Source organism: Halorubrum cibi (genome assembly GCF_900182635.1).
Taxonomy (GTDB): Archaea; Halobacteriota; Halobacteria; order Halobacteriales; family Haloferacaceae; genus Halorubrum; species Halorubrum cibi.
In genome coordinates, this window is the sequence record NZ_FXTD01000010.1 from 1 (window position 1) to 114,284 (window position 114,284).

General features: G+C 64.5%; 108 protein-coding genes, 2 tRNA genes and 3 pseudogenes (1 of these 113 running past the window's edge). 30 read left to right on the plus strand and 83 right to left on the minus strand.

Annotation, left to right across the window (positions count from 1 at the left end):
• The 8 genes and pseudogenes from FN829_RS12625 to FN829_RS12660 form a co-directional block, all read right to left on the minus strand.
• Positions 1–464: pseudogene (locus FN829_RS12625) on the minus strand (hypothetical protein); the annotation flags it as partial.
• Positions 465–807: 343 nt separating this feature from the next.
• Positions 808–1,044, minus strand: a complete 237-nt coding sequence (locus FN829_RS12630; protein ID WP_142987328.1) for a hypothetical protein — start codon at positions 1,042–1,044, stop codon at positions 808–810.
• Positions 1,044–1,421 (minus strand): hypothetical protein, encoded by a 378-nt coding sequence (locus FN829_RS12635; protein WP_142987329.1) that lies wholly within the window; start codon positions 1,419–1,421, stop codon positions 1,044–1,046. The genes FN829_RS12630 and FN829_RS12635 overlap by 1 nt, the downstream gene beginning before the upstream one ends.
• 61 nt (positions 1,422–1,482) lie before the next feature.
• A complete protein-coding gene (locus FN829_RS12640; RefSeq protein WP_142987330.1) occupies positions 1,483–1,761 on the minus strand; it encodes a hypothetical protein in 279 nt (92 codons plus the stop codon).
• Positions 1,758–2,285, minus strand: a complete 528-nt coding sequence (locus tag FN829_RS12645) for a hypothetical protein (RefSeq protein ID WP_246066531.1) — start codon at positions 2,283–2,285, stop codon at positions 1,758–1,760. Before FN829_RS12645 ends, FN829_RS12640 begins: the two co-directional genes overlap by 4 nt.
• 2 nt (positions 2,286–2,287) lie before the next feature.
• Positions 2,288–2,758: a hypothetical protein gene (locus tag FN829_RS12650; RefSeq protein ID WP_142987331.1), complete on the minus strand. Its 471-nt coding sequence runs from the start codon at positions 2,756–2,758 to the stop codon at positions 2,288–2,290.
• 45 nt (positions 2,759–2,803) lie between these two features.
• The gene (locus FN829_RS12655) at positions 2,804–3,295 is read right to left on the minus strand and encodes a hypothetical protein (RefSeq protein WP_142987332.1); all 492 of its coding nucleotides are present in this window, start codon (positions 3,293–3,295) and stop codon (positions 2,804–2,806) included.
• Positions 3,295–4,752 (minus strand): hypothetical protein, encoded by a 1,458-nt coding sequence (locus FN829_RS12660; RefSeq protein WP_142987333.1) that lies wholly within the window; start codon positions 4,750–4,752, stop codon positions 3,295–3,297. The genes FN829_RS12655 and FN829_RS12660 overlap by 1 nt, the downstream gene beginning before the upstream one ends.
• 422 nt (positions 4,753–5,174) lie before the next feature.
• On the opposite strand from FN829_RS12660, the gene FN829_RS15935 reads away from it, so the two are divergent.
• Positions 5,175–5,351 carry a hypothetical protein gene (locus tag FN829_RS15935; protein WP_185955755.1) on the plus strand — a complete coding sequence of 59 codons (177 nt, stop codon included), beginning with the start codon at positions 5,175–5,177 and terminating at the stop codon, positions 5,349–5,351.
• Between the two features lie 20 nt (positions 5,352–5,371).
• Here the strand turns inward: FN829_RS15935 and FN829_RS12665 are convergent, their stop codons facing one another.
• The 21 genes and pseudogenes from FN829_RS12665 to FN829_RS12740 form a co-directional block, all read right to left on the minus strand.
• Entirely contained in the window at positions 5,372–6,085 is a 714-nt protein-coding gene (locus FN829_RS12665; RefSeq protein WP_142987334.1) for a recombinase family protein, read from the minus strand.
• Positions 6,086–6,152: 67 nt separating this feature from the next.
• Positions 6,153–6,296 (minus strand): hypothetical protein, encoded by a 144-nt coding sequence (locus FN829_RS15940; RefSeq protein WP_185955756.1) that lies wholly within the window; start codon positions 6,294–6,296, stop codon positions 6,153–6,155.
• A 175-nt stretch (positions 6,297–6,471) separates the two neighbouring features.
• On the minus strand, positions 6,472–6,960 hold the full coding sequence (locus FN829_RS12670) for a hypothetical protein (protein ID WP_142987335.1): 489 nt from the start codon (positions 6,958–6,960) through the stop codon (positions 6,472–6,474).
• Entirely contained in the window at positions 6,950–7,531 is a 582-nt protein-coding gene (locus FN829_RS12675) for a hypothetical protein (protein WP_142987336.1), read from the minus strand. Before FN829_RS12675 ends, FN829_RS12670 begins: the two co-directional genes overlap by 11 nt.
• Positions 7,528–7,794: a hypothetical protein gene (locus FN829_RS12680; protein WP_142987337.1), complete on the minus strand. Its 267-nt coding sequence runs from the start codon at positions 7,792–7,794 to the stop codon at positions 7,528–7,530. Before FN829_RS12680 ends, FN829_RS12675 begins: the two co-directional genes overlap by 4 nt.
• Complete coding sequence (locus FN829_RS12685; RefSeq protein ID WP_142987338.1) at positions 7,791–8,234, minus strand: hypothetical protein; 444 nt, start codon at positions 8,232–8,234, stop codon at positions 7,791–7,793. The genes FN829_RS12680 and FN829_RS12685 overlap by 4 nt, the downstream gene beginning before the upstream one ends.
• Before the next feature lie 174 nt (positions 8,235–8,408).
• Positions 8,409–9,035, minus strand: a complete 627-nt coding sequence (locus FN829_RS12690) for a DUF6884 domain-containing protein (RefSeq protein ID WP_142987339.1) — start codon at positions 9,033–9,035, stop codon at positions 8,409–8,411.
• The gene (locus tag FN829_RS15945; RefSeq protein WP_185955757.1) at positions 9,032–9,193 is read right to left on the minus strand and encodes a hypothetical protein; all 162 of its coding nucleotides are present in this window, start codon (positions 9,191–9,193) and stop codon (positions 9,032–9,034) included. Before FN829_RS15945 ends, FN829_RS12690 begins: the two co-directional genes overlap by 4 nt.
• Positions 9,183–9,338 (minus strand): hypothetical protein, encoded by a 156-nt coding sequence (locus tag FN829_RS15950; RefSeq protein WP_185955758.1) that lies wholly within the window; start codon positions 9,336–9,338, stop codon positions 9,183–9,185. Before FN829_RS15950 ends, FN829_RS15945 begins: the two co-directional genes overlap by 11 nt.
• On the minus strand, positions 9,335–9,709 hold the full coding sequence (locus FN829_RS12695; protein WP_142987340.1) for a hypothetical protein: 375 nt from the start codon (positions 9,707–9,709) through the stop codon (positions 9,335–9,337). The genes FN829_RS15950 and FN829_RS12695 overlap by 4 nt, the downstream gene beginning before the upstream one ends.
• Positions 9,706–9,975, minus strand: a complete 270-nt coding sequence (locus FN829_RS12700) for a hypothetical protein (protein WP_142987341.1) — start codon at positions 9,973–9,975, stop codon at positions 9,706–9,708. The genes FN829_RS12695 and FN829_RS12700 overlap by 4 nt, the downstream gene beginning before the upstream one ends.
• Positions 9,968–10,981, minus strand: coding sequence for a hypothetical protein (locus FN829_RS12705; RefSeq protein ID WP_142987342.1), 1,014 nt, complete (start codon positions 10,979–10,981; stop codon positions 9,968–9,970). The genes FN829_RS12700 and FN829_RS12705 overlap by 8 nt, the downstream gene beginning before the upstream one ends.
• Positions 10,982–10,995: 14 nt before the next feature.
• Positions 10,996–11,517, minus strand: coding sequence for an HNH endonuclease (locus FN829_RS12710; protein ID WP_142987343.1), 522 nt, complete (start codon positions 11,515–11,517; stop codon positions 10,996–10,998).
• A 12-nt stretch (positions 11,518–11,529) separates the two neighbouring features.
• Positions 11,530–12,396 carry a hypothetical protein gene (locus tag FN829_RS12715; protein WP_142987344.1) on the minus strand — a complete coding sequence of 289 codons (867 nt, stop codon included), beginning with the start codon at positions 12,394–12,396 and terminating at the stop codon, positions 11,530–11,532.
• Entirely contained in the window at positions 12,396–12,701 is a 306-nt protein-coding gene (locus FN829_RS16255) for a hypothetical protein (RefSeq protein ID WP_142987345.1), read from the minus strand. Before FN829_RS16255 ends, FN829_RS12715 begins: the two co-directional genes overlap by 1 nt.
• Positions 12,688–13,203 carry a ribbon-helix-helix domain-containing protein gene (locus FN829_RS12725; protein WP_142987346.1) on the minus strand — a complete coding sequence of 172 codons (516 nt, stop codon included), beginning with the start codon at positions 13,201–13,203 and terminating at the stop codon, positions 12,688–12,690. Before FN829_RS12725 ends, FN829_RS16255 begins: the two co-directional genes overlap by 14 nt.
• Positions 13,200–13,613, minus strand: coding sequence for a hypothetical protein (locus FN829_RS12730; protein ID WP_142987347.1), 414 nt, complete (start codon positions 13,611–13,613; stop codon positions 13,200–13,202). The genes FN829_RS12725 and FN829_RS12730 overlap by 4 nt, the downstream gene beginning before the upstream one ends.
• A 268-nt stretch (positions 13,614–13,881) precedes the next feature.
• Entirely contained in the window at positions 13,882–14,349 is a 468-nt protein-coding gene (locus FN829_RS12735) for a hypothetical protein (RefSeq protein WP_142987348.1), read from the minus strand.
• Between the two features lie 228 nt (positions 14,350–14,577).
• Positions 14,578–14,751, minus strand: a tRNA-Trp gene (locus tag FN829_RS15960).
• A gap of 81 nt (positions 14,752–14,832) precedes the next feature.
• A pseudogene (locus tag FN829_RS16060) lies at positions 14,833–14,925 on the minus strand (DUF5795 family protein); the annotation flags it as partial.
• A 420-nt stretch (positions 14,926–15,345) separates the two neighbouring features.
• A complete protein-coding gene (locus tag FN829_RS12740; protein WP_142987349.1) occupies positions 15,346–16,329 on the minus strand; it encodes a hypothetical protein in 984 nt (327 codons plus the stop codon).
• A gap of 773 nt (positions 16,330–17,102) precedes the next feature.
• Between FN829_RS12740 and FN829_RS12745 the strand changes: the two genes are divergently transcribed.
• From FN829_RS12745 to FN829_RS12755, 3 genes are all read left to right on the plus strand, one after another.
• Complete coding sequence (locus tag FN829_RS12745; protein WP_142987350.1) at positions 17,103–17,735, plus strand: hypothetical protein; 633 nt, start codon at positions 17,103–17,105, stop codon at positions 17,733–17,735.
• Complete coding sequence (locus FN829_RS12750) at positions 17,735–18,691, plus strand: phage NrS-1 polymerase family protein (RefSeq protein ID WP_142987351.1); 957 nt, start codon at positions 17,735–17,737, stop codon at positions 18,689–18,691. The genes FN829_RS12745 and FN829_RS12750 overlap by 1 nt, the downstream gene beginning before the upstream one ends.
• Before the next feature lie 140 nt (positions 18,692–18,831).
• The gene (locus FN829_RS12755; protein ID WP_142987352.1) at positions 18,832–19,449 is read left to right on the plus strand and encodes a hypothetical protein; all 618 of its coding nucleotides are present in this window, start codon (positions 18,832–18,834) and stop codon (positions 19,447–19,449) included.
• 3,122 nt (positions 19,450–22,571) lie between these two features.
• Here the strand turns inward: FN829_RS12755 and FN829_RS12760 are convergent.
• The gene (locus tag FN829_RS12760; RefSeq protein ID WP_142987353.1) at positions 22,572–26,516 is read right to left on the minus strand and encodes an Eco57I restriction-modification methylase domain-containing protein; all 3,945 of its coding nucleotides are present in this window, start codon (positions 26,514–26,516) and stop codon (positions 22,572–22,574) included.
• 189 nt (positions 26,517–26,705) lie between these two features.
• On the opposite strand from FN829_RS12760, the gene FN829_RS12765 reads away from it, so the two are divergent.
• Together FN829_RS12765 and FN829_RS12770 are read left to right on the plus strand one after the other, a co-directional pair.
• Positions 26,706–27,494 (plus strand): hypothetical protein, encoded by a 789-nt coding sequence (locus FN829_RS12765; protein ID WP_142987354.1) that lies wholly within the window; start codon positions 26,706–26,708, stop codon positions 27,492–27,494.
• Positions 27,495–29,121: 1,627 nt separating this feature from the next.
• A complete protein-coding gene (locus tag FN829_RS12770) occupies positions 29,122–30,828 on the plus strand; it encodes a DUF262 domain-containing protein (RefSeq protein WP_185955759.1) in 1,707 nt (568 codons plus the stop codon).
• A gap of 589 nt (positions 30,829–31,417) precedes the next feature.
• Here FN829_RS12770 and FN829_RS12775 read toward each other — a convergent pair.
• From FN829_RS12775 to FN829_RS12785, 3 genes are all read right to left on the minus strand, one after another.
• Positions 31,418–32,524: a tyrosine-type recombinase/integrase gene (locus FN829_RS12775; protein ID WP_142987356.1), complete on the minus strand. Its 1,107-nt coding sequence runs from the start codon at positions 32,522–32,524 to the stop codon at positions 31,418–31,420.
• 134 nt (positions 32,525–32,658) lie between these two features.
• A complete protein-coding gene (locus tag FN829_RS12780) occupies positions 32,659–32,886 on the minus strand; it encodes a DUF5795 family protein (RefSeq protein ID WP_112078658.1) in 228 nt (75 codons plus the stop codon).
• A gap of 74 nt (positions 32,887–32,960) precedes the next feature.
• Complete coding sequence (locus tag FN829_RS12785; RefSeq protein WP_142987357.1) at positions 32,961–33,971, minus strand: DUF5794 domain-containing protein; 1,011 nt, start codon at positions 33,969–33,971, stop codon at positions 32,961–32,963.
• A 521-nt stretch (positions 33,972–34,492) separates the two neighbouring features.
• On the opposite strand from FN829_RS12785, the gene guaB reads away from it, so the two are divergent.
• The 4 genes from guaB to FN829_RS12810 all read left to right on the plus strand — a co-directional run bounded on the left by guaB (position 34,493) and on the right by FN829_RS12810 (position 39,952).
• Positions 34,493–35,980, plus strand: a complete 1,488-nt coding sequence (gene guaB, locus FN829_RS12795; protein ID WP_142987359.1) for an IMP dehydrogenase — start codon at positions 34,493–34,495, stop codon at positions 35,978–35,980.
• Positions 35,981–36,067: 87 nt separating this feature from the next.
• Entirely contained in the window at positions 36,068–37,171 is a 1,104-nt protein-coding gene (locus tag FN829_RS12800; RefSeq protein ID WP_142987360.1) for a TrmB family transcriptional regulator, read from the plus strand.
• 148 nt (positions 37,172–37,319) lie between these two features.
• Entirely contained in the window at positions 37,320–37,904 is a 585-nt protein-coding gene (locus FN829_RS12805) for a HalX domain-containing protein (protein WP_142987361.1), read from the plus strand.
• A 74-nt stretch (positions 37,905–37,978) separates the two neighbouring features.
• Complete coding sequence (locus FN829_RS12810; RefSeq protein WP_142987362.1) at positions 37,979–39,952, plus strand: DEAD/DEAH box helicase; 1,974 nt, start codon at positions 37,979–37,981, stop codon at positions 39,950–39,952.
• Positions 39,953–39,996: 44 nt separating this feature from the next.
• Here FN829_RS12810 and FN829_RS12815 read toward each other — a convergent pair whose 3' ends face one another.
• The 3 genes from FN829_RS12815 to FN829_RS12825 form a co-directional block, all read right to left on the minus strand.
• Complete coding sequence (locus FN829_RS12815) at positions 39,997–41,064, minus strand: phytoene/squalene synthase family protein (RefSeq protein ID WP_142987363.1); 1,068 nt, start codon at positions 41,062–41,064, stop codon at positions 39,997–39,999.
• 86 nt (positions 41,065–41,150) lie between these two features.
• Positions 41,151–42,992, minus strand: a complete 1,842-nt coding sequence (locus tag FN829_RS12820) for a PH domain-containing protein (protein WP_142987364.1) — start codon at positions 42,990–42,992, stop codon at positions 41,151–41,153.
• A complete protein-coding gene (locus tag FN829_RS12825; protein ID WP_142987365.1) occupies positions 42,989–43,453 on the minus strand; it encodes a PH domain-containing protein in 465 nt (154 codons plus the stop codon). The genes FN829_RS12820 and FN829_RS12825 overlap by 4 nt, the downstream gene beginning before the upstream one ends.
• Positions 43,454–43,650: 197 nt before the next feature.
• On the opposite strand from FN829_RS12825, the gene FN829_RS12830 reads away from it, so the two are divergent.
• A complete protein-coding gene (locus FN829_RS12830) occupies positions 43,651–44,943 on the plus strand; it encodes a Glu/Leu/Phe/Val family dehydrogenase (protein WP_142987366.1) in 1,293 nt (430 codons plus the stop codon).
• A 19-nt stretch (positions 44,944–44,962) separates the two neighbouring features.
• Here FN829_RS12830 and FN829_RS12835 read toward each other — a convergent pair whose 3' ends face one another.
• Entirely contained in the window at positions 44,963–45,904 is a 942-nt protein-coding gene (locus FN829_RS12835; protein ID WP_142987367.1) for a cation diffusion facilitator family transporter, read from the minus strand.
• Positions 45,905–46,038: 134 nt separating this feature from the next.
• Here FN829_RS12835 and FN829_RS12840 point away from each other — a divergent pair, with 134 nt between their 5' ends.
• The gene (locus FN829_RS12840; protein WP_142987368.1) at positions 46,039–47,493 is read left to right on the plus strand and encodes a DUF7289 family protein; all 1,455 of its coding nucleotides are present in this window, start codon (positions 46,039–46,041) and stop codon (positions 47,491–47,493) included.
• Between the two features lie 60 nt (positions 47,494–47,553).
• Here the strand turns inward: FN829_RS12840 and FN829_RS12845 are convergent, their stop codons facing one another.
• The 7 genes from FN829_RS12845 to FN829_RS12875 form a co-directional block, all read right to left on the minus strand.
• Positions 47,554–48,285 carry a DUF7289 family protein gene (locus tag FN829_RS12845; protein WP_246066532.1) on the minus strand — a complete coding sequence of 244 codons (732 nt, stop codon included), beginning with the start codon at positions 48,283–48,285 and terminating at the stop codon, positions 47,554–47,556.
• 62 nt (positions 48,286–48,347) lie between these two features.
• Positions 48,348–48,917: a DUF7266 family protein gene (locus FN829_RS12850; protein WP_449272322.1), complete on the minus strand. Its 570-nt coding sequence runs from the start codon at positions 48,915–48,917 to the stop codon at positions 48,348–48,350.
• Positions 48,901–49,893, minus strand: a complete 993-nt coding sequence (locus FN829_RS12855) for a DUF7261 family protein (RefSeq protein ID WP_142987370.1) — start codon at positions 49,891–49,893, stop codon at positions 48,901–48,903. Before FN829_RS12855 ends, FN829_RS12850 begins: the two co-directional genes overlap by 17 nt.
• Entirely contained in the window at positions 49,881–50,534 is a 654-nt protein-coding gene (locus FN829_RS12860) for a DUF7288 family protein (protein WP_142987371.1), read from the minus strand. Before FN829_RS12860 ends, FN829_RS12855 begins: the two co-directional genes overlap by 13 nt.
• 2 nt (positions 50,535–50,536) lie before the next feature.
• Positions 50,537–51,154 carry a DUF7287 family protein gene (locus tag FN829_RS12865; protein ID WP_246066533.1) on the minus strand — a complete coding sequence of 206 codons (618 nt, stop codon included), beginning with the start codon at positions 51,152–51,154 and terminating at the stop codon, positions 50,537–50,539.
• Positions 51,144–53,183 carry a type II secretion system F family protein gene (locus FN829_RS12870; protein WP_142987372.1) on the minus strand — a complete coding sequence of 680 codons (2,040 nt, stop codon included), beginning with the start codon at positions 53,181–53,183 and terminating at the stop codon, positions 51,144–51,146. Before FN829_RS12870 ends, FN829_RS12865 begins: the two co-directional genes overlap by 11 nt.
• A 27-nt stretch (positions 53,184–53,210) precedes the next feature.
• Complete coding sequence (locus tag FN829_RS12875; protein WP_142987373.1) at positions 53,211–56,762, minus strand: type II/IV secretion system ATPase subunit; 3,552 nt, start codon at positions 56,760–56,762, stop codon at positions 53,211–53,213.
• 111 nt (positions 56,763–56,873) lie between these two features.
• Here FN829_RS12875 and FN829_RS12880 point away from each other — a divergent pair, with 111 nt between their 5' ends.
• The gene (locus FN829_RS12880) at positions 56,874–57,578 is read left to right on the plus strand and encodes a DUF1405 domain-containing protein (RefSeq protein ID WP_246066534.1); all 705 of its coding nucleotides are present in this window, start codon (positions 56,874–56,876) and stop codon (positions 57,576–57,578) included.
• A gap of 92 nt (positions 57,579–57,670) precedes the next feature.
• Here the strand turns inward: FN829_RS12880 and FN829_RS12885 are convergent, their stop codons facing one another.
• From FN829_RS12885 to FN829_RS12905, 5 genes are all read right to left on the minus strand, one after another.
• On the minus strand, positions 57,671–58,096 hold the full coding sequence (locus FN829_RS12885) for a universal stress protein (protein WP_142987374.1): 426 nt from the start codon (positions 58,094–58,096) through the stop codon (positions 57,671–57,673).
• An 80-nt stretch (positions 58,097–58,176) separates the two neighbouring features.
• Entirely contained in the window at positions 58,177–58,734 is a 558-nt protein-coding gene (locus FN829_RS12890; protein WP_142987375.1) for a diadenylate cyclase, read from the minus strand.
• Positions 58,735–58,860: 126 nt separating this feature from the next.
• Entirely contained in the window at positions 58,861–59,757 is an 897-nt protein-coding gene (cruF, locus tag FN829_RS12895) for a bisanhydrobacterioruberin hydratase (protein ID WP_142987376.1), read from the minus strand.
• On the minus strand, positions 59,754–60,647 hold the full coding sequence (locus tag FN829_RS12900) for a prenyltransferase (RefSeq protein ID WP_142987377.1): 894 nt from the start codon (positions 60,645–60,647) through the stop codon (positions 59,754–59,756). The genes cruF and FN829_RS12900 overlap by 4 nt, the downstream gene beginning before the upstream one ends.
• Positions 60,644–62,152, minus strand: a complete 1,509-nt coding sequence (locus tag FN829_RS12905; RefSeq protein ID WP_142987378.1) for a phytoene desaturase family protein — start codon at positions 62,150–62,152, stop codon at positions 60,644–60,646. Before FN829_RS12905 ends, FN829_RS12900 begins: the two co-directional genes overlap by 4 nt.
• Positions 62,153–62,240: 88 nt before the next feature.
• On the opposite strand from FN829_RS12905, the gene FN829_RS12910 reads away from it, so the two are divergent.
• A complete protein-coding gene (locus tag FN829_RS12910; RefSeq protein ID WP_142987379.1) occupies positions 62,241–63,014 on the plus strand; it encodes an SDR family oxidoreductase in 774 nt (257 codons plus the stop codon).
• Between the two features lie 265 nt (positions 63,015–63,279).
• On the opposite strand, the gene thiE is transcribed toward FN829_RS12910, so the two are convergent.
• From thiE to FN829_RS12965, 11 genes are all read right to left on the minus strand, one after another.
• Positions 63,280–63,915, minus strand: a complete 636-nt coding sequence (thiE, locus tag FN829_RS12915) for a thiamine phosphate synthase (protein ID WP_142987380.1) — start codon at positions 63,913–63,915, stop codon at positions 63,280–63,282.
• 92 nt (positions 63,916–64,007) lie between these two features.
• Positions 64,008–64,865 (minus strand): mechanosensitive ion channel family protein, encoded by an 858-nt coding sequence (locus FN829_RS12920; protein ID WP_142987381.1) that lies wholly within the window; start codon positions 64,863–64,865, stop codon positions 64,008–64,010.
• A gap of 45 nt (positions 64,866–64,910) precedes the next feature.
• The gene (cofG, locus tag FN829_RS12925; protein WP_142987382.1) at positions 64,911–66,110 is read right to left on the minus strand and encodes a 7,8-didemethyl-8-hydroxy-5-deazariboflavin synthase subunit CofG; all 1,200 of its coding nucleotides are present in this window, start codon (positions 66,108–66,110) and stop codon (positions 64,911–64,913) included.
• A gap of 198 nt (positions 66,111–66,308) precedes the next feature.
• Positions 66,309–67,046: a DUF6498-containing protein gene (locus tag FN829_RS12930; protein WP_142987383.1), complete on the minus strand. Its 738-nt coding sequence runs from the start codon at positions 67,044–67,046 to the stop codon at positions 66,309–66,311.
• Positions 67,047–67,161: 115 nt separating this feature from the next.
• The gene (gene cofC, locus FN829_RS12935) at positions 67,162–67,818 is read right to left on the minus strand and encodes a 2-phospho-L-lactate guanylyltransferase (protein ID WP_142987384.1); all 657 of its coding nucleotides are present in this window, start codon (positions 67,816–67,818) and stop codon (positions 67,162–67,164) included.
• A gap of 11 nt (positions 67,819–67,829) precedes the next feature.
• On the minus strand, positions 67,830–69,008 hold the full coding sequence (locus tag FN829_RS12940; RefSeq protein WP_185955760.1) for a tubulin/FtsZ family protein: 1,179 nt from the start codon (positions 69,006–69,008) through the stop codon (positions 67,830–67,832).
• A gap of 232 nt (positions 69,009–69,240) precedes the next feature.
• Positions 69,241–70,137, minus strand: a complete 897-nt coding sequence (locus tag FN829_RS12945; RefSeq protein ID WP_142987385.1) for a complex I NDUFA9 subunit family protein — start codon at positions 70,135–70,137, stop codon at positions 69,241–69,243.
• A gap of 105 nt (positions 70,138–70,242) precedes the next feature.
• Positions 70,243–71,220: a flap endonuclease-1 gene (gene fen / locus FN829_RS12950; protein WP_142987386.1), complete on the minus strand. Its 978-nt coding sequence runs from the start codon at positions 71,218–71,220 to the stop codon at positions 70,243–70,245.
• Positions 71,221–71,287: 67 nt separating this feature from the next.
• Entirely contained in the window at positions 71,288–72,052 is a 765-nt protein-coding gene (locus FN829_RS12955; RefSeq protein ID WP_142987387.1) for a response regulator, read from the minus strand.
• 89 nt (positions 72,053–72,141) lie between these two features.
• Positions 72,142–73,428 carry a GTPase HflX gene (gene hflX / locus FN829_RS12960; RefSeq protein WP_142987457.1) on the minus strand — a complete coding sequence of 429 codons (1,287 nt, stop codon included), beginning with the start codon at positions 73,426–73,428 and terminating at the stop codon, positions 72,142–72,144.
• Between the two features lie 134 nt (positions 73,429–73,562).
• Positions 73,563–73,913 (minus strand): DUF2209 family protein, encoded by a 351-nt coding sequence (locus FN829_RS12965; protein ID WP_142987458.1) that lies wholly within the window; start codon positions 73,911–73,913, stop codon positions 73,563–73,565.
• 145 nt (positions 73,914–74,058) lie between these two features.
• Here FN829_RS12965 and FN829_RS12970 point away from each other — a divergent pair, with 145 nt between their 5' ends.
• Positions 74,059–75,384 carry an MFS transporter gene (locus FN829_RS12970; protein ID WP_142987388.1) on the plus strand — a complete coding sequence of 442 codons (1,326 nt, stop codon included), beginning with the start codon at positions 74,059–74,061 and terminating at the stop codon, positions 75,382–75,384.
• Here FN829_RS12970 and FN829_RS12975 read toward each other — a convergent pair.
• The 3 genes from FN829_RS12975 to FN829_RS12985 form a co-directional block, all read right to left on the minus strand.
• Positions 75,381–76,475: an archaeosine biosynthesis radical SAM protein RaSEA gene (locus FN829_RS12975; protein ID WP_142987389.1), complete on the minus strand. Its 1,095-nt coding sequence runs from the start codon at positions 76,473–76,475 to the stop codon at positions 75,381–75,383. The genes FN829_RS12970 and FN829_RS12975 overlap by 4 nt on opposite strands.
• Before the next feature lie 91 nt (positions 76,476–76,566).
• The gene (locus FN829_RS12980) at positions 76,567–77,025 is read right to left on the minus strand and encodes a hypothetical protein (protein ID WP_142987390.1); all 459 of its coding nucleotides are present in this window, start codon (positions 77,023–77,025) and stop codon (positions 76,567–76,569) included.
• A complete protein-coding gene (locus FN829_RS12985) occupies positions 77,007–77,477 on the minus strand; it encodes a VanZ family protein (RefSeq protein WP_142987391.1) in 471 nt (156 codons plus the stop codon). The genes FN829_RS12980 and FN829_RS12985 overlap by 19 nt, the downstream gene beginning before the upstream one ends.
• A 306-nt stretch (positions 77,478–77,783) precedes the next feature.
• Here FN829_RS12985 and FN829_RS12990 point away from each other — a divergent pair, with 306 nt between their 5' ends.
• From FN829_RS12990 to FN829_RS13000, 3 genes are all read left to right on the plus strand, one after another.
• Positions 77,784–79,709: an aldehyde ferredoxin oxidoreductase family protein gene (locus tag FN829_RS12990; RefSeq protein ID WP_142987459.1), complete on the plus strand. Its 1,926-nt coding sequence runs from the start codon at positions 77,784–77,786 to the stop codon at positions 79,707–79,709.
• 68 nt (positions 79,710–79,777) lie between these two features.
• On the plus strand, positions 79,778–80,086 hold the full coding sequence (locus FN829_RS12995; protein WP_142987392.1) for a hypothetical protein: 309 nt from the start codon (positions 79,778–79,780) through the stop codon (positions 80,084–80,086).
• 48 nt (positions 80,087–80,134) lie between these two features.
• On the plus strand, positions 80,135–80,506 hold the full coding sequence (locus FN829_RS13000) for a hypothetical protein (RefSeq protein WP_142987393.1): 372 nt from the start codon (positions 80,135–80,137) through the stop codon (positions 80,504–80,506).
• 12 nt (positions 80,507–80,518) lie between these two features.
• Here FN829_RS13000 and FN829_RS13005 read toward each other — a convergent pair whose 3' ends face one another.
• The 5 genes from FN829_RS13005 to FN829_RS13025 all read right to left on the minus strand — a co-directional run bounded on the left by FN829_RS13005 (position 80,519) and on the right by FN829_RS13025 (position 83,504).
• Positions 80,519–80,875: an AzlD domain-containing protein gene (locus tag FN829_RS13005; RefSeq protein ID WP_142987394.1), complete on the minus strand. Its 357-nt coding sequence runs from the start codon at positions 80,873–80,875 to the stop codon at positions 80,519–80,521.
• Complete coding sequence (locus tag FN829_RS13010; protein WP_142987395.1) at positions 80,872–81,561, minus strand: AzlC family ABC transporter permease; 690 nt, start codon at positions 81,559–81,561, stop codon at positions 80,872–80,874. The genes FN829_RS13005 and FN829_RS13010 overlap by 4 nt, the downstream gene beginning before the upstream one ends.
• Positions 81,562–81,566: 5 nt before the next feature.
• Positions 81,567–82,397 carry an RNA methyltransferase gene (locus tag FN829_RS13015; protein ID WP_142987396.1) on the minus strand — a complete coding sequence of 277 codons (831 nt, stop codon included), beginning with the start codon at positions 82,395–82,397 and terminating at the stop codon, positions 81,567–81,569.
• On the minus strand, positions 82,394–82,993 hold the full coding sequence (locus FN829_RS13020) for a hypothetical protein (RefSeq protein WP_142987397.1): 600 nt from the start codon (positions 82,991–82,993) through the stop codon (positions 82,394–82,396). The genes FN829_RS13015 and FN829_RS13020 overlap by 4 nt, the downstream gene beginning before the upstream one ends.
• Before the next feature lie 61 nt (positions 82,994–83,054).
• Entirely contained in the window at positions 83,055–83,504 is a 450-nt protein-coding gene (locus tag FN829_RS13025) for an SHOCT domain-containing protein (RefSeq protein ID WP_142987398.1), read from the minus strand.
• 581 nt (positions 83,505–84,085) lie between these two features.
• Between FN829_RS13025 and FN829_RS13030 the strand changes: the two genes are divergently transcribed.
• Positions 84,086–85,267, plus strand: coding sequence for a dihydropteroate synthase (locus FN829_RS13030; RefSeq protein ID WP_142987399.1), 1,182 nt, complete (start codon positions 84,086–84,088; stop codon positions 85,265–85,267).
• 177 nt (positions 85,268–85,444) lie between these two features.
• Positions 85,445–86,149, plus strand: coding sequence for a 6-hydroxymethylpterin diphosphokinase MptE-like protein (locus FN829_RS13035; RefSeq protein ID WP_142987400.1), 705 nt, complete (start codon positions 85,445–85,447; stop codon positions 86,147–86,149).
• A gap of 197 nt (positions 86,150–86,346) precedes the next feature.
• On the opposite strand, the gene FN829_RS15965 is transcribed toward FN829_RS13035, so the two are convergent.
• From FN829_RS15965 to FN829_RS13075, 8 genes and pseudogenes are all read right to left on the minus strand, one after another.
• Positions 86,347–87,447: a hypothetical protein gene (locus FN829_RS15965; RefSeq protein ID WP_185955761.1), complete on the minus strand. Its 1,101-nt coding sequence runs from the start codon at positions 87,445–87,447 to the stop codon at positions 86,347–86,349.
• Positions 87,444–88,655, minus strand: a complete 1,212-nt coding sequence (locus FN829_RS13045; protein WP_142987401.1) for a signal peptidase I — start codon at positions 88,653–88,655, stop codon at positions 87,444–87,446. The genes FN829_RS15965 and FN829_RS13045 overlap by 4 nt, the downstream gene beginning before the upstream one ends.
• On the minus strand, positions 88,652–90,163 hold the full coding sequence (locus FN829_RS13050; RefSeq protein WP_142987402.1) for a DUF7467 domain-containing protein: 1,512 nt from the start codon (positions 90,161–90,163) through the stop codon (positions 88,652–88,654). The genes FN829_RS13045 and FN829_RS13050 overlap by 4 nt, the downstream gene beginning before the upstream one ends.
• Positions 90,160–90,966: a hypothetical protein gene (locus FN829_RS13055; protein WP_142987403.1), complete on the minus strand. Its 807-nt coding sequence runs from the start codon at positions 90,964–90,966 to the stop codon at positions 90,160–90,162. The genes FN829_RS13050 and FN829_RS13055 overlap by 4 nt, the downstream gene beginning before the upstream one ends.
• A 322-nt stretch (positions 90,967–91,288) precedes the next feature.
• Positions 91,289–92,902 carry a vWA domain-containing protein gene (locus FN829_RS13060; RefSeq protein ID WP_142987404.1) on the minus strand — a complete coding sequence of 538 codons (1,614 nt, stop codon included), beginning with the start codon at positions 92,900–92,902 and terminating at the stop codon, positions 91,289–91,291.
• Between the two features lie 119 nt (positions 92,903–93,021).
• Positions 93,022–94,758 carry a vWA domain-containing protein gene (locus tag FN829_RS16260; RefSeq protein ID WP_185955762.1) on the minus strand — a complete coding sequence of 579 codons (1,737 nt, stop codon included), beginning with the start codon at positions 94,756–94,758 and terminating at the stop codon, positions 93,022–93,024.
• A gap of 797 nt (positions 94,759–95,555) precedes the next feature.
• A pseudogene (locus FN829_RS16465) lies at positions 95,556–95,715 on the minus strand (SipW-dependent-type signal peptide-containing protein); the annotation flags it as partial.
• Positions 95,716–95,809: 94 nt separating this feature from the next.
• Positions 95,810–97,174, minus strand: coding sequence for a SipW-dependent-type signal peptide-containing protein (locus tag FN829_RS13075; protein ID WP_142987405.1), 1,365 nt, complete (start codon positions 97,172–97,174; stop codon positions 95,810–95,812).
• Positions 97,175–97,621: 447 nt separating this feature from the next.
• Between FN829_RS13075 and FN829_RS13080 the strand changes: the two genes are divergently transcribed.
• Positions 97,622–98,101 (plus strand): DUF7344 domain-containing protein, encoded by a 480-nt coding sequence (locus FN829_RS13080; RefSeq protein ID WP_246066536.1) that lies wholly within the window; start codon positions 97,622–97,624, stop codon positions 98,099–98,101.
• A 694-nt stretch (positions 98,102–98,795) separates the two neighbouring features.
• Here FN829_RS13080 and FN829_RS13085 read toward each other — a convergent pair.
• Entirely contained in the window at positions 98,796–99,461 is a 666-nt protein-coding gene (locus tag FN829_RS13085; RefSeq protein ID WP_142987406.1) for a cyclase family protein, read from the minus strand.
• A 142-nt stretch (positions 99,462–99,603) separates the two neighbouring features.
• On the opposite strand from FN829_RS13085, the gene FN829_RS13090 reads away from it, so the two are divergent.
• From FN829_RS13090 to FN829_RS13120, 7 genes are all read left to right on the plus strand, one after another.
• Positions 99,604–99,783, plus strand: a complete 180-nt coding sequence (locus FN829_RS13090; RefSeq protein ID WP_142987407.1) for a hypothetical protein — start codon at positions 99,604–99,606, stop codon at positions 99,781–99,783.
• Positions 99,780–100,814: an FAD-dependent oxidoreductase gene (locus FN829_RS13095; RefSeq protein ID WP_142987408.1), complete on the plus strand. Its 1,035-nt coding sequence runs from the start codon at positions 99,780–99,782 to the stop codon at positions 100,812–100,814. Before FN829_RS13090 ends, FN829_RS13095 begins: the two co-directional genes overlap by 4 nt.
• Positions 100,811–102,010: a FecCD family ABC transporter permease gene (locus FN829_RS13100; protein WP_142987409.1), complete on the plus strand. Its 1,200-nt coding sequence runs from the start codon at positions 100,811–100,813 to the stop codon at positions 102,008–102,010. Before FN829_RS13095 ends, FN829_RS13100 begins: the two co-directional genes overlap by 4 nt.
• Positions 102,011–102,907 (plus strand): ABC transporter ATP-binding protein, encoded by an 897-nt coding sequence (locus tag FN829_RS13105; protein ID WP_142987410.1) that lies wholly within the window; start codon positions 102,011–102,013, stop codon positions 102,905–102,907. It begins immediately after the preceding gene.
• Positions 102,908–103,028: 121 nt separating this feature from the next.
• Positions 103,029–104,270 (plus strand): ABC transporter substrate-binding protein, encoded by a 1,242-nt coding sequence (locus FN829_RS13110; protein WP_142987411.1) that lies wholly within the window; start codon positions 103,029–103,031, stop codon positions 104,268–104,270.
• Positions 104,271–104,273: 3 nt separating this feature from the next.
• The gene (locus FN829_RS13115) at positions 104,274–105,536 is read left to right on the plus strand and encodes an ABC transporter substrate-binding protein (RefSeq protein ID WP_142987412.1); all 1,263 of its coding nucleotides are present in this window, start codon (positions 104,274–104,276) and stop codon (positions 105,534–105,536) included.
• On the plus strand, positions 105,537–106,334 hold the full coding sequence (locus tag FN829_RS13120; protein WP_142987413.1) for an FAD-binding protein: 798 nt from the start codon (positions 105,537–105,539) through the stop codon (positions 106,332–106,334).
• A gap of 8 nt (positions 106,335–106,342) precedes the next feature.
• On the opposite strand, the gene FN829_RS13125 is transcribed toward FN829_RS13120, so the two are convergent.
• Positions 106,343–107,518: a pyridoxal-phosphate-dependent aminotransferase family protein gene (locus tag FN829_RS13125; RefSeq protein WP_142987414.1), complete on the minus strand. Its 1,176-nt coding sequence runs from the start codon at positions 107,516–107,518 to the stop codon at positions 106,343–106,345.
• A 175-nt stretch (positions 107,519–107,693) separates the two neighbouring features.
• Positions 107,694–109,646 (minus strand): threonine--tRNA ligase, encoded by a 1,953-nt coding sequence (gene thrS, locus FN829_RS13130; RefSeq protein ID WP_142987415.1) that lies wholly within the window; start codon positions 109,644–109,646, stop codon positions 107,694–107,696.
• 147 nt (positions 109,647–109,793) lie between these two features.
• Here thrS and FN829_RS13135 point away from each other — a divergent pair, with 147 nt between their 5' ends.
• Entirely contained in the window at positions 109,794–110,774 is a 981-nt protein-coding gene (locus tag FN829_RS13135; RefSeq protein ID WP_142987416.1) for a PLP-dependent cysteine synthase family protein, read from the plus strand.
• Between the two features lie 55 nt (positions 110,775–110,829).
• On the opposite strand, the gene FN829_RS13140 is transcribed toward FN829_RS13135, so the two are convergent.
• Together FN829_RS13140 and FN829_RS13145 are read right to left on the minus strand one after the other, a co-directional pair.
• A complete protein-coding gene (locus FN829_RS13140; protein WP_142987417.1) occupies positions 110,830–111,252 on the minus strand; it encodes a CoA-binding protein in 423 nt (140 codons plus the stop codon).
• Positions 111,253–111,292: 40 nt separating this feature from the next.
• Positions 111,293–111,892: an RAD55 family ATPase gene (locus FN829_RS13145; protein WP_142987418.1), complete on the minus strand. Its 600-nt coding sequence runs from the start codon at positions 111,890–111,892 to the stop codon at positions 111,293–111,295.
• A gap of 197 nt (positions 111,893–112,089) precedes the next feature.
• On the opposite strand from FN829_RS13145, the gene FN829_RS13150 reads away from it, so the two are divergent.
• Positions 112,090–112,164: transfer RNA gene (locus FN829_RS13150), tRNA-Arg, on the plus strand.
• A gap of 227 nt (positions 112,165–112,391) precedes the next feature.
• On the opposite strand, the gene FN829_RS13155 is transcribed toward FN829_RS13150, so the two are convergent.
• Positions 112,392–113,525, minus strand: coding sequence for a Gfo/Idh/MocA family protein (locus FN829_RS13155; protein WP_142987419.1), 1,134 nt, complete (start codon positions 113,523–113,525; stop codon positions 112,392–112,394).
• A 56-nt stretch (positions 113,526–113,581) separates the two neighbouring features.
• On the minus strand, positions 113,582–114,284 hold the 3' portion of the coding sequence (locus FN829_RS13160) for a sugar phosphate isomerase/epimerase family protein (protein ID WP_142987420.1). Its footprint extends 269 nt past the window's final position; only the last 703 of its 972 coding nucleotides appear in the window; its start codon lies beyond the right edge, outside the window — the gene reads right to left on this strand; the stop codon is at positions 113,582–113,584.

Sequence of the window (114,284 nt, forward strand, 5' to 3'; positions counted from 1 at the left end):
GTCACGCGCTGAACCTCCTGGTCGGCCGCGTACTCGACGGTCGTGCCGTTCACGGTCTGACTCTCCGGCTGCCAGTAGACGATCACGGCCTCGTACTCGCCGGTCGACCGCGAACCGAACACGGTCGAGTACAGCTCGATCTGGTCGGTGTTCAGCGTCGTGCCGCGCTCGAGGTGGACCGGCTCGTTCTCGAGCGGCCCGGCCGGCGTGTATCGGATCGCCATCGCGCCGGTCGGCGGTGAACCGCCCACGTAGCGGACCGCCGGCGGTGCCGCTGCCGGCTGGTTCCCGCCAGTCCGCAGCTCCGAGATCTCGAACGGGCCGGGCGAGTCGAAGTCGACGTCGCCCGAGTCGACCTGTGGTGCTGGTGCCCCGGCCGCCATCGCGGGCATCGCCGCCCCGAGCGCCGACAGCACACACAGGACTGCGAGGCTTGCCGCGGCGACCGCGGCACCCCGAGTCATCGAGCGCCCTCCGTGGATTCCGTTCGCGTCTCTGTGGTTTCCTCGTTTACCCCCCACTCGTCTTCCCACGGTGCGAGTGGCCGGCCGTTAGCCTGCCATTCTTCGGCATCGAGCAGTTGCGAGCCGGGGATCCACCGTCCGAGTACCACCAAACAGACGCTAGCCAAAGCAGCCAACCCACCGAGGTCGGCAGATATCGGGAGTACAGAACCGGCTCCGATCCCGCAGAGGAGAGTGGCCGCCATGATGATATCTGCTGCCGGAGTAGATACTTCGTCGATGACCGCGGTCTCCGGACGATCACGGTGAACGAGATTGACGAGACCCCGCAGGATCAACCGGATCATCGAGCGCCCTCCGTCTTCTCGAGCTCGTCGAGCGCCGCGGCTTCGAGGTACGCGTCGGCGGTGCCAAGCGCGAACGCCAGCAGGCCGCCGGCGATCACCCACCCCTCGAGGAGCGTCGACGGGCCGACCGCGAACGTCTGGACCGCGAGGTAGAACCCTATGAGTGCGAGTCCAACGCTCACCGCGATACGGCTCGGCGTCGGCTCGTCGGCCCACAGTCCCGAGACCGCCATCAGGCGTCACCTCCGAAGACGGCGTAGCCGATCACGAACACGACGACCCCGATCAGCAGGAACTGTACACCGGTGAGCGACCCGAGGAAGCCCCCGGTGCCGAGCGCGCCGGCGATCCCGGCGACGGCCGCGACCGCCCACCCCGGATCCGCGAGGATCGCGTTCACCAGCTCGTTTCCGTACTGGATGCCGACCCCCGCACCGAATATGCCCGCGGCGGCCGTCGACCGGAGCCCGCGAGAGGCTGCCGACCCCGCCGTCGACGCCGCCGAGCCCGCGGTCGAACCGGCCCGTGAAGCCGCGTCACGGCTCTCCTCGAGGCCGACCGCATACACCAGCGCTCCGACCGCTACGAGGCCGAGCGCGAGCGTCAGCATCGGCGCTCACCTCCGTCTCTCTGCGTGCGATTCGACTCGGTTCGTCCGCTGTCGTTGTGTATCATAGTTCTCGATCGATGTTGCCGTAGATCTGCTGTCCCAGGTACGCCAGGAACACCACGCCGGCGGCGACCACGGCCCATTCGCCCGCGTTCGACGGCGGGAGGACTTGTGGAAGCGTCAGCGCGGACAACGAGATCACTGAGAACAGCTGCGGTCCCGACGCGATGAGCGCGTCCGTCAGCGCCCACACGACCTCGGGATTCAGCAGCGCGATGATCCCGCTCAGTCCCGCGGTGAGCTGGGCTAGCGGATCCTCTGCGAGTTCTTTCAGTGTCATTCTGTGAGCCCTCCGAGCTGGAGGAGGTCGGCGACGATGTACACGATCCGTCGGAAGAGGACCAGCGCGACGACGATCTCCCCGACGACGATCACGGTCACGACGATCGGCGAGAGCGGTCCAGCCGCTCCCGCCGCCTCGAAGATTCCACCGTTGATCGTCCGCACGGTCGATATCAGCGTGTCTCCGATCGACTCTCCGACTCCGCCGAGGTCGCCGGCGATCTTCACCGGAATGTCGGCGATCCCGAGCGTCTCGCCCGGCGCGTCGAACGTCGACGGCTCCGAGCCGGCGAGAACCAGCAGGAAGCCGTCGATCACGATCTCGACGATACCAAACGTCGACTCGAGGAATGCCGTCAGTACGGCACCGAGGACGAACCGACGCGGCGAGTCGAGGAACGCCTGAAGCGTCGCCGGAATCGACAGATCGCTTAACTCCGAGATCCCCGAATCCGTGTCCGGATCGTTGTCGAACTTGTCGCGGTCCGGTTGGCTACCGTCTTCGAGTGGGCCACTCGGCATGGTCAGCTCACCTCCCGGATGCGGTCGATACCGCGACCCATCACCCAGAACGACGCGACGACGACGCCGATCCCGACGGGATACGCGAGCGGGCCGAACTGCGTCAGCGAGAACGACCACGCGCCACGGATCGCCGCGATGCCGCTCCCGAAGATGACCTCGATCAGTCCGTCGAACTCCTGCTCGAAGCCGCCGACCGCGTTCGGGTTGTTCACGAACTCCGTGCCGCCGGCGAGGAACTCGCTGACGCCGTCGACGAGACCGGTGTAGGCCTCGGTCAGCGCTCCGATGACTGTGTTCACACCCAGCGCGACCGCGAACACGATCGACCCGGCGATCGCTCTCCCGACGCGCCCGGCGTTGATCCCGGATGCCAGCCCGAAGCTGAGATCCTCGCTGATCGACTCGGTGCCGGTGAGGAACGACTCCTCCTGGTCGTCAGTCAGCACGCTGTCGTCGCCGTCAGACGCCACCGCTCACCACCCCCGCATGCGGGTTGGGTCGCGATGGCCGGGTCATCAGTTCTCGTCCTCCTCTCCTTCCTCGGTGACCCCGACGTCGATCGGGCCGATCGCGGGAACGTCCGGAAAACCAGGCACCGCGAGGGTGTCACTCGTCTCCTCTTGCTGGAGATAGGCAGTTATCATCCAGAACGCGCCCAGTACCACGCCGACGCCGGCGAGCAGCGCGAACGGTCCGAACTGTGCGGCGATCGACGTCGCCGACGTTTCGGCGGTCGTCGAGATGATGCCGAGCGGCTCGAGCACGGTCGCGTCGATGAACTGGCCGATCGCCGCGGCCATCGCGTCAAGCGGCGCAACGACGAGGGCGAACACGCTCTGGATCAGGTTCACACCGCCGGTCGCGACCGAGACGAGCGTGCCGAAGATCGCGCCCTGAAGCAGCGTTCCGAGCGTCCCGTCGGCGTTGAGATACCCGATGGTGCCCGTCAGCACCGTGTTCGGGCTCGGATCGTCTCCGGACGGGAGCTTGTCGGCCGCGTCGGACATTACGACCCTCCGCCGCCGAACAGGCGGAACCCGACGAAGCCGGTGATCGAGCTGACGATCAGACCGGGAACCGACAGGAGCCAGCTGATGAACCCGCCGTCACCCGAGGACATGACCGCCGCCCCGCCGCTCGAGGCCGCGCTCTGGATCGCCGAGACCTCGTCGTTCGTGAGCACGACGTCGTAGCTCACGACGTAGGCCGTTCCCGGCGAGACTGTGGAGTCGAGCGTGATCTCGGTCGACCCGTCGTAGCTGCTCGCGACCGACGTGTAGTCGATCTCCGAGAACTCCGTGTCCCCAGTTCCCTCGGCGATCTCGACCGCCTTGTAGCGCTCCGACGGCAGGTTCGGCTCGTCGACGAACTCCGGACCCGAGTAACTCAGGTCGAAGGCCGTCGGCAGTTCGAGTCGGTACGCGATCTCGCCGAGCTGGTCCCACTGCGGGTAGTCACTCGTCGGGCCGAACTCGGCGGAAACGTCCTCGTCGTCGGTGATGTCGGACGCTTGGAAGACCGCGTCGACGGTGACGCCGTAGATCGTCGCGTCCGACATGACCTCGTCGAACGTGCCCATGCCGGTCACGGAGTACGCGCCGTGCGGCTCGGTGATCGTCACGGTCTCGAGCTCGTCATCGTCGTCGGTGTCCTCGAGGCGCTCACCGAAGGTGAGAGCGCGCGTCCGCTCGGCGTCGAGGACGGAAACGTCCACGTCAGCGTCGCCGGAGATCGTGATCTCCTCGGTGGACCCGAAGGAGCCGTCGCCGGTGCCGGCGACAGTCATGTCACCGACCTGCTGCTGGAGGACCATTCCCTCACCCGTGGAGTTCGCGAGAACGTCGTCGTCGCTCGCGGACGCCGACGAGTCGTAGAGCGTGACCTCGACGTAGTCGCCGTCACCGTCGGTCAGCTGGAGCGTCGGAGTGCCCGACGCGGAGTTGATGTCGGCGGCGATCGTGAGGTACGACTTCTCGCCGTCCGCAACCGAGAAGTTGCTGTAGGTCGCCGAGTCGGAGCTCGCCGAGCCGGCGTAGTTGAGCGCGTCGACGCCCGGCGCGGTCGACGACTCGCTCACGGTCGCTCCCGAGGTGGTCCACTCGCTCGAGTCGAGCGCGGACGCCGAGTTGTCCGAGCCCTCGTCGTTCTTTCGCGGGAACTCGTTGCGGTCCGCGAAGTCGATGTCCGTCGCGGTCAGCGTGACCGGGTTGTCGTTACTGGAATTGAGTGAAGCTGGCAAGGTGGCCGGGTCGCCGGCGTCGTCGTAGTACTCGACGGCCGTGTCGAAGTCGGCGTTCGACCACTCGTCGATCGTGACCTCGGTCGCGATCTCGGGATTCGGCGTCTTCGTGTCTTCACTCCAGCCGATCCCGCCCGCCGCCATGACGGGGGTCGCGACCATCGACGAGAGCACGGCGAGCGCGATCAGCGCCGCGAGCCCCGTCTTTTTGATGTCGATATTCATACCGTTCCTCCGTAGCTACCGCTTTGGGTTCGAGTTCGTGTCATGAGTCTGCGAAACTGCCCGTTTCCGGTGGGCACACCGTGTTTCTCCGCTAGATCGGCATCGATCGGATGCCGTTCTCGGAAGGTCCGAAGATACTCGAGGAATCGATCGCCGGCGACGAGGCCGCGAGGCCCGTCGCTCACGAGTCAGCCCCCTCGAAAACCGCGCTCCAGTCCCTCCACCGCCGATCCTCCGCGCCGTCATCGTCGTCGGCGATGGCGCTCACGCGAAGCGCACACCTCCGACCGGGTTCACACCGTTCATGGTGCGCCCAGAAAACCGGGTGTTGAGGTTCTAAACCTCCGTATTTAAGTGAAATAAAGCCAATAAGCCGATTAAGACCGAAGGTTGAATAGCCCGGAATTCGTCCGTAAGAGTGGATGTCCCGCGAGATTCGGAAGGTTCGAGACCTCGGGAACGGGAGCGGCGGGGTGACGATCCCGAAAGACACCCTCCGCGACTGGGGACTCGTCGATGACGATGGTAGAGTTGGTGACGGCCACGTGGCCGTCGACGAAACTGATGACGGTGCGATAACGGTCGAGCCGGTTCAGTAGTTCGGCTCGATCCTGTCCTATTATCCGCCGAGTTCCTCGAGATCCTTCTCTCCAGCCTCGACTTTCGCCCGCTCGAGCGTCCACTCGTCGTTATCGAACTCGACACCGTACAGTTCGTCGGCGCGCTCGAGGATCGTCGCGATGCTCCCTTCTGGGATCTCGAAGAAGCGGGCGGTCGGCCGCTTCGCTCGCCCCTCACGGACCTCACGGATGAACGCCTGAACTCGCTCGTAGCCCTCTCCCGGCACCGGAACCCCCATCTCGTTTTTCGTCATTCCGTGCGGGGCCTTCCCGAACTGAACACCGCGGTCGATCGCCCTCTCGATCCCCTCCTGCCGACGCTCACGGTTCAGCTTCAGCTCCATCTCAGCGACCATCGACATGAACTTTAGCATCATTTGACCCATCCCGTCATCGGGGTCGACGTTGAATCCCTGCTGAACGAGGTGGAGGCCGACGTCCTGGTCCGAGCACGTGTCGACGAAGTCCGCGACCTCCGCGGTCGAGCGACCGAGTCGATCGAGCTTCGCGGCGACCACCTTCTCGGCTTCGCCGGCCTCGACTCGATCACGCAGCTCGACGTACTCGTCACGAGTCGGATCATCCCCCGAACCGACGTCGGCGTAGATGTTCTCCGCAGGAAGGTCCGGGTAGTGTTCACGGATCGACTCGAGCTGACCATCACGGGATTGGTCGCTCGTCGAAACCCGGGCGTAGGCGAGGATTTCGGACATGGTTAGAAACGCACAGCCAGCTACTTAAAGAACGATGGTTCAAAAACAGCAGTCTAGAGGTTACTTCTCAAACGCTTCCGAGATCGAGCGTCGGGTCAGTTGCTCTGTAGTACGTCTCGCCATCTTCTTCGTACGTTTCGACCAACCCCATCCGAATCAGATCATCTAGTGCCTGCTCGAACTCCTCTTCTGAGAGCTTATCTGACTCCATAGAAACCAACTCGCTCGATGACGACTTATTATCGAGCCACGTCCTCGGCGAAAGTGAAGGTAGAATTCAGTTGGCCCCGATCGGACTCGTCAGCACTACGTTCGGATTCGACGGCGGCATGAGGTCTGTGAGGTCGTGACCGTCTCCGTCCGGTTGTTGATCCTTCCGCGACATCTCAGATCTCCACGACCTCCAGATCTTGTACAGTCGCTCGGATCAGATCACACGAACTCGCCAGTTGCGGTGCTTCGAGCCGCCACCGGCCGCCGGTTCGCGGCGCTTCGGTCGTGATCGTCGCCTCCGTTGCGCTTCGCGCCGGGACATCAACCGAGACCGACGTGACGAAGCGTTTCTCCATGACCTGCCCTTCTTCGAGTTTTGCGAGTCGAAGGTTTGCCTCGTACGTCCCCATCTTCCCGCCGCTGTTCTTCAGCATCAGTGTGCTGTCGAACGGTTCTCCAGCCGTCACTGGCTGCCGTACCCGCTCGAAGTGCCCGCGGATCCAAGACATCGTCTCCATCTCCGCTTCCGAAGGGCACCAACCGCCAGCACCCGACGCCGAGCGGCGTTCTGTGAAGATGTACGCGCCGCAGCCGACCACGCCGCCGAGGGCAGCTAACAGGCCGCGGCGCGGAATACGGCCCGAATCTTCGTCACTCGCCATCGTCCTTGTACACCTCCGACAGATCATGTTCGAGTCGCTCCTCCAGTTCGTCCTCGTCGATCTCTCCGTCGACGTAGGCGGCCCGCGTATGGTCGGTCGGGTCGGTCGAGAGCATGTCCGGATCGACCTCGATCGGCTCTCCTTCGTGCTCGGCCACCCATGCGTACCGATCACCGACACGGATCCGTTTCGGATCGAAGCTGTCGGCGTCGAATACGACCGTCTCGCCGTCGACATCGCGGAGTGTGATCGTCTCCCCGGAACCGTCACCGTCGTCTGCCTCGTGGAAGTGATCCCCGAGATCACTCTCCTCGTCTCTCTCGATCTCCTCGAGGTAGATCTCCGAACCCCCGGTGAAAAAGAGTATATAGGCCCAGAACGCCCCGAATACAGAGAACGTGACGAATGGGATCGTCGATCCGACGACTCCGATTCCCCGAGACATGAGAGTGATATACGGAGTAGCGGCCGCGGAGACGGCGTCGACGAACGTACCCGCGGCCGGGAACCCGAGGTATCCGTCCGCCGCGATGATAGTCGCCATCACGACGACGAAACCGCGGTCGCTCATTCCGAATCTCCCCCATCGTCCCGGAACCGATGACCACGGGCCGCGTCCTCGAGCTGGATCAGCAGCGCGCCGAGGTCGTCGATCTCGTCGAAGATCGGCCCGTAGTACCCATCTTCCTCGCGGTACTCCAGCGTCGCCTGCGTCAGTTCGCCGAGTTCTTCCTGTGCGGCGAGCAGCAGCGTCTCGAGTGACTGCTCGCCCCACTCCTCGACGTTCTCCTCTGCCTTCTCTTCCCAGCGGTCCGTGACAGCGTCGCGAGTCATCGATCTAACCTCGCTGGCATCCGCACGTCTCGAGCAGTCGTCCACGGTCGGACTCGCGCCGCTCCGCCCCCGTAGGCCCACACCGTCGCTCCGAGGAGATGCTCACGAGCTATCGACACCGAACTACGTTCGGAACCGTCTCCGCGTCGATCCCGACCGCCATCCGTGACGAGCTTCGTTTGCCCCGTAGCGTCGTCTTCGTCGAACGCCTCGTTTTCCTCGCGATGCTCCTCCTTGATCAGTCGCCAGCGCGTCTCGAGAGACGACGTGAACCGCTCCCAGAAGCCGACGTACGGGTACTCTTCGTTGACGTAGCCGCCCGGGAACTTGTGTTTGATGTGGACGCATCGGGTACAGACTCGAGCAGTTCGTGCCGCCGACTCGACGGCCGTAGCCGACATGACCGGGTGATCGATCTCGTCTCCGGATTGATCGCTCATAGATCGACCCTCCATCCACAGACACGACACTCGGCGTAGCGTTCGGTGCGCTCAGTAACGACGAACGTTTCGCCGTACATTTCCTGGACGCGCGGCGAGTCGAGAGGGATCGTTTCCTCACGTTCTCGAACCGTGCGCGTGCCGTACTCGGCGGTGTGGCAGCCGCGAGGGCACTCACTCGGCACGGAACTCACCTCCGTCCGTCGCGACCGGCGCCGTGCGACCGGCGAACCGCCCGAGACCGGTCTGCTGTTCGCTCTCGCCGCCGTCCGGCTGGCGAAGGTCCTTGTCGACCGCCCGGCGGATCCATCCCATCTGCTCGCCGATGCCGCCGAGGTCCGCCTCTCCGAACACGTCAACTACGTCGAAGTCGAGCGGCTCGAACGCGATCTCGTTCTCCTGCTCGATCGCGTCGGCGTAGATGCTGGCGTAGTCGCGACCGGCGAGCAGCAGGACCTCGTCGACGTGCGAGTGATCCGTGAACGGCGACCGGAGTGACCACGCGACCTCGTCGACGATCGCCTCGCTGTCGCGGTCGTCGAGCGTGGTGTCGTAGGGTTCGATCGTCCGCTTCGACCAGACGAGCCCGTGTTCGGCGCTGAGGATGACGACCCGGTCAGCGAAGTGTTCGGCGTACTCGCGTTTCAGCGCGAAGTAGTTTGAGGTGTAGAGGTCTCGCGCCTTCGACGCCTCGTCACGCTTCGCGTTCCCGCAGCCGATGACGGCGAGCGTCTGATCAACTTCATCGGCGGATCGATCGTCACCGCGATCAACTCCGCCTCCGGATTGATCGGCGGTCATGGTTTGTACCCCGGCTCGTTACCGCCGAACCATTGGACCTCCTCGCGGCCGAAGTAGTAGGCACCGCACTCCGGGCACTTCTTCCGGTGCGGGTTGACCTTGTCCTGTCCCGAGAGTTGCCACCCGCAGTCGGAGCAGATTTGAACGTCAGTCGCCATCGAGGACCTCCGCGGTGTCGAATAAGCCACCGCACCAGTGGCAGAAGAAGTCGTTTTCAGGATCGTCCTCGACGCGGTCGAGGTTCTCGTTGCCGCAACGCTCGTGTGGGCAACTAACCTGATCAACACCATCGGCGTCTTTCACGCCGACCCACCACCGTTGACCAGCCGATCGGCGGCTGCGTGGACCTTCTGTGACTGTTCAGCGTCCGCCACCGGCTCGTGGCACTCCGCACAGTGAGCCGGGCCTCCGGGCTCGAAGCGCCAGCGTCGGGAGTCGCAGGCACCCCGAGGACACTCGGGGAACTCCACGATCTCGCGTGACTCCAGCTCGCGCCAGAGCTCGAGGTGTCGCTCCCATCGCTCGTCGTCTTCGACGGTCGACAGCGCACCCACGTCGAACGTCTCGTATTCCGCACGAAGTTCCTCGACCGACATCTCGGCGGGCTCCGGTCGCTCCGCGATCGGCGTGTTCATGATCTCGACGTGGCGATCAACCTCGGATTCGTCTTTCACGCCGACTCACCTCCGAGTTCCTCCACGATCTCGCCCATCAACTCGCGGATCTCCACCGCCTGCTCGCGGTTCACCAGCAGCGCCACGTTCCCGTCCATGTCGACCGCGTGGCCGTCGTAGTCCTCCTCGAAGAGGATCGCGTACATCCGCTCTCCTCCCGCGTACTCCGGCTCCTCGTCGAGCGCCTGAACCGTCAGCTCGTTCAGCGCCGGGATCGATCCCCCGTCATCCGTGGTCGTTCCGTTCATGGTAGTCTCGTCAGTCATCGGTTCCCTCCAGCGCGTCTCGGTCGATGTCGATACACTCCGACAGCTGCTCTCTTCGTTCGCGAATTCGGTTCTCGACCTCGCTCTTCTTCTCCAGATCGACGTGTTCCTCGATCGAATCCCGAACGAGATCCTCGAGGAACTCCCGTTCGAACTCTTTCAGCGCGTTCAGTTCGACGTTGGTGTCGCGTCCCTCGGAGACGTACCTGCGGAACGACCGCTTGATCGTCGCATCCTTGTCCGAGGACGAAGGCACCGGATTCTCCGGGAGTCCGAACCGCTCAATGTGTTCCGTGTTCAACGCCTTCCGTTCGAGTGCGAAGCTACCTCCGTTCGGATCCTCGAACGGAGCTCCGTGCTCGGCGTCGTAGTATCGATGATCGTCTGAACTCGGGAACTCCCGAGGGAGGCCGATACCGTAGTACCCCATCGCATCGAGGATGCTGACGGGGGCATGGAACCCGGACGGGTTGTAGTCGCCGAAGTAGAGGATCCGGACATCTTTTCCCTCGTGGATCTTCTCGGCGAGCCGGTTGCTCGCTTGGTAGACCTTCGAGTCCGACCAATCACCACGAGTCGCCTCCAGCCGGACGTTGAACTTCTCGCAGATCGGTCCGAAGACCGACGCGAGGCTTTGCTTCTCGAGCCAGACCTCGACGTAGGACTCCTGCTCGCGCCAGAAGTCCTCCCAGTAGTCGGTCCACACCTCGTCGACACGATCGTCGACGAAGTGCTCGGGATCGCGCCAGCCGGTGGCCGCGACGTTCTCTGCCGTTCTCGAGGCGTCGACGATCTGTGCGGGATCGATGTAGCCGGCACGTCGGCCCTTCTTGACCGCTCGCTTCACGTAGCGGTACTCCCACTTGTGACCGCGAGACTCGAGCGCGTAGTAGACGTCGCGTACGGTCCGCTTCTCGCCCGAGGACAGCACGTCCTGGATCTGCGAGAGGATCGCCTGGTACTTCCTGCCGGGGTTCCACTCGCCCTTCGTCGTCTCACTCGCCATCGAAATCACCCCGTTCAGACTTCGATCGGCTCGCCGTCGCACTCTCGTCTCGCACACTCCAGGCACCGCTCGCCGGCGAAGCCGGGCGACGTAGCGAGGAGCTCCGCGACCTCACCGCAGCCGTCGCAGACATCGTCGTCGGAGACGCCGGCCGCCCGCCGTTCCCGCTCTCGCTTCTCGTCTTCGGCCCACGCCCGGACCTGCTGCTGGGTGATCGACGCGTGACGAGCGTGGTCGACCGGCTCGATGTTCTCGCTCCGGTTGTCCCACTTGATCCCGTTGCGATGATGGACGTCCTTCTCCGCGAGATCCTCGAGGACCGACTCGATCGGCTCGTCGATCGGGTAGCACTCGACGACCGCGAGCAGCCGGTGGTGTGCGACGTAGACGTCTTCGCGCCGCTCTCCCGGCGTGTGCGGTCGGTACTCCGTTGAACGCCAGCGCTCGTAGCCGGCTCCGCTGCCGTGGCCCGCTTTCGCGTGTTCGAACCGGGCGTACCGCTGTACCCGGTTCGAACCGAGGTGATAGTTTGACACACGATCATCACCTCAGTCATTCTGGATCCGCGGCGCGAGCATCATCCTCACGTGACCGAAGCCGTCGGCGAAGTCGTAGTCGAGGAAGATCGGCATCTCGTCGTCGATCTTCCCGGACAGCTCCGTCCCGCTTCCCAGCGGCTTCAGGATCCCCTTGTACTTGCTCCCGCCGGTCGATCCGCCGACCAGATACGCCAGCGAGAACATCGATTTGACTCCCTTTGAGAAGTTCGCGCCGAGCAGATCATCCCCTTCGATCACGGTTTCGATGTTGTCTGTGTCGCCTTCTCCGTTGACGACGAGAGCACCATCGTCGTCGTCCGCTTCGAGACTGACGTGATCTGAAACCAGTTGTGCGTTCTCGACTGCGTCCCTGAGTACCTTCGCGTCAGCCTCGAACTCAGCACTGTGATCGATTTCGGGGACGTCCGGCTCACCCCGCATGTAGTCCGGGTCGATCCCAGCCATCTCCACTTCGACGTTCGTGTGTTCGACGAGGATCGACCGATTCTCTGCCACGTACTGGAGCGTCACCGGATCCCCACCGCTCGCTCCGTCGATGTAGTCGTCGAGTCTCTGGATGTTGATACCGATCGGAAACATCCCGTCTCCGACCGACTCGAACGCTCCCGGCTCCACTTCGAGATCTACCATCGCGACGTTCGCCGGGTCGACAGCTGCGACCGACAGCCCGTCGTGGCCTATCCGGAAGATCGCCTCGTCGACGACCGTCAGCAGCTGGTCGATCACCTGCTGGAGCACTTCCGCGCGGATAACGACGGTTAGACTGCCGACCGCGTCCGCCTCCGCGTTCGAGACGTCTTCCGCTTCGTCGTCCGCGGTCGCCTCTTCTCCCCCTTCCGCGTCAGCGGCCGCCATCAGGCACCACCTCCGAGGTCGTCGTCGGTCGCAGCTTCGGCGTCGGTACTCCCGTCGATCTCGGTGGTGTCGTCACTCATGGTCGGTGTCTCCGCGAACCGCTCAGTCGTCCGCTCGATGCTCTCCGGCACGCCGTTCAGCGTCGCCTCTAGCTCCTCGGCGGAGATCCCCGCCGGCGCTTCCACGACGATCGAGACGTCGCCCCGCTCGACGCTCGCTAGCGCTCTATCCCCGACGACGTCGACGTCGAGGACCGTCGGCTGCTCCGATGCTGCCGTCTCCGGCGTCGGCTCACTCGTCGCCATCGGCCACCTCCACCCCCGCCGCCGCCAGCTCGTCGAGTCGTTCTCGCGTCCCGCCGTCCGCGACCGCGTCACCGGACGCCGTCGCCGGCGGTTCGCGCGGTTCGACTTCGTCGCCGTCGAGTCGCCCGATCACCAGCGTCACCGTGTGGATCCCCTGGTGGACACGGAGCGCGTCTTCTCGCTTCAGCGGGTAGATCACCGTCTTCCGAACCGCTTCCTTCTGGATGTTCAGCTGGTTCGCGAGTACCGACTCCGCCGTGTCGAGCTCGAGACGACCGCCGATCCCGGCCCACTCGACCAGCTCGCGGTGTGCGTCCCTCGCTTTCACCGGGATCTCGTCGGTGCCTTCGTTCGTCTCGTCGCTGTCGCCGACGTACGTCTCCCGTACTGCCGCCCGGATCGCCTCGGAACGCGACCCCATCTCTTCGCTCGCCGCTTCGAGTGCGTCCACCAGTTCCGGGTCGCGGATCCGCGACGTCACGTGGACTCCGTCGTCGCTCATTCCGAATCGCCCCCGTACTTCTGGTTTAGCCGGTCGAGTTCATCGATCAACTCAGACGTCTCCGAGAGGTTGAGTCCGGACACTTCCGAGAGGAGACGCTCCACGGGGCGGTCCGCCCGGCCGTCGGTGATCTGGTCGACCGCGTCGAAAATCGCCTCGATCTCCGTTTTCGTGAGGTGATTGTTCCGACCGTAGATCAGGTCTCTCGCGTCGTCGTCGGAGAGCCCGGTCTTCCGGAGTCGCTCAAGATCGTGGGCCATTCCCGAGACCACCTGAGCGGCATCAGACAACATTTCGAGCCGGGCGACGAACTCCGACGCGTCCATCGTCGTCAGCTCGTCGACGACGATCTCGTCGGGGCGCTCACTCCGATCCTCGACGAACAGCCGATCAAGTGGAGTCTCGCTCATCGGCCCACCCCCCAACGCCTGCGAGCGGACCCACGGCCGCATAATGCGCGGCGGCGCGCGCGCCGCATAAAGTCCGCGCGCCGTCGCACGGGTGCGCCACGTGGGCAGCGATTTCGACGCCCCCCCGTACCTGTGTTACAAAACACAGTTCCGACGGTAGAGGTGTCGAAAGACTCGATTCCGGTGAAATAGTCTGTGTTACAGGCCCCGCAGTCTGTAACACAAGATCCGTTCCACTTGTTCCACACGAAACAGTGGAAACGAGGGTTCATCGGTCGACACCTCCGTCGGCCGCGACCGGCTGACTCGCGTCGGCATCGACGCGATCGTGCTCGACGTCGTCGACGGTGAGCCACCATGGCGGCGAGAGGTGGGTGCGACCGGTGTCGAGGTCGGTCACACCGAGGTCGTCGCGGCTCCACCTCCACCACAGCAGCGCGACGTGAGCGCACCAATCTCGGAACCGGTAGCCGTCGCAGTCGCACTCGGTGACTAAGTCACCCTCGTAGACCGCGAATAGCACGCGGTGCCGTGAGAGCGCCGTCTCGTCGTCCTCACGGCCGAGCAGCACATCGAACTCTGCTGGGTTGACCGCGCTGACCGTCGACGGCGCGGCCTGTGCGCGCCGCCAGCTCGCCGACGTAGTCCATCCGCTCGGGAATTGGAGTCGATCCGGCTCGCCGAGGCGGTTCGCGATCTGCTCGCGATGCTCGTCGACTGCGGTCTCGGGACTCATAGCTCACCCCCGTAGCTACACTCGGTACACGTGTCGTAGGGGATCGCGCTGCCGGGCTTCGAGGTCCGCGTCAGCTTCGCTCCGCAGTCCGGACAGTGCCTCATGGACGGCACACCCCGTTGTCGAGCGCGGCGCACCGCTGGTTGACCTCGGTGATGTACAGTCCGCAGAACTCGCAGATCTTCGGCTCTACCTTTACCTCAGGTTCACAAAGGTTTAATTTTAGGATGGGGCCGGAGGGATTTGAACCCCCGATCGACTGATATCTCCGGTACGCCTCGGAACTCCAGAGGGTCGTCAACGCGAGCGATGATCAGTCGCCCGCTCGGTATATCAGTCTGGAGCGTCGTCCCGGGCGTGGCCTCTGGAGTCAGTCGCCATGCCTGGCTTGGCCACAGCCCCGCTGTCTGCGATCGAGTGTTGCCGAAACGCGGATAAAGGGGTTTCGATCCCACGCGATCCGCGGACGCGACGGCCCTCGTCTCACTCCCGGTCGTCGTCGGACCAATCGCACTCCTGGCACTTGTATCCGGTCACGAACTCCGTGACGCTGGGCATGTACCCGACGCTGATGACGGCAAGTACTGAGCAGCGCGCAACCGGTTGACTGCTCGCACGCGACAAGTACCAGTTTGCCCATAGGAGGCACTCTAGCACCTGATTTAGGGCTAGTTTCGTCGCAAGCCCTCTCGCGATCGGGTCGACACTGCTGGCTAACCACGTCTACGAACAGTGAGAGTAGGTCTATAAAACGTCGCGGTGATGGCTAAACCTACAGTTACGAACTACTAGTCAAATACGTTTAATTGAACGAACAGCAGAGAAAACACGGGGTGGTCATTATCGCGGTATAATCAATTGTAGATAATTCGACTAATCTAAGCCAACAGTGACTAATCTAGTTGGCGAATGTCTCATTGGTTCCGTGATGATATTAGAACTGCCATAGGTGTAGAACGATGTTCAGACAGATCTTGGTTGACGTGATGTCGACAATTAGGTTTCACCGTCGATCTCGTCCTGTATTTCGCTAAGTTCCCTTAAATTCGCTCTATGCTCAGAGAGTACGGAGAAAATAAAGAGAGACTGGGCAGCACAACGAGCTTCAACCGCAAGGTCACGAACCTCTGAGTAAGAGAATACCTCGTCCTCTCCACCAACAGCCAATTGAACTGTTTCCTCAATCGGGTCGATGAAGTAGTCGTCGTGAGTAATTGCGTTCCTACGGTCATTATCAATTGCTTCCGCAAAGACCTTGATTCGGTCCCTAGTTCGACACATGTCGACGAGGTTATGTAGATTATCGTTCAGCCGGTTATCTAGTTCCCCATCACCAGTCTTGATGACGTTCACGCTGTAAATAATGAAAGGCGAGAGAGTTTTGAATTGCTCACAGTAGTCTTCGTACATCCCGAGATATTCCTCTACAGTCGAACTATTTTCGACTTCTGGATTTCCAAAAATATACCATAAGTCACTATCGTAGCGAGCGAACATCCGTTGTTCCTTTTTCTCTCCAATCTTTTCCCAGCCCTCTCGGATGGTGTTGAGATAGTCTCGGTAGTCTTCCTGCTCTATCAGTTCATCAGCGACATTCTCAACAGTATCAAAGTATTGGGGATAGCCAAATGATTCTCCTTCTGCCCTGAATTTGCTGAGTTTGGAGTCTATCTGCTCAAAGATTACTTCTAACCCTTCTAACGAATCTAAATCTGACGTATTTAACCCCAACGCTCGAGCAGCAGTTTCGTTATATTTCTCAAGGAGGAATTGGATTGCTTCCTCCTCGTCTGGGTCAGACTGTTGGAAGGATCTCAGTTCAGTAAGAATCCCTTTCGTCTTCTCTTTAGCAGATTCCATGTCTGAATCATCGATATCCTCCGAAAAGTTTTGTCCGAATGTTTTAGAGATGATATTTATTACTTCCTCAGTCATCTCCTCTGCTAGGTTATCGGGATCAAACTCGGCAGAATCCGTCATATGAACCATGTAAGGTTTTGCGCTACAGGTACTAATCAATAGGCCCGGTTGGCTGCCGAGGTGTCTGGCCAATAAGCCTTGGATGAACCTATTAATATCCTCGTTCCTGATGAAAATACCAACCAACTGAGTTCGACTGACCGGACAGCAGAGAGAACACGGAGGGGGTTTACTACGATACAGTCAATCGTACACAACTCATCCACTTCTTCGTCAACGAAGAATGAGACACTCCAACAACAGAAACCCAGACCAATTAACAGTTCTCTGGAACACTTGCTAACTAAGCAACGAACAATTATCATCTTGCGTCAAATCTGGTTCCACATCGAACTACTATTCGTTCGAACCTTCCATCACAACTCCCTCCACTCTATACTATGCCCATCGTAGGTTTGGACTGTACAGCGCTACTCACGAATCGGCCGATCCTATAGCAAAGTAGCTCAAATTTTCTGAGACAACCACCCCCATCGCGAGTAGCACCCCATTTGCGACTATTTAAAAAAAAAATGGTCGAGCAAAACTCCGTTAGCGCTTTTGTCGAAACGGTTTTGTTGAAGCGAGTGTATGTTCGAGTGTACTCAATACCTGACTCGGTAGTGGTTCAGTTCAGGTACTGTCGCATGTGTCGCGCTGCTCAGACAACTGTGCTCGCTCCGAACCCAGTAGTCTACTCTAGGCTCAGATATGAGCTGAATACCAGACTCGAGTAGAATCGACTGGGTCTACAGTCGAGTTAGGACAGTGTCAGCAGGTGGCCATGTGGCAATATGAAAGAGCAAATCGATACAGTATCAAGAGTACCGAACAATAACTCTCCCACCCAGACGGATGGTGCCAACGGTATCAGACCCTATCACGAGGAACCATTCGGGGGGCAACGAGACGACTGGGCCACCTACAACCACGCAGACGTCAGGTATAATGGTAAAAGATGGGACCAGACCTCAAGCAGTGAAGGAGTCTACGGCAGTTCTGCTCGAACAACATTCAGGTCATTTGAGGCTCCGAGTTCAGACGAACAAAAATATGATGACCTGTGGACACTACAGATGGGTTTCGGTCAAACCTACGAGGATGGACGAAATAAAAACCGAGTCCGAGATGATACAACCTGGAAGCTCTGTGATGCTGTCCTCCAACAGTGTGAGGTTCCTGATCGGGAGCGCTATACAGCTCTTCGCAATGTGCTTCAGCGCGATCTACAGGGATTCAGTAGCCACTACAGTGGCGCTGACGGAGCCTGTGTAGGGTTCGCTCTCATGGAGCTATGTGACTGCCCAGAAGCAGCCGAAGACTGTTGGGTGGCAGACAAAGCTGTGGATATCCTCCCTGGCTTTGACCGACAAAATGTAGAGGCGCTAATTGACTACGTGTTCGACGACGAAAGGGAGTACAATTGATGTGGGAATCTGAATCGGCGAGAGAACACGGTGTGGGGTCTGTCCCGGAACCCCTTCGTGAGCGAGCTCAGTGGATAGTCACGAAGGACAAAGCCCCAATCCAGCCGAGCAACGGATGGAATCTGCCAGAAAATCAACTACCGATAGATGAGGTACTAAAACTATCCAAACAGTTCGTTGGAGAACCAGCGTACGTGCTCCAACCAGATGATCCATTTGTGATTGTCGACCTCGACGATGTCGTTCCCGAAGGCTCGTCCAGAGTCACTCATGAGGCTGAAAGGATCGTTCAGGACCTACGCACCTACACTGAGTGGAGCAGGTCGGGTGAGGGCCTACATTTGATCGCTGAAGGGGAACGTTCCCTTGAACGAGGTGAAAAAGGAACTCTGGACGACGTTGGTGAGATCGAGATCTACGACCGTGATCAGTTTGTCGTGTTGACTGGGGATCGATCCAACCCTACTGAGAGGAGCGCAGGTGAACATGGTATTCGAGATGATATTGAAGAAGTCATAGCCAACCTCGAGCGTGAGTATCTACCCAGGCGAACAGAATCAGGTGGATCTGATGAGTCTGTCTCCACAGATCTAGACTCGGCATCTGGCAATTCTACTGGCATCAGTGTGGAGGACATCCGGCGCACAATCGAGGAGTACGCAAAAAGTGGCTACGCTAAGGCGAAGCGGGTGTTGGACCGGTGGGACTCTCCTGCTAGTTCGAGCGCCGGCCTATCATCTCCGTCAGAAGCAGATCTTGGCTTCGCCTCCGACCTCGCGTTCTGGTGTAGAGAGGACCCACAATTGATAGACGACTGCTTCCGCCAATCGAATCGAATCCGACCCAAGTGGGATGAAACTCACTACTCGGATGGGCGGACCTATGGAGATGTCACTATCCAGAAAGCAATCAAAACGAACGGTAGTACGTTCTCAGGTCATTATGTGGTAGGATAGTAGTCAGACTAAGCTGGGTCTTCCCTACTCATACCCCTGTTAAAATCCTCAGACACTAGTGATTTGGCGAATTCTTTCTGAATACAGCATACGTAGTTAGCAGTAGAAAGAATTGTAATAATGGGTTTTAATTCTCAAATATGACCAGCTCATTTTCAGATAAACATCACCGACTGTATCGATGGTTCTTTGAAGAATATAATAAACAATATATAAACTATGAGAAATATTACGAAGCATCTGAACATTATCGGTGGAGAGCCAAACAGGTTCGATGGGGGACGGGAATTCTAAGCTCCCTAATCATTATTATTGTATTGACGATCGTACAGGGGTTTTATCAAAACATTCTCACACCAGTTGTAGTCGGCTTATCACTACTTACAGGTGTGATATCTTTAATCGGTTCAATTGGCGATTTCGAAAGGAAATATATAATCTACTATAATTCGGGGCAAGAACATGATGATCTCTATAGTGAATTTGATAACATGATCAAAGTAAGGCTGCCAGATCCGAGTGCCGATTTTGACGAACTAAAAGAGGAGTGTGATAGACTGGTAGAGGAGAAAGATGAATTGAATGGATTAACTCCACAACTAGAAGAGCGCTGGTATAATAAGATGGTAGAAGAGAGGGGGGAAGATGCCGTTCATTGGGATCCTCAACCGCTTGAAAAAATGCGAGAAGCGAAATTCAAGCCAGATTCGGAAGAGACCGAGTCCAATTCAAAAGAAACCGAGACTACGTCTGAATAAATCCTCTGTATTCAGTAACCAGTACCTATTAGCCTCTGAATATTATCACGTGGCCATCTCTGTATTGTCTTAAACTCCTACAGTGCGCATAGTATGTATTGAGGGGAGTTGGTCAAGGTACGTTCTCATTGTGTCGTAGCTGGTAACTATACGAACTCTCCTAATAAACTGGAATTGACCTTTTGTCCTTCAGCTACTCGTATTCTATTGACTGATTGATGGTCTGTTGTCGTCTACTATTTGTACATTTCTAATTGCTGAAACCGAACTTGAATATGTAGTGTACGACTGTTTGTGCGATATCAACCCCCACCGTGTTTTCTCTGCTTCCTTGAAGGTACCATTGTGAGATCAGTTAACCCGACTTAGAACCATTCACAGTCGTACCAAGCCCTTCGCAAATACTCAGCTGCTATTTTAAACAGTTAGTAAATTCTTATAGAAATGAATCCTTCCGCGCGTGTACGCGAGGCTCCATGTGTTTGTTACAGTATTCTCATTTTGAGCTCATGGAATTGACTAAAACGTACACATAGAAGCCTCTATTACGTTCTGGAAGGCTTCATTGGTCTTACTGGACCCGGCTCGGCACAGCTCACCAGTATCTCGACCGAGGGCTCCATGCTGGACCCCAACTACGCAGTCTGGGATATCGACGACAAGGCAGACTCAAGAGTCACCACCGAGATCGATGCTCGTCGACACATCTAGCAGGCGATTTAGCACCTGATGGAAGTTGGCTACATCGACTTACACACCACTTTGCGAGTGTCTTCTATAGCAGAGTTTGGGATCATCGAAGTCAGGGGTGAGCTACGTGAGGTGGAACACACCACTTTTCCGCAATTTGAACGCGGAACACGGCTGTTTTCGGGTGGCAGACACCACTTTTCCGTAATTACTATGACGTACCGTTAGCGGAACCAACTGTAATCTCGGGATTCTAACTACCCCACACCACTCTTCCGCAATTACTTGTTCCCTGATCAGGGATCGCATCATCCGCATCTTTGTCTGTCTCACCATCTGCGAATGAGAACACACCACTTTGCGAGTGTTCTTATCGCGATCTACGGGAGATGTAACCCCCCATTTCCGCATAATTACACGTGACGTAACCCCCTGTTTCCGCATAAATTCGCAGGACATAAGCGCGGTATCGTTAGTTTCCACGGATCAGCTCGACTGATAACCCACTTAATCTCAGGTGGACACACACCCCCCGTTTCCGCATAATCCTCTACGAACTATTTCTAGATTGCTAGGTACATGGACCTCCTCGCCGACTAACTGCTCGCTTGGGGATCAGTTGCTGAGAGAATCCACTTGCTAAGGATACCCTCGACACCGCTATTGCCTCCGCCTGTCGTTCAATGCCAGCAGGTGCCACCAGATGTCCTCACAGCTAGTCGGAGGACAGCTCCTGCTATACACTTGTTTGCGTCAAACGCAATTCCCCGTGAGTCGGTGCCGACAAAGTACTGATTTCCACATTTACGAGCACTTCAGGTGGCTAGAACACCGTTCTTCCGCAATTGTTCAAACTACCAATAGTAGGATCTTACTCTAGCACGATTAGATGACCCCAGCTGTACAGGTGAGCCCTTCACAGAGTAGGACGAATGCTACAGTCTTTGTCACAGCTGGTTCTCACAGGGATAAATCAAGTAGTGGGGCACGTCGATCAGAGAGGCCGTAGTGCCTAGTTGGGGTCGACACGGTACTCCTTCGGGATCCCCAATTGTAGAAACTTCTTCAGCAACCGAGTGCTGGCGACGTCGGCCTCACTGGCGTGTGCCAATTCGGGGCCGACCGACCTAGTCACTACCTACATCAGCTGGTGCTGGTCATTCTAGATGGCATTCTTGTCATAATCATATACATAACGGGTGGAACAGATGACAATCAGCCGTGATGAATTACGTTTAACGAAATCCCTCAGGATTGATTTTTGACTCAGGACAGAACTCCGCTGAGGCAGAGTTGGGGCGACTCTCACCAGATTCGGTTCAAATAAGCACACAGTAGGCATCGACAGACAGCTGTTCGCCTGAGTTGAGTACTAATCAGTATCTGTCATGTTGGAGGACATTAAGTAGGCTACAACCCCAGAAATCACCATCTTTACCTACCCTACAAGTAGTCTACCAATTGACCATCGCTTGGAAACTACAAAGTACAGTTACATCCCTAGATATATACAGCAGTTACCGCTACTGTGTTGTGTTGGACTGCGGTGCTGACTGTATATCTAGCGTCACATATGCTGTCTCGACACTGCTGAGCTGTTGCTAGTGCTGTTGTCGAGATCGACTTGGTCAGGAGAGCTATTAGCCAGCCGTAGGAATCAAATCATCACAGATTCGACACAGACAATGCTGGCGTCGTTTCTAACAGCTTCCAGTTGGTGGGAAAGTTGCTGATTTCTTCGAAATCTAAAGCCAATAGGAGGCCACTCACACGCCTCTGTATAGAACTATAATTCTCTGAATTGGAATCATATACAGTTAGGATTAGTTGAGATCCCGTGAGAGGTATCACGAGACGTCGCACAGCTCTCCGAGTCACCTACCACTCTGACGGGGTGCGGAGTCGCTTAGGACGGACAGTGGATACCACAGAATCGATCCTGACTGATGGGCCGATGATGTTTCCAGTTGAAGGTCTATTTACAAGGGACTGTAGCCACACTCTGGACACCAATAAAAAAAATACCAGCTTCAATAATTCTCATACTACTATATTACTTACACTTTTTAGTTTTTATCACTATTAGTATATAATTTGCTGGTTCTAACGGTGTGGGCTTGTCTGTGACGCAAGTACGACTGTTACGTGACTGATGACCCGGTTAGAGGTACAGACCCGGTTTTTCTAAGATTGGTTTCGAGACGGTTCCGTGCCTGTAGATCGCGAGACAGCCCCAGTGCCACACATCGATACTGACGTGTCGTCACACTGCTTTAGCTTGCGCCGACGTCGTCGACGAGTGGGGATACTCTACGTTGAGGTCGCAGTCAACAGGCACAGCTGTAAGTGTGTATCGACAGATGACGCCTGTTGGACATATTGGTTGGAACTTGTACCTGCTGGGCGAAAAAAACGCTGTTGGAGGGACTGCCTTACTGTGCTGCTAACTCGTCGAACTTCTTGAGCACGAGATCGAAGTACTCGTTTGTCATAACCCTCGGACTTCGGACCTTGTGGAAGTCTTCCAGTATAAACTGGGTCTGGGTGTGATCGAACCCATACGCATGGAACATCGCTGCGTCAATCTCTGCCTGTAATATTTTTCTCTTTGAACTACTGGATACGAGGTTAATACCAAGGCTCTCCCTAATCTCTTGGAATTCCTCACCGTAACAATTCAGTTTGGCCGATCGGCTCCACACAGGTTCGAACCATTCGTCACCCTCTGTCAATCGGGGTGCTTGACATTCTTCAAACATATTCATGCTAAGGCTCGTGTCTAGCTTTGTACGAACGATATAATCGAATGGGATACTGTTCAGTATACCAAGAACAGCAAATAGTTCCTTGTCTGTGAAAATTCGATCGTAGACTCCGTGGGCCGGACTCTCCTTTAGATCCTCTTCAGATGGGTTAATCTCGTAGGGCCGGATCGTCGGGCACTTGTTATGTGTGACAATCCCCGGTGGGAGAACAGCAGCGATGGCACTTCTTTCGTTGGTGTTGTTCGCAATTTGTCTTATACCAATTCGGTACGCTGAGCAGTCTAATAGCACATCGTCTTTGGAGAACTCGCTCCCGCGGTGTTTCTTGAATAAATCATCGAGATAGTCTGTTTGTACCCCAGAACCATCGAACGAATGGTAGATGGCAGATTTCAGGCTGCGGAAATTCTTGTTACGAATACGTCTTTTTGCGCTCTTGTCAGGATTGGCGTCTTCGTCTACACTCCATAATGTGGGAGCTGAGAGATTGTCCCAGAATGTGTTGTCCCAGCTGTACTGCCAGATATTCCCTCCGCCATACACCGGATAGTCACCTTTGTCACGATCTTCAATAAACCGATCAGAGTCTCGAGTCCGATTGAGTTCTTCTTTGTAGAGGTCAATATACCACCCTGGTGTCGATTGATCGTTGATTGGGGGCTGCTCAACTATCTTCTCTAATAGCGGAACTTCCTCTTTTCTCGTGATTTGTGGATAAATCGCTGTCCGTGGGGAGTAATCTCGTAAGACTTGAACAGGGACAGCAAATGTTTGCTCCTCAATATTCTGTAGGACGTCAGTATCCCTGTTTAAGAACTTACAATGAAGTTGCTCCGTATTGCCTGAGTTTTTGAATGTTACAATGCCAAATTTATATCGATCGTCAATTCCAGAGAATATTCCCTTATTCTCAAACCCGACTATATGTCCAACTTCTGTATCTGTAAGTAGATGATTCCGTAGATCTTTTGCTCCAGTCCCAGTAAACAACTTTCCTGGGAGTAATTTTGCGGTGTATCCTTGTTCATCTGTAAGAGAGAAGATCCGTTCAAGGAACAGCATCGATAAGTCTGGGCGAGCTTGCCCCCCTACATCTGGGCTTTGTAGTTTGTACGACTGGCTTTTTTTGAAATACGATACTAAGATTTCACGGCGACGCTGGTGCTCTATCCATCCCTTCGCAATATCCTGATCCTTGAGCAATTTCCGCTGTTCCTCATTCTTTTCCTCTAGAATACGTGTCCGGAATAACGGATCGTAGCTTGAGAAGAAATCTTCTCTGTTTGACATTAAGACTTCCCACGGCGGGTTGCCAACTACGACGTCGAACCCGCCGTGAGCATAGACTTCAGCGAACTCCAGAATCCAATGGAACGTATCAAACTCATCTATGTCGCTTTTTGTGATCCCGGTGGCAAGATCATCATCAATTGCCTCAAATATCTCAGAATCCACTTCTTCGCCGTAATCGTCGCGTAAAGTATCTGAATTTATACTAACGTCTAAGTCGAGAAATTCATCATAGATTAGTGAATCTAACTCAGGCCGATACTCCTCCAATAAATCGTGGGCCTTCTGATAATGCTCATCAGCACGTTCCGATAGCCCCTGTTCTCCTGCCTTCTCGTACTTGTTTATTTGTTCAATCACATCCTGATAGCGCGATCGCACACTATCCTCATTAAATGCCTCAAGTGTGTAGCCTCCATCGTCAGTCGACTCAGGGAATGTTGTGAATCCGATCAGACTGTTTCCAGTCCGAAGATTAAAAGCGATATTAGGAAGCGCGAGCTCGGCCGTATCGAGGGTATCAATCTCGTCTTTAGATAACTCAGCAACTATTGATAGCCAACAGCGGAGTTTTCCAATTTCAACTGCTGGGCCAACAATATCCACCCCGTAGATGTTGTTCTGGACAGTCGTCTTTTTGAGCCGGAATCGGCTCGGATGTGAGTCCATCTGGGTATACAGTGCGGTACGAATCGAAACGATCTCCTCTAACACGGAGGTGAGGTAGTGCCCACTTCCACAGGCAGGATCCACAACGTAGAATTCGTCAACAACGTCCACAAGTAGACCATTAATAAGCGAATTTTTCGGTGCGAGATCGTTGATTAGTTCATACACAGTCTCACTCTGCTGTACTTCTGCTTCTGGCCATCCACGTTCTTCAATCAGATATTCTTGGAAACGTTCGTGGAGTGCTGGCTGAACAGTCTGTTCAGCAGAGAACCGTGTGATTTCACTCGGAGTGTAATAGGCACCCAATTGCTTGTTTTGATCGCCAGATTCGGTTGTGAGGTAGTTAATCGTCTTTTCAAAGACAGAACCCAATACGCTTGGGTCAATATCCATCGGTCCCCCATCAGCGGAGAATTGGTAGCGCTCCAGTAGGTTGATAATTGATTTGAGAACGCTGTCTCGAACGTCGAACTGGCGCTCATCGACCTCGGTATCAGTACTGAGCTCTGGACGGAATAAGCCACCATTGAGATACGGGATGTCTGAATATAGCTCGATTACATCCGTTCGTTTTCCGTCCTCCCGCTCGGGCTTGACGTTCATAACGTCATAGAAGAGCGGATCGAGGAACGTGTTGTACATCGACTGGGGGTAAACCCCATCCTCGTACGTGTCCACAATCGTGCGCAGTAAGTCGGTACGAACGATGCGCTTGTCCTCCAAGAACTTGATAAAGATGAGCCGATTCATTAATTCGACAGAAAACAGGCGTGTGTCGTCACCAGTTGCCTCGGTCGGTGGGACGACACCGTCGCCGACAAGACTCCGAGCTCGTCGTTCCCCGTCAACGTCGTTCTCGTCGACGCCGAAGACATATCGAATGTAATCGTCGTAGAATTCATCCGTAATTTCCTCTTGCTTCTCTTTGAGCACTTCCTGTGCGTCGTCGATAATCGAGCGGAAATTGTCGAAATTAAAGGTGCGAATGAGCTCAGCGATGACCTCGCGCTGCTCTTTGGAGACCGCGTCTGTGGGGGACTCCGACACCCCCGTTTGGTTCTCGAATAGCGTCAGAAAAACGGGTTGAAGATCGACATCAGCAACAGTGGTGTGTGTGTACGAATCAGCATCATATCGGATGAAGATCCATCGAAGTCCGTCCGTCGCAAAGCCGAAATCAGACTCGAACTCACGCTGGCTTAACCACGACTTCACTTGATCGACACCGTGTCCCCGGTTTTCGAGTTGCTTTTTGAGGGGTTCTGCCTCAATCAGTAGCCGAGTTGAGTCGACGCTGTCGATGTCACGGAGTGATACGGCGTAATCTGCCTGTTCGCCACGAGTAGAAGAGAAGTCACCAGCCTCAGCTCCGTAGTCAGAGTACCCAAGTACCTCGAGCAATGGCTCGATGACCCGATCCTGCGTTAGCGGTTCCGGGTCAAGCTGATCCCGTGTATAGTCCGATCGGGGGACGTATTCGCCTCGTCCCCGAGAGAACGTCTTATCGAGATCGTCATCATCCGTATACTGATCGCGAAGACTGCGGATACACGAGTCGATAGTGTTGATTACAATATCGACATCGTCGTCTGAGACCGTGGTGTCAAACTCATCAAAATCAAACTCAGTCTGTGCGTCGGAGGCCGACATTGATCACGGCTTTCGCGCCCGACGACATGAAAGTGTGTGTACGTATCTACACTGTCATCGGAAACGTGGTGTTGGGCATTTGTTCAGATAGAGCGATGGGTGGTGGTAAAGACGCTCCGTCACCCACCGACTGAATACGCGAGTGATGTGAGCCGATACAAACATGAGTTCACATACAAATAATAACGCATGACTGTCTCTGCTGACGAAGTTGACGAATATATTGACGAACTAGACAGCCTCGCTGAGGACGTCATCGAGAACACAGAGTCGTTCTTTGAGAGCATGGAGGCAGAACACAACACTGGTAAAAATGGGCTATACATTGGAGGGTGGCAGACTCCGACGACAGATCAGAAAGAGTCCCAACGAGAGATACTTGAAACATATCATGAGTGGTATGCTAGTTCTCGTGTGCTAGTCAAGGAGTATATGGAAACAGAGCTGGAAGATTTCGAGCGATTACGAGATAACTTCGACGAACTCATCAGGTTACAGATTAGTCCAGACAGTATTTCTGGTATGGGTGTGTATAGCACAATACATGATGTAATCGTGACTCAACGTGGCATCGTGAATGCGATACCACGGAAAATCAGTGCTGAGCGATTCAAAGTCAAAGAGCAGATCTCGAAGTCTGTCGCAAAAGACGAGGTAAAGCGAGCACGAGACTTGCTTCAAGAGGGACTCCCTCGAGCAAGTGGAGTCACAGCCGGCGTTTCGCTTGAACGCCACTTATTAACCATGTGCCAGGAGACAGACGTCAAGCTCGAGTACAACTATGACGATGGGATCAGAAAACTCGCAGACACCCTCTACAAATCTGATGTCATCGAACAGACGACACTCAGTTCGTTGAAAACGCTGTCATCTATCCGCAACGACTGCGCCCATGCGAATCAAACAGCCCCGAACGAACACAAAGTGAAACGGCTGATCGAGGACACGGATGACTACATTCGGGGACGAGGAATATAGCGCTAAGCACGGACCCGCGGTTGACACAGGTGTGTGTTGATGAAGTACACGTATCCTGAAAAGATATACTGTCAGTGCGACAGGCCCTGTCGGACTCGTACAGGTGGATAACATCGCGCCTGAGCTATAACAGCAACTTTCGTTGTCGCAGGCGACTAACGTGGATCGGCGGTCCGGCGAGAGGCTTGCGGTAATTATCCGGGTATACAACGACACGCCGAGCTGTGGGCGTTAATGTCGGGCTCGAACGGGTGACTGGTGGGATGTCTCTCAGGTTTGTGCGAAGAGGCGGAGTCCAATCCGCCTCTAAGTGTTACGTCCAAACGAGCGTAGATGTTGAGCAACTCGTTTAGAGTGCCGTCGAACTGACGGCATCTACTGGTTAGCTATATATTGGCATAAATGCTTTTATTTTACTCACATATTTCATTTTGTGACTATTAGTTGATCGAATAAGTATTAATTGTCCCGGAACCATATGCGTCAGTAGACAACTCCATTTGCGAGTGTTGACCGCCTTTGCGAGTGTTTCGAGTGTTTCGAGTGTTGTTGTTCCTTTATATAACACCCACACCCCACTTTGCGAGTGTTACAAGTCAGTATCCAATTGAGAGATACACCACTTTTCCGTAATTACTCTGGCACACTGTGTTGTTTGAACCAACCCGCATTTACACCACATTTCCGTAATTACTGCGACGCACCGCGTTGATGAATCAAGTAGGGATTTTCCACCCGCGATCTCCACATAATTTCGGGTGATGTAACCCCCTGTTTCCGCATAATCAACACACTATCATACGTGGAATGAGTTAGAATCAGATTCCCAACATCCACATGGATTCTTCAGTACAACTGAGCCGACGTCAACTGCGAGCGTCTAGGTGGGATTAACCAACGTAGGAGTAGAGGCAGATACCATGTTGGTTAATCTCAACTGATGAGCAGACACACACCACCGGTTCCGCAACTTCCGCAAAGTAGCTCTTTTATATGTTGATCAACCCCCTATTTCCGCATAAATTCGCAGTACGTGAGTGAGGAATCTCCGATTTTGACGGTTGACTCAATAGACATCATATCCAATCTCGAGTGAACCCACATCTTTCGAGTGGTGACCACCGTTTCAACTGTTTCATGTGTTTCGAGTGTCTGATTCTGGTTATAAGCATCCACACACTACTTTGCGAGTGTTAGAACACGGTTCACCACCATTCCACGATTGCGCTCGGTACACATAGGCGACGTCGATCACGGATATCTGGGTGAAATTAACTGACGTAGGGAGACGAGCTTTCATGTTTTGATGAGGAGCAGCACGCTACGCCCCAAGACCCCGAACTCGTAACAGTAGTATTCGTTGTCACAGGCGACAATGGAGATGAACGGTCCATCAGAGGATTGCTGAAGATTGTCTGCTGGCGTACCCACGACAGGCAGAGATGCGGGAGTCTCTGGTGTAGGACAAAACAATTCCTGTCTAAACGGCAATCGGATGACTCCCCCTACACGTCGATTCAATAGGCCATTCCAATTCTCGCTCTTAGCTAAATACAAGCAGTATTTGCTCCATATACGCTAATAGTCATCATTATGGTTTATTTATCGTCAGATATGAATGACACATATGCCCAGCGGAATCGGACTTTCTGCGACGGAAGACACTGTGGAACAAGTCTTGACTCGGAACTATCGATATACCGTCCCTGACTACCAACGTCGATATTCTTGGGAGGAAGAACAGTGGGCAGCCCTATGGGCGGATCTGAATTCAATTCAAGAGAATTCCACACATTTCCTAGGTTCTGTCGTCCTCATTGAGCGCTCGGGAGGACTTAATGAGTTGAACAAACTGGAGATCGTTGACGGCCAACAACGAATTGCGACGATTACTGTCGTTCTCTCTTTGATGAGAGAAAAATACTATGAGATGGGAGAATCTGAGCAGGCGGAGGATATTGAGAACAAGTATCTCAAGAAGAGGGATCTCGATCGGAATGAGTATCAAAACCTCACGCTCAGTACTTTCGATAATCCGGACCTCAAGAAAGTGATTGAGCGTGATTATAATAAGATGGATGATGGGCAACTACGGGAAGCTGTCCAATTCTACGTTAAAAAGTTGGAGAGCCTTGATGTCGACAAACTTGATACACTCAGAAAACGCCTTCTTGCCTCAGTTACGCTCGTGTCAATTCGATGTGAGGGCGAACAGTCAGCTTTCCGCCTCTTTGAGACATTAAACGATCGTGGGATGGAACTGTCGTCCGTCGATCTCATGAAGAACTACACCTTCAGCAAAGCAGCGAGCGCCTCAGATTCCGAGATTAGTTACGAGAAAATCCAGGAGGACTGGGAGCGACTCATCAAGACACTCATGCCGAATATGAGCCAACCGAGCCGGTTCTTCCGTCACTACATAATGTCCGCGGCCGAACCAGACTACGATGGCGATGTATCCGACTACAAACTCTATGACGAGTACCAGAAAATAGTCGACTCGAAACTCCCTGATTCGGGAATATCTCTGAACGAGTACGTCGAGGAACTAGCTGACAAAGCAGAACTCTATGCGAAAATACTCAATCACGAGATTGACATGTATGATGACGATGGGAACGAAGCAATCAATTCCAAACTCGAAGACTTAGAGATCATCAATTCGGTACAGGCTCGAACATTGATGCTACGCGTCTTTGAGGAGTATGGCACTGCGAACAAGGTGATGGAGAGCCTGTTACTACTGGAGAGTTTCCTGATGCGTTGGAAGGTATCGAGTTACCCCACTGGAGGTGAACTCGATCGGATCTACTCTCGAATCTGTTCTGAGGCGTTTGAGAAGGACAACTCTATCCGAGAAATATACAATGGCTTGTCCGACCGATGCCCCAGTGACGAGGAGTTCGTCGCTTCTATTGAAAACAAGCGGGTTAGGCTAAACGATCGGACGAATTACATTCTCAGTCGTCTTGAGATGGACTATTATAACGGTATAGAGCTGAATTTCGATGAACTCGATCGCGAACACATCGCTCCGCGAGCATCATTCACGGCTAAGAAGTACAGTGCGTGGCCCTCTACCCTAGGTACAACTGAAGCCCAATTCGAGCAATTCCGCGACAAGCTTGGCAATCTTACTCTACTTGAAACAGATAAGAACATCTCAATCGGTGCCGATCCATTCGAGAAAAAGAAAGAGGCATACGCAGAGTCAAAACTAAAAATGAATCAGCAGCTGTGTGAGGATTACGATAGTTGGGGAACTGATGAAATAGAACAGCGAACGTCTGAATTGGCTAATGCGATGGTTCAAATCTGGAACTTAGATAGCTGAAGTCGACGTTGGACGAGACAAATATTCGTGGGGCGGTCAAAGAGTGAGGATAGCTCGATACTGTGCCGAAGGTATCGAGATGGGTAGATGCTTTTTGTGGAAATTGTTTTACGACAATCAGTTCTGTCAGCTGTCGCAGTCGTGCCGAGTTGTTGCGGATTATCTTGCTGGAGTATGCTGTCCACGACATGCGGAGCTGTATCGTCGTTGATATCGAATCATACTGATCAAATTAACCAACAGAACTGCTCTGTGTCTTTTTCGTTGGTTAATTACATATTCACAGCTATTAACTACCGATAACAACTAAACGGAAGTCTGGATCAGACGATTCATCACTTGGTTCAGAACCGTCGAGTAGCCTCCCACGCAGTATCTTGAATATCCAACAGATTTGTGCTGTCGTGCGCGCCAACTTTGAGCTAGATGCCACACCTGAGAAGGTTCCACTCGGTCACCAAACGAACTCCGTCCTCAAACACGCCGGTTCCAGGTCGATCATGTCGTTATCATTGGTCTATACAACTCAAGAGGACCCTCTTCAAAGGGACCCACTGAACTATTATAGCGATCTGGTTCCTGAGAATACCTATCCAATCTTGTCTAGCGCATCACGTCGTCGCTCCGGAGGGCTCTGATCGTACACTGCGGTCGTCTCTATGTTCTTATGCCGAAGTTGATCCCGAGCAGTACTCAGGTCTGCCTCGTCGATTAGACCAGTTGCGAGCCCACGACGGATCGAGTACCATGTCACCTGCCTATTTTCAGTCGCAATACCTGCTGTCTCGCAGAGCTGATCAATAAGGTATGACAGTGAACGAGAGTTATACGGGTTCCCTTTCGTGGTCATCCAGAGCGTTTCACTGTCGTCGTACATCGGTATTGAGGAGCGCTGATCGAGCCAGCGCTCTAGGATCGTCGCAGTACGCTCACTGATGACCGGATCCCAAGCCTCGTTACTCTTCGAGGACTCGGCTTGCGGGATACGCAATGTACAGGCACTCGTGTCTGCCCAGTGAGTTTTAGCACGGTTGACCTCAATTGGTCGGAGGCCGGTGTCGAGTGAAACGAAGACCAGCGAAGCGATCTTCCACCCGTTTGCCCGTTCCCAGTGCTCTAGGCCAATATCTTCTTTCGGCACGTTGAATCGGCGCGCGAGGAATCCCTTATAGCGATCTCGTTCTGTGGGGGTACAGCTGTTGTAGTTTGGGATCGAACCGTACTCAAGTGACGCATCACGTAGCCGGGTACGCTCATCTTTTGTCAGATAGTCTCTCGACGTCGACGTGCCACTGCCAGACGAGAATGTGAGCTCGGGCTCCCACGGTTCCATGTCGAAAGCGTGTTCTCGCCACCTGAACAGGGTCTTGAGCGACTTGTGGATGTGCGCTTTTGTCGTGTCCGCATAGTCTGTGAGAGCAATCTCTCGGAGATAGGTGTCGGCATCGTCATGAGTCACCGAAGTTGTGTAGCCTCGATCTTCCCAGATGGATTGGTAGAATGTGTTCACACGGTAGTGACGGACATTCATCGTTGACTCCGAGTAGCCTGTGCTGGTTTCAGGTGACTTACCTTGTGTGAGACACCAGGTGAGGAACTTCCCGCGGTGATGCTTGTAGTCCTCCACCTGTCGTTGGTTGAGAGTCGATTCAGTTCCGTTGGGAATCAGTGGGATCCCCTTGATGTTATCACTCATTTGTCTACTGGCGCGCAAAATATCCAAAATCACGGGACTGCGACGGGTTTCCCGAAACTTGGAGTTCGTAACTGGCTCTGTACGCGGTGCTGTGGTCGCACCAGCAGAAGGCCAAAATACGTCGGTATTAGGCCCTATTCGTCCCGATCTGTAGTTTTCCAGGAGCACTCCTGGCACTTGTATCCGGTCACGAACTCCGTGACGCTGGGCATGTACCCGACACTGATGACGTCGCCGCCGCAGTCGGGACACTCGCGGTCGGCGTCGGCGATGTCCTCGGCTTCGAGGACCGACTCGCCCTCCACCAGTTCCGCGAGCGTTTCCGGTGTCACCATCCGCCCCTGCACGACGCGATTTGACATACTCGGCGTACGCGACGGAGCTACCTAAAACCCGTCAAGCCGGTCGACGACGAGCACGAGACGGTGCGAACCGTCTACAGCCAGGGCGCACGCGAGTCGTCCTCGGTGAACGGGCTCGCGGGCTCCTCGCCGTCCCCGTCGTCGCCGGTCGCGGTCATCGCCACGTCGTCGTCGACGAGGCCGCCGGGATCGTCCGGCGCGTCCACCGGCGGATCGGTCGGTTTCGGTGCGGCCGGGTCGACTGCGTCCTCCTCGGAACCGGCGTCGGAATCCGCCGATTCGTCGGCGTGCGACGCGTCGGCCGAGTCGTCGCCGTTCTCGTCCTCGGCGTCCGTCGCTCCGATGCCGTCCGCGTCCGGATCGTACGCGAACAGCGCGGTGACGCCGAGTACCGCCAGCGCGATGGGAGCCTCCGTCTGCATCAGCCCGAACGGCCGCAACAGGATGGGGAGCGCGAGCACGCCGAGCGCGACCGCCGACCCGAACCGGAACCGGTCGATATCGACGCGGCCGCGCAGGTGTGGGGACAACAGCGCGACCGAGAGCGCGAAGCCGACGCCGATGGCGGCGGCGGCCGTGCCGTTCACGACGTACTCCATCGACGTCTCGACGGCGAACCCGCTCGGATCGAAGCTCGCGACGAGCCCGAGTCCGATGATGACGGCCGGGCTCGGGAGATACTCGCCGAACTCGGCGCTGGCGGTCTTCGCGGCGATGGAGAGGATGACGAGGCCGGCGAACCGCTCGAAGATGGCGAGTTCCAGGAACCCGCGGAGCGTGGGTGCGAAGGCGGCCTCGATCGCGGCGACCGGCACGATCACCGCGCCGATGAGGAGCACGGAGGTCACCATCTCCCTGCGGCTGCCGTCCATCTCCGCGAGGATCACGGCGATCGTCGCGGAACCGCCGAAGATGAGAATGCCAGTTTCGACGACGCCCGCCGCCGATCCCAACACGCCGGCGACGACGAGCGCCGGGAAGATCCCGTCGACGAGCGGCAGCGCCATCACGGTCGCGAGCAGCTTCGTCGCGCCGCCTACCTGTCGCTCCAGACGGAGCGCGACGGGGTGACGTGAGACGCTCATTCAGGGGTGATGCCCGTGACCATGGGGCACACGGCAGGAAGCGGACGACCTCCGATGACCGAGCCGGTCATCGGAGTCGGAGCCGACCTGGGCCCGACGAGTCCGTGTAAAGGGGGAGTGCGTGTCGCCGGCTGTAAAGGGCGCGCCGAGTTCGAGCGTCGGCTGACCGGCGATACGCACGTTCACGGGACTGTCGGAGTCCATACCCATGATACGGGTTGCGTTCGGGTTAAACGTTGTGTGAGGATCGATCGCATGACTCGAGCGGTTCGACATCTTTATTTATATATTATGGTGTCGATCTTTGAGTAATTCGACGTATTTTTTGAACATTCTCGGATAAACGGATACCGTGAGGTTCGATCCAGATCCTGTCGATGGTCTGGCCGGTTCCGCTGCCGAGGCCTCACGAACGCCGAATTAATCCACGATCCTGATCATGCGAGCACGATCGGATGTGAGTTACCACCACATCCGTGCTGACTCGCAACGTTTTTGATTCCGCTCTCACGACGGTTTACATGGCGACAGATTCCGACCGATTCTCGGCGAAACTCGACGTGCCGGAAGCGCTGACGTTCGACGACGTGCTGCTCCGTCCGATGGAGAGCCGCGTCGAACCCGACGACGCCGACCTCTCCTCGCGCGTCTCTCGGAACGTCGAGCTCAACGTTCCCGTCCTCTCGGCGGCGATGGACACCGTCACCGAGAGCGACCTCGCGATCGCGATGGCCCGCGAGGGCGGACTCGGCGTCCTCCACCGCAACATGACCGTCGAGGAGACCGCCGCGGAGGTTGAGCGCGTCAAGCGCGCCCACGAACTAGTCATCCGCCGCGAGAACGTCGTCACGGTCTCGCCGGACGACACGGTTCGGGAGGCCGACCGACTGATGGAACACGAGGGCGTCTCCGGCGCGCCGGTCGTCGACGACGACGACGTCGTCCTCGGCATCATCTCCGGGACCGACATCCGTCCGTACCTCGAGGTCGGCGAGGAGGACGCGGTGCGGGAGGCGATGACGGACGAGGTCATCACCGCTCCGGAATCCGTCGACGCCCGCGAGGCGCTCGAGTTGATGTACGACCACAAGATCGAGCGCGTCCCGGTCGTCGACGGCGGCGACCACCTCGTCGGGCTCGTCACGATGCAGGGCGTCCTCCAGCGGCGCGAGCACGAGCAGGCCGCCCGCGACGAGGACGGCCGCCTGCTTGCCGGCGTGGCAGTGGGCCCCTTCGAGGAGGAGCGCGCGGTCGCCGCCGACGAGGCCGACGCCGACGTGCTCTTCATCGACTGCGCGCACGCGCACAACCTCAACGTGCTCGAGTCCGCGGAGGCGATAAAGGAGACCGTCGAGGCCGACGTCGTCGTCGGCAACGTCGGCACGCGGGAGGCCGCCGAGGCGGCCGTCGACTTCGCCGACGGGCTCAAAGTCGGGATCGGGCCGGGCTCGATCTGTACCACGCGCGTCGTCAGCGGCGCGGGGATGCCACAGATCACCGCGGTCTCGGAGGTCGCGGACGTCGCCGCCGAACGCGACGTGCCGGTGATCGCCGACGGCGGGATCCGCTACTCCGGCGACGCGATCAAGGCGATCGCCGCCGGGGCGGACGCGGTCATGCTCGGCTCGTACTTCGCGGGCACCGAAGAGGCCCCGGGACGCGTCATCACGATGCAGGGGAAGAAGTACAAACAGTACCGCGGGATGGGCTCCGTCGGCGCGATGAAGTCCGGCGGCGGCGACCGCTACCTCAAGGACGACGACGGCGACGAAGAGTTCGTCCCCGAGGGCGTCGAGGCCGCGACCCCGTACAAGGGAACCCTCGCCTCGGAGCTCCACCAACTCACGGGCGGCATGCGCTCGGGGATGGGATACGTCGGGGCCGACACGATCCCGGAGGTCCACGAGACCGCCCGGTTCGTCCGTGTCTCCAGCGCGGGCCAGACCGAGGGCCACCCCCACGACGTGATGATCACGGACGAGGCGCCGAACTACAGCCCGCAGGAGTGACCGCGATCCGGCCGGGCGCTCCGTCGCCCTCCGTGAGATGGATCCCCACGCGTTGGACTTAATGCCCGCGTGACTGTGTACCGTGACATGGACACATCCGAGCTGTGCCGGGTGTTGCGCGACGCCGGCCTCTCGAAATACCAATCGAAGGCGTACACCGCGCTCCTCCGGCTCGGGACGGCGAGCGCGACCGAACTCGCGGACGAGAGCGGCGTCCCCGCCGCGCGGATCTACGACGTCCTCCGGGACCTCGAGGAGAAGGGATACGTCGAGACGTACGACGGCGACACGCTCCGGGCCCGCGCGTCGGAACCGGACACCGTCCTCTCGGATCTGCGACGACGCTCCGAGGAGTTCTCGGAGGCCGCGGACGAGATCGAGACGCGCTGGGAGGCCCCCGCGTTGGAGCATCACCGCGTCGACATCGTCACCCGGTTCGACACGGTGTTCGAACACGCTCGGGAGGCCATCGCCGAGGCCGAGACGGAGGTACAGGTGGCGGTGACTCCCGAGAACTTCGACGAACTTCGCGAGTCGCTGGCGGCGGCTCACGACAACGGAGCGGTCGTGAAGGCGTCGATCCACACCGCCGACGGGAACGACGAGGAGATGCCGACGGAGTACGAGGGGATCGCGACCGAGGTTCGTCACCGGACGCTCCCGACACCGTTCGTCGCCATCGTGGATCGGACCGTCACGTGTTTCGCCCCGCACCGACGCTCGGTGAACGAATACGGCGTGCTGGTCCGCGACTTCTCTCTGACGTACGTCTTCCGCTGGTACTTCGACACCAGCCTCTGGGAGGTCTGGGACGTCGTTTACGACGGTCGTCCGGAGGACCCACCGCTCGTGTACGCCAACCTGCGCCGCTTCGTTCGCGACATCGAGCCGCTCTTCGCCGAGGGCGCGGACGTCCACGTCACCGTCGAGGGGTCGGAGATCGGCTCCGGCGACGCCATCTCGGTCTCCGGGACGGTCACGGACGTGGTGTACGCCGGCGAGCCGCGAAACGACGGCGAGATCCCGATCGGACAGCTCGCCGGACAGGTGACCGTCGAGGTGTCGGACGGCGACCGGCGGTGGACCGTCGGCGGCTGGGGCGCGGTCATCGAGGACATCGAGGCGAGACGCATCACCGTAACCGGATACGACGGGCCGAAGGGAGCGATCCCGGGAGGCATCGACGCGTGACCGCGAGAGGTCCGGGTCGCTTCGATCGCCTCTCATCGTCCGTTCCTCGCGTCGCCCGCATCCTTCGATCGGTACCGAAGGGGTATTTTAATATAGCCCGCGGCGAGACGAAGCGTGTGAGCGAACTCGTCGTCGCTCGGGTGACCACATGAGCGAACAACTGCCGCTCGTCCTCGTGGTGGAGGACGAGCCCGACCTGGCAGACCTCTACGCCGCCTGGCTCGGCGACGAGTACCGGGTCCGGACGGCGTACGGCGGCCACGAGGCACTCGAAACGCTCGACGATCTCGACGACGACGTCGACGCGATCCTCCTCGACCGACGGATGCCCGGCCTCTCCGGCGACGAGGTCCTCGCCGCCGTCAGAGAGCGGGGGATCGACTGTCGGGTCGCGATGGTGACCGCCGTCGAACCCGACTTCGACATCCTCGAGATGGGGTTCGACGACTACCTCGTCAAGCCGGTCGCGAGCGACACCCTCAGAGAGACCGTCGAGGGGCTTCTCCGGCGCGGGGAGTACGACGCCGGCGTCCAGGACCTGTTCGTGTTGACCTCGAAGAAGGCGATGCTCGAGGCCGAAAAGAGCGCCAGCGAGCTCGCCGACAACGAGGAGTACCAGGAGCTAACTGTCCGGATCGACACGCTCCGCAAGGAAGTCGACCGCTCGCTCGAGGCGGTCACGGAGAAGGACGACTTCGAGGGGCTCTTCCGGGAGTTCGACGCCGAGGAGTGAACCGCGTCGGACGCGATTCCGCTCGACGACCTCCGGCCATTCTTTAAATACGATCGCGGCGAATTCACGACCGGATGCGCGTCCGTTCCCTGCCGCTTCCCGAGCGGTTCGTCGACCACTTCTCGGATCGGGGGATCCGCGAGCTGTACCCGCCGCAGGTCGCCGCCGTCGAGGCCGGCGTCTGTGACGGCGCGAACGTCGTCGCGGCGGTCCCGACCGCGTCTGGAAAGACCTTCATCGCCCAGTCGGCGCTCTTGACCGCCGACGGCCCGGGCCTGTACGTCTGTCCGCTCCGCGCGCTCGCCCGCGAGAAGTACGAGGCGTTCGCGGCGCTTCCCGGCGTCGACGTGGCCGTCTCGACCGGCGACTTCGAGGCGAGCGGCGAGGAGTTAGCGGGTCACGACGTGGTGGTCGCCACGAGCGAGAAGGTCGACTCCGCGATCCGCAACGGAGCGGGCTGGGTCGACGACCTCGCGTGCGTCGTGGTCGACGAGGTCCACCTGCTGGGCGTGGAGCGGCGCGGACCGACCCTCGAAGTGACGCTGGCGACGCTTCGCCGACGGAACCCGTCGATCCAGGTCGTCGCGCTCTCCGCGACCGTCGACAACCCCGAGGAGATCGCCGACTGGCTCGACGCGACGCTCGTGGAGTCGGAGTGGCGCCCCGTCGACCTCCGCACGGGCGTCTGCGTCGGCGGTGACGTGGAATTCGACGACGGCACGACGCGTCACGTCGAGGCGGGAGGTTCGGACGCCGGATCCGGCGCTGATGGGAGAGACCCCTCCGAGGACGGCCCCGACGCGACGGACCTGACGGCCGCGCTCGTCGTCGACGCGGTCGCGGAGGGCGGCCAGTGTCTCGCGTTCGTCCGTTCGCGGGCGGAGGCCGCGGCGCTCGCCGAGCGGCTCGCCGGGGAGGGACTCGCCGATCGGATGGGGATCGGGTCGGCCGCGACGGCGGTCGCCGACGAGGTGGCCGACATCGACGGGACGGTGACGGGTCGTGACCTCGCGGACTGCCTTCGGGCGGGCGTCGCGTTCCACCACGCGGGGCTCCGCGCCGGCCACCGCGCCGCCGTCGAGGCGGCGTTTCGAGACCGGAACGTCGCGTGTATCTGTGCCACCCCGACGCTCGCGGCCGGCGTGAACGTCCCCGCGCGCCGCGTGATCGTCCGCGATCAGAAGCGATACACCGGCTCCTCGATGGAGTGGCTGCCGACGCTCGAGGTCCACCAGATGTGCGGGCGGGCGGGTCGACCGGGGCTCGATCCGCACGGCGAGGCGGTACTCGTCGGCGAGGGATCCACCCGCGAGGAACTGATGGAGCGGTACGTCGACGGGGAGCCGGAGGCCGTCGAGTCCAAGCTCGCGGACCCGGCCTCGCTCCGGACGCACGTGCTCTCGTCGGTCGCGACCGGCTTCGCGGAGACGGAATCGGAGATCCTCGAGGTCCTCGACGGCACGTTCTACGCCCGCGAGGCGGGCGCGGGCGGCCTCGCCGACGACGTGGCCGTCGCGGTCGACGACCTCGTCAACGCGGGGATGGCTCGACGTCGGGGGGACGCGGAGACCTATCGACTGGTCGCCACGCCGGTCGGCGAGACCACCTCGAAACAGTACGTCCGGCCGGAGACCGGCGCGCGGATCGTCGACGGGCTCCGAACCGCGGCCGGGATGGAGAACGCCACGACGCTCACCGTCTTCGAGGTGGTCTGTGACACCCCGGACATGCAGGACACGTACCTCGGGAATCGCGAGCGCGCGGAGATGTACCGGTTCGCCCGGAAGAACGCCGCGCGGTTGACGACCGGAATGAGCGAACCCGACGATTTCGAAGGGTGGCTGGAGTCGGTGAAGACCGCGCGGATCTTGGAGGAGTGGATCGACGGCGCGACCGTCGAGGAGCTGGTGGAGGCGTACCGGCTCGGCCCCGGAGACCTCGACTCGCGCGTCGAGCGCGCCGAGTGGCTGTTGAGCGCGGCGGAGGCGCTCGCGGACACGGTCGGCGTCTCAGTGCCGGCGGTGGCGCGGGCCCGAAGCCGGATCTGATCGGGATACCGGAACGAACGGTGGAGGAAAACGGCGCGATCGGCTCAGTCCGCGGGCTCGAGCACTCGGTGGTACGGCGTGTCGGCGATCGTCTCTCTCAGCTCCGCGAGCGAGTCGCGGCCGGCCTCGCCGGCGACGGACATCACCGCGAACACCTCCTGTCTGGAGACCTTCACGCCGCTCTCGGTCAACGCGTCCTCGGGTCGCGAGCGAAGTTCGCGGAGCGTGCCGACCGCGAGCAGGTACGGGACCGTCCACGCCTCCATGGTGTTCCCGTGAGAGAGGGGCATGGTCTCGAGATACGCCTGCGCGTCGTCGAGGAACGACCGCGCGTAGTCGGCGGTGCGGTCGACGACGCGGGCGGACGACTCGCGGTTCTCGGGGGCGATCACCGCCTCCTGGTCGACGCCCTCGTCCTCGAGCCACTTGGCGGGGAGGTAGACGTTGTTCTCCTCGGTGAAGTCGTCGTAGACGTCCTTCGAGACGTTGACCAACTGTAAGAGGAGTCCGAACTCCTCGGCCGTCTCGCGGAGCCGCTGTGCGCGCGCCTCGCCGACTTCGCCGCGCGTGAGCAGGTTCGTGATGAGGTTACCGACGGTGCCGGCGGCGTAGTAACAGTACTGTTCGAGTTCGTCGCGGTCGTCGATCCGGAGCCCGCCCTCCTCGGCGTGGCGGTCGACGAACATCGCCATCCCGTCGACCATCTCGAGGACGGGCGGGACGATCGCCTCGCGGGCCTCGGGATCGAGGTCCTCGAACGTGGCGACGATGGTCGGCGATTCGGCGACGACCGCCCAGTCCTCGTCGCGCACCTCGGGGGCGGGGAGCCACTCGTCGACGGCCGCGCGGAAGTCCCCGATCTCGGCGTCCCCGTCGGGATCGATCGCCTTCCGATAGGTCTCGAGGACGGCGGTCTGTTCCGCCGGCGGGATGTGGCCGGCGTCCTCGACGGTGTCGGCGACGCGACAGAGGAGGTAGCCGAGACAGATCTGTGAGGCCATCGGCTCCTCCAACACGTCCACGGTCAACGCGAAGGTACGGGACACGCCTTGAACCGCCTCGTGACACCACTCGAGGTCGGGATCGGCCGTGTCGTGTTCTCGTCCGCTCATTCAGTTACCCGTTCTTACGGCACGACCCATAAAAAAGCCTCGCGGACGGAGCGGACGCTTCCGTTCGCCGATCCGGAACCCATCTCTCAGCGCTCCTGGCTCTCGTCGGTCTCTGCCTCGCCGGAGCCGTCCGAGTCGTCGGCGGCGTCTTCCGCGGCGTCACCGCCGACCTCGGCCGAGCCGCCGTCGGCGTCGTCACCGCCATCGATTCCGTCGCCGTCGTCGTCGACCGCGTCCGTCGAACTCTCCTCACCGTCGGGTCGGTGAGCCACGTCGGCGTCCGAGGGGAACCGGTCGACCGCGTACCCGCCGGTATCGACGCGCTCGGCGGGCTCCGAGTAGTCGCGGGTCGACGCCGAGAAGTCGGACCGGACGACGCCCTCGTCGGGGATATCCGGGCTCTCGTCGGGCGCTTCGGCGTCCGCGTCGCCCTCGCCGTCCGTCTCGCCGTCGCCTTCGAACCACTCGAATGACCCGACCTCGCTTCGACGATCGCGGAGCGCCTCCTGGAGCCGGCCGGCGAGTTCCGACTGGAGGTCCACCGCCTCCTCGACGTCGAAGTCGACGGCCGCGGCGTCGCTCCCGGTGAGCGAGCTCGTTCCGGCGGTGTCGGCGACGACCGTCGCCACGCTCCACCGCCGCTGGAAGACGGACCGGCTGTCGATCACGTTCTGGATCCGGTAGTACGGAACGATCCTCACGCTGCGGCTCCAGAACCCGTTTCGGGTCACGAGGTGGTCCTCGCCGAGCCAGTACCCCCGGTGTTTCCACTTCAGGTGCGCCGCGGGGGGAACCGCGAGGAGCAGCGCGGCGGGCGCGTACCACGGAATATCGGCCGCGACGTACCAATCGACCGCGAAGGCGACGCCGACGAGGACGGCGAGAAGCAGGGCGTACCGAAACGCGTACCGCCAGCGAATTCGGCGCGGGGGCCGGCGGAACGACGGGTCGCCGAACGACTCGATCTCGCGGGCCAACTCGTACACGCGGCCGGACCTCGCGATGGGGATCGCCGCCTCGCTGCCGTACTCGCCGCCCTGTCCGGGCGCGTACCCGGCGGTCTCGATCGAGAGCGTCGCGTACCCGAGCGCGCGCTTCGCGGGGTTATCGGAGACGGTCAGCGTCTGGACCTTCTCGGTCGGGATCGATCCGCTGTACCGCCGGAACAGCCCGCGCTCGTATCGAAGTTCGTCACCGGCACGCGCGAGCCGGAAGCCGTAGTAGTTCGAAAACGACACCGCCGCACCGATCCCCCACGAGACGAGAAACAGGGCGCCGACGGCGGCGACCGCGACCGCGCTGAGCGCCAGCGTCGACACGTCGGGAAGGTACCCGGACACCACCGGGACCGACCCCGAGCCGGCGAACGCGAGCAGTCCGATGAGCCGGCCGTCGAACGACAGCGCGCCGACCAGTGCGAGCTCGCGCGGCGAGATCGCGAACAGCTCCTCCTCGACGGGGCCGCGATCCTCTCCGGCCGCGTCGCCATCGTCCGCCGCCGATCCGGCGGACTTCCGTCGCTGGACTTCCCGCTGGAGTCGGGTGGCTTCCTCGGGGGTCACGAAGCGGATCGACCCCTCGGTGCTCGATCCCCCCGCGGTCTCTAAGTCGACGGCGGCGACGCCGATCGCGCGCTGGATCACGCTCCGACTCACGTCGACGTTCTGGATTCGTCGGTAGGGTATCTCCCGTTCGCGACGGGAGATCACGCCCGACCGGATGTCGAGCGTGTCCTCGGTGAGTTCGTACTCGAACCGACGGTAGTAGGCGACCTCGTACGCGCCGGCGACGAGGAGGACCGCGCCCGTCGCGCCGGCGGCCGCCGGGAAGCCCCACTCGCTGTCGTTCACGACGAAGAAGAGGACGACGACGACCCCCGCGACCTTCTGGAGCGCGCGGTACGGGATCGACTGGGGCGCGAGCTTCACACTGCGTCCTCCCCGTCCGCGCGGATCGCCAGCCGTTTCAGCTCCTCGCGGAGGTCGCTCGCTCCGTCGGGCGTTAGTCCAGGAATGCGGACGTCGGCTCCGCGGGAGCCGGCGGTGTACACCACGCAGGAGGCCAGCCCGACGCCCCGTTCGACGGGACCGCGGCGCGAGTCGACGTGCTGGATGCGCACGAGCGGGACCGTCGTCCTGACCTGCGTGATGACGCCGCGGTCGAGGTAGAGGGCGTCCTCGCGGATCTCGTAGCTCCAGCGACGGTATCGGAGGAGCGCGTGAACGACGCCGAGGGCGAGGAGGATCGCGCCGACGACGAGCGGTGCCCACCCGGGGAGATACCCGAAGTAGAACCCGCCGGCGACGGGAGCGGTGAGTACCGCAGCGGCGAGGACCGCACGGAGGACCCAGACGACCCGGACGCGGGGATGGAGTCGCTTCGTCGTCATCGACCGTCCTCCGTCGCGTGTCGAGGGCTCATGCTCACTCGTTGTCGACGGGCACTTATAAGATCCGGCGGAACGCCGGGACGACAGGCGTCCGGCGGCCCGTTTCCCGTCTCCGGATCCCCTTCCGTGCGTGTTAGTTACACTCGTCCGCAATATTTGCGAAAGGAATATAATCGATCATGGAGGACTCTTCGATGATGGCCGACGATCCGTTCGAGAACATGCTCGCACAGATGGACCGCGCCGAGGAATACGCGGACGTCGATCACGACGTCTTCGAGCGGCTCAAACACCCCGAGCGGACGTTGAAGGTCACGCTTCCGGTCGAGTTGGAGTCGGGTGAGGTGGAGGTCTTCGAGGGATTTCGGTGTCAGTTCGACGGCGCGCGCGGGCCGTTCAAGGGCGGCGTCCGGTACCACCCCACGGTCTCCCAGCGCGAGGTCGAGGCGCTCGCGGGGTGGATGACATGGAAGGCGGCGCTCGTCGACCTCCCGTACGGCGGCGCGAAGGGCGGCGTCATCTGTGAACCGAAGGACCTGACCGATCGCGACCTCGAGCGGCTCACTCGGCGGTACACGGAGGGGATCCGTCGGATGATCGGCCCGGACATCGACGTGCCCGCGCCGGACATGAACACCAACCCGCAGACGATGGCGTGGATGATGGACACCTACTCCATGTACGAGGGGTACACGGTCCCCAAAGTCGTCACCGGTAAGCCGCTCGAGATCGGCGGGACGCCGGGTCGCGTCGAGGCGACGGGTCGCGGCGTCTCGCTCATCACGCAGAAGCTCTTCGAGTACCTCGAGCGGGACCTCACCGACGCGAGCATCGCGATCCAGGGCTTCGGGAACGTCGGCTCGAACGCGGCCCGCCTGCTCGACGAGGCCGGCGCGCGGATCGTCGCCACCTCCGACGTGACCGGGGCCGCGTACGACTCCGACGGCCTCGACGTGGCCGCGCTGGGCGCACACGTCGAGGCGGGCGGCATGATCGAGGAGTACGTCGAGGGCGACGTCCGCGCGGCGGGCCCCGACGGCGCGCCCGAGGACGCCGCCGAACTCGTCTCGAACGCGGAGTTGTTGTCGCTCGACGTCGACGTGCTCATTCCGGCTGCCGTCGAGGGCGTGATCACCGCCGACAACGTCGACGACGTCCGCGCGAGCGCGATCGTCGAGGCGGCCAACGGTCCGACGACGGTCGCCGCCGACGAGATCCTCACCGGACGCGACGTTCCCGTGGTCCCCGACATCCTCGCGAACGCCGGGGGGATCATCGTCTCGTACCTCGAGTGGGTCCAGAACTCCCAGGAGTTCTCCTGGCCGCTCGAGACGGTCAACGTCGAACTGGAGCGGCGCATCGGCTCCGCGTTCGACGAGACCATCGAGCGATACGACGAGGGCGAGGTCCCGGACCTCCGGACCGCCGCCTACACCCTCGCGCTCGAGCGCACCGCGAGCGCCCACGAGTACCGCGGGCTGTTCCCGTAGGCGGCAGGGGTACCTCCCGTCACCCGCTCTCGTCGTCGTCCGTCCCGCCGGATCCCTCGTCGGTCGCGTCCTTCCACTCGCCGACGCCGGAGGGATCGAGGTGGACGTGGACGTCGCCGACGTCCTCCAGTCCGCGAAGCCGCGTGACGAGTTCCGTCTCGATGTCGTGAGCGCGCCGGAGCGTCATCTCGCCGTCGACCTCGACGTGGACTTCGACCTCCAAGTCAGTTCCGTCGTAGAACACCCGCAGATCGTGAACGCCGACGACTTCGGGGTGCTCCCGGAGCGATTCGGTGATCCGATCGCGGTCGTCCGCCGGCGGCGCGGCTCCCACGAGGTACGTCACGTTCTCTCGACCGATCTCGACGCCCTGGTACACGACGAGCAGGCTCACGACCCCGCCAGCGATCGGGTCGAGGATCGGGAGGTCGAAGAACACGCCGAACACGCCGATCAGCGCCGCCACGGTGGTGTAGATGTCGTTGAGACAGTCGACCGCGAGCGCCGAGAGCGCGGTCGACCCGAGATCCGCGTTCACCCGCATCGTGTACCAGTAGAGGACGTACATGTCGACGAGCGCGAACCCCAGCGCGACGAGCAGCAGTCGGCTGAACCGCACGTCGGTGCCGAACCGGATCCCTTCGATCGAGCTCCACAGGAGGTTGAGTCCGAGGAGGGCGACCACCGCGCCGACGAACAGCGCGGTCAGGGGCTCGATCCGCTGGTGGCCGTGGGGGTGCTCCGCGTCGGCGCCGTCGTAGCGGGCCCCGCCCCAGACGAACACGACGCCGCTGGCGACGAGGTCGGCGACGGAGTGGGCCGCGTCGGCTAAAAGCGCCACGCTGCCGAACGCGAGCCCCGCGGCCCCCTCGGCGAGGATCTTCGCGGCGTTGCCGAGGACGTTCACCCCGGCGGCCCGCCTGAACCGTCGCTTCTCCTCTCGTCGCTGGCGGGCCGTCATGCCCGACCGTCGTGCGCCGTCGGTGTTAAGTGGTGCGTCCCGGTGCGGCCTCCGACCGAGGTCGTGAGTCAGTCGCTATCAGATCCGATACCGGGCGGGCGGTGTTTAACCGTCTCGGACGACGAGGTTGGACCATGTATCCCGGCGAGCGCGCCCAGAGCGAGGTGATCGGGACCGTGCTGCTCCTGGGGATCACGATCGCCGCCGTGACGGCCACGGTGGCGACGGGAAGCGTCGCGCTCGGAGCCGTCACCGACGAGGCGCAGGCGGCGGGAGTCGAGAACGGCATGTCGCAGTTCACGTCGCAGGCGAGCCTCGTCGCGCTCGGCGAAACGGACGCCAAGCGGTTCGATCTGGGTTCCGTCGACGGCGGCGATCTCCGGCTCGAGAAGGACGCCGGACGCGTCGAGGTCCGGATCGAGCGACCCGACGGGAACGTGACGAACGAGTCGTACTCGCTCGGGGCGCTCGTGTACAGCGGCGAGAGTCGGGAGATCGCGGTCCAGGGCGGCGGCGTCTGGTCGAGCGACGGCACTCGCGGGCGGATGGTGTCGCCGCCGGAGTACCACTACCGCGGAGAGACGCTCACGTTCCCGATCGTTCGGTTGACCGCCGATAGCGAGCGACACACCTCCACTCGCGGAACCGGAGTCGTTCGTCGGACGAACGCCAGCAAGGAGGTGTTCCCCAACGTGTCGAACCCGCTCGAGAACGGGACGGTCGTCGTGGAGGTCCGGAGCGACTACTACGAGGGCTGGTACGACTTCTTCAGCCAGCGCGCGGAGGGCGACGTGACCAAGGACGACGCGAACCGGACGGTGACCGCCCGGCTCGTCGTTCCGGAAGTGGTGACCTTCGACCGAGCGATCACGGTCCAGCAGTTCGACGGCTACAGTCATAAGGGGAAACCACAGAACGAACTGAACGTCGACGAGTACCGCGAGGGCGTCTCCACCCCCTCACCGAACGGGCTGATCGAGAACGAGATCGAGGCCGCCGAAGCGGACAACGACAACGCCGCGGAGAGCTGCGTGACTCCGACCGGCTTCGACGGCTGCGGGACCGTCGGGAGCGGCGTCTACCACTTCCCCGGAGACGCGACCGTCGACGACGACTTCGAGTTCGACACGACCGGAGGCGACGTGGTCGTCGCCGTCGACGGGGACTTCGACATCGGTAACAGCGAGATGGCGATCGCCGACAACAGCAGTAACGGGGTGACGTACTACGTCAACGGCTCGCTCGACATCCAAGGGAGCGGCACTGTTGGGACGGACCCCGACCCGACGCAGGCCGACCGGAACGTCTTCTACGTCGCCGGAGGATTCCTCGACGAGAGCGCGGGAGAGGGAAGCCCGACGATGGAGGCGATCGTCTACGCCCCGAACGCCGACGTCGTCGCGAAGGGGAAGCCCACGCTTCGAGGAGCGTTCGTGACCAATTCGCTGTCGACGGGCGGAAACGCGCGGGTCGAGTACGACACGAACCTCGGGGACCTCGATATCAGGATCACCGGCGGCGGCGGATCGAGCCCGATCACGTACCTCCACGTCAGCGAGAACGTCGTCGGACTCCGATTCGACGAGTGAAGCGGTCTCGCCTCGACTATCGGATCGTCCTCCGGTTCTGTGGAACTCTCGGAGACGGGATCAGCGTCTGAGCGAGACGTACACCCTGGTCGCACGCAGGTACACCGTCTCGTCGTGTTCGATTGCCGCGACGACCTCGCCGTCGTTCGGACGATCGACGTCGATGAACGCGTCGGATCCCTTGAAGTATCGCTCCCACGCGTCGGCGTACGGGGACTCGATCCGGATCTCGTCGATCTTCGAGGAACCGTTCAGCGGATACTGGTAGTTCTGGTCGCCGCCCTTGGTGGTCGACACCTGAACCGTTCCGTCGCCGTCGACGCTTCTCGGTCCGTTTTCGTGACGCAGTTGGACGACGGGAAGCACTGTTCGACCGTCGTCCGCCACGAACCGCGGCGAGGACCGCATGACGCTTTCCCCGCCGTCGGACCGGAACCACGCACCGGCCTCGTAGGCGACGGTCGTGTCGCCGTTGGCGTACACGAGTCGAGAGGAATTCACTCTCTGGTCCACTTGAACACCGGTCGCGTTGGTGTACTCCAGCGTGACCGTCGTCGTCTCCTCCAGCGTCAGGCTCCCGCCGCTGAGGCGCATCTCCGTCGCACGACTCGGATCCTCGTACCGTTGGATGTCGCGCAGGTTGTCGTCGAACACGTCGAACGCGCGCTCGACGTTCTCGACGCGCTCGGCGTTCCGCCTGTCCTCCAGTCCGGTCATGCCCACGGCGAACACCGACGCGATCGTCGCCGTGACGAGCGCGAACACCAAGACGTAGCCGATCACGTCGCTCACGCCTCGATCGTCGAGAGGAGACGAGCGTTCGCGGAGCCCCGACCCGGATCGGCGACCGCGACTCACCGCTCCGTCACCTCCAGCGTGCCGGCACTCGGGTCGGCCGCGTCGGCGACGTACGCGATCCGGATCGGCCCGCCCCGAAACGTCGTCTCCTCGACCGTCGTGTTCGACCGGTACGGAACCCTGACGCTGGCGTCCGGTCGAGTCGTCCGGAGAATCACCGCGGAATCGGCGTCGGGATCGGGACCGTCCACGATCTCGACAGTGTACGGAATTCCCGCCACCCGTCTCGGGAGGTCGACGTCGACGGTCACGTTCGCAGTCCCGTCGGCGGCGTCGAGGTCCGGGTCGGTCCGGCCCGCCTCCGCGAGTCGAGCAAGCCGGTCCGCGGCCTCGAGGTTCGCCGCGAGCGACTGTCCCGTGACCTCGAGGTCGCCGTGGACCGCCCGTTCGGTCTGTCCGTCGATCACGCCACCGACGCCGACCACGACGCCCGAGAGCAGCACCGCCCCGATAGCGAGCGTCAACACGTAGCCGACGGTCGTGCTCACGCCCCGATCGTCGCGGGAGAGCGAATCGTCCGAGCCGAACGCTCCGCACGGCGGGACTCGGTCACGCACGCGGCTCACCCGGTGCGACCCGAACGGTGGTCTCGAAGCGGAGGTCGGCCGTCCGGTAACGGAGGTCGACCGTGGCGTCGTAGACGGCGGGCGAGATCCCGTCGTGGTCGGCTCCGGGCTCCGAACCCGCCGGCCGCGGTCGAACGGTCGCGGTCGCGGTGCCGTCGGCCGCGTCGGCGTTCTCGAACCGGATCGCGTACGGGTCGGACGGAGCGAACAGTTCGACGGGCCAGACGCCCGGACAGGCGGTCTCTCCGAGCCGCTCGCCGGTGAGATCGAAGGTCACGTTTTCGCCCGACTCAGCCGCGATCGAGCACCGGACTTCCGGGTCGCCGCCCGCGCTCCCGTTCGCGACGGCCACGTCGCCGGAGCCGTTTCGGTAGACGTACACCTCCCGACTCTCCGAGAGCGCCGGCCCGTCGAAGACGACGTGAAACGCCTCGCCGGTCGCGTTGCTCGGGGTCGTATTCGCAAGATCGTCATCGTCGACGGAAAGCGACAGCGAGAACCCCCGCGTCCGGTCGATCCCGTCGACGAACGCGTACGCCGTCGCGTTCGTGTCGTTCGCGAGCGACGTGGCATTGCCCGCGGTGGAGAGGTACCACCCCTCGGTCACTCGGGACTCGTTGGTCTCGAGATGGACCACGCCGCCGCGTCCCGCGTAGTTCCGCGCCATCCGTTCGTCCAGATCGGCGACCCCGTCGGTCACGTTCGTCACCTCGTGTGACTCCCGTTCCTCCCGGTTCGTGGCGTCGATGAGTTCGCCGACGCCCCCGACCGCGGTCGTCCTGACGTCTGCCGCCTCCCCGTCGGCCGCCTGGATCCCTCGAGTCGCGAGGTTCTCCGTGAATATCGTCGCGTTCAACAGGACGACGAGGGCAACGAGCGAGACCGCCATCACGAGTCCGGCGACCACCAGCAGCTGGCCGCGGTCGGCCTCGCGAAGTCGTTTCCCGTCGGGAGGGCCGAGGCTCACATCCGCCATACGACGATTCGCACCTCCAAGTGGTTGTATATCGGGCCGTCGTCGACGGCGGGTGCATAGAAACCGTCCTCGTCATTTTCTGGGGGCTCGACCTCCGCGAGCGTTCGATCCTCCGCTCCGGGGACGGTCAGGGTCGTGTCGTTCGAAACCGACAGGGTCCGACTCGCGGTCACGGCGTTGTCGCTCGGTTTCCCCATGAACACCATCTCCTGTTTTCCCGTCGAGTTCCCGTCGTGGAACCGAACGTACACGTTGAACGCCACCCGCCGGTCGAGAAACGCCCGATCGAGCGCGTCGCCGAATTCGGTCGGCGGCCCTGACTCCGTGTAGTATTGGAAGCCGTTCGGGGTACCGTGGAATCCTCGTTCGACCGTCGCGTTGCCGGGGTGCCAGTAGAGGACGGCCTCGCGGAGGTCGCCGTTCGCCGCGCTCGTCTCGAGGAGACCAGTCGCGGCCGCGCGCTGCTGGTTCTCGATGTGTTGATTCGACGTGCTCGCCGACAGCGGCGTCACCGCCGTCGCCTGAAGCGCGAACGTGAGCCCCGCGACGAGCAGGATCGCCGCCACGAACGCCTCCAGCGTGTGCGCCTGTCCTCGGTCGTCGGCGTCGGTCGGACCGCGGGAGAGGCGAGGGCTGGACATCGTCACCACACCCGCACCGTCAGGCGGTACTGGACCCCTCGAAGCGAGACGACGCGGCCGGAGACGGTGACGTCGTCGGCCGTCGCGGTCGAGTCCGTCGTCGATCGGTTCAACGTCGTCCCGAGCGTCCCGTGTCGGGTCTCGAACTCGACATCGGTCGCGTTCTCGGCGGTCTCGTTGAGGTCGTGGACGACGATCTGGACGTCGTCGTCGACGCCGAACAGCGCCGCGGGGTCGGTCTCGGCGTCGAACGGGCAGCCGGCGTCGTCCGCGAGCGCCGCGTTCCCGCCCGGCTCGAAGAACGCGACCGTACACGCCGGCGAGAGGACGCCCGGTTCGATCGGTGCGTGAACTGCGGCAGGGTCTCCGGAGGGATTCGCGGAGATGCCGAGCAGGTCGACGGTTCCGGCGGCGATCCGGTCGGCCACGAGCGGCGAGGCGGTCTCGCCGACCGTGAACGGCTCGAAGAGCGTCGGGACGAACGCGACCACGAACGCGAGCGTGACCAGGAACACGCCCGCGCCGACGGCGAAGTCGATCTGGGTCTGTCCGCGGTCGTCCCGTCGGGACCCGCTCGCGACGGGGGATCGAGGATGACGGGGAGGACGGTCATCCGACATAGATCCACACCCCCAGCGCGAGCGTCATCAGGGGGAGGGCGAACTTCACGCCGGAGAGGAGCTCGGCGTTCCGGATGTACCCGGCGATGAACCCCGAGAGCACGGCCTGGATCGTCACCGCGTGGAAGAACAACATCGAGAGCACGTCGGGATCGACCCCGCCACCGCCGAAGCCCCCGGCGGCGGCCGCCCCGCTCGACCCTCCGTCCGCCTGCGCGGCTAGCCCGCCCATCACGTCGATGAACTGCGTCTGGAGGATCGCCATCACGCCGAGCAGCGTCACGTACGTCATGACGATGATCGCCACCTGCATCCGCGTCCGCGATCGGCGTTCGCGCTCGATGTCGTCCTGGTTCTCGGAGGCCTGCGCCGCGGTCGTCAACACGTCCGTTATCTGTGAGGAGGCCTCCTGTGCCTCCGAGATCAGTTTCACCGTCCGCGCGAGCCGCGGGACCGCGTACGAGTTGTTGAACTCGACGAGGGCGTCGCGCAGGCTCATCCCGTAGTTCACCTTCGCGTGGATCACCTCGAACTCCTCGGCGAGCTTCCCGGAGGAAGTGTCCGCGACCGTCCGGATCGACTCGAGCAGCGTCTGTCCCGTGTCGTTGGCCGACGAGAGCTTCCGGAGGTTCTCCGAGAGCTTTCCCGTGACCGACCGCTTGGCGTACTGGTCCCACTCGTAGAAGGCCGTGAGCGGGATCAGCGTCAGGTACGCCGGGACGTACACCCAGATGAACGCCGACCAGACGGGGCGGCCGATCCAGCCGTCGACGGTCGTCGGCGCGGACCCCGACGCGACCGCGACGCCGACGAGCACCAGCGCGGCGGGGATCGTCATCGCGAGAGTGTAAAGCGGGTTGTCCCGCAGGAAGTGGTGTGGAGCGGTGAGGATCCGTTTCGTCTTGTAGGTCCCCTCGCGGTCGCGGATCCGGTCGAAGACGCCCGCGCGTCCCACGAACGCCTCTATCAGCCCGAAGTGGAGCAGCCCTTCGCGGCTCGTCTGCCGGAGCCGGTCGCTGCCGCCGTCGGGCCGGAGGAAGCCGTCCCCCGGCTCGTCCTGTTTGACGGTCGAGACCAGCACGAGGAAGCCGGCTCCGGTAAGCGGGATGAGGACGTACACCGTGGCGTACAGCAGGCGGTCGTCGGCCTCCCCCATCATCCCCATGATCACGAGGATGATGATGAGGAGCAGCGGGAAAAGCGAGAGCGTCATGTACATCTCCCCGAACAGCTCCAGCGTCTCGAGGGTCATCTCGCGCTCCTGTTTGGACGTCCGGAGGTGCTTCTCCTTTTTGTCCTTCAAGAACGGCTCCATCTCCCCGCCGGAGTTGACGATGGAGAGCATGTCCGCGAGGAACTGCGACAGCTCCTCGGAGGGCGTCTCCATCGACTGGGTCCGGATCGCGTTCCGGTAGTCGGTCCCGAAGTACTCCGTCTCGTTGATGATGTTTTGAAACTCCCGCGAGACCTCCCCGTAGGTGTCCTCGGCGGTCGCCATCGCCCGGAGGATCTCCAGTTGGTTGAGCCCGCCGACGGAGAGCGCGTACATGAAGGAGACGGAGTCGGCGAGAAGCATGTTGATCTCGCGTTCCCGGCTCGCCGACCGCGAGTACGGGACTGCGAGGAGCCCGCCGAATCCCGTGGCGAACCCGATCGAGCCGAAGACGACCCCGCTCGTGAGGACCGCCACCGGGACCACGAGCGACCGAAGCAACTGCCGCGTTCCCGGGTTCGGCACCGGGATCCCGAGCGAGAGCGACTCCGGCGAGATCAGCCCGAGCGCGAAGACGCCGTACCCCAGGAGCGTCCCGACGACAGCGAGTGCGAGGCCGGCCAGCACTCCGACGCCGAGCGCCCGAGAGACGTACATCTCGACGGTGTCGGGCATCCGCGCCTCCGCGAGCTTCCGCTCGACGTCTCCGATCAGGTCGCCGTCGGGGTCGAACAGTAGGCCGAACACGGGGTAGAACAGCTGTCCGAGGAGGTCCCCGTCGACCGAGTCGCCGCCGACCCCCGCGTCGAGACTCATCGCCCCCTCCGGTCGGGAATCATAGCGTCACCCTCCCTCCTCGGCCGGCTCGACGGCCTCGAATCCCCACCCGTCGTCGACATTCTCGCCGTCGCTCGCGTCCTCGTCTTCTCCTTCCCGGTCCTCGTCCTCGCCTTCCCGATCCTCGTCTCCGCCTTCCCGATCCTCGTCTCCGCCTTCCCGATCCTCGTCTCCGCCTTCCCGGTCGTCCCCTTCCAAGTCCTCGCCCTCGCCTTCCTGGTCCATTTCCTCATCTCCGTCCGCCCACTCGCGGTCGATCGTCTCCGCGGGCGTCTCGTTCGGCTCGACGCCCCCGATCAGATCCTTCGTCTCGGCGTCGTCCTCCGCCACCGGACCAATCACGTCGATCCCGTCGTCGAACGGTCGACCGAAATCGATCTCGCCGTCGTCGTCCGCGTCCGCGTCTCCACGACCCGCCGTGAGATCGTCGCTCCCGTCGGGCGGTCCCGTCGCCTCCGCCTCGAACTCGGTGGCGTCCGCCGCGATCTCCGCGAGGGTCTCGCGCTCGGCGTCGGGGCGGGCCTCGACGCCGCGAGCCGGCTCGACCGCGAGCAGCGCGTCGGCGACCGACTCCGGAACCGTGCCGCGGTAGGTCTCGAACACGTCCTCGGCGTCCGCGAGGATCGCGGACGCCTCCTCGCGACCCGCCTCGTCGGGGTCCGGCCGCGGAACCATCTCCTCCTTGTCGCGGTCGACGTCGATCAGGACCGACTCCATCTCTCGGAGGTCCTCCAGTGACCGCTCCAACTCGTCGTTGGCCATCAACGCGAGGACCGTCTCGGGGTCGTTGATGAACGCCTGGAACGTCGCGGCCACCTGCGCGTAGCTGTTGAGCCCGCGGTCGATGAGGTAGGCTAAGACGATCCGGCGCTTGCGGATCTCCTCGTCGAGCGTCGCCCGGCTCCACCCCCGGTCGAACATGATCTCCTCGAGGACGTTCGAGTCGCCCATCCGGAGGAACTCGTCGGTCTCGGCCTGCCACTGGAAGACGTCTTGAACGTTGATCTCGTCGTTCTCGGCGTCGTAGTGGTTGATCTCCGTGAGCGATTTGTTCCGACGGACCTTCCGCCCCTGGACCCGGGTCGACGTCTGGATCGACACCAGATCGAGGGCGGTGAACATCGTCTTCGAGACGTTGATCGGGTCGGTGGTGAACCGTTTTAACACCTCGCCGACGGAGTCGGCGTGGAACGTCGTGTAGGTGGTGTGACCCGTCGACATCACCTGGAAGGCGGTCCGTCCCTCCTCGCCGCGGATCTCGCCCATCACGATGTAGTCGGGGCGCTGCCGGAGCGCGGCCTCGAGCAGGTCGAACTCGTCGACGTCGCCCTTGTCGTCGTCCGAGAAGGAGGGTCGCGTGACGGAGGCGATCCAATTGCGCTGGGGCAGTTCGACCTCGCGGGTGTCCTCGATCGAGACGATCTTCGCGTTCGAGGGGATGAAAAGCGAGACCGCGTTCAGGCTCGTCGTCTTCCCGGAGGCGGTCCCGCCCGCGAAGATCAGGTTCTTGTTGTTCTCGATACACAGCCACAGGAACGCCATCTGGTCGAGCGAGAACGTCTTCCAGTTGATGAGGTCGATCGGCGTGAAGGGGATGTCGTTGAACTGCCGGATCGTGTAGTTGGTCCCGTGATCGGAGACTTCCCTGCCGAGCGTGAGTTGCGCCCGCGAGCCGTCGGGGAGGGTCGCGTCCACCTGCGGGCGGCGCTTCGAGATCCCCTTACCCGAACGCTGGGCGAGCTTCACCACGAAGTCGTCGAGCTCGTCGGTCCCGTGGTAGACGTTGGTGATGACCTGCTCGTAGTCGGCGTGGTAGACGAAGACCGGCGAGTCGTACCCGTCACAGGAGATGTCCTCGACGTTGATGTCGTGTTTGATCGGGTCGATCCGCTCGTACCCGATAAAGTCGCGTTTGAGGTAGTACAACAGCTTCTCGACCTGGTACGCCGAGAGGGTCCGCGCGTCCTCCTCGAGCACCGCCGGCTCCGGGCGTGCGCTGACGGTCACGGCGGCGCCCTCCGTCTTTCCCTCCTCGTCACTCCCGGCCTCCGACGGCCGGTATCCGACCGCCTCGGCGAGCCGTCCCGGAAGCCCCTCCGTCGGGTCGATCCCGAACCGATCGAGATCGACCCGTCCGAGGAGGTCGGTCACGAACTCGTTCGTGCCCGAGGACTCCTCGTAGAGGCCGTATCGGTCGAGCAGGGTTCGGGTCTCCTCGGCGATGACGTCCTCGCGAAACGTCTCGTCGCCTCCCGCGATCGACTCGTCGGCGTACTTGATCGACGTCCGGAGCTTGCCCGTGAGGAACTCGATCAAGTCCGTCTCGATCCGCGTCTGGTACGGCTGGACCGCGTAGTACTTCCGCTCGTTCTCCTTCGTCGAGCGAAACACGATCACGAACGCGTACGGCTCGTTCACCCAGTAGCGCTCCACCTCACGGAAATGAGTCTTCTTGGGCATCGGAACCGCCTTCTCGAGGTCGTAGCGGTTCACGAGCGTGGTCGATCCGTCGACCGTCGAGAAGAACGCGTCCTCGTCGATATCGGGATCCACGTCGACGGTCCGCTCGTCGACGAGCTCCGAGAGCTCCGCGGCCGCGTCCCCGCCGGCAGAGAGCGCCTCGCCGATCCGGTCCGGGTCGAAACCCAACGCGTCGACCTTGTCCTCGTGGGTGAACGCCAGCGGCTCGTCCTCCTCATCGGTCGGGGGGTTCCCCTCTTCGTCGTAGAAGTACTCGTCGGCGTAGTCGTCCCACGTGTAGTACCCCTTGAGAACCGGGACCTCGTACTGGTCGTACCGGGCGTGACACCGGTCCCACAGGACTTCCCCGATCGCGGCGGCCGACCCGACCCGCTCCGGCGTTTCCGTCGGGTGAAAGCCGAGGAATTCGACGGGATCGATCGGGATCCGCTCCCAGTCGAGGTCCGTCGGCGGGCCGGCCGGAACCGGTTCGACGGCCGCGCCGGCGACGACGATCGATCCGGGAACGCCCGCCGAATCCACCTCCACGTCGCCGTCTACGGGGAACCGATCGCGGCTCGCGTCGCCGTCTGCGGGACCGTCGACGACGGCGTCCTCGTCGTGTCGGTCGTCGAAGACGGCACGACCGTCGACGACGACGTCGCGGTCGCCGACGACGAGCGTCCCCTCCGGCGGGGTCCCGTGGCCGCCGACGGCCTCGCTTCCGTCCGACAGGAAGGGCTCGTCGACGCCGGCCGCTCGGACGACGCCGTCGAACTCGTCGAACCGCCCCGTGACCGCACTCGCCGGTGCCGACGGAACGTTCGGCACCCATTCGTACAGGGTTTCGGCGACCTCCTCGTCGCCCCGTTCCGCGAGGAACTCCCGCCAGGTGTATTGGCCCACTCTGACGGGATCGCCCGAGGTGGGCCTCTCGGGTGCCGTACTCGTCGCTCTTGGGTCCGTCGCGGCCGTCGAAATCGAATCCGTCGTGGTCGAACTCGTCCCGTCGTCGGACGCGGGCGTCGCTTCCACCTCCCGGTCGCCGTCACCGTCCCCCGCGGTGACGGGATCGTGGCCCGCGTCCCCTCCATCCATAGGGGGAGACACCCTTCGCCCGTTGAAAAAGGTGTCTCGCAAATATCCGGGATTGATAACCCCGGTGTCGGGAGCGTGAACTTTTAGCCACCGCTCCGCGCAGTCGGGGACGTGATTCGTCTGCGTCGCCTCCGTCGCCTCCGTGATCGGCCGGTTCGCCGGCGGGTTCGGGACGCGATCGCCGAGGAACTGCTCGGGGATCCCCGGAGCCTCGCCGTCGCGTTCGGGCTGACGGCGTTCATGTTCCTCATCGGCGTGGACTACTACGCCGCAACGCTCCCGGAGGTTCCGACGGTGCTGTGGCCGCTTTACGCCGACTCAGCGGTGGCGGTCGCGCTCGGCGCGCTCTCGCTCGCGACGCTTCTGCCGACGGTCGGATCCGGCGACTCGGTGACCGAGACCCCCGCGAACCGGTCGCTCGCGTACCTCCACACGGTCTCGTTCGTCTGGCTCGTCCAGTTCGGACTGTGGCCGCTCGTCTCCCTGAACCTGGCGTTCGAGTCGTACGTGACCGCCCCCGACGCGTGGATCTACTACTGGGGCGTGTTGGGGTCGCACCTGTGTTTCGTCGGGCTCGCGCTGCTGTTTCCGGCGTTCGGGCGGACGACCCGCGGCGCGCTCGGCGTCGCGGGCACGCTCGGCGTCGCGAACGTCGCCGTCGACTACTGGTTCGGCTACCATCCGCCGCTCCTGTACGAGCCGGGCGTTGGGCTGGCGCTCGCCACCCTCGGGATCGCCGGCTTCTGCGTCTGGCTCGCGAGCCGATCGTTCCGACGGCTGGGCGCCGAACCGGCGCGATCGCGAACGGTGCGGTAGCACTCGGCTTGCGAGTGATACGATTCGTGAGTGGTTACCTCACGGACGCTCGATCCGCAGCGCACACCGTCCCGGCCTCGTCGCCGACGTCCTTACTTGATCAGGAACACAGGGACGGTCGCGTCGTCGGTGACGCGATCGGAGACGCTCCCGAGCGACCGGATCCGCTCACGGGGCGATTTCCCCTCGGGACTCATCACGATCACGTCGATCCCGGCCTCCTCCGCGTATCCGACGATCTCGGTGTCCGGCGTCCCGTGGATAACGCTGGTCTCGACGTCGAGCCCAGCCTCCTCGGCCCGCTCCGCGACCGCGGCGACCGCCTCCTCGCCCTGCGTCTCGAGGTCGTCGACGATCTCGTCGTGGAGGTCGCCCGAGCTCGCGTTCGCCACCCGCCGGTCCACGACGTACAGCGCGTGAACGGTCGCGTCGTGATGAATCGCCAGCGGGATCGCGTGTTCGAGCGACCGCTCGACTCCCTCGCTGCCGTCGGTCGGTATCAGGACGTCGTCGTACATGCGCTTCCGTTCGCGCGGCACGGGCATAAGAATGGGGTCGGATCCCCGTCCGGTGGGGTTGCGCCCGGTCTCTCGGGACGCTACTCCGCCCGCCAGGGACCGCCGATCTCCTTGCGCGTCGCCGACTCCGCTTCTCCCTCTCGGAAGACGCTCACGCGGCCGGTCTCCTCGCTCAGGGTGACCGTCGCGACCACATCGGGCCGGACCGACGTCTCGATGGCGCTCATGTGTCTCGATCCCATCCACGGTTCGTAGGCGACGTCGTCGGCGAGGTCCGCCTCGCCGCTTCTCGTCCCGAGGTCGCGGAACCGGACCATCTGCGATTCGACTTCTCCGTCGACCGCGACGACGATCCCGCCGTCACACTCGAGGCTCACCGTCTCCGTGGCCTCGACGAACGCGTCCTCCGCGAAGACGGACCGACAACGGTCCCGCGGCCATCGGTTGTCGCCCATCGGATCCGCGTACGACCCGTACTCGCGGTCGGCGACGACCGCGAAGTACAGCCCCGGCCCCTTCACGTGCGGGTCCTCCCAGCCGTCGAAATCGAGACTCACGTGTTCCGCACAGAACGTCAGCCGGTCGATCACCTCCCGCACGCGCTCGTGGGTGCCGTACTCGATCGCGAGGCTACTCATCGGTCCCCCGTTCGAAACCCGTCTCGTCGGCGACGACCGTCTCCATACTCCAAGGACGGACGGCCCGCATATAAGGGGTTTCGAGTCGGCGCCGCGGTCGCCCCAACCCCTTCGACCGGCCGGCCCTCACGGCCTCAACAGGCCGGCGTCGAACCGGTCCGTCGCGAGGAGGCCGAGGCCGAACGCGAGCGCGACGAGCGCGGGGAGGATGTTGCCGAACCAGACGTTGATCCCGCCCCAGAGGATCACGAAACTCACCATGTCGTCGAGCATGAACTCACAGCCCGCCAGCCGCTCTCGGACGGCGTCCGTCGCGAACGCGCGGTCCAGCGTGAACACGGCGACGACCGCCGACAACACCCAGCCCGCGTAGTTCGAGAGGGGGACGCCGTAGAACGCGCCGCCGCCGAACGTCCAGAAGCCGACGGCGACCGCACCGGGGTCCAACACCACGTCCATCGCGACGACCGTCGCGCTCACGGCGACCAGCCGGACCGCGGCGCTCGACGCCCGCCCGCCGAGGAGCAGCAGGCAGAGCAGGTAGGCGTTGACGACGAGCGGGATGAAGAAGACCGGCAGCGCGATCGGGACCCCGCCGAGCATCGGGCCGAGGTCGATCGCGTACTCGAAGCCGCCGTACGGCCACCCGGTCCGGACCCCGACGCTCTCGATGGCGTACGTGTACGCGACGAGGACGCCGAGCCAGCCGGCCGCCCGCCGGTCGAAGAGCGGGAGGACCCCGACCACGAGCGGCGATCGCATCACGCAGACGCCGAACAGCACGAACCAGGGGTGGAAGGCGAACGGTTCTGGGATCCAGCCCTCCGCGCTTCCGACGAGCGTCACCGCTCCGACGGCCGGGAACAACACGGCGATCGTGAAGCGGTTCTCGCGGACGACCCGGTCGAGTAACGCCTCGGTTCCCTCGCGAGTGCTCGGCAGCCGATCCCGGAGCGCCTCCGCCTCGGAGTCCGTCTGCGCTCCGGAACTCGCGTCCGTCGTCGACGCCCCGTCGTCGCTCATCCGAGGGCCTCCCAGACGGGGTACACCCGCCAGAGTCCGCCCATCGCCAGCAGGGTCCCGACCGCGGTGTTGAGCGCCGGGAACCACCAGTAGGCGCGGTCGACCGCGACCGACGAGCTCGCGACCCACGTCACGAAGACCGGGTACACGCCGAGGAGCGCGCCGAGCCGGAGGTCGACCGCGGCGAACACGACCGCGGCGGCGACCCAGCAGGCGAGACAGTACGCGTACGTCCGCGGCTCGCCGAGTAGCGTCGCAGTCGTCCGGATCCCGGCCGCCCGGTCGGGCTCGATGTCGGGGATCGCGGAGAACGTGTGCATCCCCATCGTCCACAGCCACGCGCCCGCGAGCGCCGCGGTCGGGGGAACCGTCCCCGCGACCGTCGCGTACGCGGCCGCTCCAGGGAGAATATAGAGTCCGTTCGAGACGGAGTCCGCGAAGGGTGTCGTCTTGAACCGGAGCGGCGGCGCGCTGTACCCCGCGGCGAGGACGAAGAAGCCGGCCAGAAACGGCCACGCGACCCGCGGCGTGAGCGCGAACGTCCCGACCCCGAGGGCGGCCGCGACGACCACCGCGAGGAGCGCGAGTCGGTTCCCCCGCCACCGTGCCTCCCGGTTGCCCTTCTTCGGGTTGTGCTCGTCGACGTCGGCGTCGAAGACGTCGTTCACGCCGTACAGATAGACGTTGGCCGGCACGAGGAAGTAGCCGGCGAGCGCGAGCGTCGTCGGCGTGAACAGCCCGTCCACTCCGTCGATCCCGTACGTGACGCCGACCGCGACGGGGCCGGCGAGGTAGAGCCAGAAGCGCGGCCGCGAGAGCACGATCAGGTACCGGAAGTGCTCGACGAAACCGTCCTCGACCGCGTCGCTGGCGGCGGAGGGGGCGGTCACGAATCCGGGATCGTGTCCGCGATCCGTTCGGCGGTCAGTCCTCCGCTTATCAGACACATCGGGACGCCGATTCCCGGCGTCGTCGTCGCGCCGGTGAAGTAGAGCCCGTCGACCGCGTTCGACCGGTGCGGCGGCCGGAACAGCGACGTCTGCCGGAGGGTGTGTGCGAGCCCGAGCGCGCTCCCGTCGTAGCTGTTGTAGCGGTCCGCGAAGTCCTCGACGCAGAACGTCTCCTCGAAGACGATCCGGTCGCGCAGCTCCGTCCCCGTGTTCTCCGCGATGTCGTCGAGCACGACTTCACGGTACTCCTCGCGGAGTTCCGGCGTGTCCTCCAGTCCGGGCGCGATGGGAACGAGCGCGAAGAGGTTGCTGTGGCCGTCGGGGGCGACCGTCTCGTCGGTCTTCGAGGGGACACAGAGGTAGTAGGCGGGGTCTTCCGGCCAGGCGGGGTCGTCGAAGATCCGCGCGAAGTGCTCCTCCCACCGCGTCGGCAACACCAGGGTGTGGTGGGCGAGCTCCGGCACGTCGCCCTCGACGCCGAGGTACAGGAGGAACGCCGACGGCGCGTACGTCCGCGACTCCCAGTACTCCTCCGTGTACTGCCGTTTCCGCTCCGGCAACAGCTCCTGTTCGGTGTGGGCGTAATCGGCGTTCGAGACGACGACGTCGGCGAGATGCCGGTCGCCGCCGACGGTGTCGACCGCGAACGCACCGTAGCGTCCCTCGATCCCCGTGACCTCCGCGTCGACCACGAACTCGACGCCGAGCTCCTCGGCGAGTTCGACGATGCCGTCGACGACCGCGCCGAGCCCGCCGTCCGGGTAGTACACGCCCATGTTGAAATCGACGTGGCTCATCAGGTTGTACAGCGCGGGCGTGTTCGTCGGCGACCCGCCCAGAAACACCAGCGTGTACTGCATCAGCTGCTGGAGCTTCGGGTGATCGAAGTAGCCCTCGACGTGCCCCTGCATCTTCCCCAGAAGCGAGAGCCCCCACGAGTAGCGCAGCACGTCGCGGTCGACGTAGTCGCGGAGCCGGGGTCGGTCCTCGTAGACGAAGTGCTCCATCCCGATCTCGTAGGTGCGCTCGGCCTCCTCGAGGTAGGCGTCGAGCGCGTCGCCCGCGCCGGGCTCGTACGCCTCGAACAGCTCCCGGTTGTGCTCCATGTCCAGGAGGACGTCGACCCGGTCTCCGTCCTTCCAGAACACGCGGTAGTGCGGGTCGAGGTGGGTGAGCGTGTAGTACTCCTCGGGCGAGCGGTCGAAGTGGCCGAAGAAGCGCTCGAACACGTCGGGCATCAGGTACCACGACGGGCCCATGTCGAAGCGGAACCCCTCGGCCTCGAGGCGGCTCGCGCGCCCGCCGAGCTGTTCGTTCTTCTCGAGGAGAGTGACGTCCGCGCCGGCGTCGGCGAGGTAACAGGCCGTCGAGAGGCCGCCGAAGCCGCCGCCGATCACGACGACGGACTCGCCGGCCATGGCGTCGGTGTCGGGGGCCGCGTCCATACTCGATCCTCGGACGGGATCCGTATAAATACCACCACGACGGCCGCGGTGAATACCACTAAGTCGACGCCACCCGTACGGATCCCCGATGGAACCGACGGTCGCGATCACCGGGGCAACGAGCGGGATCGGTCGGGCGGTCGCCGGGGCGTTCGTCGACGCGGGCGCGTTCGTCGCCGTCTCCGGCCGCGACGGCGCGGCCGTCGACCGGACGGTCGCCGAGTTGAACGGGGAGACGGGCGAGGACGACGAGACCGCCGGTGACATCGCCGAGATCGGCGACGACGGGGCGGACGACGCGGGCGACGCCGATCCCGCCGGAACCGCCTGGGGCGCTCGCGTCGACGTCCGCGACGAGTTCGACCTCGAGCGCTTCTTCGAGCGGGTCGCCCGCGAGGCCGGCCCCGTCGACGTCGTCCTCGCCAACGCGGCCGTCTTCCACGGCGCGCCCGGCGAGTCGCCGACCGACGAGGTCGGCTACCGCGAGTTCGACGACGCCATGCGGACGAACGCCCGCGGGGTGTTCGCCACGGTGCGCGAGGCGGTCCCCCACCTCGCCGACGACGCGCGCGTCCTCGTTCCCTCCGGGTCGGTCGCCCACGAGTCCAAAGCCGGGATGGGTGCGTACGCGGCCTCGAAGGCCGCGGCCGAGGCGGTCGCCCGCGGGTTCGCCGCCGACCTCGACGCGACGGTGGGCGTCGTCGATCCGGGTCTCGTCGCCACCGACCTCACGGGGATGGAGCGCGCCCGCAACCCCGACAGCGTCGCGCCGCTCTTCGTCTGGGCAGCCACCGACGCGCCGGCCGAGGACGTCGACGGCGGGCGGGTCGGGCTCCGCGAGTGGAAGAAGGCGACGCGGTAGTTCGGGCGTCACCTCTTATCGGATGCCGGCACATCCCGTCGCGTGACACGCTCGACCGCCGCGCGGGGGAACGCGGGTGTGCGGTGCGGTCCCGCGCGGTTTCGGAGTGGGGAGAGATGCGGTTTCGCGACCGACGCACTCCCGATCGACACGCACCGCCCGTTCGCCACTTCCCCTTCGGTCTCCCGGCTCCTGGCCCACCGATCGCCCGCCGATCCGGACGCGCCCTTCGTCCGCCGATCCGGACGCGCCGTTCGGAGTCGGCTCACTCGGAGTCGACCGCTTCCCGGAGCGCCTCGGTGGTCGCCCGCGGGTCCTCGGCGGCCGTGATCGCGGAGACGACCGCCACGCCCGTCGCGCCCGCGTCGACGACCGCTCTCGCGTTGTCCGCGTCGATCCCGCCGATCCCGATGGCGGGGACGTCGACCGCCTCGGCGACCGCCCGCACGCCCTCGGGACCGATCCCGTCCCGCTCGTCGGGGACGTCCTTCGAGTCCGTCCCGTACACCGCCCCGACGCCGAGGTAATCCGCGCCGGCGTCGACGGCCTCCCTCGCCTCCGCCGGCGTCGACGCCGACACGCCAACGACCGCGTCGGAACCCAGCTGCTCGCGGGCGACCTCGGCCGGCAGGTCCGACTGCCCGAGGTGGACGCCGTCGGCGTCGACCGCCGCCGCGAGGTCGACCCGGTCGTTGACGACGAGCGGGACGCCCGCCTCCGCGGTCAGCTCACGGAGGCGCAGTCCGAGGCGATACCGGCTCCGTGCGTCGGTCCCCTTCTCGCGGAGCTGGACGACGTCGATCCCGCCGGCCAGCGCGTCGGCGACGATCTCTGGCGTCTCCCGCCCCGCGGAGCGATCGGCTCCCGTCACGAGGTACGTCCGCCACGACGAGTGATTCACGAGTGGTACGTTCGAGTGGTCACAAAAAAGCGGTCGGGTTCCGGCGGATCGAACGGCCGCCAGACTTGTGGGGAGGGCCGGGGGTTACTACGCTACTCGTCCGCGACGGACTCGATGACCTCGACGCTGCCGGTGAGCTGCCGGTGGACGTACGGCATGTCGATGCCGGCCTCGTCGAACGCCTCCTTCACCGCGGTCACGTACTCCGAGCGCACTCGGACGAAGTCGCCGCGGTCGGGCTCGTCGATCCACCAGCGTGACTGGAGTCCCACGGCGGAGTCGCCGAGTTCGACCACGCGAACCGACGGTGCGGGGTCCTCGAGGATCCCCTCGTGTGCCTCCGCCTTCTCGACGATGATGTCGGTCGCCTGCGCGATGTCGTCATCGTAGCCGATGCCGAAGACGAACTTCTGGCGGAGCGTCTCGTAGGCCACGGGGTTCGTCACCGCGTTGTTCGCGAGATCGCCGTTCGGCACCGTGATCCGCTCGTTGTCAAAGGTCCGGACCCGCGAGACGCGCAGGTCGATGTCCTCGACGCGGCCCGCGTTGCCGTTCCACTCGATCCAGTCGCCGACCTCGAACGGCTTGTCCTTCAGGATGAAGATCCCGGCGACGAAGTTCCCGAGCAGGTCCTGTGCGGCGAAGCCGACCGCGAGCGCGATCGCGCCGCCGAAGACGGCGAACGCCGAGAGGAACGCGCCGTATCCCGCGAGCGTGAACCCGATCGCGATCGCCGCGACCCAGACGACCGCGTTCGCGACGCTCGATCCCAGGCTCTTCACCGCCTCGTCCAGCCCTCGGGACGCGATCGCCCGCCCCACGCCGGGCACGAAGACGAGCTTCCCGAGCAACAACACGGCGACGAAGCCGGCGACGAACAGGAACGCGGCTTCCAGGAACCCTGCGACCGTCGCCGCGATCCCCGACAACCCGAACTGTAGTGGTACCATCGACGACCCTGTTTCGGCCGATATTCAAAGAGTCTGTCGGGAGGGTTACCGATCGTCGGAACCGCCCGCGCCGACGCGAGGGCTCGCGGGCCGCGGATCCAACGGTCCCTCGCCGCGGGCGACCGCCCGGAGCCGCCGACCGTGGACGTCGTCGTCGCGGATCCGCTCCGCGACCGCAGGAGGGATCCACGCGCCACGGTTCTCCGGCGAAGGTGTCGGCTTGACGCCGACCGGGCGGAGGTCGCTCGGGAGGTAGCGGGCGTACGTCGGGAGTCGCTCTCTGAGAGGAACCCCGCCAGCGTCGGCGACCGCCCGGAGTCCGTCGAGGTCGGGCCACGCGTACTGGGGGTTGACGTAGTCGTCGGTGACGGGCGAGACGCCGCCGAGGTCGTCGATCCCGCAGTCGACGAGGTCGGCCGCCGGCGAGAGGTTCGGCGGCACCTGGACGGAGACTTCGGGCGGCAGCGCGGCCCGCGCCATCGCGACCACCCGCCGCATCGTCTCGAGGTCCGGCCTCGCGAAGTCCGACCGCTCGTTCGGGACGACGTTCTGGACGATGACCTCCTGGACGTGGCCGTGTCGCTCGTGGAGTTCGCGGATCGCGAGCAGGCTCTCCGCGCGGTCCCGCCACCCCTCGCCGATCCCCACGAGGATCCCGGTCGTGAACGGGACGCCCTGCCGACCCGCCGCCCGGATCGTGTTCAGCCGCTGGCCGGGCGTCTTCCGTCGGCCCCCGCTGTGGGCGTCGACGTCGGCCGTCGTCTCCAGCATCACGCCCATCGAGGTGTTCACCTCGCGCAGCCTGGCGAATCCCTCCTCGGTGAGGTCGCCGGGGTTCGAGTGCGGGAGCAGCCCCTCCTCTAGGGCGATCTCGCAGGCCCGATACAGGTAGTCGTGGATCGAGTCGAATCCCCACTCGTCGAGCGTCTCGTGGATCCGCGTGTAGCGGTCGTCCGGCTCGTCGCCGAAGGTGAAGAGCGCCTCCGTACACCCCGCGTCCGCCCCGACCCGACACCGCTCCCGGACCTCCTCGGGCGAGAGCAGCGACGCCTCACCCGGCACGTCGTAGTAGGTACAGTACGTACAGGTGTACCGGCAGGCGGTCGTCAGCGGGACGAAGACGTTCCGGGCGAACGTGAGCCGGTCGGCGGGGTCAACGTCGGCGGGCGTGACCGAGAGCAGCCGCTCGACCGCGCCCTCCTCGACCGCCACGTCGACGTCGTACTCCTCGGTCCCGGCGAACACGACCGTCACTCGCGGTCGGCGTTCAAAAAGGATCGCGGTTGCGGATCCCCCGAAGATACCGGATCCGGTTACGTAACGGGCGGTCGGCGCGGTCGGACGCTTACGGAAAACACGAGGCGAGAGCCTCGCGCTTCAGCGAGCGGGGGGATGTCAAGCTTCGTCGGCACCGTCGGGGTTCGCCGGCGGCGATCGTGCGGTTCAGTTCCCGTACTGGAGCCCGATTTCGAACCGGTCGTTCCGCAGCCACACGCTCGCGGCTCCGACGGGGACGACGTACGTCAGCAGCACGATCGTGTCCCCGTACGGGAGGGCCGCGGTCGACTCGACGTCGAGCAGGAGGATCAGCGTGAACCCAAGCGCGGCGGTGATCGGTGCGATCACGTACAACGCGATGACGACCAGTCGGCCGATCGGACGGAGGGCGACCTCGATCGCGTCCCCCGGCGACCGGTCCCGGTACGACCCGTCGGCGAGGAACTGACGCCAGACGCGCATCAGCTGAGAGCCGCAGACGGCGAGTATCGCGACGCCGACCGACGTCGAGAGCAGCGACGAGAGCGTCCACTCGAAGAGCGAGAGCGCCATCGCGGCGAAGAAGCAGAAGAAGAACCCGCCCCTGAACAGTTCGCTCGCGACCAGTCCGACGTTTCGCTTGTAAAGCGGCGGGAGGAACGGAGCTACCTCGAGCGGGGTCGGCTCCTCTCGCCACTTTTCGGCTTCGCCGTCGTCGACCGGCCGTGCCGCGAACAGCGCCACGGTTCCGAACAGGACGAAGGTGACGGCGACGTCGATCAGGTAGACCAGTACGACCTCGCGGAGGTCCCAGCGAAAGAACACGATTCCGACGGCGAGAAACAGGTGCGTGACGAGCACGGAGCCGTCGTCCGAAGCGACGCCGAGCCCGTTCGACAGCGTCTCCTCGACCTCCGTCGGCATGCTTCCAGCGTACGACAGGGACCTCGCTCACTTGTCAGTATCGGCGGTGAACGGCGGAGACGCACGGTAAGCCCGCCCTCCGCGTTCGAGGTCGGCCTCGGTGGGGCCGGTTCGCTCACTCCCGAACGACCGCGACCCGCCCCTCCGACGCGTCGAGCGCGAATCCGGCCTCCCGGAGCCACGTCGCCGCTTGTCCCTCGCCGTGGATCAGCACCTCGGCGAGGTCGTCGGTCTCGTCGATGTCGGTACCGAGGCGATGGGAGTCGACCGCGGCGAACCCCGCCCCGACGTCCGCAGCGATCCGTCGGTGGTCGAGGTACGACGCGCCGTGGTAGTCGACGCGGAACCGCGGATGCGAGACGACGAGGGCGTTCGTGCCGCCGCCGCGACCGGGTACGACCGCGACGTCGGCGTCGCGGCCGGCCGCGAACAGCTCCCGGAGCGCCGCCGGAGTCGCGAGCGCGAGGTCGGCCATCACGACCGCGAGCGGGTCGCCCTCGCCGCCCGGTCGACGTTCCTCGAGGACGGCGTTGACCGCGTCTGTGAGTGGTCGGTCGTCGACGGTGACCGGCGGATCGAGGGGGACCGTCGGCTCGTCGGTCGGATCGAACCCGTCGGTCGCGAGAATTCGAGGACTGCCGCCGGCGTCGCCGATCGCCGCCAACACGTCGGCGAGCATCGTCCGGGCGAACGCGGCGCGCTCGGAGGGAGAGAGGGTGTCCGCGAGCCGCGATTTCGGACGATCGGCGGAGAAGGGGACGAGGACCTCCATTCGGCGGCCGCCTAGAACAGCGACTCGAGCTCGTCGCTGTCGTCACTGACGAGGTTGTCGAGGTTCTCGTCGCTCTCCTCGCGGATCTCGTCGAGGTTGTCCTGCGCCTCGATGGCGACTTCCTGGAGCTCCTTGATCCGCGGGACGTTCGTGACGCCCGCGAGCAGGATCACGGTGGCGACGAAGCCCGCGCCGCGGTACGGGTAGTCGCCGCCGCGGACCTCCATCGACCCGGTCTGCTCTTCGAGCCACTTGCGACCGCGCTCGATTCCCTTCCGGTTGAGGTACTCCGGCGGTCCCGCGAGCACGAGCAACGCGCGCTCCGCGCCCTCGATCTCACAGGGGAGCGTGAGCCGGCCGAGCGCCGCCTTGCGGACGAGGCTCGTGATCCGGTTGGTGGTGTGCGCGCTGTCGAGCTCGTCGCCGCCGTCGTCGTTGCGGAGCCGCGAGAGGAGCCCGCCGGAGCTGCGCTCCTCGACCTCCTCTTCGGCGTAGCCGACCGTGGAGACGCCGCCGCCCGACAGCGTGTTGATGATCTCCGAGGAGTCGACGACGCTCTCCGCGATCTCCTGGCCCTGCTGGATCTCGCCCGCACCGAAGAGGATCCCGAAGCGCCGGACGATCTCCTCGTTGATCTCCTCGTAGCCGCCCTGGACGGACTCGCCCGTCTTCCGCCAGGCGTCGTTGTCGAACACCATCAGGTTGTCCACCTCGCGGACGAACGTCTGGAACGATCGAGCCGCGTTCAGGGTGTAGATGCCGCCCTCGTCGCTGCCGGGAAGCACGCCGAGCCCGTAGACGGGTTCGGTGTAGATCCGCTTCAGGTGTTTGGCCAGCACCGGCGCGCCCCCGGAGCCGGTGCCTCCGCCGAGCCCCGCCACGACGAGGAACGCGTCTACCTCGTGGACCGGGATCGAGTCGATAGCCCCCTGTACCTCGTCGATGTCCTCCTCGGCGATCTCCGCGCCGAGCTCGTTGTCCGCGCCGACGCCGTGTCCCTTCACGCGGGACTGTCCGATGAGCACGCGCTGGCCCTCGGGGACGTGTTCGAGTCCCATGAGGTCGGCCTTGGCCGTGTTCACCGCCGCGGCGGCGCGCACGATCTCGGACCCCGTTCGTTTGTCGTACTCCAGGAACTTGTCGACGACTTTCCCACCCGCCTGTCCGAATCCGATCATTGCCAGTTTCATATTGAACTCCCTCCGTCTTTGAAACGAGCAGAGTGGGATCTGGGATATAAGGCTTCTGGTGACGTTACCAGACATGAGATCCGCACTCGCCGCGGATCACCCCCCATCACCTCGCCGTCGGTCGATCCGCCGGACGTCGTCGGCGGGTCCGTCGGGCTCGCCGATCGGCTGCCGACTCCCGTCGTTCCGCGTCCGTCGGTACGCCCGGCAACGGTCGCGGCAGAGGCGACGGTCATTCGACCCCCAGATACGCCGCGAGCGTGGTCATCTCCGAGGGGTCGAAGCCGAACGCGCCCGCGTCGTTGTCGGCGGTCGTGTTGTCGAACTTCAACGACCGGTACTGGTCGCCGCCCATCGGGAACCCCGGTACGGCCCCGAGCACCGTGAGCCCGATTCGCGCCAGCGGCATCGGCAGCGGGACGATCGTGATCCCCTTCCGTTCGGCCTCGTAGACGAGGTTCGTCACCTCTCGAAGCGTCAGCGTCTCGGGGCCGCCCACCTCGTAGACCTCCCCGACGTGTTCGTCGGACTCCAACGCGGCCGCGAGCATCGGGACGAGGTCCTCGACGTGGATCGGTTGGAACCGCGTCTTGCCGCCGCCGGGAAGCGGGTACAGCGGGACGCCCGGCGCGAACATCCCCTTGAGCCGCTTCGTGAACGAGACGAACTCGCCGCCCTCGCCGAAGACGACCGAGGGCCGGAACACCGTCCAGTCGAGGTCGCTGCTCCGAACGATCTCCTCCGCCTCTCCCTTCGAGCGGATGTAGGCGGTGTCGCCGTCGGGGTCGGCTCCGAGCGCGCTCATCTGAAGGAACCGATCGGCGCCGGCCTCCTCGGCCGCTCGGACGAGGTTCTCGGTCCCGGCGCGGTGGACCCGATCGTGCATGACGTTTCCGCCCTTCGGCTCGAAGAGCGGCGAGAGCGCGACCAGATTCACCACTGCGTCGTGGCCCTCGACCGCGGGTTCGACGGAGTCGTACGCCGTGACGTCGCCGACGGCGGAGTCGACCCCCTCGGGGGTCTCCGCCGGCGACCGGGACATCGCGGTCACCTCGTGGTCGTCGTTGACGAGCGCGCGACAGAGGTACGACCCGATGAAACCGGTTCCGCCGGCTACCAGGACCTTCATATCCCCACGATTGGCGAGGAACGAACGTAAACCTACCGCGGCGTCAGACGTTCAGACGACACGAGTGAACGCACACCACAGAGATCGATCCGGTCCCCGCCGGACTCACGTCCAGCGGTCGAGTCCCGTCTGGACCTGTGACTCCCGGATGCGCTCGAAGCCGCGGGAGACCTCGTCGGCGTCGACGCCCCACTCGTCGACCACGTAGGTCCGGGCCGCCTCGACGTCGGGTTCGATCGTCGAATCGAAGTCGACGTCGGCGACGGGCGGATCGAGGAAGAACTCGCGGACCGCCTCGGCGTTCGGGATCGAGGCGTCGCGCGACTCGAGGACGCCCCACAGGTCCCCGTGTTCGCGCACCGCCGACACCGCCGTCTTTGGACCGATCCCCCGGACCCCCTCGTTGAAGTCGGTGCCACACAGCATGGCGACGTCGACGAGTCCCTCGCGGTCGAGTTCGAGCGCCTCGAGCGTGGCCTCCAGGTCCATCAGCTCGGGGTTCCCCTTGCTCGTCAGCTGGCGGAGCGTCGTCGGCGCGCCGAAGAGCAGGGTGTCGTAGTCCTCGCTGCCGGCGTGGTCGACGCTCCCCGTCGCGGCCATGTGGGCACACTGGGCCTCCCCCTCCGCCGGGGCCTCGACGACCGGCACGTCCAGCAGGTCGAACAGCTCCCGGGTCGTCTCCTGGATCGTGTCGGTGAGTCGCTGGGTCCGCGCGGAGAGGCGGGCGGCCTCGACTGCGTCGCCCCGCTCCGCCGCGGCCGCCTGTCGTTCTTCCGCGCGCTCGCGCTTCTCCCGCCGCTCGGCCACCTCGTCGGCTTTCATCTCGGTCACCTCGCCGTCGAACACCATCACCGGCGTCAGGCCGTGTTCGAAGAACTTCGGGAGGCCCTGAACGACCCCGAGCAGGTTGGCGACCTCGGTGCCGTCGGAGGTCGTGTAGGCGTCGTCGTTCGTCCACTTCACCGTCGTCGTGAGGTAGCGGTACAGCCAGTTGTGCGCGTCGACGGCGACGACGCTCCCCTCGAGTTCCTCGAAGGCGACCTCCCGTATCGACGCGAGGTCGCGTAGGTCCGCGTTTCCCATTACCCGTCTGATCGGAGTTCCGGGGTATTAAACGGTCGAGACCGGCGTCGAGGACTCGGCCCCCCGTTCACGCCTCCCGATCGGTCACGTCGGTGTAGATGGCGAACCCGCCCGAGTCGTCGTCGTAGACCGCGTTCTGTAGGAGGAACTCCCGGTCCCCCTCCGTCGTCCGGCGCACGACTTCCACCGATTCGAGGCCCTCGCCGGCCTGAACGCGCTGGTTGATCCGCGACGCCCCCTCCTCTCTTCCCGGCGGAACGATGTAGGCGTCGAGGGAATCGTCGACGATCTCGGACGCCTCGTAGCCGAACACCTCCTCGAAGGCGGGATTGACGCGTCTGACGATCGGCTCGTCGTCCTCGTACTCGACCTCGACGGTCGGCTGGGTGAGCCGTTCGAACAGGAGCTGAAACCGCCGGCGCTCCTCCTGGAGTCGGCGCTCGGCGCGAGCCTGATCGACGGCGTTACTCACGCGGTTGGCCAGGACGGCGTACTGATGGGTTCCGGACTGTTTTCGGAGGTAGTCGGTCACGCCGGCCGAGATGGCGTCGCTCGCGACTTCCTCGCTGCCCTTTCCGGTGTAGAGGATGAACGGCAGATCCGACCGGTCCTCACGGACGGCTCGCAGGAACTCGATCCCGTTCATGCCGGGCATCTCGTAGTCCGAGACGACGCAGTCGGGCGGCCGCTCCTCGATCAGGTCCAGTCCCCGTTCGGGACTCGTCGCCGTCTCGACGGCGAATCGGCCGTTCCGACGTTCGAGATAGGTCGCCGTCAGATCCGCGAAGTCCGGGTCGTCGTCGACGCACAGGACCCGGATCGGGTTCGGCATGGTGTAGCATGGGATAACGGACAATTATGTGTTGCGATGACACACCCGACGAACCCACCGGCGATCGATCGGGTCGGCGACCGGGCCGACTACGTCGAACTCGCGGGGGCCAGCTCCGCCGCCTTCGAGCGCGCGCGAGAGACGATGGAGGGCTTGGCCTCGAAGGCGAGGGTCACGTGCTCGTCGGCGTACGTCTCCTCGTCGACGTGCGCGTGGTCGTGGACCCACGAGACGAGGCTCATCGCGTCGTCGGAGACGGGAAGCATCAGTCGCTCGTGCTCCCACTCCGGAAGCTCGGCCTCCACGCGGTCGCGAAGCTCCGCGACGCCCGCGCCGGTCCGCGCCGAGACGGCGACCGGGTCCGGCGCGAGCCCCGAGAGCGCGGCGCGTTTGTCCGCCAGCTCGCCGGGGTCGAGCCGGTCGATCTTGTTGAAGACGGTGACGATGGGGGCCTCGTTGCGCTCGTACAGGGTGTCGTGGCTCGTGACGAGTTTCTCGCGCATCTCCGGGACCGGTTCGCTCGCGTCCACCACGAGCAACACCAGGTCCGCGCGGTACACCGAGTCCAGCGTCGACTCGAACGACTCGACGAGCCAGTGGGGCAGGTCCGCGATGAATCCGACCGTGTCCGTTAACAGCACGTCCCGTTTCTCCATCTCCGCCCGGCGGGTCGTCGTGCCGAGCGTGGTGAAGAGCATGTCCTCGGACTCGGCGGTCCGCGCGAGGTCCGGGTGGCGATCCTCGTTCTCGTCGACGTCGAGCTCGGCGGCCAGCTGCCGCATCAGCGTCGACTTCCCCGCGTTGGTGTAGCCCGCGAGCGCGACGAGATCGAACCCGGAGTCGCGGCGCTGCTCGCGGCGGGCCTGCTCCTTCTCCGCGATCGACTCGAGCTCGTCGCGGATCTCGGAGATCTGGCGTTTGATGTCCCGCTCGACGCTCTCGTCGTACTCCCCGAGCCCCATGAACCCGGGACGCTCGTCGCGTTTCGCCAGGCTGGCTTTCGCCTCCGCGCGCGGCAGCTCGTATCGCAGCTCCGCGAGCTCGACCTGGAGCTGGGCCTTCCGCGTGTTCGCGCGCTGTCCGAAGATCTCGAGGATGAGCGTGAAGCGGTCGATCACCTCGACGCCCTCGGGCATTTTTCCCCCGATGTTGAACGTCTGGTAGGGTCCCACGTCGTTGTCGATCACGACGCAGTCGGCGTCGCGCTCGCGGACGAGGTCGCGAAGCTCCGCGACCTTCCCCTCCCCGAACATGAACGCGGCGTCCTCGGTGCGCGTCTGGGTGAGCCCGCCGACGACCTCGTAGCCCGCGGCCTCCGCGAGCCGAGAGATCTCGGTCAGGTCGGCGTCGCCGGCGTCGACGCGCTTGGCGACGATCGCCCGGCCGTCGCCGGTCCGATCGCCGTCGGTTCGCCCGTCGCCGGCTCGTCGGTCCCCGGCGGCGGCTCTTCCCCCGTCTTCGGCTCCTCGCTCCGGTCGGCCCGTCGAAGCCTCCCGGTCGGCGCTCCCCGTCACAGGAGCAGCCTCCGAGCGGCGTACGCGGCGTGGTGTGCGGCCTGCACTGTTTCGCGTTCACCTATGCTCTCGACGTATTTAAAATCGGGCTGGAAGCTCAACCCGATCCGCGCCGCGGGCTCCTCGTAGAACTCGCCGTGTTCGGAGACTATCGGGCAGGCCGGCGGCTCGGGGAGGTTCCCCACCGCCTCGGCGACGAGGTCGACCGTCGCCTCGAGGGTCGGTCCCTCCCGCGCGCTGGCGAACCCGATCCCTTCGACCGAGCGGATCCGGCTGGAGTCGACGCTGGCGTGGACCGCGGCCGCGACCATCAGGTACTCGCCGTCCTCCTCGTGGCGGCCACTGATGTCGACGCCGACGACCTCAGGGGCGGGAGCCGTCCACCCTGGTTGGCGCGTCGACCGCGTGCGTTCGAACCATGCCCGCTCGTACGTCGCCCCTCGGCTTGAATTTCCCGCCGTATTATGTGTCCCCGACAGCGTCGTGGACCGTATGTCGAAACCGTGGCTGTACGCGTGGGGGCTCGCCGCGGTCGCCTTCGGGGGCGCGTCGCTCGTCGTCCCGCTGTACGTCGTCGAACTCGGCGGGTCGGCGGCCACGCTCGGGACCCTCGCGGCGGTCGCGGCAGCGGTCGGCGTTCCGGGCGCGCTCGTCTTCGGCCGGCTCGCCGATCGGACGGGACGGCGACGGGGGCTCGTGCTCGGCGCGCTCGCGCTCCTCGCGGCGACGCTCGCACTCCTTCCCGCCCTCGAGTCGATCCCGGCCGTGATCGCGGCCAACGGCGTCGTCTGGTTCGCGTTCGCCTCCGCGACGCCCGTCGTCACCCTGCTCGCGGTCGCCGGCGCACCAGAGAACGAGTGGAGCGCGCGGATCGGCGAACTGAACGAGTACCAGGGAGTCGGGTGGGCGCTCGGGCTTCTCCTCGGAACGGTCTGGACCGGAGCGGCGGCCCGCCTCGGCGACGCGAGCGGGATCGGCGGGCTCGTCCTCGCCCTCGCCGCCCTCGCGGGCGGCGGGCTCTTCGCCTCGGTTCGGTGGCTCCCGCCCGACGCCGATTCGGCGGACGTGTCGCCGCGACGGCTTCGACGCGCGCTCCGGCGGGCGAATCGCTTCAGCGTCCGGGCGGCGACGTTCCCGTTCGCGGTCGGTCGTGCCGACTTCCGGCGACTCCACCCGGAGCGGCTGACCGAGCGGTTCACCCCGACGCTCGCGCTCTACTTCGGCGCGCTCTCGCTGTTTTTCACCGGCTTCTCCGCCTTTTTCGCGCCGCTTCCGGCGTTCCTCACGGACGTCGGGATCGGATCGGACGGCGTGTTCGCCCTGTATCTCGTCAGCAGCGTCGCCTCGGCGGTCCTCTTCGAGCGGGCGGGGACGCTCTCGGGGCGACACGACCCGATGTCGCTCCAGGCCGCGGGACTCGCGGTTCGGGGCGTCGCGTTCCCGCTCGTCGCCGTCGTCGGGGCTGTCCTCGGCGCGTCCCTGTTCGGGCTCGTCGCCGCGGGCGTCGTGTTCGGCGTCATCGGATTCACCTGGGCGGTGATCGCCGTCACGGCGGGAACGCTCGTGACCCGGCTCGCGCCGACGTCGATCCGCGGGGAGGCGCTCGGCGTGTACGCCGCGCTCAGCGCGCTCGCCGGGGCCGTCGGGAGCGTGATCGGCGGCCGGCTCGCCGCGACGAGCTACGAACTGGGGTTCGCCGTCGCCGGCGGGCTGGTGCTCGTCGGCGCGGCGGGCGTGCTCTGGCTTCGGCGGTGCGTCCGCCGGGACGAGGTGCGCCCTCACGAGGAGAAGGGTCGGCGAGAGGAGAACCGGAGCTAGCGGGCCAGCGGCATGTTGTAGCTCGTCTCCTCCGCCATGACGAGATCCCACGTGTCCTCACACGCACAGGAGACCTGCTCGAAGACGCTCGGATCCTGGCGTTTGTCGAAGTCCTTGATCGCGGTCTGGACCCGGTCGTCACACTCGCCGCAGTTGTGTGCGCCCCGGTCCGAGCCGTGCCCCACCGGGTCGGAGACGACGATGGCGTCGACGTCGGCGGTCTCCTCGAGCACGTGCGCGACCGTCCAGAGCCACGGCGGGCGGTAGCCGCCCTCGAAGAACAGCTCGTCGACCATCGTGTACCGCTGGACGTTCGTCGGGTTCATCGAGACGGTGTGACAGCCGTCGACGGCGGCACAGCGGCGGATCGAGTCGACCATGTCCGCGGCGGCCTCGGGCTCCGCGAGGAAGGGCGGCTTCAGGAGGAGGTACGCCTTCACGCCCACGTCGGCCTCGAAGGCGTCGTCCGCGGCGGCCGCCTCCGCGCAGGCGTCCTCGAAGTCGGCGAAGTCGAAGTACTTGTTCACGCAGTCGCGGCGGACCCGGTCGGTCGCGGTCTCCAGCCCGACGGCCACGTCCGTCGCGATCCCGTGTTCGGCGAAGTCGCCGACCTTCTCGCGGTCGACGAAGTCCGGCAACGACTCGACGACGATCCGGTCGCGGTCGGCGAACGTCTCGGCTATCGCCCGCCGCGTCTCGGCGGGGACCTCGCGCTCGTCGAGGAAGGACCCGGAGGTGTAGATCTTGATCAGTTCGGCGGGCTCCTCGGCGTTCTCGCGCTCGTGGTCGAGACACGCCTCGATCTGGGTCAGCAGGTCCTCGTGGCTCACGCTCCCGCCCTCGACGGACTCGGCGACGTACCCGCACATGGTACAGCCGCCGGCGCGGGCCCAGCGGCAGCCGCCGGTGTTCAGGATGATCGTGAGCGAGTTCACCACCCCGTCGGGGGTGTTGTCCTCGTCGATCCAGACCCTGGTCGGCTCCGTCGGGTCGTACGTCTCGGACCGCTCCGCGCGGATGTCGCGCATGACCGCGTTGTGCGCGTCCATGCCGCGCCCCTGCTCGTACGCCTCGGGGCTCGGTTGACTCATTGTCGGGGAGAGCGGCCGAGCGCGTAAAGCCGTGTCGTCACGGCGAGGACCGTCGAGGGCGCTCGTCGATCGCGGCCGAGACCGCGCGGTGTCACGTCGGCAGGTTGGCGAACATGATCCCGAGCGCGAACGCGAGGAAGGTCGCCGACGCGACGACGGCGTACCAGCCGACGCCGACCGCGAGCGCGATCCGCCCGTCAAGTCCGGATCGCGAGTCGGGCGACCAGACGTCGCGAGCGGGGAGGAGCCGCAGACAGGCGACCGCGGCCGCGCCCGGTACGAGGAGGTTCGCGGCGACGACGCCGGCGACGATCCCGGCCGCCTCACCGCCCGTGACGGAGCCGGTTCCGGCGACGAGCAGGACCACGCCGAAGTACGATGCGACCTGAACCACGGCCACGACCGCCCCGATGACGAGGTAGTTCGCGAGGAGGGTTCGCGTCGGCCACGCGAACAGCGCGCGGAGCCGTTCCACGGCCAGGAGCGGTGACCAGGCGAACAACACGACGGCGGCGAACGCGGAGAGGACGGTCAGCTCGGTGGGGACCATGCGTCGGCGTCTCGTCGGGACGGCCCAAATATCCACCTCTCGACGACGCCCACGATCGCCCCGACCGCGTTGACGAGCGAGTCCCGCCACGCGAACGTCCGCCAGGGGATCGCCGTCTGGACTACCTCCACGCCGAAGCCGAAGGCGACCGCGACCGCCGCGGCGACGACCAGTCCCCGGACTCCGTAGCCCGTCGCGCGCGCCGACAGCGCGGCGAGGACCGCGTAGCCGACGAAGTGGAACGGATCCGTCGGAGCGATCGCGGCGGCGACGGGCCCGAGGAGGCCGAGGCCGAGCCCGGAGCCCCCGCTACCCCCGCCCGGAACGGGGACGACCGACGCGGTGAGCACGACGGCGGCGAAGGCGATCGCCGGGCGCCAGCGATCCCGGGGACTCCCGCGTGACGGGTCCCGGTGCGTGCCCGAGGCTCCGTCGCGATTCGAGTCGCTCACGGCCCCCCTTCGACCGGGGGTCGGATAGCTCTTCGCGAGGTCCGCGACCGGCCCGTCCCGACCGGAGCGCGGCTACGTCCGTCGCGATCGCCGTGGATCGCTCGCGAAACCACCCATGTGAACGTCCGTGCGCCGGGAACGTTCCCGGAGCGTCTCCGGTCCGAAACGGGAGATGGGTTCGTGTCGGCGCGTCCGTTCCTCCCGGCGGAGCGGTCCGAATCTCCGGGACCCATGTAACTGATATAGGTTTCGTCGAGACGTGAAGACCTAACACGCTGTGGGCCGTTTATAATGAACGAGCATTACATGACTGAAATGGGCGGCTACAGAGACCGAGTTGCACAGGTCGATCTCGGCGAGGGAGCGGTCGAGTACCGCGGGATCGACGACGAGGACGCCGAGAAGTACATCGGCGCGCGCGGGCTGGGCGTCAAGTACGTCTTCGACGCCGGCCCCGACGTCGACCCGATGGGTCCGGACAACCGGCTGGCGTTCATGACCGGGCCGCTCACGGGCACGCAGACCGTGATGAGCGGGCGGATCGCGCTGGTGACGAAGTCCCCGCTGACGGGGACGGTCACCGACTCGCACCACGGCGGCTGGTCGGGCGCGCGGCTCAAGTGGGCCGGACTCGACGGGATCCTGCTCGACGGCGCGAGCGACGACCCCGTCTACCTCATGGTCGAGGACGGCGACGTGGAGGTCCGCGACGCCTCCCACGTCTGGGGGAAGGGCGTCCACGACACGATCGACACGCTCGGCGAGGAGGTCGAGGGGTCGGTCGGGAAGAACCTCTCCGTGATGGCGATCGGCCAGGGCGGGGAGAACGGCGTCCGGTACGCCTGCGTGATGAACGAGGACGACCGCGCCTCGGGCCGCGGCGGCACCGGCGCGGTGATGGGCTCGAAGAACGTGAAGGCGGTCGTCGTCAAGAGCGGCACGGACATGCCGAAGCCGGCGGACCCCGAGACGTTCAAGGAGGGGTACCAGCAGGCGATGGAGGTCATCCGGGAGTCGGACGTCACCGCGCCCAACGAGGGCGGGCTCTCGATGTACGGCACGAACGTCCTGATGAACGCGACCGAGGAGATGGACGGGCTGCCGACGAAGAACGCGAAGTACACCTCCACGGAGGCGTACAACGGGACCGAGGGGATCGACGTCGACGCCGAGCGCGTCTCCGGCGAGAACGTCCGCGAGAACATCCTCGTCGACGAGCCGACGTGTCACTCCTGTCCGGTCGCCTGTAAGAAGGAGGTCGAGGTACAGCTCCACCACAAGGGCCAGGACATGAACGTCCGCACGGAGTCGTACGAGTACGAGTCCGCGTGGGCGCTCGGCCCGAACTCCGGGCACACCGATCGCGACGAGATCGCCCTGATGCTCGAGCGGTGTAACGACGTGGGCGTCGACACCATCGAGGTCGGCAACACGATGGCGATGGCGATGGAGATGACCGAGGAGGGGAAACTCGACGTCGGCATCGACTGGGGCGACTCCGAGCGGATGATCGACCTCATCGACGAGATCGGCAACCGCTCGACCGAACTGGGCGACCTCCTCGCGGAGGGTCCCGACCGGGTCGGCGAGCGCAAGGACGCACACGACAACAAGCTCTCGGTCAAGGGCCAGAGCATCGCGGCGTACGACCCGCGCTGTATGAAGGGGATGGCGATCGCCTTCGCCACCTCGAACCGCGGCGCGTGTCACCTTCGCGGGTACACGCCCGCGGCGGAGATCCTCGGGATCCCCGAGAAGGTCGATCCCTACGAGTGGGAGGGGAAGGGCGAACTCACCGCCACCTTCCAGGACCTCCACGCGATCTCCGACTCCTTCGACATCTGCAAGTTCAACGCGTTCGCGGAGGGGATAGAGGAGTACGTCCTCCAGTACAGCGGCATGACCGGTCGCGAGGTCACGGAGGACGAGCTGTTCGAGGCGGGCGAGCGGATCTACAACCTCGAGCGCTACTTCAACAACCTCGCGGGCTTCGACGGCGAGGACGACAGCCTCCCCGGCCGGTTTGTGGAGGGTCACCCCGACGCGATCCCCGGTCAGGGCGCGAGCGAGGGCGAACTCGCGGAGCTCGACCTCATGAAGGAGGAGTACTACGAGCATCGCGGCTGGGTCGACGGCGTCGTCCCCGACGAGAAGCTCGACGAGCTCGGGATCGACATCGGCCCCGGAACCGGCGTCTCCGCCGGCGACTCGGCAGCGCCCGCCGACGACTGAACGCTCCGCCCGCGCGGCCGGGGCGTCCGCCTTCACTTTTTAAGTAGCCGGCCGCGGTAGCCCCGGGCATGGCCCACGACCCGCTCTCCCCTCGCGAGGCCCTCCGAACGCGAACCGGGGCCGTTCTCGCCGCCGTGAGCCTCCTCGCGCTCGTGTACGGGGTCCTGATCGTCGCCGAATTGCTCCTCGGCGTCCTCGTCGCCGGATCCCTGTCGGTCGGCGCGTACCTCTCGTACCGGACGTTCGCCGTCCTCGATTCGATCGCCGACGCGGCACAGCGGTTCGCCGACGCGGCGGAACGCGAGTCGGGTGAAGCCGTCGCCCGCGACGCGTCGAGCGGGACGGATCCGAACCGTCTCACGGAGCGCGAGCGGTAGCCGGCCCTCGCGGGACAGTTTATATGCGATCACGGCGAACCCGACGGTATGACCGGTCGATTCGTCGCGACGTTGGGGACCGCGTTGACGACGTTCCTCGTCGTCACTGCGGTCCTCACGGAGGTGCTTTCGGCCCGGATCGCCTTCTCGGCGCTCGTCGGGCTGCCGATCGGCGTCGTCGCGGGCGCGGTCGCGGGAGTCGCGACGTGGGTCCGCCTCTGGGATCGTCCCGGCCTGCGTCCAGTCCTCCTCGGCGTCTCGGCGGTCGGCTACGCGGTGCTCGCCGCGGCCGCGGTGTCGTATTCCGTCCCGCCGGCGCGTCCGTTCGTGAGCGCCTCGGGCGCGGTCGGGTTCGGGGTCGTCTGCGGCGTCGTCATCTTCCTCCTCGCCCGGCGGGATCCCGAACGGCTCTCCGGGTGAAAATTGGGGAGGTCACGCGAGGACGACGAACCGGAGCAGCCACAGCGCGCCCATGCCGGCCGCGATGGTCGCGAACACGTTCTCCGTCCGCCACGCGACCGCGCCGGCGACGAGCCCGGCGATCAGCCGCTCGTCGAAGAGCGTCGCGGCGACCGAGGGGCCCACCGTCACCAGGTCGGGGAGAACGAGCGCCGCCAACACCGCGGGCGGGACGTACCGCAGCGGCCGCTTGACTCCCGACGGCACCTCGTCGATCCGACCGAACAGGTGGATGAAGGAGAGCCGGATCCCGTAGGTGAACGCTCCGATCACGACGATGGCCACCCAGACGCGCGGGTCGCTGACGACCGCGCCGACCCCGCCCGTCACGACGCCGTCACCTCCGTCGCCATCCCGGCGGCGATCCCGCACAGCGCGCCGACCAGCAGGCCGAGGTTGAGCGGGAGTCCGCCGGCGACGACCGCGATCGCGCCGCCGATGATCCCCGCGGCCGTCGTCGGACGGTCCTTCATCGCGGGGACCAACAGCGCGAGGAACACGAGTGGCACGGCGAAAGTGAGTCCCCACGCGTCGGGAACGCCCGCGCCCACGACGACGCCGACCACCGTTCCGATCTGCCAGACGACCCACAGCGACGCCGCCGCGCCGAGGTAGTAGCGCCACCGGCTGCGGTCGTCGTTCCGCTCGTACTCGGCGATCGAGAGCGCGTACGCCTGGTCCGTGAGCAGGTACGCGAGCCCGGCCCGCGTCCGGCGGGCGTAGTCGGCGAAGTACGGCGCGATCGACGCCGAGTACATCATCATCCGGAGGTTGATCACGACCGCGGTGCCGATCACGACCGCGAGCGGCGCGTTCGACCCGAGGAGGTCGATCGCGGCGAGCTGGGACGCGCCCGCGAACACGATCACCGATAGCCCGACCGCCTCCGCCAACGTGAGCCCCGCGTCGACGGCGGCGATCCCGGCGACGAGCGCGAACGGGACGATCCCGAGCATGAGGGGCGTCACGTCGCGCATGCCGGCGATCAGGTCCTCGTCGAGGACGCCCCCGTTCATGCCGGTCATTCGCGGGGGTAGGCCGGCTCGTCGTGTTTGGCGGCGAGGTAGTCGGCGTGTTCCAGCTTCGTCGTCGCCTTCCGCACGGTGCCGAGAAGCGAGTGGACCTCCCGCTCGGTCGGGTGCGCGCGGCCGAGCAGCCGACGCAACAACAGCGCGTTCTTCTCGCGGCGGTGCTCACGCTGGCCCGTCGACTCGAGGAAATCGCCGAAGAGGTCGTGGAGTCGCTCCACGTCGGCCTCGGGCGCGCGAGTGACCGCGGTGTCCGGAAGCTGCGTCTCCTCGACGGTGAGGTCGCGGAGCTCGTACAACAGCACCGTCGCCGCCTGCCCGAGGTTGAGGACCGGGTAGTCGTCGGCGGCGGGGATCGAACACACCTCGTCGAGCCGGGAGAGCTCCTCGTTGTTGAGTCCGCGGCCCTCGCGGCCGAAGACGATCGCGGTCGGCGCGTCGACGGTCGCGAGCGACTCGCGAAGCTCGACGGGCGTCTTGAACGGCCAGCGCTCGTGGCTCCGGTCGTCCTCTCCGGTGATCGCGGTGGTACCCACGGTGTGGTAGTTCTCGACGACCTCCTCGAAGGTCACCTCGTCGGCGTTCGGTAGGACGTCCTCGCGGGCGTGGCCGGCGAAGCCGTACGCCTCGCCGTCCTCGTCCAGTTCGGGTGGATCGACCAGCTTGAGATCGTGGAGGCCGAAGTTCTTCATCGCCCGCGCGATGGTGCCGACGTTGCCCGGCGTCTCCGGCTCCACGACGACCACGACCGGCTTTCGGCGCGTCGACGAGTCCTCGACGGCCTCGTCGGCGCGCTCCGTGTCTCCCGCGTTCCCCTCGCTCATCGGTTCGATGGGTACTCCGTCGAGAGGTCGACGTCGGAGTCGGCCAGCTCTTCCTCGCTGAGGCGGTCGTCCTCGTCGTCCTCGTCGGACGTCTCGCCGGCGAGCGCGCGGATGTCGATGCGGTCGCCCTCGAAGTTCTCCTCGAGGCGCTTTTGAACCTCGTGCTGGTCCGGGAGGTCGGGAAGCCCCTCGGGATCCTCCTCGACGTGCTCGACCGACGCGTAGCCGTCGGGGGCCTCGTTGCCGGCGGCGACCCACTCGTGGAACCGGTCGCCGAACTCCTGGCTGCCCTTGTGCTCGCTGCCGCCGGCCTCGCGGAACCAGTAGATGAAGTCGGGCTCGTGGTCGGCACAGAGCAGGACCTCCCCGCCCGGTTCGCCGTACACGATCTCCGCCTCCTTGCTGCGGTGAACCTCCTCCTCGCCGTACTCGAGATAACAGACGTCACACGGCTCCTCGAGAAGTCCGACGAGTCGCACGAGCCGCTCTCTGGGCTCCTCGGGGATCTCCTCGAGGGGGCGCAACTCGCCGTCCTCGGAGATGATCTCCTCCTCGTCGAACCGCCAGCCGCGGAGGCCGATGCTCACTTTCGCCATGTCCGGGGCTTGTCGCGGCGGCGATAAAAGCGCGTCCTTCCGGGCCTGTGGTTCCGGAATCTCAGGATCGGTCGCGATCGAGCGCGTGCTCCCGGTCGTGCTCCCGCTCCCGCCACTCCGCCGCGTCCTCCGGCGTTTCGGTCTCCAGAAGTTTGTCCAGCTTGCGCTCGAACTGCTCGTCGGTCAGGTCACCCTCGGCGTATCGGGTTCTGAGGCGGTCGATCGCGTCGGCGTTGCCCTCGCCGGCGTCCTCGCTTTGATCCCGGTCAGTCGCGGGTTCGGTCCGGTTCGCTTCCGATTCGCTCTCCGCCCTCTCGTCGGCTTCCTCTTCCTCTTCGTCGTCGAAGAGCATCGAGACCATCGGGACGACCACGACGTAGCCGAACAGCATGAGCGGGAGCCACCACCCGAAATCGAGGAGGAGCGCGGCCAGCCAGACGCCCGTGACCACGGTCGAGGCGATCTCGGTCGCGTTCTCCTTCGCGCGATCGAGCGGGGACGAGTCGGTCATACGCCCGGGTTCGGCGGAGACGGACAAAACGGTACCGTCGGTACTAGAAGGACGATCCCGTTTCTGCCGCTGTATTCTCGTTCACGACCGCTACCGCTCGGCTGAACACGGGAACCGTGACCGCGGAGAACGTCCACAAAGCCCCAGTCCCTCGGCCATACACAGTTGCTAACGCGGTGAACACGTCCAAAGCCCCAGCCGCGACGACTCGCGCGGTTCGTTGCGGTCCTCGGTCGTTCGCTTCGCTCACTCCTTGTGGTCCTTACGTCACCGTGCTTCGTCCTCGCGGCAGCGAGGCGCTACGCGCCTCTGGCAGCCGGCGGCGGAGCCGCCGGGACTGCCCCTTTGAGTCCCACCCGACCACACAGCCCCGCACCTCACGCCTCCCCAGCCTCGTCGACCGTCCTCCGCGTTGCTCCGGCCGGTCGACTCCCTCGCGCGCGTCGTTCGCGGCCCGGTGGGCCGCTCACGGCACGCGCCGACCGCACGACGGATCGTTACGGTGGATCGCTCTTCGTCTCGCCCGTCCCCTCGCCCGCCGGTTTCGGGCGGGCTTTAAGAGTCGCGACCCTCGATCCGGTATGCGAAACGTGGACGCCGCGGGGCTCGGGATCGGCGACGACCACCCGCCCCGGATCATGGGCGTGTTGAACGTCTCGGCGGAGTCGCCGTACGACCCGAGCGTGTACGACGACCCGGGCGAGGCGGCGGAGTACGTCGACGAGGAGCTGATCGACGAGGGCGCCGACATCGTCGACGTGGGCCTCGAGTCCGCGAACAAGGATCTCGACGTACTCTCCGCGGAGGCGGAACTGGAGCGGCTCGACGTCGCGGTCGAGACGCTCGAGTCGACCTCCGGCGACGCGGTCTGGTCGATCGAGACCCGGTACCACGAGGTCGCCGACGAGGCGCTCTCGCGCGGGTTCGACATGGTCAACGACGTCTGCGGGTTCGCCGACCCGGAGATGCCCCGCGTCTGCCGGGAGCACGACGCCGCCGTCTCGAAGATGGCCTCGCCGCCGGATCTCGAACGGCCGGGCGCGATAGAGGACGTGGAGGAGATCTACGACGCGCTCTCGATGAACGGGTTCACCGACAAGACGATCCTCGACCCCGCCTTCGGCGGCTGGTCGGAGGCCAAGACCCACGCCGACGACCGCGAGACGTTTCGCCGCCTGCGGGAGTTCCGCGGTTACGGCCGCCCGCTTCTCGTCTCGATCAACCGCAAGAGCTTCCTCAAGACGATCGCCGGCCGAACCACCGAGGAGGCGCTCCCGGTCTCGCTCGCGGCCACCTCGATGGCCGTCGAGCGCGGCGCGCACGTGATCCGAACCCACGACGTGGCCGAGACGCGGGACGCGGCCCTGATCGGCGAGGCGTTCTCCAGGAGACGACACCGCCGCGACGGCCCGGTGGCGGTCGAGGAGCTGGACGTGACCACGGTCCGCGAGGCCGAGCGCCACCTCGACCGGCTCGGTGCCTCCCGCGAGGTCGCCGAAGAGTCCGTCGTCCACACCTACGAGCTGTCGGGGCTCCCGGCCGAGGCCGTCGGCGCGCTCCGAACGGCCGCCGACGGGGACGCCGCCGCGTTCGCGGTCGGGCGAGCAGACGACGGAGACCACGGGAGTCGACACGCCGCCCCCGGGGCCGCGACTCGGGGCGTCCTCGTCGGCACGACCGCGGGGATCTCGTCGGTCGTGTCGGCCGTTTCCGGGGTTTCGGAGGCGCTCGACGCCACTCTCACGACGATCGGCGACACCTAGAAGTAAGAGAAAGTTTATGCCGTCGTGTGGACAACGCTTCAACCGGACGCCGAAGGGGCACGCGGGTAGGGGTACTCTGTGCCACTTCGGCCCATACCATATTCACCACCGTGAGCGGCTGCGCCGTCCCGACGACGCGACCCGCCGACCGATCGACGCGACGCCGGAGGTGATCCCGTGAACTTCGACACTTTCGAACCGGTCTACGAGGCGATACTGATCGATTTCGGGTTCGATCGCGACGCTGACGAGCGAGCCCGCGACGTCGCGGCCGAGTCGTCGACGCCGTTCGACCTCTCGCGGTTCGACGACTGGGAGGGTCGAACCGTCGCCGTCGCGGGCGGCGCGCCGCGCCTCCGCGAGGACGCGGAGATCCGAATCGCCCGCGAGGCCGACGTCGTCGTCGCCGCGTCGACGGCGGCGGACGTGCTCCTCGAGGCGGGCGTCGCCGTCGACTGCCTGGTCACCGATCTCGACAAGAACCCCGAGACTGCGGTCGAACTGACGGAACGGGGCGTGCCGGTCGCGGCACACGCGCACGGCGACAACGTCCCGGCGGTCCGCGAGTGGCTCCCCCGGTTCGACGCCGACCACACCCTGACGACGACTCAGGCGGCTCCCGTCGGTCCGGTCCGCAACGTCGGCGGGTTCACCGACGGCGACCGCGCCGCGTTCCTCGCGGACCACGTCGGAGCGGGACGGCTGACTTTCCCGGGCTGGAACTTCGACGATCCGGACGTAGACCCGATGAAGACGCGGAAACTGGAGTGGGCCGCCCGGCTGCTGGGCTGGTTGGAGCGGCTTCGCGGCGAGCGGTTCGCCGTCCTCGACGACCGGCGCGAGCGGGTCCGTCACGAGGTCGACGCGCTGCTCGCGGAGTGAGTCGAGCGCGGGAGGGGCCGTCTCAGAGCTCGAAAACGAGTCCGTAGCCGAAGAGCGCCAGGAGCCCGGTGAAAAGCGCCAGGAGCACGCGACGCTTCGTTATCCACGATCGCGTCCCGAGCGAGGACGGTCGTCCGGGTCGGTGACCGTTCCGCCGTCGAAAGGAGGTCCGGCGACCCTTCGGAACGCAGCGCTCCTCACGCCGATCGCCCATCGTCACCTCCGGTTTCGTCGCCGGTATCATCGCTGGTGTCGCCGGTGTCGTCGTCGCTTTCGTCATCGTCCGCGTCGGCGGTTCCGCCGTCGCTGCCGTCACCGTCGTCGTTCCCGTCCTCGGACGTCCCCGTTTCGTCGTCACCGCTCTCGTCGTCACCGCTCTCGACACCGTCGCCGTCGGTGGTATCGATCCCTTCGGTCTCACCGTTTTCGGTGTTCGTCGTCCCGTCATCACCGCTCTCGTCGTCCTCGCCGTCGATCCCATCGGAGTCGTCCTCCGGTTCTGGGTTCTGCGCGTCGTCCGTTCCGTCCGTCTCGTCATCGGCGTCGTCTCCGTCGCCCTCGTCGCCGATGTCGTCGCTTTCGCTTCTTTCGTCGGGGCCATCACCGGAATCAGAGTCGTCACCGGCGTCGGAGTCATCACCGGCGTCAGCCCCGTTGCCTCCGTCTTCCCCGCCGTCACCGGCGGCGTCCTCGTCGCTTCCGGCCGTCCTCTCGTCGTTCTCGACGTCGCCGTTCTCGTCGCTCTCCGTATCGTTCTCCGGCTTCGTCGGTTGCTCCGATTCCGTCTCGGAGGCCGTCTCGTTCGTCGATTCGTCGTCGCCGGCGGCTCCGTCGTCGGGATCGCCACCGGTGTCGGCGTCGGCATCGCTGGCGTCACTATCGCCGTCGGCGTCGGCATCGTTGGCGTCACTATCGCCGTCGCCGACGTCGTTGCCGTCTATCTCGGGGGTCTCAGCGCCTCCATCGACGGAGGTTCGGGTGGTTCCGACGCTGTTGCCCTGGCCGACGCCCTTCTTTTCACCCCGGTCGGCACCGTTTCCGTTGCCCCGACTGGTGTCATTCTCGTCGTCACCCTCGGCCGTCTCGTTCCCGACCGTGGAGTCGTTCGTCTGCGTCGTCTGCGATCCGTTCTCCACGGAGCTCTCCTCGGATTCGAGTTGCTCGAACTCGTCGACGCTCGCGAAGTTCCCCTGGACGGTGACCTCGTCCGAGAACACTGCGAGCGTCCCGGCTCCGCCGCCGAACCCCGCGAGTAACACGAGAACGGCGACCGTCACGACCGACGCGGGGCGGGTCATCGTCCCTCCTCGTCGTCGGCCTCGGCGGCCTCGGCGATCTCGTCGGGCTCGCCGGCCTCGACGACCGCCTCCGACCCGCCGTCCGCGGCGGGCGCGATCAGGGGCCGCTCGAAGATCCCCATCGGATTTCCATCGTCGGTTCCCCTCGATCCGCCGGGGCGATCGTTCTCGTGATCGTCGAAGTCCTCGAGGTCGTCACCGTCGGCGTCCGATCCGGCGTCGTCGCCCTCGGCGGGGGCGTCGCGGTCGGCGTCGCGGTCCCCGTCGTCCCCGTCGGCTCTGCCGTCTCCGCCGTCTCCGCCGTCTCCGCTGCTTCCGTCGCCCGTGTCATCTCCGCCGTCGTCCGCCGAGCGGGACAGGTCGTTGGACGGTCCCTCGCCGTCGCCGGACGTGACGAGGAGTACGCCGGCCATCAGGAGCGTCATGCCGGTTCCGACCGCGACCGCGATGGAGAGAGCGGTCTGAAGCGTGTACGCCGTGTACGCCGCGTACGGGACGAACGCCAGGAGGACGCCGACGGCCCCCTCCACCGTCCGGTTCGTCACGACGAATCCCGGCTCGTCGGCCGCGTCGGACTCGCTTTGGGCGGATTCTGTCGCGGCCGCGGCAGTCGTAGCCGTCGTCTGCGTGTCCATCGCTTCCGCGTCCGCGTCGGCGTCGACGACGGCCGATCCGGCCGCCGTCGAGTCCCCGCCGCGCCCGGTTCGAGAGCCGTAGAGGCTCCAGACCTCCGAGAGCGCGAGCAAGGCGAACGGCAGGACGACGAGCAGGGTGAACCCCGCCGGCGAGTCGGTGAACTGGATCACGTACCCGATGTACGGGATCGAGAACGCCACCGCGCCGAGGACGTTCGAGGCGGGCACCAACGCGGAGTCCGGCCCTTCGTTGGCGTCGCCCTTCGTCTCGAAGGCGACCTCTCCGCCGGTTCCCGTCACCCCGATCACGCGGTGTGTCACCGGCACCTCGCTCTCGCCGCGGACGAACGTGATCACGTCGCCCTCGCCGATCGCCGCCGCGTCGCGTTCGTCGACGACGACCACGTCGCCGGGGGCGATCGCGGGCGTCATGCTCGCCGTCAGGACGACGAAGCTGTACTCCGCCCCGACGACCGCCGGCACCGCGTACACCACGAAGGGCGCGACGACCGCGATCAGCAGGGCGATCCCGAGCAGGTTGGCAAAGCGTTTGAACGTGATAGGTGAGTTCATCGTAGGTCCTCCGAGTCGCAGAGCGCGTTTTCGTCGGTAAACGTCCCGCCGACGAGTTCGTAGAGCGTTCCTCCCGATCCGTCGGAGCCGAACGCGTCTCCGATCGTAAGGACCTCCGAGCAGCTGGTGTGGATCTCCACGCTCTCCGAGGCACCTTCATCGTCGCCGTCGACGATCTCGATCGTCGTGTTCTGTCCGAGGCTCGTTCCGACGTTCCCCCACGCTTGAGAGACGTCGCTGCCGTCGGCGGTGAACGTTCCACCGGGCGCGATCGTCGCGTCCTCGAACACGACCTCGTTTCCGCCGCCCGTCCGCTGGGTGGTGACCCGGATGGTGGCGTCGGATCCGCCGTCGTATCGGAACGTCAGGTCACGGTACCGGACGTTTCCGCCGCACTCGCAGTCGCCCGGATCGTCGTGGTCGTCATCGCCGTTCTCGCCGTCATCGTCGACGCAGACGTCGATCTGGATGTTGCTGATTCCGGCGAGACCACCATTCCCCGGACCCTCCGGCGAGTACAGTATCTCACTCGTGTCGTTGCTCGGCGGCTCGATCGGGTACGTCTTCGTGTCGTTTCCGCCCTTGATACGGACCTCACAGAGCCGTCCGGCCGGGTCGCCGTTCGCGTCCACGAGCTCGAAGCTGACGCCGACGGCCTCGCCGCCGTCCTTGTCCTCGACGTCGGTGACGAAGAGGTACGCGTTGCCGGCGAGTTGACCCTCGTCGATCGGGAGCCACGTCGAGACGTCGTCGATGTCGCTGATGACGACGTCTCCGTCGATGTTGGCCTTCCCAACCGGGTCACAGTTCGGACACTCCTCCTGCGGCTCGTCACACGGTCCGAACTCCGCGTAGGGGTTCGATCCCGCGGCGTCGTCCTCGGAGACGTGCCGGCACTGTTCGGTATAGAGCAAGAACTCGAACTCGGTCGTCCGCCCGGCCGCGGCGGCCGGCGCGTCCTCGGGAAGCTCCCAGGCGAGTTCGATCTCGATACCGTCGCCATCGGGGTCGAGACACGCGTCGCCGTCGAGGTCGTCAGCCCGGAGTCCGCCGGCGAACTCGCGGCGGAGCTCCGAGAGCGACCCGGACGGGAACACCCAGTCGTCGCCGATCTTGAGTGAAACCTCCAGCGCGTTGCCGAGCGGGTCCTGCGTCCGGGGGCAGGTCGTCGCGAACCAGAGGCGCGCCGGGTTGGTTCGAACGGAGACGTCGAACGTGACGTCGCCCCAGTCGCCGCGGTCGATCGGGTTCTCGGGCGCGTAGCTCACGGTCCCGTTCGAGACGGCACAGCCCGCGTCCCCGTTCGAATCCGAACACGACACGTCGAGTTCGACCTCGCCGGCACCGATCTCGTTGCGCGGCAACGTCTCCCCGTCGGAGAGGTACGCGAACGTGCCCGCGCCGCTCGCGGCACCGATCGCGCCCAGTCCGCCGAGCCCGGCGAGGAGCCGGCGGCGGCTGAAGTCGGCCGGTCCGGAATCTCCTCGTCCGCTCCCGTCGGTGGTCATTGTGACACCCCCGAGTCAGCCGAGTCAGCCGAGTCCGCCGATTCCTCGTGGTCCGGCACCGGTTCCGCGAACGGGTTGCCGTCCCACGCGCAGTCGACCGCGTAGAACTTCACGTCGAAATCGACGGAGCCGCCCTTCCCGGCGTTGCCGCCCTCGCCGATCGGGAATCTCCAGTTGAACGCGAGACAGCGGCTCTCGTCGGGTCGTAGGCAGCCGTTGTCGAGGACACCGGGATCGACTTCGATCCCTCCGACGAGGTCGTCGTCGTCGAGTTCCGCGAGAGTTCCCGAAAAGATCCCGTCGCCGAAGGTCGGAAAGTTCGGAAAGCTCTCGACGTTCTCCGCGCCGGCACAGCCGCCGACGCCGAGGAACCCGGTGTCGTAGCGAACGGACATCTCGATCCGTTCCGCGAGCGCCTGACTCGCCGCGTCGTTTCCGATCTCCGGATCGATCTTCATCCACACCCGGACGCCGTCCGGGACGTTCTCGCCCGGATCGTCGATCCGGAGGCCGACGCTCGTCGAGCCCGCGTCCATCGGGAGGACGTTCTCCTGGTCGATGAGGCGGACCGACGCGTCGGTGACCTCGTCGCTCGGGCTCTCCCGGACGAGCTGACCGTTGTATCTGCTGCGCCAGCCGACCAAGAGCTGCGTGGGGACGTCCGACTGCGCGTAGGTATAGCTCGTGTACTGGTCCGGCGTGCTCGTCGGCCGGCCGCCGGCCATCCCGAGGGTGGCGAAGCCGACGGCTCCGATGCCCGCGAGTGCCTGCCGCCGAGTCAGATGTGTGTCTCGTTTCGTCATTCGTGTTCCGTGGTCGGCTCCGGACGGCCGGTTCGTCGATCGTCTCCACGCGTCCTCGGTACGTATGTATGCGCCTCCTACCCAAGCGGTTCGGATACCGAACCACATTGATTGGGCCATTGAACGACCGTCAAGGGATGCCTATCAGGTAGGTCGTCCCCCGCTCTCGTCGTCGATCGTCTCCGAATCCCGTCGTCGGTCGCGTCCGTCGCGATCCGATACGGGAATCCCACCGGCGGAGTCGAACCGCCGTCTCGACCGTTCCAACCGAGGAATTCGGGTGGGAGGGGGAATCAGGTTCCGAAGAACCCGTTGTGCGTGATCAGGCGGTCCCGGTCGCGTTCCCTCCGTTCGTCACGTTGCCGTCGTTCGTTCCGTTCGAGTCGTCGGGGGCGTACGGATTCGTTTCGCCGTCGTTGTGGCGGCACTGTTCCGCGGCGAAGCCGATCGCGAACTCCACGGAGTCGGTCTGAATCTCGTTGCCGACCGTCGTGGGAAGTTCCCACTCGAAGCCGAAACAACGGGTCACGGAGTTGGTGAAACAGATCCGTTCTTCCGACTGTACGTTGGCGTCCAGTTCGATACCCGCTTCGAGCGCGGTCATCACCTCGCGTAGCGTACCCTCGGCGATGACCTCCTCGCCGGTGAGGATGACCGAGGAGATCTGCGAGTAGATGTCGTCGAGATCCGTGCCGGTCGGCGAGTCGTAGTAGAGTGTGGTTCCGTTGCTCGAACTCGCCATGTCTATGAGCGTGTTCTGGGCGGTGCTTCCGTTACTGACACCCAACCCGATCGTGAACACGGTGATTCCATCGTTTTTCGCGTCCGTTGCCGCGTCCTTCGCGTTCTGGACGTGGTCGGAACCGGCACGATCCGACTCGTTCGGCTCGCCGTCGCCGAGCAGAATGATGACCTCGTCGACGCCACTTCGACCGTTGTCGTTGAGCTCGTCGGCCGCCAGATCGACACCGGCGTCCATCATGGTGCGTCCGGCATCGGAGATCCCGGCGGGCTCGGGCTGGAGATACGTTTCGACGTTCGAGTGGGTACTCGTGAGGCCCTGTCGGAGCTGCCCGGTCGATTCGAACGTCACGAGGCCGACTCGGTCGTTGGGGCCGAGGTTCTCGACGAAGTCCAGCGCCGCCGCCTTCGCCTGTTCCATCTTGCTCCCGGGACCGCCTCCCATGGAGCCGGAGTTGTCGATCGAGAGCATCACGTCGACGCCCTCGCTCTCCTCGTCGCGCTCTCCCTGGTGGACGTTGTCGCAGTTGTCGTCGTACCAGATCTTCGCCCGGATCGAGTCGGCGAGCTGCCCGTCACCGTCGGGGTCGTCCGTGGGATCCCCCATCTCCTCGAGCGCCTCGATTTCGGGTTCGGTGTAGCCGTTCTGGTTCTCGTCCGTGAGCATCCCGCCCATCCACATGTAACCGGGATTGTCGTACAGGTGGGTGCTGAAGGTGACCTCGCCGTAGTCGCCGGGTTTCACGTCGCCGATGCGGATGAGCGCGTCCTCGAGGTCTCCCGCGTCGATCAGCTCGTCGCGCTGGAATCCCTCACCTTCGCCGGTCTCGGGGTCGTAGACGCCGTTCGCGCCGATGACCCAGTCTTCGGCTCCGGGGTACTCGGTCCGGTTGGGAACCTGATCGAGGAGGTACACGCCGGTGTCGTCGTCGGTCGGTTCCATGTCCTCGTCGACGAACGTGGCGTTCGGGTAGTTCTCCTGGAGCTCCCCGAGACGTCCGGGACCGCCCCGGTACGTCATCCGGTAGTCCATTTTCAGATCCAGCTCACCGGCGGTGAGCGTGTTGCCTTCGAACGACTCGTCGTCGCTGAAGTAGGCGGTCGTTCCGAGTCCTGCTCCCGCGGAGGCGACGCCCACGGCCCCGAGGCCGGCGAGCATCTTGCGCCGCGAGAGTCCGATTCCTTTGTCAGTCATGATTGGTCCCCCGGAGGGGAACGTCCCACTGGCGGGTTCGAACCGCCTGATCGACCGCTCGTTCGGAGCTTCGAGTGGGGTAAGCGACGGAAGTCGCTCGCGTCTGGATGTTCGTCGCTCTATGCGGGACTGATCGTCTCGTCGGCGAACGGATTGTACGTGCCGTCGTTGTGGCGGCACTGCTCCGCGTAGAAGTCCAGGTCGAAGACGACGGAATCGCCCTGGATCTCGTTGCCGACTTCGTAGGGGAGGTGCCACTCCAACGCGATACAGCGTGTGTCGGAGTTGGGGTAACACTGCCGCCCCTCGCGGTTGCGGTCGGAGTCGAGCGGATAGCCGCCAGCGATGCCGTCGACCACGTAGTCGTCGAGGAACCCGTCCGAGGTAACGTTCGGACTCTCCGTGAGGAGGTCGTACAGCGACCCCTCGAATATCGGCTGTTCGCCGCCCGCGGTGAAGCCGATCTCCTCGGCGACGCTCGTGATCGGATCCGTGTTCGGGTCGGTCGGTCCGTTGATAGCCGCATCGATGTCGGTGTCGAGCACGAGCATGAACCGGTGGTTTCCGGGGAGCGTGCTGATCTCCTCGAGGACGTCGACGGAGTTCGGCGGCGTCCCGAACCCGACGATCAGGTATCTGTCGACCTCTCCGCCCTCCGATCGGAGATTGTCGCTGGCCGCAGCGAGGAACTGGCTCGTATCGACGTTGATCCCGTTCGTGATCAGGACCATTACCCGTTCATCGTCCTCGGAACATTCGGCGAGCGCATCGGCCCCCGCCTGGATCGCGTTCGGTAGGTCGGTACCGCCCTGTATCTCGTCCTGATAGTCGATCGTCTGAAGGCCCGTGGAGTCGTTGTAGCTTCCACCGTCGGTGCCGACGACGTCGTTCACGTCGCTCGTCGGCAGGAGGACGGTATCCGCGGTCGTCGTCCAGTTGGTGAGTCCGACGCTGAACGGGGCGGTGTCGCCATCGCTGCTTTCGGCTCCGTTTCCGGTGTCGAGTCGATCGACGTACGTTTCGAGCGCCTCGATCAGGAGTTTATCCTTATACTCGGTGACGGATCCCGTGGGTGCCGAACTTCCCATCGAATCGGTGTTGTCGACGACGAACTGGATACAGACGTCGCTCCCCTCGTCGAAGAAGTTGTCACAGTCGTCGTCATACCAGAGCGTGGCCTCGATCTCCTTCGCGAGCTGTGCTTCCGCCTCCGCTAACGCGATCACGTCGTCGTCGGTGAACTCCTCGCCGAGTTCCTCGGCGTACCGCTCGACGAGCGCCTCGCGTTTGGGGTCGTTCAATTCGCCGACGGTGTGTTCGAAGCCGCTCGCGTTGAGCCAGAGGTACGCCGGGTTGTCGAAGACGTGTTTGCTGATCGTGATCTCGCCGCGGTCTCCGGGCTTGACGTCGTCGAGGTCGATGACGGGGCCCACGAACTCGTGATTTCCGCTTCCGTCGGTGTCCTCGAAGCTCGCGAACTGGCCGCGGTAGGCCTCCTCGATCGCGTCCTCGTCGGCATTGGCCGGAAGTCCGACCAGCGTCGGGTCCTCCTCGAGCTGGAATCGCGTGTAGATCGGGTCCTGCCGGTCGTCGCCGTCCAGGTCGGGGTAGGCGTTGACCGGCTCCCACGTCGTGTGGTCTTCGGGGTCTTGCCCCTCCAGACCCATGTAGTAGCTCTGTTGCCAGTCCATCCGGAGCTCGACCGCTCCGGCCTCTATCGTGTTGTCGGTGAAACCCTCCTCGTCGCTGAAGAACGCGGTGGTGCCGAGGCCCGCGCCGGCGCTCGCGACGCCGATGGCCCCGAGGCCGCCGAGCAGCGTGCGGCGGGAGAGTCCCGTGATTTTCTTGTCTGTCATGTTTGTGTGATATGAATGGGGAGATTCCCCCGTCGGTCAGGTCTTCGTTCAGTTCCCGCCGTCGTCACCGGAGACGTCGCTCTCGTTGGCCGTATCGTCGCTCTCCGCCTCCTCCGCGAACGGGTCGTCGTTGTGGCGGCACTGCTCGGCCGCGAAGTGGACGTCGCCGCTGAAGGAAGCGCCCTGGACGAGGTTGCCGGGAGACATCGATTCCGTGATATCGAAGGAAGTTCCGTCGACTGCGACCTCCTCGCCGATGTCCCCGTGCGAGGGTAAGTAGAGGTAGACGCAGACCTCGACGGAGTCGGCCGCCAGCTCCGCGCCCTCGACGTCGGACTCACAGGGGAGGTGACAGTACTCGACGACCGGCTCGTCGTTTTCGACGCCGGCGTACGCGTGGATCAGTCCGCCCTCGTCCCACTCGTCGATGAGTTCGCCGAGGGTGCCCTCGAAGACGATCTCTTCGCTGTCGCCCGCCTGCTGGTCGTCGATCGTGACGACCGCGAGCATGTACTCGCTGAGCAGACCGGAGGCGTCGACGTGGTCCACACCGTTCTGGTTGCCCGTCGACTCGTCGCCGTCGAGCGTGATCTGGACGTAGCCGGGGTTGTGTTTCACGCAGACGTCCCAGCAGTACTTGTAGGAGTCGCCGGGCTTCGCGTCCGTGATGTCGAGGAAGCCGTCGACGACTTCGATCGTGGCGTCGTCCTCTTGGGCCGCAGCCAGCATCGCGTCGAACGTCTGTTCGTCCGGCCCGATCCCGTCTTGGTCGACGACGTGGGTCGACTGCGTGACTTCGAGCTCGAACTGCCCCGCGGTGATCGTGTTGTTCTCGAAGCTCTCCTCGTCGCTGAAGTACGCGGTCGTCCCAAGGCCCGCACCGGCGGAGGCCACGCCCATCGCCCCGAGCCCGACCAGCATCTTACGCCGCGAGAGTCCGATTGTATCGTTTTCCATGATGTGTCATCCCCATTGGGGAAGTCCCACCGACGGAGTCGAACCGTCGTAACGCGCCCGCGTGGGAGGTAACCGAAATACAGGATCGTCCCGATCAGCGGAAGTCGATCCCCATCCAGTCTTGCGTGGTGTAGTCGCCCTCAGAGCCCTCGAATCGGACGTTCCCGGTCACAGTCACGCCAGTGGTCGTGTCCACGCCCGGAATGGCGAGGTACATCGCGCCACCCGAGGAACTGACCATCGACGGCGAGGCGGGAGACCCGTTCACTTGAACGTCTTTAACGACGGTTTCGACGCCGTTCCCGCTCGCACTGTACGCAGTGAGTGCGACGTCGACGGTCGACGGGACGCCACCCTGCCACTCCGGATCGCCGGTGGCTGAACCGTTCGCCGTGCCGTCGGTGACATCAGTGTCAACTACGGTCCGACCGTTGATCTCGAGCGAGGCCGTGGCGGGTGAACTGCCGGTGTCGATCTGAGCGACGAACCCGACGTCCTGGTTCGCGGGGAATACGTCTCCGAGGTTGCTACCGAACACGTCCTGGTCTTCGACGCCTGGGCTGTCACCGTGGACCTGGATCTCGCCGCGTCCGGATCCACCGCGAGCGAGTGCCTGCATGTTCAGCGCCTTCTCGAAGGAGATCGACGAGAACCCGTCACCCGTCGCGTACGGGCTCGCCGGGTTCGCGTTGTGGCGTTCCTGTTCCGCGTAGAACTCGAAGTCGAACTCCACGGCGTCGGTCTGGATCTCGTTTCCGACCTCGGTGGGGAGCACCCAGTCGATACAGAGGCACGGGCCCTGCTGGGTGCTTCCGTCCTCGCTGGGCGGGTACGCGCCGGAGTCAGTCCCGCCGTCGACGAAGAATCCGAACTCGAGATCGTCCGCGAGGTCCGCGAGCGTGTACCCCTCCGGGTTGTTCATCTCACGGATCACGGTGTAATCCTCCGTTTCCGTGTCGTATTCGCAGTACGAGACCGTGACCAGAATCGACTCGCTCAGTTCACCCTCCCCCTCGCCGTCGTTCGGCGAACCGATCGTCCCGGCTCCGGTAGCGTCATCTTCCGCCTCCGGCTCGGTTTGGCCGTTCTCGTAATCGATCGCTCCGCTTTCGCTACCGATCCAGAGCCACGCGGGGTTGTCGACGACCTTCGGACAGAACACCAATTGGCCGCTGTCGCCGGGTTTGACGTCGGAGAGTTCATATGAGTAGTCGGAGGGCATCCCGTTGATCGTGCCCGAATCGCCGCCGCTTCCCAGACGGTTACCCTGATCATACGAAGTCTCGTAGTCGACGATCAGGTCGAGTTCGCCCGCGGTGAGCGTGTTGTCGGTGAAGCTCTCCTCGTCGCTGAAGTACGCCGTCGTTCCGAGTCCCGCACCCGCGGAGGCCACGCCGATCATGCCGAGGCCGCCGAGCATCTGCCGCCGCGAGAGTCCGAAGTTGTTGTTATCGTCCATTGGTTATCCCTGGCGTCTTCGGCCAGTACCCCTCCCTTAGCGGAAGGGGGGATAGTTACGACTCGACACGTCGGATCCTAACGCCGCCATCGGCCGACCGAACCCGACCATCGACCGATATAATCGCCCGTTCGGCCGAGATGCGCAGATTTTCGGGACTTTAGAAGATCGACCGAAGAGAACGGATGGCGGGCCATACCGGCTGCCTCGGACTGCCTACCGGACTCGTCGGTACACCCTACCGCTCTCTCTGACACTCCCTACCGGATCCCGTGGGATCGCCTACCGTGGATCGGGGCGGATCGGCCGTTTTCGATAGGTAACACGTGACAGACAGTATGGCGCGCATACATATCCTCCCAGTTGTCGTTTACGTTCTCGAACGAGGTGTTTCCCATTTCCCTACAGATCCGATCCGACTCGCTCCCGGAGACCGTCATCCACGACGTGCTCTCGAACAGCCGCCGGAAGAACGCCCTCCGCGAGCTGCGGACGCGTGGCGGGGCGGTCTCGGTCAGGGAGCTCTCCGAGGCGATCGCCGCCGACGAGACGGGCGAGTGGCCCGCCCCGCGCTGCGTGCGCGAGAGCGTGTACGCCTCCCTCCACCAGACGCACCTGCCGCGGCTCCACGACCTCGGCGTCGTCGAGTACGACCGCACGCGCAAGGAGGTCCGCGCGTGCCGGGGCGCACGCGACGTGGAGCGGTACATGACCGTCGTGGCCGGCTACGGGTTCACCTGGACGGAGCTGTACCAGATGCTCGGCGTCGTGACGCTCTGTGTCGTCCTCGCGGCCCAACTCGGCACTCCGGTGATCGGCGCGATCGACCCGCTGCTCTGGACGAGCGGCGCGCTCGCGGCGTTCGCGGTCGTGACCGTCGCCCAGCTCTGGGCGGCCTACCGGCTCTCGATGCCGCTCCCGCGGTGACGTTCGGATCTGATCCCTTCCGACTCCGTCGTGCTCCGAGTGGTGGCTCAATTGGGCGCGCGTTCGGCTGAAACGGTTGTTATATTTCGAGTGCTAGTGGTACGGGTGTTTCGTGAGTGATCGGATCGATGAGAACGGGATCGTTGCTGGGGCGGTGAGTTCTTTCAAAGCCCCAGCCGGCTCCGGTCGAGGGCCTCGCTGCGGTCCTCGTCGCTCACTATGTTCGCTCCTGCGGTCCTTACGTCGGCCGTCTTCCCGGAGCCGACTGCCCCTTTGAGTCCCACCCCACCCCGCAACCGCCCCGCAACCGCCCCGCACCTCACGCCTCCCCAGCCTCGCTACTCGCGGTTTCACCGCTCGCAGCGTCCCTCGCGGGCTCTCGCCGGCGGCGTTGCCGCCGGCTGTCAGAGGGACCTCCGGTCCCTCGCTACTCGTGCCCTGTCGGGCACTCGGAGGCGCAGGGCGAGAGCGAAGCTCTCGCTTGAAGCCGGCGGCAGAGCCGCCGGCGACAGCGAGGCGCTACGCGCCTCTAGCAGCCGGCGCAAAGCGCCGGCGACGCCACCGCGATCGCTCGTTGCTTAGGCTATACTGAGCGATCGCGATCCGTCATCGGTTCACCGGTGAGCGAACGCACCCATCAGCCGGAAATATCAGAGATGTCCCGTCAGCCGAGATCGATCCGCTCGGCTCCCGGTCACGCGTCAGTGGGATCGTCCGGCTCCGCGTCGGTTTCGGCGACGGCCCGGATCGGTGCGCCGTCGGCGTCGATGGCCAGCGGATACGCGTGGAGGGTGACTCGTCGGGGGAGTCGTTCGAGACCGGTCAGGTTCTCGATGATCAACCGCTCCGCGCCGAGCAGGGCGTGGTGGGCCGGCACGCCCGGGGGCTCGTCCGAATCCGCGCGCTCGGTCGGCGTCGGATCGGGATTGAGCGTGTCGGTGGCTACGTGATGACCACCCTCCACACAGCGTCGAGCCGTCTCGGAGTCCAGGTACGGGTGATCGAGGTACCTCTCGGTCCCCCAATGGTCGTCCCAACCGGTTCGAAACGCCAGCAGCTCCGCGTCGGTCTCGGGGACCACGTCCGGAGGGATCGCCTCGCGTGCCCCGACGTCACCGCAGTCGACGATCCGGGCGTCGAACCGGAACCGATCGATGCCGTAAGAGCCGAGCGTCCGCCCGTCGGGTTCGGTGTGGCGCGGGGCATCGACGTGCGTCCCGGCGTGACTCCCCAGTTCGAGAGCGGTCACCTCGTAGCCGTCCGCTTCGTGGGTCGCGTGAGAGGAAAGCGACACGTCCGGATCACCGGGATACGTCAGCGTTCCCGTCTCGATCCGATGCGTACAGTCGTACAACGGCATGGTTCACCTCCCGCAACGTGCCGGATAACCCTGTCCCCGATTCCGAAACCGTCCGCGAACGAAGCGGGTGGTTCGCCGACGATCTTTTTAGGCCCGCCTAAGATTCGAAAGAGGTTTAATCCTTTAGGGAGGCCTAAACCACATGACGAGACACACCGATGGGGTCGGAACGCCTCGCCACGACGCGGTCGAGTACGGCGGTGCGGTCATCGGTTCGGCCCTCCTCGCGGGCTGTATCGGCGACGAGTCCGACGGGACGGTCGGCGAGGAGTCGTTCGACCGCGAGGAACTCGCAGGCGTCGTGAACGGGGGCGAGGAGTGACCGTCTCGTTCGACCGCGACGTCGTCGTGATCGGCGGGGGTCCGGCGGGTTCCTCGGCCGGCGTCTTCCTCGCCCGCGGCGGACTCGACGTGGCGGTCTTCGACCGCGGCCGGTCCTCGCTCGCCCGGTGTGCCCACCTGGAGAACTACCTCGGATTCCCCGCCGGGATCGACGTCGGGACGTTCGCCGATCTCGCACACGACCACCTGCGGCGAGCGGGCTGTACGGTCGTCGACGACCTGATCGAGTCGGTCGAGCGTCGGGATGCGACCGGCGGCTCCACCGCTGACGACGAGATCGCATCGGATGACGCCGACGGGTGCATGGGCTTCCGAATCGTCCCACAGGAGGGCGCTCCCGTCACGGCCCGACGCGTCGTCGCGGCCACGCGATACGGCGGCGAGTACCTCCGCGGACTCGACGACGGTGCGGCGATGTTCGAGACTCGCGAACACCACGGAGAGACGACCGAACACTTCGACCGCGAGTACGCCGACCGCGACGGCACGACCCCGATCGACGGGCTCTACGTCGCCACTCCGTCCGAGGCCGACCGACAGGCGATCACGGCCGCCGCTCGCGGGGCCCGCGTCGGCAAGCGCGTCGTCGCCGACGCCCGGATCGACGAGGGATGGTGGCGCGCGGCCGCCGAGGGGGTCGACTGGCTCCGCCGCGAGGCCGAACTCGGCGAGGAGTGGGCAGACCGCGACCGCTGGGTCGAGTGGTTCGACGCGCACCACGCCGATGCCCCGGTCGACTCCGACTCGGAGCGGTACGCGCGGGTCCGGGAGGCGGCGATCGACGACGCGCTGTCGGCGTACGTCGACGCGGAGGAAATCGAGTCGCGGGCGGCGGCCGGCCGGCGGGCCGTGGCCGAGCGTCTGGACCCGGACTCCGTCGTCGACGCCCACGACCCCGACGCGCTGCTCGACGCGATGGACGACGAGGCGATCGCCGCGTACGCGACCGAGGAGGTCGGCGGCATCACGCGGGAGAACGCCCCCGAAACCGTCGATGGAGGGTGCCGATGAGCGGCGAAGGATCGACGGTCGGTGGCGGCGGATCGTCGATCGACGGCGAGACCGCGCGGAGACGGTCGACGGACCGGAGCCCGATCGGGTGGCTTCTCGATGCGAAACTCGTCGTCGTCGCGCTCTCCAGTCTCGCGGTGATCGTCGCCGCCGGGCTCGTCCAAGTGAGCTTCGGAGCGTACTCGATGACGGTCGGACAGGCCTGGCGCGCGGTCCTCGACCCCGCCGTCCTGCTCGATCCGCGGTGGCTGCTCAACTTCGTCGTCGGCGAGGGGCTGATGCGGGCGGTCACCGGATTCCAGGGAGAGCTTCCTCAACTGACTCACGAGACGCTCATCGTCTGGAACATCCGGCTGCCGCGGGTGCTCGTCGGCGTCCTCGTCGGGGCGAACCTCGCGGTCTCCGGGGCGATCTTCCAGGCGGTGACGCGGAACGAGCTCGCGAGCCCGTTCATTCTCGGCGTCTCCTCGGGCGCGGGGTTGACCATCCTGTTGACGCTCGTCGTCTTCGGGAGCCTCTCCGCGTTCCTCCCGCTGATCGCGGCACTCGGCGGGTCGATCGCCTTCCTGATCGTGTACGCGATCGCCTGGAAGAACGGGACGAGCCCCGTGCGGCTCGTGCTCGCGGGCGTGATCGTCGGTACCGTCTTCAGCTCGCTCCAGACGGCGCTGTTCTTCTTCGCCGACGACATCGGCGTCGTTCAGTCGGCGATCGCCTGGACCACGGGGTCGCTCACCGGGACCGACTGGGAACAGGTCCGGCTTGCGCTCCCGTGGTCGTTCGTCGCGGTGACGCTCTCGATCGCGGGGGCTCGACAACTGAACCTCCTGCTGCTCGGCGAGGGGACCGCGAAGGCGCTCGGGATGTCGATCGAGCGGGTGCGGTTCGCGCTGTCGGGCGTCGCGGTCCTCGCGGCGGCCGCCAGCATCGCGGTGGCGGGGATCGTCGGCTTCGTCGGCCTCATCGTCCCCCACATGGTCCGGAACCTCGTCGGAACCGACTACAAGCGACTGATCGTCGGCTGTCTGTTCGTCGGCCCGGCGCTGATGGTCGCCGCCGACGTCGGCGCGCGGCTCGGCATGAGCGTGATCGCCGGCACGGACGCGCAGATCCCGGTCGGTATCGTGACGGGGCTGGTCGGCGGGCCGTACTTCCTGTATCTGATGCGGAAACAGCAACACATGGGGGAGATCTGAGTGTCGACCGACGGACTCGAGAGGGCCTGGTCCGACGGGACGGACGGGGCGTCCGATTCGAACGGAACGAGCGGTTCGGCGGCCGCGAACCCGACCGACGACCCTGCGAGCGACCTCGACGGCGAGGGGCTCGTGTTGGGCTACCCGACGGCCGAGGAGCCGGTGGTCGACGGCGAGTCGATCGCCGTCGAGGCCGGCGCGGTCACCGCGCTCGTCGGCCCGAACGGGTCGGGCAAGAGCACCCTCCTGAAGGGACTCGCGAACCAACTCACGCCCGAGGACGGGTCGGTGTTGCTCGACGGTCGCGACGTTCACTCGATGGACACGAAGGCGCTCGCGCGGAAGCTGGGCCTGCTCTCACAGGAGAGTACCTCGCCGAACGGCATCGCGGTCGAGGACCTGGTGTATCACGGGCGGTATCCGCACCGTGGCTTCTTCGAGCGGACGACCGAGGCGGACGCGAGGGCGGTCGACCGCGCGATCGAGCTGGCCGGCTGTGACCACCTGCGCGACCGGGAGGTGGGCAGCCTCAGCGGCGGCCAGAAGCAGCTGGCGTGGATCGCGATGGTCCTCGCACAGGACACCGACGTCCTCTTACTTGACGAGCCCACGACGTTCCTCGACCTCCACCACCAGATGGAAGTGATGGAGATCATCGAGACCCTCCGCGACGAGAGCGAGGTCACCGTGGTCGTCGTGCTCCACGACATCGAACAGGCCGCGCGGCTCGCCGATCGCGTGGTCGCGCTCAAGGACGGCGAGATCCGCGCTCGCGGCCCGCCCGAGGAGGTCGTCACCGAGGACCTGCTCGCTGACGTGTTCCGCGTCGACGCCGAGGTCGTCGCCACGGAACGCGGCCCGCGGGTGACGCCGATCCGCGCGCGACACGAGGAGTGATCCCGCATCCGGCCCGACACGGGATGACTCCGATCGGCACCCGGACGCGGCGATCGGGCGGATCTTTTTAGGCTGACCTAAAGATCGGAACGGTTTTATTATTTTAGGCCAGCCTAAACATATGCTCAACGGCGACGAAGCACCTGACGGACCGACTCGTAGAGCGTTCGCGAAGTACGGCGGTACGGTGGCTCTCGGCGGCCTGCTCGCCGGGTGTACCGGCGGTGGCGATAGCGGCGGCGTCACGGCGAGTGGCGACGGCACAGAGACCGGTGACGGCGACGGCGACACAGAGGCCAACTCGACGACATCGAACGGATCGAACACCGAGGGTGAAGCGTCCGCCGGGCTCCCGTACACCGCCGCCATGGAACCCGTCGGTGAGGTGACCTTCGAGGCGGTCCCGGAACGGTGGGTCGCGTACGACGGCGGCTTCGCCGACATGGCCGTCGCGCTGGGGAAGGGTGACGGAGTGGTCGGGATCGGCAACGCCGACCGGTACTACACGTACGTCTACGACGAGCTTTCCGGAGTCGACGTCGATCGAAGTCCGATCGAGGCACACCCGGATGTCAGGACGAAAGAGCAGTTCTACGAGCTCGATGCTGACGTCCACCTGTACGATCCACAGATGCTCGTCAACTGGTTCGACTGGGGGGAAGACGACGTCACGGAGATCCGCGACAACGTCGCCCCGTTCTTCGGGAACCTGATCTTCAGACGATCGGATGAGTGGCACGATTACCGGTACTACACGCTGTACGAGGCGTTCGAGCGAGTCGCAGCGGCGTTCAACGAGCGCGAGCGCTACGAGGCGTTCGCCGAGCTTCACGAGTCGTTCATCGCGGACGTACAATCGCGCCTTCCGGCGACTGACGACCGGCCGAGCGTATTCCTGACGTTCGAGGGAACGGACGAACCGGAGACCTTCTCGCCGTACCGACTGATCGACAAGGGAACGAGCAAGAAGCAGTGGCTCGACCTGGGTGTGACCGACGCGCTCACGGGGACGGACATCGAGAACCTCAGCACCACGAACCGCGGCGAACTCGACTACGAGAACCTGATCGAGGTGGATCCCGACGTCATCCTCGTTCGCGGACACGAACGGAAATCGTCGACGGAGTTCCGCGACACTGTGCTCGCGTACATGGAGGATCATCCAGTCGGGAGCGAGCTTACGGCGGTCAAGGACGGACGCGTGTACCGCGGCGGCTACCTGTATCAGGGACCGATCCACAACCTCTTCCTGACCGAACGGGCCGCAAAGCAGCTGTATCCGGACGAGTTCGGCCCCGTCACCGGCGACGAGGAACTGTTCGACCGCCAGCGGATCGCGGACGTCATCAACGGAGAGTTCTGAACCATGACGAGCAACACCGACGCCGTCGAACCGGACGAATCGGCGACGAAACGGACGCGGCGCGACTACCTGACGTACGGCGGCGCGGTCGCCGTCGGCGGCCTGCTTGCCGGCTGTACCGGCGGCGGCGCGGAGTCCGATCCGGCCGGATCCGACGGAAACGGGACCGATCCGACGGACGGCGGATCGGGTGACTCGGACGACTCCACGGCGGACGACGCCGGCGACGAGAGCTACACCGCTTCGATCTCGCCGGTCGGCGAGGTAACGTTCGAGTCGCCGCCGGAGACGGTGTTCACGCGGCTCACGCATCACGCCGACATGGCGTTCGCGCTCGGTCGCGGCGACGGGATCACCGCGATGCACGCGCCCGACTACTACGACGGGCTCTGGAACCAGTACATCGAGCGGCTTCCGGGCGTCTCGCTCGACTGGTCCGGTCTGTACTCCTCGTGGGAGCCGGACAAGGAGAAGCTGTACGAACTCGACAGCGACGTCCACCTCGCGGATCCGGCGTGGATAACGCAACTCGAGAGCTGGGACCGCGAGGGCGTCGACGAGATCGCGGAGCGCGTCTCGCCGTGGTTCGGCAACTCGCTCAGCGACCGCCACCAGGAGCCGACGCCGGAGTGGGCCGACGGCTACGAGTACTACGGGCTCTGGGAGCAGTTCGAGCGTGTCGCCGAGGCGTTCGGCGAACGCGAGCGCTACGAGGCGCTCGCGGCCGTCCACGAGGAGATCCTCGGGACGATCGAGACGCGGCTGCCGCCGGAGGAAGAGCGCCCGACCGCGGTCATGATCGCCGCCGCCGACATCGAGGAGATCTACGCGTACACCCTGAGCAATCCCGGCTTCCTCACGTCGCACACGCGTCCGCTCGGCCCGCGAGACGCCTTCGAGGGTAGCGTCGAGTCCGGCACGGTCGTCGACTTCGAAACCATACTTGACGCCGACCCCGACGTGATCCTCTACCTCGGCGGCATGGAGCCGGGGACGGACATGGCCGGACGACGGGCCGCCTTCGAGGAGGACCCGGTCGGCTCGGAGGTCACCGCGGTTCGAAACGACCGCATCCACCCGCAGGGCGCCCGATACCAAGGGCCGATCCTGAACCTCTTCCAGTTGGAGATGACGGCGAAACAGCTCTACCCCGACGCGTTCGGCGAGTGGCCCCGATACGAGTCCGGGCCGTACCCGGAGATCCCCGAGGACGAACGGCTGTTCGACCGCGAACGGGTCGCGGAGATTATCAACGGTGACGCGTAGATGAGCGGCATGGAGTACGACGTGCTCGTCGTCGGTGGCGGCGTCGCGGGACTGTCCGCGGGAACGTTCACGGCCAGACACGGGCTGGAGACGCTCGTCTGTGACGCCGGCGGGTCGCTGCTCCGGCGCAACGCCCACCTCGAGAACGTCCCCGGATTCCCCGCGGGGGTCAACTCGCGCCAGTTCCTCGCGCTGCTCGGAGAACAGGCCGAGAACGCCGGCGCCGAGCGTCGCGAGACTCGCGTGACGACCGTCCAGCCCACGACCGAGGACGGTCCTGAAGGCGACGGTGGTTCCGATGGCGACGATGGTTCCGACGGCCCCGACCGGAGACGGTTCCGAATCGAGACGATCGACGGGGACCGACTCGGTGCCGACTACGTCGTCGCCGCCACGAAGAACGCGACCGGCTACCTCGAGGAGGTCGACGGCGTCGACCTCCTCGATCGCGGGAAGACGTTCGTCGACGCGGACGAGCGCGGACGGACCGGCGTCGACGGCCTGTACGCCGCGGGTCGACTCGCGAGGAAACCCCACCAGGCGGCGGTGGCCGCGGGCCACGGCGCGGAGGTCGGCGTGACGATCCTCGAGGACGACGACCGGCCGTTCTACCACGACTGGGTCGCGCCCGAGGGGTACTTCTCCGACCGGGATCGGCCGATCCCTCCGGGGTGTGAAGAGATCGGCGAAGCGGAGCGCCGGGAGCGCGAGGCGGCCTCCCTCGAGGCGATGCGCGACCGATTCGCGGAATCGCATCCGGACGACCAGGAGACGCACCCGAGTCTCCGGGAGGAGTAGGAGGGACCTCAGGCGCCGTCGAAGCCCTGTTCGGCGAGCGCGTCCTCCATCGTCGCCAGCAGGAATTCGACGTTCTGCGGGCGTGCGGAGTAACCCATACAGCCGATGCGCCAGATGTCGCCCGCGAGGTCGCCGAGCCCGGAGGCGATCTCGAGGTCGTACTCCTCGAGGAGGTAGTCGATGACTGCGGCGTCGTCGACGGCGTCGGGCACGCGGACCGCGTTGAGGCTGGGCAGCCAGTACTCGTCGGGCGCGTTCATTTCGAGGCCCATGTCCTGGAGGCCGGCCTTCAGGTCGCCGGCGACGTCGAGATGCCGCTCCCATCGGCTCTCGATTCCCTCCTCGGCGACGAGCCGGAGCGCCTCCCGGATCGCGTACACGTTGGTGATCGGCGCGGTGTGGTGGTACGCGCGCTCGTCGCCCCAGTACCCCTCCAGAAGCGAGAGGTCGAGGTACCACGACCGGGGCTGCTCCTCGCGGTCGAGCACCTTGTCCATCGCCCGGTCGTTGAGCGTGAGCGGGCTCGCGCCCGGCGGACACGAGAGACACTTCTGTGGTCCGGAGTACGCCACGTCGACGTCCCACTCGTCGACGCGCATCTCGACGCCGCCGAGCGACGTGACGCAGTCGGCGATGACGTACGCGTCGTGGGCGTGCGCGATGTCGGTAAGCTCCGGGACGTGCGGCTGGAGGACGCCGGTCGAGGTCTCCGCGTGAACGAACCCGAACACGTCCGGCTGGTGTTCGTCGAAGGCCGCCTCGACGTCGGCGGGGTCGAGCGGCTCACCCCACGGCGCGTCGACCTCGACGACCTCGCCGCCGGCGCGCTCGGCCATCGAGGCCATCCGCCCGCCGAAGTAGCCGTTCGTCGGGACGAGCATCGTGTCGCCGGGTTCGACGAGGTTGCCGATGGCGGCCTCCATCGACGCCGACCCGGTCCCCGAGACGGGGATCGTCCACTGGTTGTCGGTCCGGAACGTGTACCGCAACAGTTCCTGGACCTCGTTCATTATCTCGACGAACGAGGGATCGAGGTGGCCGACGAGCGGCGTGCTCATCCCGCGGAGCACCCGCGGGTGGACCTCGCTCGGGCCCGGCCCCATCAGCGTTCGGTTCGGCGGCGAGAGTTCCCCGAATTGGGGCGCTTCGTCGTCCGCGACAGTCTCCAACGATCGATCGGACATACAGGGCGTTCTCGCGGCGGACGTAAAAAACACGACGGAACCCGAAACGTGGCGGGAGCCGAAATGTGACCGAACCCGAATGGCGGAGTCGACGTCCACGACCACACGGTCGCCGTCGGTCTTTCGGCTCCGTTCGCCCGATCTCCGGGAGAGCGACGAGAGGGGGGTTCGGTCGCTACTCCGCGTTCGTCACGAAGTCCGGCTCGACGCGCTTCTCCTCGTACTCCGCGACGAGATGGTCGACGAACACGTCGAGGTCGACGTCGCCGCGCTGGTTCTCGAAGCGGTCGCGCACGGAGACGGTGCCGGCCTCGGCCTCGTCATCGCCGACGACGACCATGTACGGGAGCCGGTCGTCGTGGCCCTGGCGGATCTTCCGGCCGACCGTCCAGTCGCGGTCCTCGACCTCGACGCGAATGCCCACGTCCGCGAGCGCGTTCTTCACGCGATGGGCGTACCCGAGCGTCTCGTCGGAGACGGGGAGGATCCGCACCTGCTCGGGCGCGAGCCACAGCGGGAAGTCGCCGTCGAAGTGCTCGATGAGCACCATGAAGAAGCGTTCGTAGCTTCCGTACAGCGCGCGGTGGATCATCACCGGCTGATGCTCCTCGTTGTCCTCGCCCGTGTAGGTCAGCCCGAAGCGCTCTGGCATGTTGAAATCGAGCTGGACCGTCGGACCGTCCCAGACGCGACCCAGGGCGTCCTCGAAGCCGAAGTCGATCTTCGGCCCGTAGAAGGCCCCGTCACCCGGCTCGACGTCGTAGTCGTAGCCGCCCGACTCGAGCACGTCGCGAAGCTGGTCCTCGGCGGACTCCCAGATCTCGTCGCCGCCGACGGACTTCTCGGGGCGGGTCGCTAACGCGACCTCGACCTCCAGGTCGAGGGTCTCGACGACCTCGAAGATCATCTCGATGACCGACTCGATCTCCGCCCGGATCTGGTCGGGTCGGACGAAGAGGTGGCCGTCGTCGATGGTGAACGACCAGACCCGAGAGAGCCCCGACAGCTCGCCGCGCTGCTCCTTGCGGTACACCTTCCCGTTCTCGAAGTAGCGCTGCGGGAGGTCGCGGTACGACCAGTTCTGCTGGTCGAAGATCGTCGCGTGGCCCGGACAGTTCATGGGCTTGAGCCCGTACTCCTCGTCGTTGACGTCGAGGAGGAACATGTCGTCCTTGTAGTTCTCGTAGTGACCGGATTGCTTCCACAGCTCCGTCCGGAACACGTGGGGCGTCTCGACCTCCTCGTAGCCGTTCTCGCGGTTGAGCGCGTTCGCGAACCCGGAGAGTTCGTTCAGGACGGTCTTGCCCGGCGGGTGATACAGCGGGAGGCCCGGCCCCGTCACCGTCGGGATCGAGAAGAGGTTCATCTCCTGGCCGATCTTCCGGTGGTCGCGCTCCTTGGCCTGCTCGCGCATCTCGAGGTGTTCCTCGAGGTCGGACTCGGAGGCGAACGCCGTCCCGTACACGCGCGTGAGGGTGTCGTTTTCCTCGTCACCGCGCCAGTAGGCCGCCGACACCTCGAGTAACGCCGCCGCGCCGACCTCGCCGGTCGACTCGACGTGCGGCCCCCGACAGAGGTCCTGCCAGCCGTCCTGGACGTAGAAGGTCACCTCGTCGTCGTCCGCCTCCTCCTCCAAGATCTGGCGTTTGTACTCGTTGTCGGCGTAGATCTCCATCGCGTCCTCGCGCGAGCGGACGACCCGCTCGACGTCGTAGTCGGCCGCGATGATCTCCTCCATCTCGGCCTCGACGGCGTCGAGGTCGTCCTCGTCGAGGTCGACGTCGGTCACGTCGTAGTAGAACCCCTCGTCGGTCGGTGGACCGATCGTGAGGGTCGCCTCGGGATGGAGCCGCTGGAGCGCCTGTGCGAAGACGTGCGCGGCCGTGTGGCGCAACACCGTCAGGTACTCGTCGGACTGGTCGGTGACGATCTCGATCCGATCGCCGTCCGTTACCTCGGCGTACTTCTCGACGAGTTCGCCGTCGATCTTGCCGGCGACCGTGTCGCTCCCGAGCCCGGGGCCGATCTCGTACGCGACGTCCTCGACGGTCGATCCGGCCGGTACGGAGAGCTCCGACCCGTCCGGGAGGACGACCGTCACGTCGCCGCGCGCGTCCGTCTCGCTCATACCCTCGGAAAACCGGACGAGCGGCATAAGTGTTGTTCGATCCGCGCGGAACGTGACCGGCATCCTCACGGACTCCCGGAGCCGTATCCCGACACCGCCATCCCGCCGATGGAAACACACAAACCGACCGGCAACCCTTGCCCCTACATGACCACCCATCGCGAGCCCCTCCCGTCGGTGCTGGAGACGATCGGCGAGACGCCGCTCGTCCGGGTCCACGACTCCCCGGACGCGGCGCCGGTGTACGCGAAACTCGAGTCGTTCAACCCCGGTGCGAGCATCAAGGACCGCATCGGGAAGTACATGCTCGAACGCATGCTCGAGCGAGGCGACCTCGAGCCCGGGGGAACGGTGATCGAACCGACCGCCGGCAACACCGGCATCGGGATCGCAGTCGCCGCCGAACAGCTCGACGTGAACGCCGTTTTCGTCGTCCCCGAGCGGTTCTCCGTCGAGAAACAACAGCTGATGCGGGCGCTCGGCGCGGACGTGATCAACACGCCGACCGAGGACGGGATGGGGTTCGCCATCGAGCGCGCCCACGAGATCGCCGAGGAGCTGGACGGCGCGGTGGTTCCCCAGCAGTTCTCGAACCCGCTCAACGCCGAGGCGCACTACGAGACGACGGCCCCGGAGATCGACGACGCCCTCGACGGCGAGGTGGGAGCCGTCGTCGCCGGCTGCGGCACCGCCGGGACGCTGATGGGAACGGCCCGGTACTTCCGCGAGCGGCACCCCGACGTCCACGTCGTCGCCGTCGAGCCCACCGGCTCCGCATACCGCGAGTTCTTCGGCGAGGACGTCGACCACGAGGAGTACAAGACCGAGGGCATCGGCACCCACGAAATCGAGACCAACGAGCTGTTCGAACCCGACCTCGTCGACGAGATCCACGCGATCCCCGACCGCGAGGTACACGAGGAGATGGGCCGACTCGCGAGCGAGGAGGGCCACCTCGTCGCCTCCTCGTCGGCCGCGAACGCGCTCGCCGCGAAGCGGGTCGCCCGCGGGATCCACGACGGCGATGTCGACGCCCCCCACGAGAGCGTTGTGACCGTCTTCGCGGACTCCTCCGAGCGCTACCTCTCGAAGGGCGTCTATCGCGACTTCGAGGAGTGGGAGGGCTGACCGTCCTGACCTTCGGGGGAGATCCGGGGAGCGACGGATCGCGTCGCGTCCGGTGTCACCCGATCAGCCGCCCGTGTTCGACCTTCATACACCGGTCCTGTATCACGTCGATCCCGTCGGCCTCCGCTTCGGCGGCCGCCTCGTCGTGGTTGATCCCCAACTGGAGCCACGCGGTCCCCGCGTCGCCCCGTTCTGCGTGTCGCTCGCGGACCGCTTCGAGGATCTCCGGCACCTCCTCGCTCGGCCGGAACACGTTCACGACGTCGAGATCCTCGTCCACCTCCGCGAGTTCGTCGTAGGCGGGCTCGCCGAGCACCTCGTCGGCGAACGGGTTCACCGGGATCACCCGGTAGCCGTGTCGCTGGAGGTACGCCGGCACGTCGTGAGCCGCCTTCCCGGCGGTCGTCGAACAGCCGATCACGGCGACCGTGTCGGCCGAGAGCGCGCGCTCGAGTCCCGCGTCGTCGGTGATGGGCATGCTCGCGCTTGGTCGGCGAGGGTCCTAAACGTTGGCTGGCTCAGGCCAGCCGGATCTCGATCTCCTCGTCCTCGGAGATCGTCACGATCCCGTCGAACAGCTGTTTGAGGGTGTTCAGGCTCTGGTCGTCGTGGGCCGTCGAGTCGATACTGAACAGCCCGAGGCCGTCGACGCTCTGGACCCGGCCGGTGAACACGTGGAGGAACCGGAAGACCGTCTGGAGGTCCGAGTACATCAGCAGCGTCGACAGCGAGTGGACCATGATCCGGTTGCGGTCGAACCCGCGGTCGCCGAACGCCTGGAGGAACTCCGAGAGATTGATCCCGATACCCGTCATGTCGACCGGCGAGGAGGCGTACTTGATCCGGTCGGAGTCGCGAACGTCAGACCCCTGCTGTCGGGTGACGCAGTCGACGACTGCGACGGGTTTCCCATCGTAGGAGACCCGCTTCTCGTAGTCTTTCAACACCCGATCCGCACCGTCTTTCGTCGTGACGACGATGGCACCGTCGCCGCGCTCGGTCCCGTCCGCGAGGACGTCCATCGCGAGCGACCGCTTCCCGGTGAGTGGCGGTCCGGTGAGAAGCAGGTTCGTTCCCGGTTCCACCTCCGCGTCGAGGTGGGGGGTCAAATCATACATGAGTGTACCTCGATCGCGGGGGGATCGACGCGGACCGCTCGTTCGACGACCGTCTCCGACCGGGATACATCGACTACGGAAAACATCTCCAGTCCCGGTAATATTCTTTTTGATCGGTCGCCGGCACGACGAGAGCGTCGTCGCCGATCAATTCGGATCGCGGGACTTAAAACCGTCAGCGGGATACCGATCGGTACGGGCGCTTAGCTCAGTCTGGATAGAGTGCTTGGCTTCGGACCAAGTTGTCGCGGGTTCAAATCCTGCAGCGCCCATCCTTCTTCACCACACTTCAGATTCACACGACAGCAGGGGTTCAATATAAAACACCCCCGCAAACATGGTCTGGATTCCAACCCGTTACGGGTTGGGGGGCTCTGCTGTCTGCCATTCGGCAGAATGACCTCTAACAGACACGATCTGTTGGCAGGGGTGTAGGCGGTGTTCGGAGCGGATCGAGAGTGAGGCGGGTGCTTTCGAAGTGATATCTCCGACTCTCCGACTACTCGACCGAGACCCACTCGCCGCGCTCGTCGGAGCGTTCGATCGCATCGAGGGTTCGCTGGACGCGGTAGCCGTCCTCGAACGACGGCGAGAACTCGCCGCCCTCGGCGACCGCCGAGAGGAACTCGTAGTTCTCGTGAACGAACGTGTGCTCCCAGCCGAGGACGTGACCCGGCGGCCACCAGTGATCGACGTACGGGTCCGACTCGTCGGTGACGAGCACCGTCTCGTAGCCGCGGTCGCCCTCGCGGAGCACCTCGAGCTCGTTCAGTCGCTCGAGCGAGAACCGCAGGCTCCCCTTCGATCCGTGGACCTCGATCGTGTGGTCGTTCTTGTGGCCGGTCGCGAACCGCGACGTCTCGAAGGTGCCCATCGCGCCGGATTCGTAGGCGACCTGCGCCGAGAACGCGTCGTCGACGGTCACGTCGCGGTACTCCTCGACCTCGCCATCGTCGTCGAGGACGGGGCGCTCCTCGACGAACGTCTCGAGGTGTCCGGAGACGCGGTCGATCCCGCCGACGGCGTTGCCGACCAGGAACCCCGCGAGGTCGATCGAGTGTGCGCCCAGGTCGCCGAGCGCCCCGGAGCCGGCGAGGTCGGCGTCCATCCGCCACGCCCAGGGCGCGTCGGGGTCGACGAGCCAGTCCTGGAGGTACCGCCCGCGGACGTGCCGTATCTCGCCGATCTCGCCGTCCGCGATCAGGTTCCGCGCGTGCTGGATCGCCGGGACGAACCGGTAGTTGAACGCGCAGCCGGAGGGGACGTCGGCGTCGGCTGCCGCCTCGCGCATCCGCTCGGCACCCTCGAGAGTGGGCGCGAGCGGCTTCTCACAGAGAACGGGGACGCCCGCCTCCAGAGCGGCGACCGAGGGATCGACGTGGACGTGGTTCGGCCCGAGGTTGTAGAAGACGTCGACCGCCTCGATGGCGTCGGCCCAGTCGGTCTCGGTGTGAGAGAAGCCGAACCGATCGGCCGCCTCTGCGAGCGCCTCCTCGTCGCGCCCGACGAGCGTGTGCCGCTCGATGGCGGGCGCGTCCGGGAAGAACATCGGGAGCCGCGCCATCGCGTTCGCGTGCGCGTTACCCATGAATCGATACCCCAGAACGCCGATCTTCAGTGGTTCGTCGGTCATCGTTGTCGTGTTCCGTGTGTTCCGCGTCGAGCCGGCGTTGACGCCGGCTCGCTTCTTCACTCCGCCCAGTACGCGTCGCCCGGCCGCGTCTCGAAGACGGCCCGCGAGAGAACGTCGACGGCCTTTTCGAGTCCCTCGCTCGGGGACGTGAGCGAGTCCTCGTGTTCGATCGAGAGCGCGCCCTCGTAGCCGACCATCCGGAGCGTCGAGACGACGTCCTTCCAATGGGACTCGCCGTGGCCGTAGCCGATCGAGCGGAACAGCCACGAGCGGTCGGGCTCCTCGGTGTAATCGGTGGTGTCGAGAACGCCCTTCACGCGGGCGTTCGACTCGTACACCTTCGTGTCCTTGGCGTGGACGTGGTGGATGGCGTCGTGCTCGCCGAGGAAGCGAATCGCCTCCGTCACGTCGATCCCCTGCCAGTAGAGGTGTGAGGGGTCGAAGTTCGCGCCCACGCGCTCGTTCGTCGCCTCCCGGAGCGCGAGCATCCCGGTCGGCTCGTAGACGAGCATGTTCGGGTGCATCTCGATGGCGATGTCGACGCCGTGGTGGTCGGCGTGTTCGGCGAGGTCGCTCCAGTAGGGGATCGCGACCTCGTCCCACTGGTACTCGTGGGCCTCGGCGTGTTCGGTCGGCCACGGGGCGGTGACCCAGTTGGGCGTCGAGTCGCCGGGCGCGCCCGCGGGCAATCCGGAGAAGCAGGTGACGGTGTCGACGCCGAGCAGGTCGGCCAGCTCGATCGCCTCGCGCAGCTCCCGG

Excerpts from the sequence above, each read along its gene's own strand:
- FN829_RS12980 (WP_142987390.1), bottom strand. The coding sequence starts at position 77,025 with ATGGTCCCCACCGAGCTGACCGTCCTCTCCGCGTTCGCCGCCGTCGTG.
- FN829_RS12885 (WP_142987374.1), bottom strand. The coding sequence starts at position 58,096 with ATGTACGACGACGTCCTGATACCGACCGACGGCAGCGAGGGAGTCGAG.
- FN829_RS12975 (WP_142987389.1), bottom strand. The coding sequence starts at position 76,475 with ATGAGTCAACCGAGCCCCGAGGCGTACGAGCAGGGGCGCGGCATGGAC.
- guaB (WP_142987359.1), top strand. The coding sequence starts at position 34,493 with ATGGCGACAGATTCCGACCGATTCTCGGCGAAACTCGACGTGCCGGAA.
- cruF (WP_142987376.1), bottom strand. The coding sequence starts at position 59,757 with ATGAGCGACGACGGGGCGTCGACGACGGACGCGAGTTCCGGAGCGCAG.
- FN829_RS12700 (WP_142987341.1), bottom strand. The coding sequence starts at position 9,975 with ATGACTGACGAGACTACCATGAACGGAACGACCACGGATGACGGGGGA.
- FN829_RS13090 (WP_142987407.1), top strand. The coding sequence starts at position 99,604 with ATGACGAGACACACCGATGGGGTCGGAACGCCTCGCCACGACGCGGTC.
- FN829_RS12865 (WP_246066533.1), bottom strand. The coding sequence starts at position 51,154 with ATGTCGGATGACCGTCCTCCCCGTCATCCTCGATCCCCCGTCGCGAGC.
- FN829_RS16255 (WP_142987345.1), bottom strand. The coding sequence starts at position 12,701 with ATGGCGACGAGTGAGCCGACGCCGGAGACGGCAGCATCGGAGCAGCCG.
- FN829_RS13075 (WP_142987405.1), bottom strand. The coding sequence starts at position 97,174 with ATGGACGATAACAACAACTTCGGACTCTCGCGGCGGCAGATGCTCGGC.
- FN829_RS13110 (WP_142987411.1), top strand. The coding sequence starts at position 103,029 with ATGCTCAACGGCGACGAAGCACCTGACGGACCGACTCGTAGAGCGTTC.
- FN829_RS13120 (WP_142987413.1), top strand. The coding sequence starts at position 105,537 with ATGAGCGGCATGGAGTACGACGTGCTCGTCGTCGGTGGCGGCGTCGCG.
- FN829_RS15935 (WP_185955755.1), top strand. The coding sequence starts at position 5,175 with ATGTCCCGCGAGATTCGGAAGGTTCGAGACCTCGGGAACGGGAGCGGC.
- FN829_RS12750 (WP_142987351.1), top strand. The coding sequence starts at position 17,735 with ATGTGGGAATCTGAATCGGCGAGAGAACACGGTGTGGGGTCTGTCCCG.
- FN829_RS13060 (WP_142987404.1), bottom strand. The coding sequence starts at position 92,902 with ATGACTGACAAAGGAATCGGACTCTCGCGGCGCAAGATGCTCGCCGGC.
- FN829_RS12735 (WP_142987348.1), bottom strand. The coding sequence starts at position 14,349 with ATGAGTCCCGAGACCGCAGTCGACGAGCATCGCGAGCAGATCGCGAAC.
- FN829_RS12890 (WP_142987375.1), bottom strand. The coding sequence starts at position 58,734 with ATGAGTAGCCTCGCGATCGAGTACGGCACCCACGAGCGCGTGCGGGAG.
- FN829_RS12970 (WP_142987388.1), top strand. The coding sequence starts at position 74,059 with ATGTCGAAACCGTGGCTGTACGCGTGGGGGCTCGCCGCGGTCGCCTTC.
- FN829_RS12825 (WP_142987365.1), bottom strand. The coding sequence starts at position 43,453 with ATGACGACGAAGCGACTCCATCCCCGCGTCCGGGTCGTCTGGGTCCTC.
- FN829_RS13000 (WP_142987393.1), top strand. The coding sequence starts at position 80,135 with ATGACCGGTCGATTCGTCGCGACGTTGGGGACCGCGTTGACGACGTTC.
- FN829_RS12640 (WP_142987330.1), bottom strand. The coding sequence starts at position 1,761 with ATGACACTGAAAGAACTCGCAGAGGATCCGCTAGCCCAGCTCACCGCG.
- FN829_RS12775 (WP_142987356.1), bottom strand. The coding sequence starts at position 32,524 with ATGAGTGATAACATCAAGGGGATCCCACTGATTCCCAACGGAACTGAA.
- FN829_RS12715 (WP_142987344.1), bottom strand. The coding sequence starts at position 12,396 with ATGGCGGCCGCTGACGCGGAAGGGGGAGAAGAGGCGACCGCGGACGAC.
- fen (WP_142987386.1), bottom strand. The coding sequence starts at position 71,220 with ATGGGAAACGCGGACCTACGCGACCTCGCGTCGATACGGGAGGTCGCC.
- FN829_RS12920 (WP_142987381.1), bottom strand. The coding sequence starts at position 64,865 with ATGGTACCACTACAGTTCGGGTTGTCGGGGATCGCGGCGACGGTCGCA.
- FN829_RS12630 (WP_142987328.1), bottom strand. The coding sequence starts at position 1,044 with ATGGCGGTCTCGGGACTGTGGGCCGACGAGCCGACGCCGAGCCGTATC.
- FN829_RS13155 (WP_142987419.1), bottom strand. The coding sequence starts at position 113,525 with ATGACCGACGAACCACTGAAGATCGGCGTTCTGGGGTATCGATTCATG.
- FN829_RS12905 (WP_142987378.1), bottom strand. The coding sequence starts at position 62,152 with ATGGACGCGGCCCCCGACACCGACGCCATGGCCGGCGAGTCCGTCGTC.
- FN829_RS12840 (WP_142987368.1), top strand. The coding sequence starts at position 46,039 with ATGTATCCCGGCGAGCGCGCCCAGAGCGAGGTGATCGGGACCGTGCTG.
- FN829_RS13020 (WP_142987397.1), bottom strand. The coding sequence starts at position 82,993 with ATGGCGAAAGTGAGCATCGGCCTCCGCGGCTGGCGGTTCGACGAGGAG.
- FN829_RS13085 (WP_142987406.1), bottom strand. The coding sequence starts at position 99,461 with ATGCCGTTGTACGACTGTACGCATCGGATCGAGACGGGAACGCTGACG.
- FN829_RS12855 (WP_142987370.1), bottom strand. The coding sequence starts at position 49,893 with ATGGCGGATGTGAGCCTCGGCCCTCCCGACGGGAAACGACTTCGCGAG.
- FN829_RS15965 (WP_185955761.1), bottom strand. The coding sequence starts at position 87,447 with ATGACCCGCCCCGCGTCGGTCGTGACGGTCGCCGTTCTCGTGTTACTC.
- FN829_RS12685 (WP_142987338.1), bottom strand. The coding sequence starts at position 8,234 with ATGAGCGATCAATCCGGAGACGAGATCGATCACCCGGTCATGTCGGCT.
- FN829_RS12780 (WP_112078658.1), bottom strand. The coding sequence starts at position 32,886 with ATGTCAAATCGCGTCGTGCAGGGGCGGATGGTGACACCGGAAACGCTC.
- FN829_RS12805 (WP_142987361.1), top strand. The coding sequence starts at position 37,320 with ATGAGCGAACAACTGCCGCTCGTCCTCGTGGTGGAGGACGAGCCCGAC.
- FN829_RS13135 (WP_142987416.1), top strand. The coding sequence starts at position 109,794 with ATGACCACCCATCGCGAGCCCCTCCCGTCGGTGCTGGAGACGATCGGC.
- FN829_RS12755 (WP_142987352.1), top strand. The coding sequence starts at position 18,832 with ATGACCAGCTCATTTTCAGATAAACATCACCGACTGTATCGATGGTTC.
- FN829_RS12875 (WP_142987373.1), bottom strand. The coding sequence starts at position 56,762 with ATGGATGGAGGGGACGCGGGCCACGATCCCGTCACCGCGGGGGACGGT.
- FN829_RS12680 (WP_142987337.1), bottom strand. The coding sequence starts at position 7,794 with ATGACTCGCGACGCTGTCACGGACCGCTGGGAAGAGAAGGCAGAGGAG.
- FN829_RS12955 (WP_142987387.1), bottom strand. The coding sequence starts at position 72,052 with ATGCCGAACCCGATCCGGGTCCTGTGCGTCGACGACGACCCGGACTTC.
- FN829_RS12675 (WP_142987336.1), bottom strand. The coding sequence starts at position 7,531 with ATGAGCGACCGCGGTTTCGTCGTCGTGATGGCGACTATCATCGCGGCG.
- FN829_RS12870 (WP_142987372.1), bottom strand. The coding sequence starts at position 53,183 with ATGAGTCTCGACGCGGGGGTCGGCGGCGACTCGGTCGACGGGGACCTC.
- FN829_RS12665 (WP_142987334.1), bottom strand. The coding sequence starts at position 6,085 with ATGTCCGAAATCCTCGCCTACGCCCGGGTTTCGACGAGCGACCAATCC.
- FN829_RS12635 (WP_142987329.1), bottom strand. The coding sequence starts at position 1,421 with ATGCTGACGCTCGCGCTCGGCCTCGTAGCGGTCGGAGCGCTGGTGTAT.
- FN829_RS12785 (WP_142987357.1), bottom strand. The coding sequence starts at position 33,971 with ATGAGCGTCTCACGTCACCCCGTCGCGCTCCGTCTGGAGCGACAGGTA.
- FN829_RS12800 (WP_142987360.1), top strand. The coding sequence starts at position 36,068 with ATGGACACATCCGAGCTGTGCCGGGTGTTGCGCGACGCCGGCCTCTCG.
- FN829_RS12830 (WP_142987366.1), top strand. The coding sequence starts at position 43,651 with ATGGCCGACGATCCGTTCGAGAACATGCTCGCACAGATGGACCGCGCC.
- FN829_RS12745 (WP_142987350.1), top strand. The coding sequence starts at position 17,103 with ATGAAAGAGCAAATCGATACAGTATCAAGAGTACCGAACAATAACTCT.
- FN829_RS12835 (WP_142987367.1), bottom strand. The coding sequence starts at position 45,904 with ATGACGGCCCGCCAGCGACGAGAGGAGAAGCGACGGTTCAGGCGGGCC.
- FN829_RS12860 (WP_142987371.1), bottom strand. The coding sequence starts at position 50,534 with ATGTCCAGCCCTCGCCTCTCCCGCGGTCCGACCGACGCCGACGACCGA.
- FN829_RS13115 (WP_142987412.1), top strand. The coding sequence starts at position 104,274 with ATGACGAGCAACACCGACGCCGTCGAACCGGACGAATCGGCGACGAAA.
- FN829_RS12770 (WP_185955759.1), top strand. The coding sequence starts at position 29,122 with ATGCCCAGCGGAATCGGACTTTCTGCGACGGAAGACACTGTGGAACAA.
- FN829_RS12940 (WP_185955760.1), bottom strand. The coding sequence starts at position 69,008 with ATGAAACTGGCAATGATCGGATTCGGACAGGCGGGTGGGAAAGTCGTC.
- FN829_RS12945 (WP_142987385.1), bottom strand. The coding sequence starts at position 70,137 with ATGAAGGTCCTGGTAGCCGGCGGAACCGGTTTCATCGGGTCGTACCTC.
- FN829_RS12810 (WP_142987362.1), top strand. The coding sequence starts at position 37,979 with ATGCGCGTCCGTTCCCTGCCGCTTCCCGAGCGGTTCGTCGACCACTTC.
- FN829_RS12990 (WP_142987459.1), top strand. The coding sequence starts at position 77,784 with ATGACTGAAATGGGCGGCTACAGAGACCGAGTTGCACAGGTCGATCTC.
- FN829_RS12760 (WP_142987353.1), bottom strand. The coding sequence starts at position 26,516 with ATGTCGGCCTCCGACGCACAGACTGAGTTTGATTTTGATGAGTTTGAC.
- FN829_RS16260 (WP_185955762.1), bottom strand. The coding sequence starts at position 94,758 with ATGACAGACAAGAAAATCACGGGACTCTCCCGCCGCACGCTGCTCGGC.
- FN829_RS15945 (WP_185955757.1), bottom strand. The coding sequence starts at position 9,193 with ATGGCGACTGACGTTCAAATCTGCTCCGACTGCGGGTGGCAACTCTCG.
- FN829_RS13055 (WP_142987403.1), bottom strand. The coding sequence starts at position 90,966 with ATGACGAAACGAGACACACATCTGACTCGGCGGCAGGCACTCGCGGGC.
- FN829_RS12930 (WP_142987383.1), bottom strand. The coding sequence starts at position 67,046 with ATGCCGACGGAGGTCGAGGAGACGCTGTCGAACGGGCTCGGCGTCGCT.
- FN829_RS13045 (WP_142987401.1), bottom strand. The coding sequence starts at position 88,655 with ATGAACTCACCTATCACGTTCAAACGCTTTGCCAACCTGCTCGGGATC.
- FN829_RS13125 (WP_142987414.1), bottom strand. The coding sequence starts at position 107,518 with ATGTCCGATCGATCGTTGGAGACTGTCGCGGACGACGAAGCGCCCCAA.
- FN829_RS12705 (WP_142987342.1), bottom strand. The coding sequence starts at position 10,981 with ATGGCGAGTGAGACGACGAAGGGCGAGTGGAACCCCGGCAGGAAGTAC.
- thrS (WP_142987415.1), bottom strand. The coding sequence starts at position 109,646 with ATGAGCGAGACGGACGCGCGCGGCGACGTGACGGTCGTCCTCCCGGAC.
- FN829_RS13025 (WP_142987398.1), bottom strand. The coding sequence starts at position 83,504 with ATGACCGACTCGTCCCCGCTCGATCGCGCGAAGGAGAACGCGACCGAG.
- FN829_RS13050 (WP_142987402.1), bottom strand. The coding sequence starts at position 90,163 with ATGACCACCGACGGGAGCGGACGAGGAGATTCCGGACCGGCCGACTTC.
- FN829_RS12995 (WP_142987392.1), top strand. The coding sequence starts at position 79,778 with ATGGCCCACGACCCGCTCTCCCCTCGCGAGGCCCTCCGAACGCGAACC.
- FN829_RS13140 (WP_142987417.1), bottom strand. The coding sequence starts at position 111,252 with ATGCCCATCACCGACGACGCGGGACTCGAGCGCGCGCTCTCGGCCGAC.
- cofC (WP_142987384.1), bottom strand. The coding sequence starts at position 67,818 with ATGGAGGTCCTCGTCCCCTTCTCCGCCGATCGTCCGAAATCGCGGCTC.
- FN829_RS12655 (WP_142987332.1), bottom strand. The coding sequence starts at position 3,295 with ATGTCCGACGCGGCCGACAAGCTCCCGTCCGGAGACGATCCGAGCCCG.
- FN829_RS13015 (WP_142987396.1), bottom strand. The coding sequence starts at position 82,397 with ATGAGCGAGGGGAACGCGGGAGACACGGAGCGCGCCGACGAGGCCGTC.
- FN829_RS13010 (WP_142987395.1), bottom strand. The coding sequence starts at position 81,561 with ATGAACGGGGGCGTCCTCGACGAGGACCTGATCGCCGGCATGCGCGAC.
- FN829_RS12730 (WP_142987347.1), bottom strand. The coding sequence starts at position 13,613 with ATGAGCGAGACTCCACTTGATCGGCTGTTCGTCGAGGATCGGAGTGAG.
- FN829_RS15940 (WP_185955756.1), bottom strand. The coding sequence starts at position 6,296 with ATGGAGTCAGATAAGCTCTCAGAAGAGGAGTTCGAGCAGGCACTAGAT.
- FN829_RS12645 (WP_246066531.1), bottom strand. The coding sequence starts at position 2,285 with ATGCCGAGTGGCCCACTCGAAGACGGTAGCCAACCGGACCGCGACAAG.
- FN829_RS12740 (WP_142987349.1), bottom strand. The coding sequence starts at position 16,329 with ATGACGGATTCTGCCGAGTTTGATCCCGATAACCTAGCAGAGGAGATG.
- FN829_RS12670 (WP_142987335.1), bottom strand. The coding sequence starts at position 6,960 with ATGGCGAGTGACGAAGATTCGGGCCGTATTCCGCGCCGCGGCCTGTTA.
- FN829_RS12690 (WP_142987339.1), bottom strand. The coding sequence starts at position 9,035 with ATGACCGCCGATCAATCCGGAGGCGGAGTTGATCGCGGTGACGATCGA.
- FN829_RS12910 (WP_142987379.1), top strand. The coding sequence starts at position 62,241 with ATGGAACCGACGGTCGCGATCACCGGGGCAACGAGCGGGATCGGTCGG.
- FN829_RS12815 (WP_142987363.1), bottom strand. The coding sequence starts at position 41,064 with ATGAGCGGACGAGAACACGACACGGCCGATCCCGACCTCGAGTGGTGT.
- FN829_RS12725 (WP_142987346.1), bottom strand. The coding sequence starts at position 13,203 with ATGAGCGACGACGGAGTCCACGTGACGTCGCGGATCCGCGACCCGGAA.
- FN829_RS13145 (WP_142987418.1), bottom strand. The coding sequence starts at position 111,892 with ATGTATGATTTGACCCCCCACCTCGACGCGGAGGTGGAACCGGGAACG.
- FN829_RS12660 (WP_142987333.1), bottom strand. The coding sequence starts at position 4,752 with ATGAATATCGACATCAAAAAGACGGGGCTCGCGGCGCTGATCGCGCTC.
- FN829_RS13100 (WP_142987409.1), top strand. The coding sequence starts at position 100,811 with ATGAGCGGCGAAGGATCGACGGTCGGTGGCGGCGGATCGTCGATCGAC.
- FN829_RS13030 (WP_142987399.1), top strand. The coding sequence starts at position 84,086 with ATGCGAAACGTGGACGCCGCGGGGCTCGGGATCGGCGACGACCACCCG.
- FN829_RS12765 (WP_142987354.1), top strand. The coding sequence starts at position 26,706 with ATGACTGTCTCTGCTGACGAAGTTGACGAATATATTGACGAACTAGAC.